105 protein-coding genes and 1 riboswitch (2 of these 106 cut by a window edge) are annotated in these 115,343 nt (G+C 29.9%); of the genes, 71 read left to right on the forward strand and 34 right to left on the reverse strand.

The features are described 5' to 3' along the window. From Ccar_RS02980 to Ccar_RS02995, 4 genes are all read left to right on the forward strand, one after another. Window positions 1-1,509, forward strand: partial view of a translation factor GTPase family protein gene (locus Ccar_RS02980; RefSeq protein WP_007058952.1) — the 3' portion only. 1,155 nt of this gene lie to the left of the window's left edge; 1,509 of the gene's 2,664 nt are visible here — the last part of the coding sequence; the start codon falls outside the window, past its left edge; its stop codon occupies window positions 1,507-1,509. A 115-nt stretch (window positions 1,510-1,624) separates the two neighbouring features. Then, window positions 1,625-2,242, forward strand: a complete 618-nt coding sequence (locus Ccar_RS02985) for a response regulator transcription factor (RefSeq protein WP_169823838.1) — start codon at window positions 1,625-1,627, stop codon at window positions 2,240-2,242. Between the two features lie 107 nt (window positions 2,243-2,349). Continuing rightward, a complete protein-coding gene (locus Ccar_RS02990; protein ID WP_007058950.1) occupies window positions 2,350-3,954 on the forward strand; it encodes a M28 family peptidase in 1,605 nt (534 codons plus the stop codon). 182 nt (window positions 3,955-4,136) lie between these two features. After that, on the forward strand, window positions 4,137-4,715 hold the full coding sequence (locus Ccar_RS02995; RefSeq protein WP_007058949.1) for a DJ-1/PfpI family protein: 579 nt from the start codon (window positions 4,137-4,139) through the stop codon (window positions 4,713-4,715). A gap of 64 nt (window positions 4,716-4,779) precedes the next feature. On the opposite strand, the gene Ccar_RS25975 is transcribed toward Ccar_RS02995, so the two are convergent. Then, on the reverse strand, window positions 4,780-5,568 hold the full coding sequence (locus Ccar_RS25975; RefSeq protein ID WP_053075329.1) for a hypothetical protein: 789 nt from the start codon (window positions 5,566-5,568) through the stop codon (window positions 4,780-4,782). 201 nt (window positions 5,569-5,769) lie between these two features. Here Ccar_RS25975 and Ccar_RS03005 point away from each other — a divergent pair, with 201 nt between their 5' ends. The 6 genes from Ccar_RS03005 to mmsB all read left to right on the forward strand — a co-directional run bounded on the left by Ccar_RS03005 (window position 5,770) and on the right by mmsB (window position 13,635). Beyond that, window positions 5,770-6,759: a substrate-binding domain-containing protein gene (locus Ccar_RS03005; protein ID WP_007058946.1), complete on the forward strand. Its 990-nt coding sequence runs from the start codon at window positions 5,770-5,772 to the stop codon at window positions 6,757-6,759. Beyond that, window positions 6,740-8,227: a sensor histidine kinase gene (locus tag Ccar_RS03010; protein ID WP_007058945.1), complete on the forward strand. Its 1,488-nt coding sequence runs from the start codon at window positions 6,740-6,742 to the stop codon at window positions 8,225-8,227. Before Ccar_RS03005 ends, Ccar_RS03010 begins: the two co-directional genes overlap by 20 nt. Further along, the gene (locus tag Ccar_RS03015) at window positions 8,221-9,522 is read left to right on the forward strand and encodes a response regulator (protein ID WP_007058944.1); all 1,302 of its coding nucleotides are present in this window, start codon (window positions 8,221-8,223) and stop codon (window positions 9,520-9,522) included. The genes Ccar_RS03010 and Ccar_RS03015 overlap by 7 nt, the downstream gene beginning before the upstream one ends. A 176-nt stretch (window positions 9,523-9,698) precedes the next feature. After that, window positions 9,699-10,796, forward strand: coding sequence for a multiple monosaccharide ABC transporter substrate-binding protein (gene chvE, locus Ccar_RS03020; protein WP_048029867.1), 1,098 nt, complete (start codon window positions 9,699-9,701; stop codon window positions 10,794-10,796). 89 nt (window positions 10,797-10,885) lie between these two features. Then, complete coding sequence (gene mmsA / locus Ccar_RS03025; RefSeq protein ID WP_048029869.1) at window positions 10,886-12,460, forward strand: multiple monosaccharide ABC transporter ATP-binding protein; 1,575 nt, start codon at window positions 10,886-10,888, stop codon at window positions 12,458-12,460. Beyond that, window positions 12,460-13,635: a multiple monosaccharide ABC transporter permease gene (gene mmsB / locus Ccar_RS03030; protein ID WP_007058940.1), complete on the forward strand. Its 1,176-nt coding sequence runs from the start codon at window positions 12,460-12,462 to the stop codon at window positions 13,633-13,635. The genes mmsA and mmsB overlap by 1 nt, the downstream gene beginning before the upstream one ends. A gap of 64 nt (window positions 13,636-13,699) precedes the next feature. On the opposite strand, the gene Ccar_RS03035 is transcribed toward mmsB, so the two are convergent. Then, window positions 13,700-14,899, reverse strand: coding sequence for a MerR family transcriptional regulator (locus tag Ccar_RS03035; RefSeq protein ID WP_007058939.1), 1,200 nt, complete (start codon window positions 14,897-14,899; stop codon window positions 13,700-13,702). Between the two features lie 154 nt (window positions 14,900-15,053). Then, window positions 15,054-16,649, reverse strand: a complete 1,596-nt coding sequence (locus tag Ccar_RS03040; RefSeq protein WP_048029872.1) for a helix-turn-helix domain-containing protein — start codon at window positions 16,647-16,649, stop codon at window positions 15,054-15,056. A 414-nt stretch (window positions 16,650-17,063) separates the two neighbouring features. Here Ccar_RS03040 and Ccar_RS03045 point away from each other — a divergent pair, with 414 nt between their 5' ends. The 5 genes from Ccar_RS03045 to Ccar_RS03065 are packed head-to-tail and all read left to right on the forward strand — an operon-like array spanning window position 17,064 to window position 22,252. Beyond that, window positions 17,064-18,518 carry an MFS transporter gene (locus Ccar_RS03045; RefSeq protein WP_007058935.1) on the forward strand — a complete coding sequence of 485 codons (1,455 nt, stop codon included), beginning with the start codon at window positions 17,064-17,066 and terminating at the stop codon, window positions 18,516-18,518. Between the two features lie 18 nt (window positions 18,519-18,536). Next, window positions 18,537-19,322, forward strand: a complete 786-nt coding sequence (locus Ccar_RS03050; protein ID WP_007058934.1) for an SDR family oxidoreductase — start codon at window positions 18,537-18,539, stop codon at window positions 19,320-19,322. 19 nt (window positions 19,323-19,341) lie between these two features. Then, window positions 19,342-20,385 carry a zinc-dependent alcohol dehydrogenase gene (locus Ccar_RS03055; protein ID WP_007058933.1) on the forward strand — a complete coding sequence of 348 codons (1,044 nt, stop codon included), beginning with the start codon at window positions 19,342-19,344 and terminating at the stop codon, window positions 20,383-20,385. A 34-nt stretch (window positions 20,386-20,419) separates the two neighbouring features. After that, window positions 20,420-21,286 (forward strand): transketolase, encoded by an 867-nt coding sequence (locus tag Ccar_RS03060; RefSeq protein ID WP_007058932.1) that lies wholly within the window; start codon window positions 20,420-20,422, stop codon window positions 21,284-21,286. A 3-nt stretch (window positions 21,287-21,289) separates the two neighbouring features. Further along, entirely contained in the window at window positions 21,290-22,252 is a 963-nt protein-coding gene (locus Ccar_RS03065) for a transketolase family protein (RefSeq protein WP_048029874.1), read from the forward strand. Between the two features lie 47 nt (window positions 22,253-22,299). Here the strand turns inward: Ccar_RS03065 and Ccar_RS03070 are convergent, their stop codons facing one another. Continuing rightward, window positions 22,300-22,866, reverse strand: coding sequence for a TetR/AcrR family transcriptional regulator (locus Ccar_RS03070; RefSeq protein WP_048029876.1), 567 nt, complete (start codon window positions 22,864-22,866; stop codon window positions 22,300-22,302). A 142-nt stretch (window positions 22,867-23,008) separates the two neighbouring features. Between Ccar_RS03070 and Ccar_RS03075 the strand changes: the two genes are divergently transcribed. The 5 genes from Ccar_RS03075 to Ccar_RS03095 all read left to right on the forward strand — a co-directional run bounded on the left by Ccar_RS03075 (window position 23,009) and on the right by Ccar_RS03095 (window position 27,084). Continuing rightward, the gene (locus tag Ccar_RS03075) at window positions 23,009-23,542 is read left to right on the forward strand and encodes an HXXEE domain-containing protein (protein ID WP_007058929.1); all 534 of its coding nucleotides are present in this window, start codon (window positions 23,009-23,011) and stop codon (window positions 23,540-23,542) included. A 79-nt stretch (window positions 23,543-23,621) separates the two neighbouring features. Beyond that, on the forward strand, window positions 23,622-24,095 hold the full coding sequence (locus tag Ccar_RS03080; protein ID WP_007058928.1) for a MarR family transcriptional regulator: 474 nt from the start codon (window positions 23,622-23,624) through the stop codon (window positions 24,093-24,095). A gap of 156 nt (window positions 24,096-24,251) precedes the next feature. After that, complete coding sequence (locus Ccar_RS03085) at window positions 24,252-25,499, forward strand: MFS transporter (protein ID WP_007058927.1); 1,248 nt, start codon at window positions 24,252-24,254, stop codon at window positions 25,497-25,499. Window positions 25,500-25,619: 120 nt separating this feature from the next. Continuing rightward, window positions 25,620-26,219 (forward strand): Crp/Fnr family transcriptional regulator, encoded by a 600-nt coding sequence (locus Ccar_RS03090; RefSeq protein ID WP_007058926.1) that lies wholly within the window; start codon window positions 25,620-25,622, stop codon window positions 26,217-26,219. 64 nt (window positions 26,220-26,283) lie between these two features. Next, window positions 26,284-27,084, forward strand: a complete 801-nt coding sequence (locus Ccar_RS03095) for an SDR family oxidoreductase (RefSeq protein WP_007058925.1) — start codon at window positions 26,284-26,286, stop codon at window positions 27,082-27,084. Window positions 27,085-27,219: 135 nt separating this feature from the next. Here Ccar_RS03095 and Ccar_RS03100 read toward each other — a convergent pair whose 3' ends face one another. Beyond that, a complete protein-coding gene (locus Ccar_RS03100; protein ID WP_007058924.1) occupies window positions 27,220-27,411 on the reverse strand; it encodes a hypothetical protein in 192 nt (63 codons plus the stop codon). 267 nt (window positions 27,412-27,678) lie between these two features. Between Ccar_RS03100 and Ccar_RS03105 the strand changes: the two genes are divergently transcribed. Further along, complete coding sequence (locus Ccar_RS03105; protein WP_007058923.1) at window positions 27,679-28,437, forward strand: LytR/AlgR family response regulator transcription factor; 759 nt, start codon at window positions 27,679-27,681, stop codon at window positions 28,435-28,437. Further along, a complete protein-coding gene (locus tag Ccar_RS03110; RefSeq protein WP_082141584.1) occupies window positions 28,430-29,698 on the forward strand; it encodes a sensor histidine kinase in 1,269 nt (422 codons plus the stop codon). Before Ccar_RS03105 ends, Ccar_RS03110 begins: the two co-directional genes overlap by 8 nt. Here the strand turns inward: Ccar_RS03110 and Ccar_RS26630 are convergent. Next, window positions 29,695-29,841 carry an AgrD family cyclic lactone autoinducer peptide gene (locus Ccar_RS26630; protein WP_007058920.1) on the reverse strand — a complete coding sequence of 49 codons (147 nt, stop codon included), beginning with the start codon at window positions 29,839-29,841 and terminating at the stop codon, window positions 29,695-29,697. The genes Ccar_RS03110 and Ccar_RS26630 overlap by 4 nt on opposite strands. Before the next feature lie 37 nt (window positions 29,842-29,878). Next, window positions 29,879-30,442 carry an accessory gene regulator B family protein gene (locus Ccar_RS03115; RefSeq protein ID WP_007058919.1) on the reverse strand — a complete coding sequence of 188 codons (564 nt, stop codon included), beginning with the start codon at window positions 30,440-30,442 and terminating at the stop codon, window positions 29,879-29,881. A gap of 251 nt (window positions 30,443-30,693) precedes the next feature. Here Ccar_RS03115 and Ccar_RS03120 point away from each other — a divergent pair, with 251 nt between their 5' ends. Both Ccar_RS03120 and Ccar_RS03125 read left to right on the forward strand, forming a co-directional pair. Beyond that, window positions 30,694-31,824 (forward strand): Ig-like domain-containing domain, encoded by a 1,131-nt coding sequence (locus Ccar_RS03120; protein WP_035774085.1) that lies wholly within the window; start codon window positions 30,694-30,696, stop codon window positions 31,822-31,824. Between the two features lie 130 nt (window positions 31,825-31,954). Beyond that, window positions 31,955-32,866: a nucleoside hydrolase gene (locus Ccar_RS03125; protein WP_007058917.1), complete on the forward strand. Its 912-nt coding sequence runs from the start codon at window positions 31,955-31,957 to the stop codon at window positions 32,864-32,866. 391 nt (window positions 32,867-33,257) lie between these two features. On the opposite strand, the gene Ccar_RS03130 is transcribed toward Ccar_RS03125, so the two are convergent. Continuing rightward, window positions 33,258-34,232 (reverse strand): alpha/beta hydrolase fold domain-containing protein, encoded by a 975-nt coding sequence (locus Ccar_RS03130; protein ID WP_007058916.1) that lies wholly within the window; start codon window positions 34,230-34,232, stop codon window positions 33,258-33,260. 46 nt (window positions 34,233-34,278) lie between these two features. After that, entirely contained in the window at window positions 34,279-35,268 is a 990-nt protein-coding gene (gene lplA / locus Ccar_RS03135) for a lipoate--protein ligase (RefSeq protein ID WP_007058915.1), read from the reverse strand. 218 nt (window positions 35,269-35,486) lie between these two features. Here lplA and Ccar_RS03140 point away from each other — a divergent pair, with 218 nt between their 5' ends. Next, entirely contained in the window at window positions 35,487-36,224 is a 738-nt protein-coding gene (locus Ccar_RS03140; protein WP_007058914.1) for a MerR family transcriptional regulator, read from the forward strand. A 277-nt stretch (window positions 36,225-36,501) separates the two neighbouring features. Here the strand turns inward: Ccar_RS03140 and Ccar_RS03145 are convergent, their stop codons facing one another. Next, window positions 36,502-37,830, reverse strand: coding sequence for an FAD-dependent oxidoreductase (locus Ccar_RS03145; protein WP_007058913.1), 1,329 nt, complete (start codon window positions 37,828-37,830; stop codon window positions 36,502-36,504). A 369-nt stretch (window positions 37,831-38,199) separates the two neighbouring features. On the opposite strand from Ccar_RS03145, the gene Ccar_RS03150 reads away from it, so the two are divergent. Together Ccar_RS03150 and Ccar_RS03155 are read left to right on the forward strand one after the other, a co-directional pair. Further along, a complete protein-coding gene (locus tag Ccar_RS03150; protein ID WP_007058912.1) occupies window positions 38,200-38,796 on the forward strand; it encodes a hypothetical protein in 597 nt (198 codons plus the stop codon). Window positions 38,797-38,820: 24 nt separating this feature from the next. Then, window positions 38,821-39,117 carry a hypothetical protein gene (locus Ccar_RS03155; RefSeq protein WP_007058911.1) on the forward strand — a complete coding sequence of 99 codons (297 nt, stop codon included), beginning with the start codon at window positions 38,821-38,823 and terminating at the stop codon, window positions 39,115-39,117. A gap of 285 nt (window positions 39,118-39,402) precedes the next feature. On the opposite strand, the gene Ccar_RS03160 is transcribed toward Ccar_RS03155, so the two are convergent. The 4 genes from Ccar_RS03160 to Ccar_RS03175 form a co-directional block, all read right to left on the reverse strand. Continuing rightward, window positions 39,403-40,995: a hypothetical protein gene (locus Ccar_RS03160; RefSeq protein ID WP_035774082.1), complete on the reverse strand. Its 1,593-nt coding sequence runs from the start codon at window positions 40,993-40,995 to the stop codon at window positions 39,403-39,405. Beyond that, window positions 40,988-41,869 carry an ABC transporter ATP-binding protein gene (locus Ccar_RS03165; protein WP_007058909.1) on the reverse strand — a complete coding sequence of 294 codons (882 nt, stop codon included), beginning with the start codon at window positions 41,867-41,869 and terminating at the stop codon, window positions 40,988-40,990. Before Ccar_RS03165 ends, Ccar_RS03160 begins: the two co-directional genes overlap by 8 nt. A 198-nt stretch (window positions 41,870-42,067) precedes the next feature. Further along, window positions 42,068-43,504, reverse strand: a complete 1,437-nt coding sequence (locus Ccar_RS03170) for a HAMP domain-containing sensor histidine kinase (RefSeq protein WP_007058908.1) — start codon at window positions 43,502-43,504, stop codon at window positions 42,068-42,070. 3 nt (window positions 43,505-43,507) lie between these two features. Continuing rightward, complete coding sequence (locus Ccar_RS03175; RefSeq protein WP_007058907.1) at window positions 43,508-44,200, reverse strand: response regulator transcription factor; 693 nt, start codon at window positions 44,198-44,200, stop codon at window positions 43,508-43,510. A 397-nt stretch (window positions 44,201-44,597) separates the two neighbouring features. Here Ccar_RS03175 and Ccar_RS03180 point away from each other — a divergent pair, with 397 nt between their 5' ends. Beyond that, window positions 44,598-45,269: a DUF4097 family beta strand repeat-containing protein gene (locus Ccar_RS03180; RefSeq protein WP_007058906.1), complete on the forward strand. Its 672-nt coding sequence runs from the start codon at window positions 44,598-44,600 to the stop codon at window positions 45,267-45,269. A 138-nt stretch (window positions 45,270-45,407) separates the two neighbouring features. Continuing rightward, the gene (locus tag Ccar_RS03185) at window positions 45,408-46,364 is read left to right on the forward strand and encodes an NAD(P)-dependent oxidoreductase (RefSeq protein WP_048029879.1); all 957 of its coding nucleotides are present in this window, start codon (window positions 45,408-45,410) and stop codon (window positions 46,362-46,364) included. 174 nt (window positions 46,365-46,538) lie between these two features. On the opposite strand, the gene Ccar_RS03190 is transcribed toward Ccar_RS03185, so the two are convergent. Beyond that, window positions 46,539-47,180, reverse strand: a complete 642-nt coding sequence (locus Ccar_RS03190; protein ID WP_007058904.1) for a hypothetical protein — start codon at window positions 47,178-47,180, stop codon at window positions 46,539-46,541. Window positions 47,181-47,444: 264 nt separating this feature from the next. Here Ccar_RS03190 and Ccar_RS03195 point away from each other — a divergent pair, with 264 nt between their 5' ends. From Ccar_RS03195 to Ccar_RS03210, 4 genes are all read left to right on the forward strand, one after another. Continuing rightward, on the forward strand, window positions 47,445-48,116 hold the full coding sequence (locus Ccar_RS03195; protein ID WP_007058903.1) for a response regulator transcription factor: 672 nt from the start codon (window positions 47,445-47,447) through the stop codon (window positions 48,114-48,116). A gap of 1 nt (window position 48,117) precedes the next feature. Beyond that, window positions 48,118-49,131 (forward strand): sensor histidine kinase, encoded by a 1,014-nt coding sequence (locus Ccar_RS03200; RefSeq protein ID WP_007058902.1) that lies wholly within the window; start codon window positions 48,118-48,120, stop codon window positions 49,129-49,131. 115 nt (window positions 49,132-49,246) lie between these two features. Continuing rightward, entirely contained in the window at window positions 49,247-50,014 is a 768-nt protein-coding gene (locus Ccar_RS03205) for an ABC transporter ATP-binding protein (RefSeq protein ID WP_007058901.1), read from the forward strand. Further along, complete coding sequence (locus tag Ccar_RS03210; RefSeq protein ID WP_048029880.1) at window positions 50,007-51,950, forward strand: ABC transporter permease; 1,944 nt, start codon at window positions 50,007-50,009, stop codon at window positions 51,948-51,950. Before Ccar_RS03205 ends, Ccar_RS03210 begins: the two co-directional genes overlap by 8 nt. A gap of 133 nt (window positions 51,951-52,083) precedes the next feature. Here Ccar_RS03210 and Ccar_RS03215 read toward each other — a convergent pair whose 3' ends face one another. The 3 genes from Ccar_RS03215 to Ccar_RS03225 form a co-directional block, all read right to left on the reverse strand. Continuing rightward, on the reverse strand, window positions 52,084-53,478 hold the full coding sequence (locus Ccar_RS03215) for an amino acid permease (RefSeq protein ID WP_007058899.1): 1,395 nt from the start codon (window positions 53,476-53,478) through the stop codon (window positions 52,084-52,086). 926 nt (window positions 53,479-54,404) lie between these two features. Beyond that, on the reverse strand, window positions 54,405-55,589 hold the full coding sequence (locus tag Ccar_RS03220) for an MFS transporter (protein ID WP_048029882.1): 1,185 nt from the start codon (window positions 55,587-55,589) through the stop codon (window positions 54,405-54,407). Window positions 55,590-55,655: 66 nt separating this feature from the next. Beyond that, window positions 55,656-56,858, reverse strand: a complete 1,203-nt coding sequence (locus Ccar_RS03225) for an MFS transporter (RefSeq protein ID WP_007058896.1) — start codon at window positions 56,856-56,858, stop codon at window positions 55,656-55,658. Between the two features lie 171 nt (window positions 56,859-57,029). Between Ccar_RS03225 and Ccar_RS25980 the strand changes: the two genes are divergently transcribed. From Ccar_RS25980 to Ccar_RS03265, 8 genes are all read left to right on the forward strand, one after another. Further along, on the forward strand, window positions 57,030-58,295 hold the full coding sequence (locus Ccar_RS25980; protein ID WP_007058895.1) for a leucine-rich repeat domain-containing protein: 1,266 nt from the start codon (window positions 57,030-57,032) through the stop codon (window positions 58,293-58,295). A 240-nt stretch (window positions 58,296-58,535) separates the two neighbouring features. Next, complete coding sequence (locus Ccar_RS03235) at window positions 58,536-59,750, forward strand: LL-diaminopimelate aminotransferase (RefSeq protein WP_007058894.1); 1,215 nt, start codon at window positions 58,536-58,538, stop codon at window positions 59,748-59,750. A 46-nt stretch (window positions 59,751-59,796) separates the two neighbouring features. Further along, window positions 59,797-60,966, forward strand: coding sequence for a class I SAM-dependent methyltransferase (locus Ccar_RS03240; RefSeq protein ID WP_007058893.1), 1,170 nt, complete (start codon window positions 59,797-59,799; stop codon window positions 60,964-60,966). Window positions 60,967-61,255: 289 nt separating this feature from the next. Beyond that, window positions 61,256-62,884, forward strand: a complete 1,629-nt coding sequence (gene hcp / locus Ccar_RS03245; RefSeq protein ID WP_007058892.1) for a hydroxylamine reductase — start codon at window positions 61,256-61,258, stop codon at window positions 62,882-62,884. A 129-nt stretch (window positions 62,885-63,013) separates the two neighbouring features. Then, window positions 63,014-63,439, forward strand: a complete 426-nt coding sequence (locus tag Ccar_RS03250; RefSeq protein ID WP_007058891.1) for an EamA family transporter — start codon at window positions 63,014-63,016, stop codon at window positions 63,437-63,439. 556 nt (window positions 63,440-63,995) lie between these two features. Further along, the gene (locus Ccar_RS03255; protein WP_007058890.1) at window positions 63,996-64,766 is read left to right on the forward strand and encodes a GNAT family N-acetyltransferase; all 771 of its coding nucleotides are present in this window, start codon (window positions 63,996-63,998) and stop codon (window positions 64,764-64,766) included. A gap of 234 nt (window positions 64,767-65,000) precedes the next feature. Then, window positions 65,001-67,031: a leucine-rich repeat domain-containing protein gene (locus Ccar_RS25985; RefSeq protein WP_007058889.1), complete on the forward strand. Its 2,031-nt coding sequence runs from the start codon at window positions 65,001-65,003 to the stop codon at window positions 67,029-67,031. A gap of 38 nt (window positions 67,032-67,069) precedes the next feature. Continuing rightward, window positions 67,070-68,095: a cell wall-binding repeat-containing protein gene (locus tag Ccar_RS03265; RefSeq protein ID WP_007058888.1), complete on the forward strand. Its 1,026-nt coding sequence runs from the start codon at window positions 67,070-67,072 to the stop codon at window positions 68,093-68,095. A gap of 147 nt (window positions 68,096-68,242) precedes the next feature. Here the strand turns inward: Ccar_RS03265 and Ccar_RS03270 are convergent, their stop codons facing one another. Continuing rightward, window positions 68,243-69,781 (reverse strand): transglutaminase domain-containing protein, encoded by a 1,539-nt coding sequence (locus Ccar_RS03270; RefSeq protein WP_007058887.1) that lies wholly within the window; start codon window positions 69,779-69,781, stop codon window positions 68,243-68,245. 302 nt (window positions 69,782-70,083) lie between these two features. Between Ccar_RS03270 and Ccar_RS03275 the strand changes: the two genes are divergently transcribed. Further along, window positions 70,084-72,672 (forward strand): 3'-5' exonuclease, encoded by a 2,589-nt coding sequence (locus Ccar_RS03275; protein WP_007058886.1) that lies wholly within the window; start codon window positions 70,084-70,086, stop codon window positions 72,670-72,672. Window positions 72,673-72,977: 305 nt separating this feature from the next. On the opposite strand, the gene Ccar_RS03280 is transcribed toward Ccar_RS03275, so the two are convergent. From Ccar_RS03280 to Ccar_RS03300, 5 genes are all read right to left on the reverse strand, one after another. Then, the gene (locus tag Ccar_RS03280) at window positions 72,978-74,315 is read right to left on the reverse strand and encodes an APC family permease (protein ID WP_007059524.1); all 1,338 of its coding nucleotides are present in this window, start codon (window positions 74,313-74,315) and stop codon (window positions 72,978-72,980) included. Window positions 74,316-74,653: 338 nt separating this feature from the next. Beyond that, a riboswitch (glycine riboswitch) is annotated at window positions 74,654-74,752 on the reverse strand. Window positions 74,753-74,809: 57 nt separating this feature from the next. Beyond that, window positions 74,810-74,971, reverse strand: a complete 162-nt coding sequence (gene rd, locus Ccar_RS03285) for a rubredoxin (protein WP_007059523.1) — start codon at window positions 74,969-74,971, stop codon at window positions 74,810-74,812. A 98-nt stretch (window positions 74,972-75,069) separates the two neighbouring features. Further along, entirely contained in the window at window positions 75,070-77,313 is a 2,244-nt protein-coding gene (locus tag Ccar_RS03290; protein ID WP_007059522.1) for an ABC transporter permease, read from the reverse strand. Further along, the gene (locus Ccar_RS03295; RefSeq protein ID WP_007059521.1) at window positions 77,313-78,011 is read right to left on the reverse strand and encodes an ABC transporter ATP-binding protein; all 699 of its coding nucleotides are present in this window, start codon (window positions 78,009-78,011) and stop codon (window positions 77,313-77,315) included. Before Ccar_RS03295 ends, Ccar_RS03290 begins: the two co-directional genes overlap by 1 nt. Before the next feature lie 408 nt (window positions 78,012-78,419). Continuing rightward, on the reverse strand, window positions 78,420-78,947 hold the full coding sequence (locus tag Ccar_RS03300) for a GNAT family N-acetyltransferase (RefSeq protein WP_007059519.1): 528 nt from the start codon (window positions 78,945-78,947) through the stop codon (window positions 78,420-78,422). A gap of 227 nt (window positions 78,948-79,174) precedes the next feature. Here Ccar_RS03300 and Ccar_RS03305 point away from each other — a divergent pair, with 227 nt between their 5' ends. Next, complete coding sequence (locus Ccar_RS03305; RefSeq protein WP_007059518.1) at window positions 79,175-79,648, forward strand: GNAT family N-acetyltransferase; 474 nt, start codon at window positions 79,175-79,177, stop codon at window positions 79,646-79,648. Between the two features lie 68 nt (window positions 79,649-79,716). Then, window positions 79,717-80,088, forward strand: a complete 372-nt coding sequence (locus Ccar_RS03310; RefSeq protein WP_007059517.1) for a DUF3783 domain-containing protein — start codon at window positions 79,717-79,719, stop codon at window positions 80,086-80,088. Between the two features lie 67 nt (window positions 80,089-80,155). Here Ccar_RS03310 and Ccar_RS25990 read toward each other — a convergent pair whose 3' ends face one another. Beyond that, a complete protein-coding gene (locus tag Ccar_RS25990; RefSeq protein WP_007059516.1) occupies window positions 80,156-83,077 on the reverse strand; it encodes a sensor domain-containing protein in 2,922 nt (973 codons plus the stop codon). A 325-nt stretch (window positions 83,078-83,402) separates the two neighbouring features. On the opposite strand from Ccar_RS25990, the gene Ccar_RS03320 reads away from it, so the two are divergent. The 7 genes from Ccar_RS03320 (at window position 83,403) to Ccar_RS03350 (ending at window position 90,985) form a co-directional block, all read left to right on the forward strand. Beyond that, window positions 83,403-84,068 (forward strand): TetR/AcrR family transcriptional regulator, encoded by a 666-nt coding sequence (locus Ccar_RS03320; RefSeq protein WP_007059515.1) that lies wholly within the window; start codon window positions 83,403-83,405, stop codon window positions 84,066-84,068. Next, window positions 84,065-86,734, forward strand: a complete 2,670-nt coding sequence (locus Ccar_RS03325) for a PEP/pyruvate-binding domain-containing protein (RefSeq protein ID WP_007059514.1) — start codon at window positions 84,065-84,067, stop codon at window positions 86,732-86,734. The genes Ccar_RS03320 and Ccar_RS03325 overlap by 4 nt, the downstream gene beginning before the upstream one ends. Before the next feature lie 226 nt (window positions 86,735-86,960). After that, window positions 86,961-87,620 (forward strand): hypothetical protein, encoded by a 660-nt coding sequence (locus Ccar_RS03330; protein WP_007059513.1) that lies wholly within the window; start codon window positions 86,961-86,963, stop codon window positions 87,618-87,620. Window positions 87,621-87,722: 102 nt separating this feature from the next. Then, entirely contained in the window at window positions 87,723-88,892 is a 1,170-nt protein-coding gene (locus tag Ccar_RS03335; RefSeq protein WP_007059512.1) for a sensor histidine kinase, read from the forward strand. 30 nt (window positions 88,893-88,922) lie between these two features. Then, window positions 88,923-89,609, forward strand: coding sequence for a response regulator transcription factor (locus Ccar_RS03340; protein WP_007059511.1), 687 nt, complete (start codon window positions 88,923-88,925; stop codon window positions 89,607-89,609). A 220-nt stretch (window positions 89,610-89,829) separates the two neighbouring features. Next, a complete protein-coding gene (locus Ccar_RS03345; RefSeq protein ID WP_007059510.1) occupies window positions 89,830-90,027 on the forward strand; it encodes a cold-shock protein in 198 nt (65 codons plus the stop codon). A 253-nt stretch (window positions 90,028-90,280) separates the two neighbouring features. Further along, window positions 90,281-90,985, forward strand: coding sequence for a hypothetical protein (locus Ccar_RS03350; protein ID WP_007059508.1), 705 nt, complete (start codon window positions 90,281-90,283; stop codon window positions 90,983-90,985). Between the two features lie 71 nt (window positions 90,986-91,056). On the opposite strand, the gene Ccar_RS03355 is transcribed toward Ccar_RS03350, so the two are convergent. Beyond that, a complete protein-coding gene (locus Ccar_RS03355) occupies window positions 91,057-91,431 on the reverse strand; it encodes an SMI1/KNR4 family protein (RefSeq protein WP_007059506.1) in 375 nt (124 codons plus the stop codon). A gap of 239 nt (window positions 91,432-91,670) precedes the next feature. Here Ccar_RS03355 and Ccar_RS03360 point away from each other — a divergent pair, with 239 nt between their 5' ends. From Ccar_RS03360 to Ccar_RS03380, 5 genes are all read left to right on the forward strand, one after another. Beyond that, a complete protein-coding gene (locus Ccar_RS03360) occupies window positions 91,671-92,348 on the forward strand; it encodes a response regulator transcription factor (RefSeq protein ID WP_007059505.1) in 678 nt (225 codons plus the stop codon). 114 nt (window positions 92,349-92,462) lie between these two features. Continuing rightward, entirely contained in the window at window positions 92,463-93,362 is a 900-nt protein-coding gene (locus Ccar_RS03365) for an ABC transporter ATP-binding protein (protein WP_007059504.1), read from the forward strand. 51 nt (window positions 93,363-93,413) lie between these two features. Further along, window positions 93,414-94,172: an ABC transporter permease gene (locus Ccar_RS03370; protein ID WP_007059503.1), complete on the forward strand. Its 759-nt coding sequence runs from the start codon at window positions 93,414-93,416 to the stop codon at window positions 94,170-94,172. Window positions 94,173-94,193: 21 nt separating this feature from the next. Next, a complete protein-coding gene (locus Ccar_RS03375) occupies window positions 94,194-95,096 on the forward strand; it encodes a sensor histidine kinase (RefSeq protein WP_007059502.1) in 903 nt (300 codons plus the stop codon). Between the two features lie 175 nt (window positions 95,097-95,271). After that, window positions 95,272-95,958, forward strand: a complete 687-nt coding sequence (locus Ccar_RS03380) for an SMI1/KNR4 family protein (RefSeq protein WP_007059500.1) — start codon at window positions 95,272-95,274, stop codon at window positions 95,956-95,958. A 199-nt stretch (window positions 95,959-96,157) separates the two neighbouring features. Here the strand turns inward: Ccar_RS03380 and Ccar_RS03385 are convergent, their stop codons facing one another. The 6 genes from Ccar_RS03385 to Ccar_RS03410 form a co-directional block, all read right to left on the reverse strand. After that, window positions 96,158-96,805: an ABC-2 transporter permease gene (locus Ccar_RS03385; protein ID WP_007059499.1), complete on the reverse strand. Its 648-nt coding sequence runs from the start codon at window positions 96,803-96,805 to the stop codon at window positions 96,158-96,160. Next, window positions 96,805-97,647, reverse strand: coding sequence for an ABC transporter ATP-binding protein (locus tag Ccar_RS03390; protein WP_007059498.1), 843 nt, complete (start codon window positions 97,645-97,647; stop codon window positions 96,805-96,807). Before Ccar_RS03390 ends, Ccar_RS03385 begins: the two co-directional genes overlap by 1 nt. Beyond that, a complete protein-coding gene (locus Ccar_RS03395) occupies window positions 97,644-97,874 on the reverse strand; it encodes an AbrB/MazE/SpoVT family DNA-binding domain-containing protein (protein ID WP_007059497.1) in 231 nt (76 codons plus the stop codon). Before Ccar_RS03395 ends, Ccar_RS03390 begins: the two co-directional genes overlap by 4 nt. 383 nt (window positions 97,875-98,257) lie before the next feature. Beyond that, window positions 98,258-99,397 carry an alpha/beta fold hydrolase gene (locus Ccar_RS03400; RefSeq protein WP_156184548.1) on the reverse strand — a complete coding sequence of 380 codons (1,140 nt, stop codon included), beginning with the start codon at window positions 99,395-99,397 and terminating at the stop codon, window positions 98,258-98,260. Window positions 99,398-99,548: 151 nt separating this feature from the next. Continuing rightward, window positions 99,549-99,989, reverse strand: a complete 441-nt coding sequence (locus Ccar_RS03405) for a DUF3021 family protein (protein ID WP_007059495.1) — start codon at window positions 99,987-99,989, stop codon at window positions 99,549-99,551. Next, entirely contained in the window at window positions 99,964-100,434 is a 471-nt protein-coding gene (locus Ccar_RS03410) for a LytTR family DNA-binding domain-containing protein (RefSeq protein WP_007059494.1), read from the reverse strand. The genes Ccar_RS03405 and Ccar_RS03410 overlap by 26 nt, the downstream gene beginning before the upstream one ends. 380 nt (window positions 100,435-100,814) lie before the next feature. On the opposite strand from Ccar_RS03410, the gene Ccar_RS03415 reads away from it, so the two are divergent. The 3 genes from Ccar_RS03415 (at window position 100,815) to Ccar_RS03425 (ending at window position 101,923) form a co-directional block, all read left to right on the forward strand. Then, window positions 100,815-101,060, forward strand: a complete 246-nt coding sequence (locus Ccar_RS03415) for a hypothetical protein (protein ID WP_007059493.1) — start codon at window positions 100,815-100,817, stop codon at window positions 101,058-101,060. A gap of 2 nt (window positions 101,061-101,062) precedes the next feature. Then, the gene (locus tag Ccar_RS03420) at window positions 101,063-101,452 is read left to right on the forward strand and encodes a retropepsin-like aspartic protease (RefSeq protein WP_007059492.1); all 390 of its coding nucleotides are present in this window, start codon (window positions 101,063-101,065) and stop codon (window positions 101,450-101,452) included. Window positions 101,453-101,545: 93 nt separating this feature from the next. Continuing rightward, on the forward strand, window positions 101,546-101,923 hold the full coding sequence (locus Ccar_RS03425; protein WP_007059491.1) for an HIT family protein: 378 nt from the start codon (window positions 101,546-101,548) through the stop codon (window positions 101,921-101,923). Between the two features lie 28 nt (window positions 101,924-101,951). Here Ccar_RS03425 and Ccar_RS03430 read toward each other — a convergent pair whose 3' ends face one another. Further along, window positions 101,952-102,350: a (deoxy)nucleoside triphosphate pyrophosphohydrolase gene (locus Ccar_RS03430; RefSeq protein ID WP_007059490.1), complete on the reverse strand. Its 399-nt coding sequence runs from the start codon at window positions 102,348-102,350 to the stop codon at window positions 101,952-101,954. Window positions 102,351-102,484: 134 nt separating this feature from the next. Between Ccar_RS03430 and Ccar_RS03435 the strand changes: the two genes are divergently transcribed. From Ccar_RS03435 to Ccar_RS03485, 11 genes are all read left to right on the forward strand, one after another. Continuing rightward, on the forward strand, window positions 102,485-103,159 hold the full coding sequence (locus Ccar_RS03435; protein WP_007059489.1) for a response regulator transcription factor: 675 nt from the start codon (window positions 102,485-102,487) through the stop codon (window positions 103,157-103,159). Continuing rightward, entirely contained in the window at window positions 103,156-104,184 is a 1,029-nt protein-coding gene (locus Ccar_RS03440) for a sensor histidine kinase (RefSeq protein ID WP_048029887.1), read from the forward strand. The genes Ccar_RS03435 and Ccar_RS03440 overlap by 4 nt, the downstream gene beginning before the upstream one ends. A 184-nt stretch (window positions 104,185-104,368) precedes the next feature. Further along, on the forward strand, window positions 104,369-105,646 hold the full coding sequence (locus tag Ccar_RS03445) for a S41 family peptidase (RefSeq protein WP_007059486.1): 1,278 nt from the start codon (window positions 104,369-104,371) through the stop codon (window positions 105,644-105,646). 28 nt (window positions 105,647-105,674) lie between these two features. Then, window positions 105,675-106,439, forward strand: coding sequence for an ABC transporter ATP-binding protein (locus tag Ccar_RS03450; protein WP_007059485.1), 765 nt, complete (start codon window positions 105,675-105,677; stop codon window positions 106,437-106,439). Further along, window positions 106,426-108,312: an FtsX-like permease family protein gene (locus Ccar_RS03455; RefSeq protein ID WP_007059484.1), complete on the forward strand. Its 1,887-nt coding sequence runs from the start codon at window positions 106,426-106,428 to the stop codon at window positions 108,310-108,312. Before Ccar_RS03450 ends, Ccar_RS03455 begins: the two co-directional genes overlap by 14 nt. A 316-nt stretch (window positions 108,313-108,628) precedes the next feature. Next, window positions 108,629-110,074: an alpha/beta hydrolase gene (locus Ccar_RS03460; RefSeq protein WP_048029889.1), complete on the forward strand. Its 1,446-nt coding sequence runs from the start codon at window positions 108,629-108,631 to the stop codon at window positions 110,072-110,074. A gap of 231 nt (window positions 110,075-110,305) precedes the next feature. Continuing rightward, window positions 110,306-110,731 carry a type VII toxin-antitoxin system MntA family adenylyltransferase antitoxin gene (gene mntA, locus Ccar_RS03465; RefSeq protein WP_007059482.1) on the forward strand — a complete coding sequence of 142 codons (426 nt, stop codon included), beginning with the start codon at window positions 110,306-110,308 and terminating at the stop codon, window positions 110,729-110,731. 4 nt (window positions 110,732-110,735) lie between these two features. Next, on the forward strand, window positions 110,736-111,149 hold the full coding sequence (hepT, locus tag Ccar_RS03470) for a type VII toxin-antitoxin system HepT family RNase toxin (RefSeq protein WP_007059481.1): 414 nt from the start codon (window positions 110,736-110,738) through the stop codon (window positions 111,147-111,149). Between the two features lie 145 nt (window positions 111,150-111,294). Then, a complete protein-coding gene (locus Ccar_RS03475) occupies window positions 111,295-111,513 on the forward strand; it encodes a DUF3791 domain-containing protein (RefSeq protein ID WP_007059480.1) in 219 nt (72 codons plus the stop codon). Beyond that, on the forward strand, window positions 111,510-111,989 hold the full coding sequence (locus tag Ccar_RS03480) for a DUF3990 domain-containing protein (RefSeq protein WP_007059479.1): 480 nt from the start codon (window positions 111,510-111,512) through the stop codon (window positions 111,987-111,989). The genes Ccar_RS03475 and Ccar_RS03480 overlap by 4 nt, the downstream gene beginning before the upstream one ends. 2 nt (window positions 111,990-111,991) lie before the next feature. Continuing rightward, entirely contained in the window at window positions 111,992-112,234 is a 243-nt protein-coding gene (locus Ccar_RS03485; protein WP_007059478.1) for a hypothetical protein, read from the forward strand. A 476-nt stretch (window positions 112,235-112,710) separates the two neighbouring features. Here Ccar_RS03485 and Ccar_RS03490 read toward each other — a convergent pair whose 3' ends face one another. Continuing rightward, entirely contained in the window at window positions 112,711-113,130 is a 420-nt protein-coding gene (locus tag Ccar_RS03490) for a hypothetical protein (RefSeq protein WP_007059477.1), read from the reverse strand. 204 nt (window positions 113,131-113,334) lie between these two features. Here Ccar_RS03490 and Ccar_RS03495 point away from each other — a divergent pair, with 204 nt between their 5' ends. Then, on the forward strand, window positions 113,335-115,343 hold the 5' portion of the coding sequence (locus Ccar_RS03495; protein ID WP_169823839.1) for a DEAD/DEAH box helicase. The gene runs 1,174 nt beyond the window's last position; only the first 2,009 of its 3,183 coding nucleotides appear in the window; it begins with the start codon at window positions 113,335-113,337; the stop codon falls past the right edge of the window.

The raw sequence follows: 115,343 nt of genomic DNA on the forward strand, positions 1-115,343 counted from the left end.
GAAATTTTACAAAGTATTATAAAAGATCGTTTTGATATTGATGTAACATTCGATTCTGGAACTATACTTTATAAAGAAACAATTTTGAATACTGTAGAAGGGGTTGGTCATTTTGAGCCTCTAAGACATTATGCTGAGGTACATCTATTGATGGAGCCTGGGGAACTTGGCAGAGGCTTACAGTTTTTTATGAACTGTAGTGAAGATTGTTTGGAAAAGAACTGGCAGAGATTGATACTGACTCATTTAGAAGAAAAGGCTCATAAAGGTGTTTTAACTGGATCAATGATAACAGATATGAAAATAACATTAGTTGCAGGAAGGGCCCATAAAAAGCATACTGAGGGTGGTGATTTTAGAGAAGCCACTTATCGTGCAGTGAGACAGGGGCTTATGCAGGCAAATTCTATATTGCTAGAACCATATTATGAATTTCAATTAGAGCTGCCGGAAAAAATGGTGGGAAGGGCCATGACGGATATTGAAAAAATGCATGGAACCTGCGAAATAACTGGGGTAAATGGAGATATAGCAGCAGTTGTAGGAAGCGCCCCTGTGGTTACCATGAGAAACTATCAAAGAGATGTGATTAGCTATACTAAAGGCAAGGGAAGATTATTTTACAGTTTAAAGGGATATGCACCTTGTCATAATTCAGATGAGATTATAAAAAGCATTGCATATAATCCAGAAAGAGATACATCAAACCCTACAGGTTCAGTTTTTTGTGCTAATGGTACTGGTTTCTTAGTGAATTGGGATGAGGTTAAAAATTATATGCATTTAGAAAGCTATTTGCAGAAAGAAAAAAGCACTAGTTCACAAATAACAAAAAAATCATCCCAAGCACAGGAGCAGTCTATAGGCTTAGATGAAATTGATGAGATTATAAGTAAAACCTTTTATGCAAATCAAGGTAAAAAATCTATTTGGAAAAAAAGAAGAACTGCCTTAGAGAGCCATTATAAAACTGATACTTATAGCAGTGTAAATAATATATCAAAGGAAAACTACCTATTGGTGGATGGTTATAATATTGTTTTTGCTTGGGAGGGTCTAAGGGAAATTGCAAAGGATAATATTGATGCAGCCAGGACAAAATTACTAGATATTTTATGTAATTATCAAGCTATTAAAGAAAATAAAATTATCGTAGTTTTTGATGCTTACCGTGTTCAAGGGCACCAGGTGGAAATATATGATTATAATAACATTCATGTTGTTTATACAAAAGAAGCGGAAACTGCAGATCAATATATTGAAAAATTTGTTCATCAGAACCACGGAAATTACAGTATAACAGTTGCCACTTCAGATAACTTAGAACAGATAATCATTAGAGGAAACGGAGCAGCCTTATTATCTGCTATGGAGTTAATGGGCGAAATAGAGTGGGCTAATAAAAAAATGATGGAAGAATATAGTGAAAAACATAGGATGGAACATAATGTTTTATCTGATACGTTATCTGAAGAAAACAAAGAACAATTTAATAAATTTTTAAAATAGTGGAATGGCAAATGGAGTATATATATTTGCACAACTTGTAATAGGAGGGCACATGGTTCATATAATAATTATTTTACATTTTCTATGTTTTTCATTAGGCGTAGGATGTATTACATTGAGTTGGTTAGTATATAAAAAGCATAAAAAAAGTATATTGAAAGACATAGTCATAGGAGAAACTATTTTTTCTATATGGTTTTTAATAGACACGCTATTCATTTATGTTAGAAAAATATTATCAGAATATAATATAGAGAATATTGTTAAGGTAGTAAGTTATTTTCTAGCAGCAGCAGTTATTTTTTATGCATATAGAATTATTAAGAAGGTTAAGGATAATGGATTATATAAAAAAATAAATGTGCAGATAAAAATCATTATAGGATTAATAATAGTAACATTTATATTATTTTTATTTAGTTATAAGATTATATTTCTCAAAAATGTACCTTACTTATGTTTAATATATATACTTCAATGTATATTAGGAATAATATGCTGTATTAAAGAAGAAAGAGAAATAGTGCAGGAAGAAAAAAAGGATTTAAAATGTCTTACTAATAGGGAAAAGGAAATTGCTGGTTATATTTGCATGGGGTTAAGCAATAAGGAAATTGGTGAGAAATTATTTATATCCGCTAATACTGTAAAAAATCACGTTTATAATATTTATAAAAAAGTAAATGTAAAAAACAAAGTAGAGCTTATAAACCTTATAAATAAAGGGGACTAGTACTAATGTACTAGCCCTTTTTTGTAAAATGGGAGCTTTAGACTATATATAAATAAAAAAAGAATTATTATACTCTTCTCGTACAGTAAGTATTAGGAGGAGAAGGTATGAAAAAAAGAAAAATTATAATTTTAATGGTATGCATTTTATCAATTTTAATAGGATGTATAACAATGTATTATCCAAATTCAAAGGAGAATAGTAGAGAGTTTTCCTATGTGAGGGCAAAGGAGGATTTAAAGGTAATAACCAAAGAGCCACATTCAACTCTATTTCATCAAGAATCATTAAAAGATGTAAGACAATATTTAGTTAATGAACTAAAAGAATTAAATATGAATCCAAAGGTTTTCAGTTATAAAAATATAAAAAATGATAAAGGGCAAGCAGCTGATTTAAATAATATATATGGGAAAATCGATGGTAAAAATGGAAGTTACATATTACTTGTAGCCCATTATGATTCTGCGGGAAGTAATCCTCAAAATAGCGGGGGATATTCTTTTGGAGCATCAGATGATGGATATGGTGTTGCAACAATATTAGAAACATTAAGAAGCATAAGAAACAGTGGAAAAACATTAGAAAATGGTATTAAGGTATTAATAACAGATGGAGAAGAGATGCATTTAATTGGATCAAGGGAGGAATTTAATAATAATTTCTCTTTATACAAAAATGTATCATACGTTATTAATTTAGAAGCTAGAGGGACTAGTGGACCTGCAATAATGTTTCAGACAAATGAAAAAAATAATAGAGTATTGGATTTGTACAAAAAAGCAAAATATCCTATAACAACATCATTAATTACAGATTTATATAAGGATTCAGGTAGATCAGATTTTTTAAATATTAAAAAGAAAGGATTAGCAGGCATTAATTTAACTACATTAGATAATGTAGAGTACTATCATACTCCAGAGGATTCTTATAAAAATATTTCTGATAAAAGCTTTATGCATTATGAAGAGCAGGTATTACCGATAGTTAAAGAATTTATTTATTCTGATAAATATAATGACTCAAGTTATTTTAAACAAGGAAATGAATCTATATTCTTTACCATATTACCTAATGTGATTTTAGATTATAGTGTTACTTTAGGAAGAATATTAGGCAGTATAGTTATAATTGCAGCTATAGGAGTAATGCTATGTAACAAGGACAAGCTCAAAGGTACATTAAAATCAGCAGCGAAAAATTTGATTCATAGTATAGGTGCAGCAATATTAGGTCTGATTATTAGTTTTGGTCTAGCAACTGTTTGGAGAGTTAATTTTACTTTAAACCATATGGGGAAGGTTCCAGGAGATGATATTTTAGTTATTGTTTTGCCAATAGTGTTATTAGGATTTGTGTTTAAAATAGAAATGAAAAAGAAAGATAAGCTATGTGAAAACTTTTTAGCTGGAGTATTAATTCAAACAATATTATTGTGTATATCAATGATATATTTACCTGGTGCTAGTTATTTGACTATGATACCATTGATGCTAACTTTTCTCTCATTAGGAATAATAAAATTAACTAATAATGAAAAAGCAAAATATGCTTTGCTGCTAACTACAGCAGTAATGATTATATTATATATTCCATTAATGAATATATTCCATATGGCATTCTCTATAGCAGCTTTACCATTTATATTTTTATTTTTGACCATAATGAAATCTTTATTGTTCCCAACAATAAATAAAATGATAAATTAGTTTACTAAGAATATCTTCTTTAAGGGTATTTATATTAAATATAGTTATTCTACGGAAGTACCCACAAAAAAGTAAGTAATTTACTTTCTATTTAATGCTTCTATAATGTAATTATAGATATGAAGTAAAATAAGATAATTAATTTTTACAAGGTTTATTGTAATTGAGAGGAGCATTATTCTATGGAGAAAGTTTTATGTTTTATTTATGAAGACATGGTTGATTTTGAAATGACATTAGCTTGTCACTTGGTTAATAAAGAAGTAATTCCAATTGCATATGAAATTAAAATAATAAAAAGTAATTCTGGTATGTGTTATTATCCTATGGCTACAGTTAAAGAAGCATTGAAATATACAGATGTGGCAGGTTTGATTATACCAGGTGGAGAAAATGATGAGCAAAGGCCAGAATTAACAGAACTCATAAATAAGTTAAATGATCAAAGTAAGTTATTAGCTGCAATATGTGCAGGTCCACAATATTTGGCAAGAGCAGGAATATTAAAAGGTAAAAAGTATACAACCGAGTTAACACCAGATAAGCTTAAAGAATATTTTCCGAGTGTACTAGAAGACCCCTTTCCAAGAGATACATATGTTAATGAAAATGTAGTAAGGGACAACAATATCATTACAGCAGTAGGAAATGCGTTTGTGGATTTTTCTGTGGAAGTAAGTGATTACTTTGGAAATTTTAAAGATGAAAAGGAAAAGAAAGCGTATTCCAGTCATTACAAAGGTACAAATTATACTGGGTAATAGAAGTTATTTTTTTAATTAAGGCCATAATAAAAACCACCAGTTTGGTGGTTTTTATAATTTCTTATTGATTAGTTGTTGTTGTGGATTGAGCTGCATCATGAGCTTTTGGAGCAGGCATTGCAGCTTTAATAGCATCAGCCTTATCTTGAGATATAATTCCAGCAGTTACAAGTTCACTAAACATATCAGTTTTTGCTGTAGTCTTTTTACTTTCAAAGTAAGCTTGACGTTCAGCTTCAGTCATATTTTTAACTTTATCCATTTCAGCTTGTCTTTCAGTTTGCTTTTCAGTAAAGTAGTTTAGTATTTTAGTTTCTTCATCCTGAGTAATAGTTCCAGCAGTAACTAGAGTGTCAAGTTGAGTTTTCATTTTGTCAGCAGACATACCGCCGTCTTTTTTGCCTTCTTTTCCATCATGACCTTGAGGAAGTGCACTCTTTATAGCATCAGCTTGAGTTTGAGTTAAAGTACCATCAGTTACAAGAGAGGCTAAAAAATCAGTTTTTTCTGAAGTTTTTTTGATTTCAAAGTAAGCTTGACGCTCAGCTTCAGTCATATTTTTAACCTTATCCATTTCAGCTTGTCTATTTGTTTCTTCCTGACTAATTTTATTTAATATAGTAGTTTCTTGAGCTTGAGTAATAGTTCCAGCAGCAACTAACTTATCAAGTTCTGATTTCATCATGTCTGATTTGCTTCCCTTATTCATTCTAGCTTCCTGTTTAGTAGTGTTGGTATTTGAAAAGTTTTTAGTACTATTTGCAGCAAAGACAGCAGTTCCAGTTGAAATTAGTACACCACCAGCTATTACTGCAGTTATTATTTTACTCATTAATTTTTTCCTATTCATTTTAATACACTCCTTTAATTTTTTTTATGTTTTCGATTTTTTTAATTTCACAATTTGTTTCTTGGTATGTCTATATAATAAATCTTTTGTATTACAAAAATGTTACAGCTTGTTAAAAGTTTTGTGTCAAATTTAGTTTGTAATTATATAACCACACATAAAGTAAAATATGTTATAATTTAACATATGAGGTGAAAATAAATGAAAAAATTCCCAATATTTATAAAATACACATTATTTATTTTATACTTTATAATAATGAACGGGATACTTCTAACCGCTCTCAGAGAGCCAACTATTATTGATGAGAAAATCAAACCTAAAATAACACTAATTAGCCATGTGTACTCGAATCCTTATTGGAAATATATAAAATTAGGTGCAGAAAAGGCAGCCAAACAGAGAAATGCTGTTATTGATTTTCAAGGACCAGATACTGCAAGCGCAGGGGAAGGTATAAAATTTATAAATATGGCTTATGCTGCTAAAGTCAGCGGGATTATTACATATGTTCAGGATGAAGCTATGTATAAACCTGTTATCGACAAAGTATTAGCAGGTGGAATTCCCATTGTAACAGTGGATTCCGATGCAGAAAATAGTAAACGTTTAGCTTATGTAGGTACTGATAATGTTACTGCAGGCAGAGTTGGCGCTAAGGAAATGATTCATCATGTTGGCATCTATGGCAATGTAGGAATTATTATGGGTGGAAAAAATGTTAAGAATCAAATTGAAAGAGTAAATGGTTTCACTGAGTATATAAAGAGTAATTCAAAACTTAATATATCAGAGATTGAGTCCTCAGATTCATATCTTTTGGAAGCAGAGCTTGCAACTAAAAAAATATTGATAAATAACAAGGATATTAAGGCTGTATTTTGTACTTCAGCACTAGATGGACAAGGTGCAGCTAAAGCATTAATCAGTATGGGAGCTGCAGAAAAAGTCAAGATTATTTGTTTTGATGATTTGCCTGAAACCCTTGATTATATAAAAAATGGAACCATTACTTCTACAATTGTACAAGACCCCTATGGTATGGGATATAAAGCAGTAAATATAATAATGGATATTATGGAAGGTAAAGATACTAAAGGTGTATTTCTTACAGATGTTATTGTAGTTAGTAAAGATAACATTGATGAATTTAAAAAAACACGAGGAGAGTATGATAGTGAAAAGCAGTAGTTTAAGAAGAAAGTTTATAATATTTGTCCTTATCACGATTATTCCAATAGCTACCAATAGTATTATATCCTTTATTATAAGCAAACAAATAACCTATTCATATGATAGTATGCTAAATAAAATGAGTGTAACAAAGGAAGTTAAAAACTCACTCAATGATTCCTTTACTAATTTTAATAAATATATGATTGAAAGTTCTAAAGAAAGTAAAGAAAAGTATGAGACAAGCTATGATAAGGCTATGAAAAATCTAATCTTACTTGAGGAAAAGTCTGACATTCACAGCAAATATATTTTAAGGGACCTGCAAAATTCTCTAAGAAGTTATAAAAACTCTGGAGATGCTGCTATTGAAATATCTTCGAAACAAGGTGGAATCGATGTATATTATGACCATTATATTTTCACCAAAGAAATTTTTTCTTATAGTAACACATTCCTAACACAGCTCAGTGAAAGTTATCTAAGTTATAATAATGAAATTTATAATAAGCTTAAAGAAAAAGAAAAGACCATATATAAAGTATTACTATTTTACATCATAACTGCTTTGATAATAAGTATACTCTATACGCTATTCTTTCTTAAAAATATATTGGAAAAACTTCGCGAATTGGTGGATGCTTCTAAAAGAGTATCCTATGGTGATTTTTCATTTTATGAAGGGAAAAAAACTTTTATTTATGAACTGGATATATTATCTGAGGCTTTCAGCAGAATGATTCATGATATAAAAAAACATATAAACTTTATAGAGGAAAAAGCGGAATTGGAAATGAAGCTTAGAAATGAAGAGATGAATTTATTAAAATATCAAAACGCTCTTAAACAATCCAAGCTAAAAGTTTTACAATCTCAAATTAATCCACACTTTCTATTTAACACTTTAAATTGTATTAACCAGACTGCAATAAGAGAAAATGCTCTGCAAACAGAAAGTCTTATTACATCGGTTTCAGGAATACTTAGGTACAGTCTCCGAATGATGGACAGAAATGCTTCAATGGAAGAGGAGGTTACTGTGGTTAAGCAGTATATGTTTATTCAACAATTAAGATTTGAGGATAGGATTAAATTTAATCTCCACGTAAGAGGAGATTTATCAAAAGTATTAGTTCCTGGAATGACGCTTCAGCCCTTTGTTGAAAATGCATTTATACATGGTATAGAGCCTAAAGAAGAAGGGGGCGTTATAAATATTGATATTTTGGAGCAGGGAGATGTATGTACGGTGCTCATAGAGGATACAGGTTGTGGTATTGATGAGAAAACCTTAAATAAAATCATTTCAGGAGATGTTGGACTTGAGCATACTGGACATACAACAGGAATGGGTATAAGAAGTGTAGTTCAAAGGCTTGAATTAATTTATGGACAAAAAAACATTTTTAGAATAGAGAGTAAAAAAGACTTTGGTACAAAGGTTTACTTAAAAATCCCTATAAAGGAGCTGAAAGATATATGTTAAAATTGCTTATAGCTGATGATGAAAAGTATGATAGAGACTCAATGATTAGTATACTTACTGCTGCATTTGAGGAGCATCTTGAAATAAGTGAAGCTAAAAATGGAAGAGAAGCAATAGAAATAGCAGAAAGGATACGACCGGATATCATTATTACAGATATAAAAATGCCTGGTATCAATGGACTTAAAGCGGTACAAGAAATTAATAAGTTTCTTCCAAATACCTATTTTATCATTCTCACAGCTTATGATTATTTTGATTTTGCAGTGGAAGCCGTTAAAAATAATGTGAAGCAGTACATTTTAAAGCCCTTTAGTAGGACAGAAATTATAGAAAAGATAAAGGAAGCAGTGAATTTTGTTAACAGTGAGAAAGAGAAACGAAGACTGGAAATTGAAAATCAGGAAAAGCTTTATACCCTGCTGCCTATTTTGGAAAATGAATTAAGCTATTCTATTATTAATGATACCCTTTATTTAACTGATTACCAAACTTACAAGGGCTATCTTGGTTTAGATTTTAAAAATGGGTATTCCATTGTTGCACAGTTAAAAGAAGCGCCTAAAGATGAAAACTTTAAATTTCAGATTGGAGAGTATGTAAAAGAATATATTAATCATAGATACAAAGCAATTGGAAGTTATCTCTTTACATATAAACTAGTTTATTTTATTCAATTAAAAAACTTGAAAGAAGAAATGAACATAGAGATAAAAGCGGAAATAAAACAGAATGCAGTTGTGCTTGCAGTTGACATCAGACGGGAAGTAAAGAAAATCTTTGGTGTATTTCTGCATATTGGCATTGGAATGTGTTATGAAGGTTTTGAACTCCTTCACAAATCCTATGAAGAAGCCTGCAGCGCTTTGGAATATAAATCAGGGGACAAGGGCATTTATTATTTTGGTGATATAAATATTGCTGGAAAGTCTCAAAATATTGACAGGGAAAAAGTTGCTCTTTTTAAAGCTGTAGAGCAATATATTACAGATAATATTCAAGAGGAAATAGATCTTGAAAAAACAGCAGCAAAGTTTAATTTAAGTCCTTATTATTTTAGTAGAACTTTCAAGGAAATACTTGGCTTTAATTTTTCTGATTATATAAACATAGTCAGAATCAACAAAGCAAAAGATTTTTTAATAACTACTTCTATGGCTATTAAGGATGTATGTTATTCGGTAGGATACAGCGAACCTAATTATTTTAGTAAAGTATTTAAGAAGTATTCAGGGGTAAGCCCAACAGAGTTTAAACACAATAAACAGAGTTCTTGGAATCAGATGGAATATTAGAGCTAGTAGTGATCGGATCAAACCTAGGGTAGTATTTTTTTGCGCTGCCCTAGTATTTTTTTGCATAAAAATTGCGCAATATTTGATTATCACTAGGCAAATAATTACATTCAGGTAAACGTACACATGTTGTACTATTAAAATATACCAAATATTTGAATTTAGGGGGGACTAAAATGAAAAAATTACTTTCTACAATGCTAGTAGGAGTGCTTGCTCTTAGCTTATCAGCATGCGGTAGTAAACCTGCGGCAACGACTTCATCAGCAGATGATGGCGGAAAAACAAGTCTCATCGGTGTTGCTATGCCAACTCAATCTCTTCAACGTTGGAATCAAGATGGTGAAAACATGAAGAAACAGCTTGAAGCTAAGAAGTACAAGGTTGATTTGCAATATGCAAACAATGATGTAAATGCCCAAGTGCAATCTATTGAAAACATGATTACAAAAAAATGTAAAGTTCTTGTTATTGCATCCATTGATGGTGCTGCTCTTACAGATGTTCTAAAAAAAGCATCAGATAATGGAATCAAAGTTATCGCTTATGATAGATTGATTATGAAAAGTCCAAATGTAGATTATTATGCAACCTTTGATAACTTTAAAGTAGGTGCAATTCAAGGTCAATATATTGAAAAAAAACTTGGACTTAAAGATGGAAAAGGTCCTTTCAATATTGAATTGTTTGGTGGTTCACCAGATGATAACAATGCAACCTTTTTCTATAAAGGCGCTATGAGCGTACTACAACCATACATTGACAATGGCAAACTTGTTGTAGGCAGCAAACAAAAAGATTTTACAACTATCGCTATTCAAGGTTGGGATTCAGCTAAAGCACAAGCAAGAATGGACAATCTAATTACATCAACTTATGCAAAAGGAACAAAGCTTGATGTTATTCTTTCTCCAAACGATAGTTTAGCAATTGGTATTGTTGCTGCTCTTAAAAATGCTGGTTACGGTACTGCTGCTAAGCCATATCCAGTTTTAACTGGTCAAGACTGTGACAAACCAAACGTACTTGCAATGATCCATGATCAACAGTCAATGTCTATTTTCAAAGACACAAGAACACTTGCAAATAAAGTTGTTGAAATGGTGGATGCAATAGTTCAAGGTAAACAAGCTGAGGTAAATGATACAAAAACATATAACAATGGTTCAAAAGTTGTACCATCCTTCCTTTGTGATCCTATTTATGCAGACAAAGACAACTACAAGAAAATCCTTGTAGAAAGTGGATATTATAAAGAATCTGATTTGAAGTAGAAATTAAACACAGTTGTATTTTTAAAGCCGAAGACCTTTTATTAGGTATTCGGCTTTCAGATATCAGAATGATGTTAGGAGATGTAGGTATGGATGAATTTATACTTGAAATGAGAAATATTACAAAGCTTTTTCCTGGTGTAAAAGCCCTTGATAATGTAAATCTTAAAGTTAAGCCTGGAGAAATTCATGCTCTAATTGGTGAAAACGGAGCTGGGAAATCAACTCTTATGAATGTACTCAGTGGAATATATCCATATGGTACATATACTGGCGAGATTATATATGAAGGTAAGGAATGTATGTTTAAGGAAATAAAAGATAGTGAAAAAACGGGAATAGGTATCATTCATCAGGAATTAGCTCTAATCCCCTACCTTTCAATAGCAGAAAACATATTCCTTGGAAATGAGCAAGCAAAGCATAATTTTATTAGCTGGGATGAAACCCACGCAAATGCAAAAAAATTAATGAAAAAAGTAGGTCTAAATGACGATTCTAATACTCTGATTAAAGATATCAGTGTTGGTAAGCAGCAGCTTGTTGAAATAGCAAAAGCGTTAGCAAAAAATGTAAAACTTTTGATTCTTGATGAGCCTACCGCTGCCTTGAATGAACAGGATTCAAACAATTTATTAGACTTATTATTAGAATTAAAAAAAGAGGGAATTACTTCTATTCTTATTTCTCATAAATTAAGTGAGATTTTAAAGATTGCAGACTCTATTACCATTATTCGTGACGGTGGAACAATAGAGACTTTAGATAAAATGGACAAGGATTTAAGTGAAGATAGAATCATTAAAGGTATGGTAGGCCGTGAACTAACAAATCGATTTCCTATTCGTGAATCCAAAATTGGGGAAATCGTATTCGAAGTTAAAAATTGGACTGTATATGATCCTTTTATTGAAGATAAAAAGATCATTGATGATGTAAGTTTTAAGGTTCACAAAGGCGAAATCGTAGGTTTTTCAGGTCTAATGGGAGCTGGAAGGACGGAGCTTGCCATGAGTATATTTGGCAAAGCCTATGGAAAGCGTATAAGCGGGAAAATTATAAAAGATGGCAAAGAACTTGTTCTTAAAAATGTTCGTGAGGCCATAGATAATGGTCTTGCATATGTTACAGAAGATCGTAAAACAGCAGGTCTTGTTCTTATGCAGGACATTCGGAGAAATATATCTCTCGCAAATCTTAATAAAATAAGTAATAAACAATTTGTGGATGACCATAAAGAAATTCAAGTAGCTGAAGAGTACCAAAAAAAATTAAATATTAAATCTCCAAGTGTTTTTCAAAATGCTGGGAATCTATCTGGTGGAAATCAGCAAAAGGTAGTGCTCAGTAAATGGATCTTTGCAGATCCTGAAGTATTAATATTAGATGAGCCTACTAGGGGAATTGATGTGGGTGCTAAGTTTGAGATTTATACAATTATTAATAAGCTGGCAGATAGGGGAAAGTCCATTGTCTTTATTTCCTCAGAACTTCCTGAAATACTGGGGATGTGTGATCGAATTTATGTAATGAATGAAGGCAAAATTGTGGGTGAGCTTTCCCGTGAGGATGCATCACAAGAAAGTATAATGAAATGTATAATGAATAGCACAAATAGTAAGGTACAAGCAGTATGCCAGCAAGATAACAGGGAGGTAAAATGATGGAAGTATTTAAAAGAATGTTCAAAAATAATATAAGACAATATGCAATGATTATTGCTTTAGTACTGATAATGGCCTTTTTCCAAGTTGCAACAGGTGGGGTCCTTTTGGTTCCTATGAATGTAACAAATTTAATACTTCAAAATGGATATGTATTTATTTTAGCAATTGGTATGACTATTGCTATTTTAACAGGAGGTAATATTGATCTTTCTGTAGGATCTTTATGTGCTTTAATTGGCGCTGTAGCTGGTACGCTTATCATAACTATGAAAATGAGTGTTGCACTTGCTATATTAATTGCCCTTCTACTTTCAGTGATTATTGGAATATGGCAAGGTTTTTGGATTGCCTATATACGAATACCATCCTTTATCGTAACTCTTGCAGGAATGCTTCTTTTTAGAGGACTTACCATTACAATGCTCAAGGGATTAACTCTTGCACCATTTCCTCAGAGTTTTCAAAATATTAGTTCTGGATTTATACCGGATATTTTCGGTGGATTTGGGACAAAGTTAAATTTTACGGCTATTCTTGCAGGTATCATTATATCTATTGTATATATAGTTCTACAGTTAAAAAAGAGAGCAAAACAACAAAGAAATGATTTTCCACTTAGCCCGTTACCACTTTTTATAACTCAAATCGTAGGTATAGTAGCTGTAATTAATTTGTTTTTCTTCTGGCTTGCGTCTTATAAAGGCATTCCAATTGCCTTGCTCTTTATAGGATTTCTTATTTTAGTCTATTCCATATTTACAACAAATACTGTTCCTGGACGTTACCTTTATGCAATGGGTGGCAACGAAAAGGCTGCAAAACTTTCTGGTATCAATACAAACAAGGTGCTTTTCTTGGCCTATGTGAACATGGCTGTTTTATCTGCAGTGGCAGGTATGATGTTTGCCTCCCGAATTAACTCCGCATCTCCTCAGGCAGGTTTAAACTTTGAACTAGATGCAATCGCAGCCTGTTTCATAGGTGGTGCATCAGCATATGGTGGTGTAGGTACAGTTATGGGTGCTATTATTGGTGCTTTGGTTATGGGTGTTCTCAATAATGGTATGTCCATACTTGGAGTAGGAAGTGATATGCAGATGACTATTAAAGGAATTGTACTTTTGGCAGCTGTTGCCTTTGACGTAATCTCCAAAAACAAATCAAAATCTTAGGAAAAATAGGAGCGTACATAGACTTGTGTAAATCAAGTTTATATACGCTCTTTTATGAGAGAGACTACTTATTGTTTTCAACATAACACTTTAAGGCTTCTCCAATAAATTTAGATGCACCTTCGCCGTAGTTCTTGTCCATTGCTTTTTTTGAAATAGACTCTGACAAATACTGATTTGCCTGATAGCCCCAATAATTTTCACCTACTTCTATTTCTAAGGCTTCATGCTGTTTTTCTGTTTCATCTACTATTTCAGAAATAATTTTTTGAATTTCATCTGATAAAGGATCTTTACTTAAGTCAGCTGTAAGTCTTTTATATAGTGTTTCTATTTTAGGCTCATAATCTCCTAAATAAGTTTTTAAAGCTTTTCCAATAAACTTTGCTGCACCTTCTCCATATCTTTCATCTATCCACGCCATACCAACTCCGCCATTTTCCTTATCAACTTTTTCTAACTCTTTAGGAAATGTTGAATAAAGTCGCACAATAGTAAGCCAATAATAATCTCCAAGCTCATTTTTAAAAGCATCATAATCTCTTTTAGCAACTTTAGTTATTTCACCAGCAATTTTTTGAATCTCACCTGATGCAGGATCTTTGTTTAAATCAGCTGTAAGTTTTTTATATAGCTCTTTTAGTTCAGAATTTCTTTCATAAAAACAATCTTTTTTAAATTTATCAATTTGTTCAGCTTTAGTTATTGCCACAGAATTATTCAAATTTTTCTTTACAGCTTCAGCATATTTTTTTATGCTTCCATATTCTTCTATAGCCATTTTAGCAAGCTTTGCTTCTGTATCAGTACCTATTTTAAGCAGTTTATCAAATTTATTTACACTTCCAAAGTGCTTAATTACCTTATCCATATTTTCTTTCTTAAATTCTTCCAGTACATTATAATATTCACTCATATCAAATTCTTTAAAACTCATTGTATTCGCTCCTTTTAAGGTTTTATTTATAAGCTCTATCAAATCATTTAATCTATCTCTTTTTAAAATGATTAGTTTCTTATGATTTTTTAGTGCTTCCATCTTATTAAAGTGAGGACTGGTTATGATTTCTTTAATTTCCTTTAGTGGTAAATCAAGTTCCTTAAAAAATAGAATTTGCTGCAGGGTTTCAAGAGCTTCATCATCATAAAGTCTATAACCTGCTTCTGTCAATTCAGTTGGTTTTAATAGTCCAATTTTATCGTAGTGGTGCAGCATACGCACACTTATTCCTGTTAAATCCGAAACCTGTTTTACTGTTCTCATAACTTCACCTCAAACTTTGATTTTAGAGCTTTAACACTGCCTGATACTCTGCCGGCATGAGTTTTGTTAGTATTTTTAACCCTTGATTATATATTACACTATGACATAATGTTAGGGTCAACACTTTTAATAAAATTAAAGCCAAATATATTTTTTAGATATATTTGGCTTTTCCATTTTTCTTTTTATACTGCATAGGAGTCAGACCTGTAATTTTTTTAAATGTTTTTGAAAAGTGTTTTTCATCAGAAAAGCCAACTTTTTCAGCAATGTTGTAAATTAGTTCATCACTTGAAGAAAAAAGTTCTTTGGCTTTTTCTATTCTATAGTTAATAATATATTTTATAATGCTTATACCAATTTCCTTCTTAAATATCTGGCTTAAATATGAATTGCTAATATTTAAGCTGGATGCAATAAGATTTACAGTGATATCTTCCATATAGTGAATATGTATAAAGTTTAATACTTGAATAACTATAGAATTTTTTATCATGTATTTATCGGAAAGTTCAGACCTAAGTTGATTTATAGAATCGATAAATTCACTGCATTTATCTTCTATAGAGGTAAAAAATACTTTTTTGTGCGGTGAACTCTCTGGCAATATTTTTTTATATAGATTGCTATACCTGTCAACTAATTCCGATGACAATGAAGTGTGGCAATAATAATAAAGATTGTAATCAAAACTTGGTTTTATAATATCTAAAAATAGTTCATGTATCAATTTATTTAATTTAAGATTGAAAATATCATAATTTATAAGTTCTTTTATTTCTTTTATAGTGTTATCTACTAAGGTATAGTCAATTTCTTTTTTTATTGAATTGATATATTTTTGAGTAAGTAACTTAGCATCAGAACAGAAAAAGTTATATGTTTTTAAATAATGGAAAGATTCATAAGCATCTCTTATATTTTCAATATTTTTAATATAGCTGCTCATATATCTGAATGCAGTTTTAGAATTTGTTACGCTATTCAATTTGCTAGTAATTTCAAAAAGTTTACACTGCTTGCTGGCAATACTTGTACAATTAAAATCATTGATAATTATGCACAGAATATTTGGATTAATATAAAAAACTTCACCTCCGCTGTATTCATCAAGAACAGCTTCACATTCTTTAATAAATTCTTCTCCAGTTAGGTAATAAATATTTTTATTCAAATAGTGGTCTGAATATTCGATCTCCATAAGATTGCAAATGTATACATAGTAACCATAATAATTTAGATTTAAGTTTACCTTTTTTTTATAATATAAAAATTCACTTTTAATTACTCCGCGTAAAATATCTTTTAGATATTCGGTTTTTTCTAGTTTGCTGATTCTGAAGTTCATTACTAGGTTTGAATCTTTTTCTTCACCAATATAGTCAAAATGACAAGTGTATTTTTCACTTAAAGACCGGGTAAAAAAGGATTTTATTTTATTAATATAAGTAATGTCCTTGTGACTTGTAATAGAGTATATAATTTGATTTTCTGAAATAACATTAAAAATTAGAACCACTGGATATATATTTGACATTGCTAAATCGTAGAAAAAATTATGAACTTTATATACAGGGTGTTTAAGTTGAATAATTATAACTTCAGCATTAAGTTCTATTGCTTTTTCAATACTGTTTTTATAAGAATTAGCAATATAAGAAATGGAAAAATTATTTTTAGTTGTCCTATAGAAGTTATATATCATATTAGCAATTTTATCTTCTGCATATAAGACAATCTTAGAAAACATTTACATTGTACCTCCAAAATACCTGAATCACTAGTATATATAGGTTTTTAACTATGATTTTATTGTATATGTATATTAAAATTTTGTAAATATCATTTTCCAGATATATGAAAAGGTTATCTGCTTAAAAAAATTATACATTACTAAATTAATATAGAAAAGTACACTTTTTCATAAAAAAAGCACACGTAAGTTGAGAATAAATGATATAAAATTAGTAATCAAGAGGTGGTAAGTAAAAAGGAGGAGTTAAGCTTTTGGACTATGTCATTTTATTTGGAAGGTGGATTTTGTAACCGCTTACTAAAATTAAGGTTATTGGGGGGAGGTTAAAAATTGTAAGACATTCTGTATTCTGATTTTATGCTGTTTAATTTGATAATACAAGTATAAATTTGAAAAGGAGTTGATGAAATGGAGGCAAAAACAATAAATTTGTATGAAAAAAGTGGTGATAATCCTGGCTTTTATAAACTTCCTACCAAAGAAGTAGTGGGATATTCCCTTGTAGATGGTGGAATGAATTTAGTTTTTCAGTCAATTTTAATGTTTTTGACATTTTATTATACTGATGTTTATGGATTAACTGCTGCAGAAGTTTCTGTTATGTTTCTTATATCTAGAGGATGGGATATGATATGGGACCCTACCATGGGTATTATTGCAGAGAGAATGAATCCAAAGCATGGTAAGTACAAAAGTTATCTTATTTATGGAGCTGTTCCTTTTGCACTTGCAGGTATTTTGACTTTTACAGTACCCAATTTGGGACATACGGGCAAATTGATATGGGCATATGCTACGTACAATTTACTACTTACATTATATACTTTCATCATTAATCCATATGTATCTTGTACAACTGTCATGACAGCAGATCCTATGGAGAGAACTAGGCTAAATTCCATAAGAATGATGTTTGCTCAGTCAGGTGGTGTAATAGTTGCTCTATTTATTCCTATTTTATCACAGGTTTTCGGCAGAGGTGATTCAGCAAAAGGTTATCAGATGACTATTATTTTACTTTCTGTTATTTGTGCATCCATATTGCTTTATAGTTATACTACTTTGCATGAACGTATCAGAGTAAAATCTCATTTAGATCCAGTTACTTTCAAAGGGTTTATTAATCAGATTACACATAATCAGCCAGGTGTCATATTATTTTTACTGTTTGTAGGTGTTTATGCATTTTCATCTATACAATCAGCTTCAGGAATTTATTATATGACTTATAACGTAAATAGAAAAGATTTAGTTGCTTTATTTTCTATGTTGAACGTTTTACCTTCAGTCGTGGCAGTTCCTTTTGTGCCTGCGCTTTTTAGACATATCAAAAAGAAAAAAACTGTTGTACTTGGTTTGAGTTTAGGTGCCCTTGGATCAGCAGCTTTATATATCATTCCAGTTTCACAAATTACAGTAATGATGATAGCTAAATCAGTAGCTGCATTTGGCTATGGCATACTTATGGGCAGTTTGTGGTCAATCATTCCGGATGCAGTTGAGTATGCTGAGTACAATACTGGCAAAAGACATGCCGCAGTTGTGTACTCACTTATTACTCTTGGATTAAAGGTTTCATTAGCAGTAGGGGGAGTTATACCTACATTGATATTAGCTAATGTTGGATATATTCCTAATGTAACTCAAACTGCAAAATCGTTGAATGGAATTTTAATTATGACATCTATTTTGCCAGCTGTTGTCTGTGTAGTTACATTGCTCATATTCATGATATTCTATAATTTAACAGAAGAAAGAGTAGCTGATATAATGGCTGAACTAGATATAAGACATAAAAATGATAAAGAAAATTGTTTGGTTGAGTTAGTAGAGGAAATCCCTGACCAATCAATAAAATTATAAATATAGGAAGGTGTTATTATGGGAAATAAGCTTAGTGATTTTTCAATGAATGCATTTTCACTTAAAGGTAAAGTAGCTGTAGTTACAGGTGCAAATCAAGGTCTTGGTATGGCTTATGCAGTTGCTTTTGCAAAAGCAGGTGCTGATCTTTTTATACCTCACTTTACAGATGATGTATCCGAAATTAAGAGTCTCATAGAAGAAACTGGTCAGAAGGTTAAGTTTTTGAAAGGAGATTTAACGAAAAAGGACTATATTGAAGAAGTTGTTGATACTTGCTTGAAAGAATATGGAAAAATTGACATCCTTGTGAATAATGCAGGTGGAAGTATGTTTGCCGAATTTTTAGAGTACCCAGATTCAGCATGGCAAAAGCTTATTGATATTGATTTAAATTCTGTATACTACCTCAGCCACAGGGTAGTTAAAGAAATGGTTAAGCAAAATTCTGGCAAGATTATAAATATTGGTTCAGCATTATCCTTTACTGCGGATAAAAAATGTCCACCATATACAGCAAGTAAACATGCTATTCTTGGTTTAACAAAGGTATTTGCTAATGAGGTTGGTCAGTATAATATTCAAACCAATGCTATTTGCCCTGGATTCTTGGCAACTGATGTTAACAAGGACTTGCGTGCTGATAAAGATTTTTACAACAAAATTACAAATAGAATCCCAAGTGGTCGTTGGGGTGAACTTAATGATTTAATGGGAACTGCCATATTTTTAGCAAGTAGTGCATCAGATTATATTAATGGATGGTATATAAGTGTTGATGGTGGATTCCAGACAACATTATAAAATAAGGAGGCGTTAATTTATGAAGACTATTGCTTGTGTTAAGGTAGGAAGTTTAAAAGATCCTGATGTTAATAAGAGGGGACGTGTTCAGGTTATAGATATGCCCGAGCAGGAAATGGGAGATGAGGATGTCAAAATAAAAGTCGCTTACTGTTCAATATGTGGTTCTGATCCACACCTAGTAGAAGGAATTTTTGGACTTGAACCTCCCTTTGGAATAGGACATGAGATTTCAGGTACTATTGTGGAAATTGGTAAAAAAGCTGTTAAAAAGGGATTAAAAGTAGGGGACAAGGTTGCAGGAAACTTTTTAAGATTTTGTGGTACATGTTATTATTGCCGAAATGGTCAGGAGCAGTTCTGTGAATATCCGGATAATAAGCCTGGTATGTCTGAATATGTAGTATGGCATGAATCTCAGGTATTTAAAGTTCCAGATGATGTAAGCTTAGAAGAAGCATGCCTGTTAGAGCCTGTGTCAATTGCAGTTAGAATTGTGGACAAAACAAATATGAAGATTGGTCAAAGGGTTGCCATTTCAGGAGGAGGACCTATAGGATTATTGGCACTTCAAGCAATGAAAATGTTTGGAGCTACGTCATTGACACTTATAGAACCTATTAAGGAAAGACAGGAACTTGCCAAAGAATTTGGTGCTGATTATATTATCAATCCTTTGGAGCAGGATGTATGTGTAGAATCCAATAAAATAACCAATGGATTGGGTTTTGACTTGGTAATAGAAGCTTCGGGATCACCTAATGCTGCACCAGCAGCTAGTGAAATAGCTGCAAAAGGAGGAACTGTTCTCTATATTGCAATGTTTCCAAAAAACTATGATATGCCACTGAATCTATATGACAAATTGTACAGCAAGGAATTGACTATTTCTAGTATAAATGTAGCTCCATATGCATTTCCACGTGCTGCTGAGATTATGCCTAGAATGAATTTGAAACCTTTTATACAGAAAGTTTTTACTATTGATCAGGCAGAAGAAGCTTTTGCTGCTCAAATTAGTGGGAAATATCCAAAAATACTTATTAAATGTAATGATTTTTAACAATTTTTATAAATGAGAAAAGGAGATGCCTATTATGTATTGTAATGTTGATATGGAACAAGTTAAACAATTAGAAGATAAGGCAGTAGAGATTCGAAAAAAGTTATGCTCATTTATCTATGAAATAGGTATGGGTCACCTTGGAGGAGAATTGTCTATCGTCGATATGGCTGTTGGTCTCTATTACAAGTACATGAACTACGATCCTAAAAATCCTAAATGGGAAAAAAGAGACAGATTGATTTTAAGTAAAGGTCATTGTGGTGAAACATTGTATACTATATTTTCAGATCTAGGCATGTATACAATGGAATATATGGTAGAACATTTTGAAACCTTAAATACTGCTAAATTTGGTATGCATCCTAATAGAAAGTATGTTCCTGCCATTGAAGCATCAACAGGTTCTTTGGGACATGGATTATCCATAGCTACTGGTTTAGCATTAGGTGCTAGAATGTCAAAGTCCTATTGGAGAACTTTCTGTATCATAGGAGATGGCGAAATTGAAGAGGGTTCAAATTGGGAAGCCTTTATGGCAGCAGGTCATTATAAGCTTGGCAATCTTGTAGCAATTGTTGATAAAAACCGCCTACAGATGACTGGTTTCACAAGGGATGTAATGAATGTTGATCCTTTAGGAGATAAAATAAAGGCTTTTGGATGGGATGTTATAGAGATTCAAGGTAATGACATGTATGAAGTTTGTAGTGCCCTGCAATCTCTTCCACCAGCAGATCCAGAAACTAGAAGAAAGCCAATATGTATTATTTCAAATACCACTAAGGGCTGTGGTGTTTCATTTATGGAAAATAATGCAGTATGGCACGGCGGCGGAATTGCTAAGGAACAGTTGGACGAAGCACTAAAATCAATAGAAAATAATAGAAAGGTGAGATAAATTATGGCAGTTGAAACAACTTTCGATTTTGATCAGATGTTATCATCCGCAAGAGAAGCTTATGGGGTCGAATTAATGAAAATGGCAGATGAAGGATTAGAATTTGCATTTACTTATTCTGATAATGTTGCACCATCTACATCCACGGGAAAGTTTATAAAAAAATATCCTGAACGTTGTTTTAATATTGGCATTGCGGAAGCCAACCAGGTTGGTATATCTGCGGGATTAGCTCTTTCTGGCAAAATTGTATTTTCACAAGTATTTGGACCATTTCTTCCTTTGAGGGCAGCAGATCAGATACACACAGATATTGCTTATAATGATGTGCCTGTAAGATTGATTGGAACTCATTCTGGGGTTACATCTGGAGGAGGTCCTACCCACAATGTTATTGCTGATTTGTCATTTTATAGAGCAATACCAAACTTAACAATTTGTGTTCCGGCAGATGCAGGGCAGTGTAGGAAATTGGTAAGAGAGTCAATGACTTATAAAGGACCTATGATTATTCGTATTGCAAGAGGTGCGGAGCCAGATGTATATAAAGATAATGATTATGAATTTAAAATTGGTAAAGCTATTACTGTAAAAGAAGGTAATGATTTGACTTTAATTGGCACAGGTAACAGCGTGTATTGGTCTCTTATGGCAGCAAAGGAACTTGCAGAAACAGGTGTAAATGCCAGAGTTATAGATATGCATACTATTAAACCCTTTGATGTTGATATAGTTTTAAAATCTGCAAAGGAAACAGGTTTTGTTGTAACCGTTGAAGATCAGAGCATTAATGGTGGTCTTGGTGGTGCAGTAGCTGAAGTTATAGCAGAAGCTGGTATACATTGCAAGTTTAAGAGAATTGGGTTACCTGATGAGTTCAGTGTTATTGGTGCTGATACTGCTATCTATAAATATTATGGTTTGGATTCACATAGTATTGCTGAAACAGTGAAAAATATGCTTTAATTTTGTAACATAATCTGTAATGATTGCAGAGGATTGATGCTTGGGTATTAAACAAGCATCAATTTAAATTTTACTAAGTCCATCACAATGTTTGTCATTTCTTCTGGTGTTTCCTTCATACCAGAGCTTATCCATTTTGATACCACATTCCAAACACCGCCTGTGTTAAAAGCTAGAGTATAAGCTAATGCAGTTTCATTATGCTGATTAGGGAAATTAGGAATTTTGTCTATCATCATTTGGTGAATGATGGGAAGTGAAACATTCCATTCATCCAAAAGAAACCCTAGCATTTTGCTGTTATGTAACCCTGTCAAAAATGATTTATTATTACTACATAATTTAAAGATTTGATATGAGCAAATATTAGGTGTTAAAATTTCATATGTAGATATATGTTCAATAAATTCCTGAATTAAATTTTTCAGATAGGATTCTAATACATCTTCTTTTGAAGTAAAGTTCCGATAAAAAGTTCTTCTTCCTAAATCTGCATGAGCAACTAGTTCACTAACAGTAATTTCGTGAAACGTTTTTTTATTCATCAGTTCTATTAATGATTCCATAATCCATTTTTTTGATTGTAAAGCAATGGGATTTTCTGTTTGATTCATAGCTCCTCCTATATGGCACAAAAATGTAATTTATGTAGCACTTACATTAGATTTATTGACTATTAACTAATTAAATTGTACCATGATAGTAAATAAGGCACAAGTGTGTCAGGATGCGCGCTCCAATGAAAGGAGAATAATTATGCAAATGTTAAATGAAATGAATTTTAAAACAATTATGTGGATAATTCCTATTATTTTCTTTATTCATGAAATGGAGGAGTGGAATATTCTTGATTGGTATCATAGTACTTATGTAACACCTCCACCATCAACAAAATTAAGCTGTAGATTATGGTTATGGGCAATTAGTATATGGGGATTTTTAATGACTACTATTGCTTATGTGATACCTAATGAATCTATATCAGCCATGGTTCTTTTAATTCTTATTGTTTTTACTACATTCAATGGGTTACAGCATATTTATTGGACGTTTGCATTTCATAAATATGCACCAGGAGTTATCGGTTCTTCAATTGGTATTGCAGCTGGAGGTATTATTACAGTGGCTATATTAGTTCAACATTTAGTTAGTCCAATTTATGTTATTATTTTGTATATTATTACGGTACCACAAATGATACAGACCATATGTGCAAAGAATACATTATTAAAAACATTCTATAAACTTCATCTTTTAACAGTTAAGATGGCAAATTGTTTTGAAAAATAGTTGAGCTTTAATATTGTTGAAATAGAAACAAAAGTTTAATATAATATTGTTAATGTGTCAACAGACGGGAGGACAAACCATGAACAAAGAAGAACAGGTCATAATTGGTTTTAGAAAATTATTTAACAAGATGGCTTGGCTTAATAAGTTTAAGATGGAAGACAGCCTTAAGGGTTATAAGTCTTCTGAAGTACATTATATCGAATACATTGGAAAAAATGTGGATTCCAACGTAACAAAACTTGCAGAGTCCTTTTATATGACTAGAGGGGCCATAAGCAAAATGACCAAGAAGCTCATAAAAAGAGGTGTCATTGAAAGTTATCAAAAGCCAGAAAATAAGAAAGAAATTTATTTCCGGCTTACTGAGAAAGGACAAAAAATTTATAAAATTCATGAGGAACTACACAAAGAATTTCAAGAGAGGGATAAAGTCGTATTTGAGCAGGTAACCGAAGAACAATTTGACAGTATGCTTAGCTTCATGGAAAAGTATAATAGGCATTTAGATGCAGAAATAAAGAAACTGGATATAAATATTAAGTCGAAATAAATTTGAATAATGAAAATAAAACCATAGGCAGCCATCCTCTATTGAGAATAGGCTGCATTTTTATTAATATTATTTTGTTGACAAGGAAACAAAAAGATGATACAGTAATTATGTTTCCAGGGAAACAAAATAATGATTTTTGAGAGGAGAATTTAAATGTTTAAATTTAGATCATACAATGGACAGAACACAGAACAAATCGTAGATAAAAAGGCTTTAATATTTGGTCTTATGTCTGTGTTTCTTTGTGGAATAGGCTTCAGTATTATAGCACCTGTTGTCCCATTTTTAGTGAAGCCTTATATAAGCAATCCAGGAGATCAAGCTATAGTTGTTACGCTTTTGACCTCTGTCTATGCAGTCTGCATGTTTTTCGCGGCTCCTGGACTTGGGGCTTTGAGTGATAAATATGGTCGTCGTCCAGTGCTCTTAATATGTCTTTTGGGTTCTGCAATTGGGTACTTGATTTTTGGTATAGGAGGAGCTCTATGGGTATTATTTTTGGGGCGTATAATAGATGGAATAACGGGTGGAACCATAAGCACTATCTTCGCATACTTTGCAGACATCATTCCTCCAAATCAGAGAACCAAATACTTTGGGTGGGTGAGTGCAGTTGTAGGTGTAGGCAGCATTATTGGCCCAACCCTAGGAGGATTGCTTGCCAGGTTTGGTTACTCTGTACCAATGTATTTTGGAGCAATAATAACCTTACTAAATGTTGTTTATGGATTATTTTTTATGCCTGAGAGCCTTGAGAAGAATAATAGACTAAAAGAAATTACTTTTGTAAGGCTGAATCCGTTTATACAGCTTATAAACGTGCTTTCCATGAAAAATTTAAAAGGGCTGCTTATCTCAGCATTCTTACTTTGGATACCTAACGGCTCTTTACAGGCAGTTTTTTCACAATTTACAATGGATAATTTCAATTGGAAACCTGTAGCAATAGGAGTTATGTTTTCAATTATGGGTTTCCAAGACATCATTTCACAAGGTTTCATAATGCCAAAGCTTTTGGTAAAACTTAGTGATAAACAGATAGCAATTGTGGGAATGGTTTCAGAGATTATAGGCTACGGTTTTATTGCAGCATCAGCTTTGTTTTTATTCTATCCTCTTTGTATCGTTGGAATGTTTATATTTGCCTTTGGTGATTCCATATTTGGACCTTCATTCAATGGAATGGTCTCTAATTCCGTTAATTCTAGTGAACAAGGAAGGATTCAAGGAAGTAGCCAATCTATTCAAGCTTTAGCAAGAATAATTGGTCCTATCATTGGAGGTCAAATCTATGCATCACTTGGACATGCTGCACCTGCTTTTATGGGTATGATCCTTATAGCAGCGGCAATACCAGTTTTGTATAAGGGTATGTATGTAAATGAGCAAATATTTAGCTAACGTGGAATTATAATTCTAGATATTCCAGAAATTTAACGCTTTATATTTTCTATGTAAATTTTAGAATTTATGCTATGCTATTTTAAGTAAATGAATATTTAAAAGAGGAGAGTTTTTTACATGAATGAAAATGTAAATAATGTTTTATGGGTGAATCTCTTAAAAAGTAATGATATTTTTCTTGATGAGGAAAATATTGCTTTATTGAGGAATGTTTCTAAGCCTAAGGTATTAAAAAAGGATATGTTCTTTTTACAGGAAGGTGAAAAATCTACTGAAATAGGTTTTATTATTAAGGGTGTATTTCGATCTTATTATATTGATAAATCAGGCAATGATGTAACAAAATATTTTTATGCAGAAGGTGGGATATTATTTTCTTATGCGGCATATCTATCTCAAAAAGAATCTATGTACTGTATACAAGCATTAGAAGATAGTGAAATTCTTGTAGTTAAGATTTTCGATTTTGAAAAAATAGTGGAAGGAAATTATCAATTACTTTTATTTTACAAGAAAATGATTGATAAAACACTTGTTATAAAAGAAGAGCATGCAATTAGTTTTAAATTATTAGACAGTACAAAGCGTTATGCGCAATTTCTTGATACATATCCTGATTTGGAAGCACGTGTTAAGCAATGTCATATTGCATCCTATTTAGGAATAACTCCTGTATCTCTTAGCAGAATAAGAAAAAAATTAAATATTAACAAATGATAATGCAATAAATCTCCAGGTGATTTATGATGTACCTAAGTTTTACTACTGGAGGTTGATTGTTATGAAAAATGAAATAGTTATTTTAATTACTGGATGCTCTACAGGAATTGGAAGAGAGCTTTGTAATATATTATCTCAGAAAGGATGCACGGTTGTTGCAACAGCAAGAAATGTGGAAGCTTTAAAAGATTTATCCGCATCTTTAAAATTATCCCTGGATGTTACCCAAAAAGAGTCTATTCATAGGGCAGTAAATGAAGTGATATCAAAATTTCATAAAATTGATATTCTTATAAATAATGCAGGGTATTCACTTAGAGGAGCTTTAGAAGAAATTGATGTAAATAGGTCTAAAAGTATGTTTGATGTAAATGTGTTTGGTATAATTAATATGGTTCAGGCAGTTGTTCCAGAAATGCGTAAAAAACGATGTGGTAAGATTATAAATATTGGTTCTATTTCAGGAAAATTTGCTCAACCTATTAATGGGACTTATTGTGCATCAAAATTTGCAGTTGAGGCATTAAGTGACACACTACGTTTAGAATTGCACAGTTATAATATTCAGACCACCGTCATTGAACCGGGACCTATGAAAACCAACTTTTTTAAGGCGTTAGTGGATAATTCAGGCGATGTTATAAAAAATGAAAAATCTTGCTATTCACATTTTTATAAATCAGATGCCCAATATAGAAATAAGCAAAAACGAGCTGATTCTAAAGTAGCAGCACAAGCTATTAGTGATACAATTTTGAAAAAACGACTTAATGCCCGTTATAAAGTTGCTGTTCCATTTACATATAAGATGGTTACATATTTCCCGGATTTTCTAAGGGAATATTTTATGAAAAAAAGATAAATAAATTTTAACTATGTATTGATTTATTTCCAAAATTTGTGATATACTTGTTAAGTGAGTGGATTGCAGTATTGAGCAATTTGCTTATTGTACTAAAAATAATTTTGTCTAGATGCAATAGGAAGCTTGGCAGAGCTACTTATTGCATTTTTCTTCTTTTTTGTCCAGATTTAATGTGATTTCAGAGGAAACCTCATCTTTTTTCAAAGTGGTTTTTGATTGGAACAAAGCTTTCATTAGCTCTTGTTTATAGCAAAAACCAAGAAGCATAGCAACAATTCCTAGCATTGTAATACATAGAATAGTGATAATAAAATTTAGATTCACAAGACCACACTCCTTTTATACATTTATAGGTGCAATCCGCTCACTTTATGAAGAGAGTTTAGAAAATAATATGTGCTTGTAAATTAATTGTAGCATACATTATTTTAGAATACGTTAAACGTTTCATTAAAACCCCTATTTTTGTTATTAATTTATGTAAATATTTAATTAAGTTTAATAAAATATTGAATTTGTGGAAAGGTATTTCTGAATTAATATAGAATATCTAATTAATGATAAATAAATATAAAGGGGTATGATAACTATATGTACAATATATTAATTTTAGAAGACGATCATATTCAGTTAAAAACCCTATCAGAGATTATAAAACAATTAGGTGATATGTATCAAGTATATGAAGCCACAAATACTACAGAAGCCTTTAAAATAGCACAGCAAAATGTGATTGATCTTTTTTTTGTGGATATTAATTTGAAAAATGAATCAGGTCTTAAATTTGCTCTTGAAATAAGGAAAATAAAAAGATATAGACTAAACTGGATAATATTTGTGACAATTTATAAGGAATATATGCTTTCAGCTTTTAAGAAAATTCACTGTTACGATTATATAGTAAAGCCTTATAATAAGAAAAAAATCCAAAGAATGACAGAGCTTTTGATGTCAGATGGCAGAGCACAAGTTGCTGTTACGGAAATTAATGAAAAATTTATAATTGTTCCTATAAAGAACATTGAAGTAAAAATATTTGTTAATGAAATAATTTTTGTGGAAGTTTTTATTAGAACTTCAATAATTCATACTATAAATGGTTCCTTTACCATAGATTATTTATCCCTTAAGAAATTGAATTCAATGATAAATGATAAGAATATACTTCAGAGCCATAGAGCTTATCTAGTTAATATAAAATATATCAATAAAATTGAAAAAACTAATAATAAAACTTCTTACAAGATTTATTTTTATAATACTGACAAAACTGCATTACTCGGAAACAACTATAAGAAATGTATTATGGAAAGGTTTAATAATGTTGTAGGTGAGAAAATAAATGGATAATTATAAGATGTTCATCTTAATATTTATAGAAGTAGGAAGTTTTATGCTGCTTTGGAATATGTTTAATAAAGAATGTGAAAAGAGATTATGTAAAAGCTTACTCGTTATACTTTTTACTTCATTGGTATTTCTAATTACAAATTACATTTATATGCCTATGCAGTTTTTAGTAAATTATTTTTTTTTACTTCTAGCAATTAAATTTATATTTAAAAAAAATATAAAGGATTTGTTATTAGAATTTGGGTTGGTTATAGTTATTTGTGGTATAATGCAGCTTGCTATAATAATTATGTTTAGATTGTTTATTCCAAGCTTTATGGTGAAGGATAATTTCATATATTCACTTATTGCAAATTTTATTTGCATATTTTTAAGCTATTGTATTTATAGATATATATCTTATGGAAAACTAATAATTTTTTTAAAGCAGAAAAGTTCTAAAATATACTTTTTTTCTATGAATCTTCTTATATATGTGATTATTTCAAAGTGGATATGGGGTTTTAAAAGACATGAATTTTTGAGTGATAGTATAATATATCTTATGATTCCATTAGTATTTATTATAGCAAATTTGTTTTTATTTGATTATGAAATGAAGAATAATGAAATAAAGAGGTCACTTGAAAATTATAAGAAATACTCTCCTGTAATATCCCAGCTATTGGAGGATGTAAGGAGGAGACAGCACGATTTTAAAAATCATTTAAATACTGTTTACAGCCTTGTTCTAGTATCCGATGAAAAGAATTTAAAGGAAACCATATTACAATATATAGATTCTCTTGATATTTCTCTGGAAAATATGGAAAAGGTACTTCAAATAGATAATACAGTGGTAGCAGCCATTATCTACAATAAAATGAATGAAGCTGCTAAAAATAATATTGAATTTAAATATGCTATTGAAGGGGATTGTAAGCTTCCTTTTAAAAACTATGAACTTTCAGAAGTTTTAAACAACCTTTTAGATAATGCTTTTGATGCTGTTTTAAATTCAAAAAATAATTTAAAAAAGATATTTTTAAATATAGGGTACCTAGAAGAAAATTGTATTATAGAAATTGGGAATACAGGTGAAAGAATAGAATTTAATGATATTGCAAAGATCTTTAATGCAGGGTATTCTACTAAAGAAGGAAAAGACCGTGGATATGGATTATATAATGTAAAAAAAATAGTTGAATCCTATGAAGCTAGAATTCAACTATCCTTTGAAAATAACTATACAGTTTTTAGTATTAAATTATACAATTAATGTTTTTTTAAGCATTCTGGAATTTCAGGCTCTCCAATATAAATAAAACAGTTAGGCCATTTTTCAGTTAAAAATGAACCTAAAAATAGGGGAAGTACACATAATATTGATTTTACCTTGAAACTGTTAAATAATTTTTTCATAATATCCTCCTTGTTTTATATAAGTTTACTAAAAAATTTATAATGTGGGCTTTTTAGCCAGCACAAGTTGTACACCTTGTACTAATATAGTGCTGAAGCCGCAGTTAACATAGGTTGTACTTTCCAAAAATAATAAAATAATAGTCCATATAGCTACAACTAGAGCTGCTGCAAATTTATATTGCAGCTTTGTTTTATTATCTTTTATAGGTATCCTTACACTACATATTGGAGCTCTTACTAAAACTATCACTAAACTAATTATGCTTACGAGCAAATAGCATGCTGCTGGCAATTTAGGTGCTGAAGGTGCCAAAACGCTAGTTAATATAAACAACAGAGTTGTTGCAATTAGGCAGTTCAAGGTACCTTTTAAATGTAATCCACCAGCAAACAGTCGAGTGGATAGAATTATGAGTAAGGAAAAATAGAAATATTTCTCCTTATGTATTATATTAAAAAATAGTAATAGAAAAACAGTTTTAAATCCTTCACTTAAAAGCACAGTTAAGCCATATTGTATTCTTGCTCTGTCTTTAGTATTGTTGTAGATTTCTGTACAAATGAGTGAAGTAAGCTGTAAAGCTAATTTATTTATCATTTTTAATACACCACCTGTAATTTTAAAATACATTTATCTTAAGAGGCTTGTTTATATAATACTATGACTTAAATTGTAAATTTATTACAATGTGAATCTAAGTTTCACTAGGTGATACAAAATTAGCTTATCCTAGATAAAATGATAATAAGAGTGCTATAATTTAATTACACAGTATTCATTAAAAGGGGTATGTTTCCACGAAAAATAATTATAAAATATTATCTTTGATATTAATATGTAATTTAATTTTGCCAACTTATGCATATGCTAAAGAGTTTGGAAAACAAGAAAATGTGGCAAGAAACAAGCTGTGGACTATAAAATTTAATAGTGTGCTTGATACAGAATCATTAGAGGAAAATATAAATGTAACAGATGCTAAAGGTAATATAGTTGAAGCAACTATAAGTATAAGTAGTGATAAAAAATCAGTTACATTAATACCTAAAAAAGAATATATTACAGGTGAAACATATACTTTGCATATAAATGAAGGCATAAAGTCAGTTGAAGGTAAAATTTTAAAAGAAAGTGCGACTAAAGAATTTAAAGTTAATGGGGATGAGAAAGTTAACGAAAATTTAAATTTTCCTATTAAAGCTGAAAATGTTGATTTTGTGACCTTGGCAGATAACAATTTTACACAAGTTATATCAAATGGGATGGAACCACTTGAAAGAGATGATGCTAGAATTAATGAAGTAGTATCAATGGTAAATACATCTACTAAAATAATGGAATCTACTGAAGATGAAGTAAAATCAATTGGATTTAAAAAATTTATTCCGCTTACTTTAGCAATGAAAAATCTTAAGAGGTACGTTCATATTTGGCCACTAATAAAGGAAACTAACACAACAAATACATTTCAAGGTAAAGAAACAATTAAAGTGCCTTTTACAGATCGGTATATTATGGCTTTTGATAACAGTGGTGATATAAAGGGTAATCTAAAATATTATACAGTTTACTCTAAAGTACTTTCCGAATATTTACTTCAACAAATAAATGAAGTACCTAGTTATATAGGAAATTATTTTACAATAACTAAAACTGCTAGCAATGGTGGAACTACACAAAGTGAAAATGTATTGAAGGATAATGTTGAAATCAAAAATGGGGATAATTTGATTTTTTCAGGTATCGGGTGTAGTAATGGTGATATCGATGTTTATATAACCGATCAAACAGGAAATGAGAGATATCACATCTTAAATGTAAGCCCATTTTTGGGAGAGTGGAGTGTAGAAAAAACTATTTCAAATAAAATGAAAACTTATGATGGTAAGGATTTGACATTGGATAAAAAAGTTTATTATTTAGAAATAGATTGTACTAAGGGTTATAAGTCTTGGGGACAAATTGTTGACCTACGATAAATAGTCTTCAATTAAAGAAGACAGTTTTTTTCAATGAGATATTGATGTCCTAATTCTATTTGAATGAATTAGATAAAAGCAATAATAATTTGTTATAATGTTATTAATACTTAAATATTGGAGGCGTAATATGAAAAAATATCCATTAATTATAGATTGTGATCCTGGTGTTGATGATGTTCTTGCTATTTTGGTAGCTCATTCAAAACCAGAATTTGATATTAAAGCTATTTGTTCAGTATCAGGAAATGTAGGAATTGATTTGACTACTCATAATGCTCAGCTTATGGCTGGACTATTAGGCTTAGACTGCATAGTAGCAAAAGGAGCTGAAAAGCCAATTATTAAAAATGCTCAGCCTGCTACGGCTGTACATGGTTTAGATGGATTTGGTGGCTGTGCAAGTGCATTTAGTGATGATAAATTATCAAAATTAAGTGATTTAAGTGCAATAGAGATTGAAAGAAAAATATTAATGGAGAGCAGTGAACCTGTATACATAGCTGCTACTGGACCATTAACAAATATAGCATTACTCTTGTCAGCTCATCCAGAAGTAAAAAACAAAATTGCTGCAATTAGTATAATGGGCGGTGGAATAAATATTGGAAATGCAACTCCATGCAGTGAATTCAACTACTTTACAGATCCAGAAGCTGCATATATTGTTTTTAACAGTGGTGTTAAATTGATGATGTGCGGCTTGAATGTTACATTAAAGGCAACTTTAACAGATATTGAGTTAAATGAAATGAGAAAATTCCATAACACAATATCTGATACTATAGTTGAAATCATTTCAACATATGCAGCTAATGATGCTGCAATTCATGATCCATGTGCCATACTTGCCATTACAAATCCAGATATGTTTGAATACAAGGATCAATATGTTCAAATTGATATAAGGGATGGTATTACGCAGGGAATGAGTTATGTAGATGAAGTACATAATTTAAATAAAGAACCTAATTGCCGTGTTTTTTATGATATTGAGAAGGAATTCTTTAGAAAAGCTATTGTAAATTCTGTAAATATATAATTCAGCATTTTTTATAAGCTTAATATGTACTACAATTCATAATGTAAAAATAATGTGGCACAACTTTTTTTGAGAGGACAATTGACAGAGGACAGAGGACAGAGGACAATGAAGGTGAGTTTTCCTCCTTACGTCAGAAAACTAATTTATTTTTAAGCTTATTTTGCTAGCGCAAAACAAGCTTTTAATTTATATAAATCAGCAATGTTTCACTTTAGTGAAACGAGCCATCAAAAATTTAATTAAAGATTTTTCGCAGCAAAGCGGAGAAAAATCATCCTTCACTGTCCTCTGTCAATTGTCCTTTGTCCTCTGAAAAGTTGTGTCGCATTATGCTTATATTACTAATTACAGTATGTTTAAGTTTCTTAATGCAACAACTTTATTTATGTTATAATGGAGAATTAAATATTACAAACTTCAATAATCCTTCAGACATAGAACTAATGTCAGTGCTTGAGATATTTGATAAATCATGTACATTGCTGTTCAAAGTAATCAATTCTACTTTGGCATGTTCTTTAACACATTTATCATAAAGTTCTTTTGAACTCTTGTAAGGAACCATAGGATCAAAGCTGCTGTGTATTATTAATGTATTTGGTATTCCCTTACTAACATAATTTATAGGGTTCAATTCTTTTATTACAGTATCCTTATCTTGTATTGAATTAAAAATTTTTGTTAAGTCATAATTTAAATCACTTGTATTTAAAAGACTTAAATCAGTTGGACCTGCAAAATCAATTAAATATTTAATTTTAGATGAATACGTACTTAAAGCTTTGTCATCAGTAAAATTATCATTGCTGCTGTAACTAGCTAGAAGCGAAAGATGAGCACCTGATGAAACACCAATAACTCCTATTTCATTTGGATCGAGATTATAAGTAGATTTATTTTTATATATCCATCTTATAGTATCCTTAATATCTGCAACTTGTTTATTGAAATTAGCTTTATTCCTATTGAGCTCGTAAGAAGTACTTATAATTGTATATCCTTCTTCTCTGAAAGTATTAAGTACGGGACTTAATGCATCGGGAATACTTTTATCACCATAAACCCAGCTGCCGCCGTGAACATATAAAATTACTGGAGATGGATTATTACTCTTTTTTAGTGAAGAATAAATATCCAGTGTAAGCGGAACTCCATTAGTATTTTTATATATAATATCCTTGTAATTCATTGATTGAGACATTTTTAATCCATTAATCTTTGGAGTTCTCATATTATCATTTTTCACAGAAATATATTTATTAACTAGTGTATAAGTTAATATAATTCTTTTATGAAATATAGCAATAAAAATAATCAGTGCAGCAACTAAAATAATCAAGAATCCTTTCAAAAATTTTTTCATTAAATTCCTCCGTACCTAGTAGTAAAAATTAGCTTAAAGTTTTATATTAGCTAAATAAACAGCATAAAAATTCTTCTTTTGTAACATTTCCTAAATAGTCATTTACGTCAGTATCTTGTAAAGCCTTTTTTACTTCTTCTTTATCATACTTTATGCTTTTTAATTTTTCTTCTAAAAGTTCTATATCACATTTACCAAAAAAGTCACCATATATTTTACAATTTTCTATTAGTCCATTTTTTACATCAAGTCTAACATCTACACATCCACCTTTAAACCTGTTATATCCTTTGTAGTTAAACTTAGGTGAATTGCCAAAATTCCATTCCCAGGTGCCATATTTCCCATCTACCATTTTTTGTATGGCTTTTTTATCATCTTCAGTTAATTCATATGTTTCTATAGGTTCATTTAAATATGCAAATATATTTTTTAACAATAGTTCTTTAAATTTTAATACATCAACATCATATTTAACATGAGGTTTAATATTAGTAACTCTGCTAGATACAGATTTTATACCCTTTGATTCGATTTTATCTCTTTTTACATTTAATCCTTTAGACAATGTATCTAATTTAGAATCAAAAAGTAATGTTCCGTGATTTAATATTCTTTCTCTTGAAACGCTTTGAGCAATTCCAGAAAATTTCTTGCCATCTATTACAAGATCGTTTCTGCCTGATAATTCGCATTTTATTCCTAAGTTTTCTAAAGCTTTAATTATAGGAACGTTATATGTCTTAAAGTCTATTTTGACATTATGTTCTTTAATTTTTGTAATAAATGAAAAATTTAAGTTACCAAGATCATGATATACAGCACCGCCTCCTGTAACCCTTCTAACAACATTAATATCATTTTGCTTTACAAATTCCATATTAATTTCTTCTACTGTATTTTGATGTTTTCCAATAATGATCGATGGGCAGTTTCTCCATAGCAAAATATATTCACCCTTTAAATTTCTAAATGCATATTCTTCAAGAGCTAAGTTATAATGTGGATCTGTTGAAAGATTTTCTATAAATTTCATTAAATGCATCCCCTTTATTAATTTATGTAAATTGGGTCTATAGGTAAAGTAAAGTGCCAGTTTTATTCTATCAATTTTATGAAGAAAAATAAACATTAAAAGTTAGGAAACTCATTTTATTTTTGGTATTGACTCTAACGTAACGTGATAGTATATAGTATAACTATACTAAAAGAAAAGAGGTAATAAAATGATATTTTAAAGGAGGTACAGGATTTTTGGAACTGAAAATTAACGAGGTTGCAAAATTAACAGGAGTTACTGTGAGAACTCTTCATTATTATGATGAAATAGGTTTGCTTAAGCCAAGCAAGGTTTCTGAGGCTAGCTATCGTTTATATGATGACGATGCTATTGAGCTGCTTCAGCAAATATTATTTTTCAAAGAGTTGGACTTTCCGCTTAATGAAATTAAAGAAATTGTTAAAAGTGCATCATTTGATAGAACAGAAGCACTAAAAAAACATAAAGAGCTTCTTATTAAAAAACGTAAAAGAATTGATAAGCTAATAAAGCTTGTAGAAAAAACAATAGAAGGAGAATGTAATATGAGTTTTAAAGAATTTGACAATATTGATTTTGAAAATGCAAAAAAGAAATATGCAAAGGAAGTTAAAGAACGCTGGGGAAAAACTGATGCTTATGCTGAAAGTGAAGCAAAGACTAAAAATTATGGTAAAGAACAGTGGAAGCAGGTAAACGAAGAAGGCGGCAAGATTTTAAAGGCTTTTGCTGAGAATAGGGAAAAAAGTGCTGACAGTAAAGAAGTTCAAACACTTGTTAAAGAATGGCAGAATTACATTACAAAAAGATTTTACAAATGTACTAATGAAATTTTAAAGGGCCTTGGACTTATGTACTTACAGGATGAACGTTTTAAAGAAAATATTGATAGTTATGGCAAGGGAACGGCAGAATTTATGTCACAAGCAATTGCAATTTACTGCACAAAGTAAATGAAAGTATACAAAGTTATTTTTCATATTTAAATGTGCACTAACTGAAAATAAAGACTATATTTTTAAGATTTTTGAATGAGGAAAATATTAAGAAAAAAGTCAACAAGTACCATAAAGCACTAAAAGTATTAAATTTCACAACAAGAAGTGACTATGAAGAGAACATAATTGTTTCTTACTGTGAAATTTAATGCTATTTTTTGGAGTTTCAAAGTGAGTTAATTTAGTTTAAAAAACATAATTAAATGAAGTACTCTTATACTAGTTTTTTATATTATTCGGCACTTAATCCTGCTAAATTCAATAAATTCCAAGGTTTATTGTAATGTGGCTGGAAGAAGAAATCAACAAAAGCCAGTTCATCTATAGTCATTTTATTTTGAATACACACTGACATTGTATTTATGGATTGAGTTAAATCTGCCTTTGAAACAATTTGAGCACCTAAAATTCTTCTAGAATCTTTTTCATAAACTACTTTTAGTTGTGCTAAATCATAAGTAGGCATAAATTCTGGACGGTAGTTATCTTCAACCATTACTGTTTTCACATCTATTCCATATGTTTTAGCGGAGTTTTCAGTTAAGCCCGTAGAAGCTATGTTATAATCATAGATTTTAATTCCAGAAGTTCCTTGAGTACCCATATATTTTGTAGTTGGCTTAACTAAGTTTCTAGCAACTAATGTACCCATACGAACTGCATTTGTAGCCAGTGGAATATATTCTTGCTTTTCTATTGGATTATATTTAACAGCGCAGCTATCCCCAGCTGCATATATATCTTCTTTGCTGGTATGCATATATTCGTCTACCACAATAGCACCATTGCCTAACATTTCAAGCTGTCCTTTAAATAGTTCTGTGCTTGGTTTGAAACCAATAGAAAGTATAACTAAATCTGCTTCATATTGGCCCTTATTTGTAATTACTTTTGAAACTTTTCCATCTACGCCCTCAAATCTTATAACTGTTTCACTTAAAGCCAATTTTATAGCATGGTCTGATAAAGCTTTTTCTGCTTTATCTGTAAATTCTTTATCTAAATATTTACTTAAAATACGATCCTGACTATCAATTAGCGTTACCTTTTTATTATTCATTTCAAAGGCTTCTACCAGTTCAACACCTATATATCCTGCTCCTATAACCACTATATTGTTAGCTTTTTGGGATTTTTCAATTATGGTGTTTGAATGGTAATAATTTTTGGATATCAATATATTTTCTAAAGTGCTTCCATCAACCTTGGGAAGTATTGGCCATGAACCAGTTGTTACTATTAATTTATCAAAAGTATCTTCAAACTCTTCTTTTGATTTTAAATTATGAACCTTAAGTTTTTTTTCAGATATGTCAACGGATACTACGTCATGAGACATTTTAGTGGATACGCCTAATTCCGCTAATTTTTCTGGTGAACTATAAAATAATCCCTTAGGGTCTTTTATTATTCCTGCTACATATAATGCTATTCCACAGGATAAAAATGAAATTGTATCATTTCTCTCATATACAGTTATTTTTGCATCTGGATATAATTTAGCACAATTTACTATAGCTGCAGTTCCAGCATGTGTACAGCCTATAACAACTATTTTCATTATGTTTCCTCCTTAAAATTTCATATGTTTTTATGATGCCCTACCATTTTATGTCCTACTCATGATACTTATGTATATGTTATATAATGATCAATATCTATTGTTTTTTAGAATTAATTGTGAATAAGGGCGAATTAAAATTATGATTAAATCAAAGTCAGGGGATTGAAACAAAAATGAAAGTGATAGTTGATTTATACTATCAAATGAAACTTAATTTGATTATAAATTTTCAGGAGTATAGTAGAAATGTTCTAAACTACGTCAAAATTAGTAGTATAATGTAAATACACTAAATTAAAATATTAATAAGTGAATTATGGACAAACATTAATATAATGAAAAAAGCAGGAAAGGTGATTTGGATATATGTTTGAATCTGCTAAATTTTATGTAATAATCAGTAATAAAAGCTTTATTATTAAAAAAGAGAAGGAGAACTTAGAAAATATAATTGATTTTGCATCCTTTGTACCTAATGTACCTTTTTATCATCATTTATTTGATGAAGATAAAAATTATATGGAGAATATGAAAGCAGTAGTTAAAAATCTAAAGATAAGAAATTTAACTATTATTGTTCCAGATGACTGTATAGACCTTACAGTGGATAAAAGAATACTTAGCGAATTTTTTACACTTTGTGGAGTAAGAAAGATTCAAATAGAGGCTCAATGCTTTTTTTTAAGTTTAGAGTATAAAAGGTATGTATCTCTTTCTAAAACCACAAGAAATATGGTTTTACAGTATATTGTTAATGGTAAATCTATTGCTAAAAAGTACTATGACAAAAATTATGAGGATATTAAACAAATTTCATTAGACATGAAGAGTATTCATACAGATTGTGAGTATGAATATGTACCTGTATATATAAATAATATGAATAATAACATGGATAGCTTTAGCCGCATTGGAAATTTAGTTTCATTAAATGATATTACTAAAAATATTATGAAGTACTAATGGTGATAGGAGAAAATTTAAAACATGAATATTAACCTTATTGTTAAAACAACTAAAAAAGTACTTGGTGTTATTTCTCTTATAATACCATTAATTATTTTACTATTTATATTTAATGCTATAAAGATTCCAGCGCTGGAACATTTTCATGGCTTAATATTTTTTATTTCACCGTTTGTAGGAATAGTAGGTTGGTTTTTATGCCGTTCAGCAGCGAAAGAATGGAAAAATAGCTTTTTTAAAGTTGGCTCTATTATTAATCTCGTTATGGTAGTTGTGAATGTTTTTATAATAATTTCTGCAGGAATAATTTTTTTGTAGAAATCATTATATAAATTCCAGAAGTTGCTGTATTAGTGATTTTTAAGGTTGTCATGAACAACTTATTTATGGTTCAAAGAATAATATTATAACTAAAATTATTTTTCCTGTACCTGGTTTATTTATCTATACCAGGTACATTTGGAATATAAATATATCCAATATAATTAATATATATGGATGCATATCTTGCTGCAAAACTGATTCTCACCGCTGCTATTTAACAGATATAAAAAATCTCATTTTAGAATGTCCTAGATCTTCTATCAATAAAAAATGAGATATCTAATAACTCCTAAGTCTGATATTTTTAATTACCACTGAAGCAACTGTCAGGAAAATTCCAATAGCTAAAAATATAACTGGAATATGGCATATTGCAGCCTTTGGGGTAAGTCCAAGAAAGTCTAAATTTGTTAAGCCATTTAATATACCTAGATACCATAAAATAATATAAGTTATTTCAAAGGCAGTAGAATTTCCAGCAATGTTTCCAATAAAAATTCCTAAGGTATTTACAAAGAAAGCTCCAATTAAAATATAAAAAATTCCTAAAAAGTTATGCAGCATCAAAAACTTTATTATAACAGCTATATTTATAAATACAGTGAATAAAATTCCAGCAGCAGCTGAATTTAAAGGCTCTGCATTTCTATAGTTTTTATAAGTCAAAAGATAATCTTCCATATTAAAAGTTCTTTGAACAGTAGATAATTTAGACCATATGAAAACAGGCAAAATCCATATCATGGGAATTAAAAATTTATTTAATTTATCACCATCTGCAAAAAATATTCCTATAGAGCAGAAAATGATGGCTGCATACCAGTATAAACTAGGTGAAACAACTATAATTTTAAGATTGCTTTTTAGTATGCTGAGGTTATTCATATAAGTTTTGTTTTCAAAAATCTCAGTCAAAACTGTTTTTTTACAAGGAATATATTTTGCTTCTTTTGTAAGCTTATTAGCTATTGTAGATGGTTTTGTTCTAATAAGAGAATTACTTTTGAAAAACATGGAGGCTAAAAAAAGTAAAAGAATTCCTATAAAAATCCAAAATAATCTTTGGAATAATATGTTTAAACCAATGTTTACATTGTTCATCATAAAAGTTTTAATATTTCCATGAAGAGGTCCACTTGTGCCAAGACTGAAAGAATCTATATTAGCAAATTCTTTAAAAGTATGCTTTAATTGTTCTGATATTATTTTGGCAGCAGTATTCATTCCAAAAACATCTGCTAAAGTAGAGGTTCTGTTTTGAATAGAATATATGATTATTCCAGACCAGGTAAAGAAGTATACTACATTTCCAAAAGAGTTCCTTAGAAAAGGAATGATTTCAAAAATTATTGCTATAACTGCTGTAATAAAGCAAGCTGGTACTGCTAATATTAAAAATGGTGTTAAAAGCTTAATTGGCTGCAAATAATAGCTTTCACCTCTAGCAAATTGCATTAAAACAGTGATTGCAACAACTACAAGCATTTGAGTGAGAAGAAATAGTAAATTGCCAAAGGCTTTTCCAAATATAAATACCCAGGATTTTGTTCCTATAGAAGCTGTTATTTCACCTATTAAAAGTTCTTTTTCTCTCTTTATAGAATTTCTAACAAAGTAAAATCCAATCAAAGTTACAACACTAATAAAGGCCATAGTAGAAACCCAGCCAAGCCATACAGAATTATAAATTCCTCTATAAAAATATCCTTCAAAAGAATAGGTTAAGGTATAATAAAAACTGCTGTTGTTTTCTGGAAAGAATAAATAGCATATATACATCATTAAAAGAGTTATAATAAGTGTGGTTTTGCTTCTTATTCTATCTAAAAAATCAGATATTCCTATGTAGTAAATTCCATATATACTATTCAATGTTTCCACCTCTTTTTCTTGAGGTATAATAAATATAAGCATCTTCAAGAGTAGGGGACACACTTGAGGCATTTAGTAAAGGTTTTGATTCTGAGATTACTCTTATAACCATTCCTTCACTTCTTCTTATTATATTTCCTGTTATATAATTGTCCTTTATTTCTTTAAGGTGACTTTCTTCAGTTAAACATTCCCATACCATTCCCTCTAATGAATTTAAAAGCTCTTCATTTTTACAAAAACACATAAGCTTACCTTTATCAATAAGAACTATTTTTTCAGCTGAAGCTTCTACATCAGACACTATATGGGTAGATAAGATTATTATTTTATCTTTTGATAAACTATTAATTAGATTTCTAAAGTTCATTCTTTCATTGGGATCTAATCCTACGGTAGGTTCATCTACTATAAGAATTTTAGGATCATTTAAAAGAGCTTGTGCAATACCTATTCTCTGCTTCATACCACCAGAATAATTTCCAATACTTTTATTTGCGGCATCTCTAAGATTTAGTAAATCAATAAGTTCATTTATTCTATTTACTGCTTTTTTCATGTTAAGTCCTTTTAAAGCTGCCATGTATTTCAAAAATTCAACAGCAGTTAAATTAGGAAATACCCCAAAGCTTTGAGGTAAATATCCTAAAGCATGCCTAAGTTCATCACCATTTTTATGAATGTCACATCCATTCCAGGTAATAACACCTTCTGTTGGCTTTGAAACTGTGGCTATCATCTTCATCAGTGTTGATTTGCCAGCACCATTTGCACCTAAAAGACCTACTATTCCTCTTTCTAATTCAAGATTAAAATTTGAAAGAGCTGTAAAATTATTTGAGTACTTTTTTGAAACATTTTTAATTGAAAGCATAATATTTCCTCCTAAAATTAAATTGTAAAATTATCTAAGGATTATCCACATTAATAATACAAGTTACTCTATAAAAGTAACTATGTAATATCTCCTTATTTTAAATAGAAGCAAAGATTGAAATTACACCTTAGATAAATTCACTTAAAATAATAATAGATTAGCCTTAATATAAAGCTAATCTAACATTAATAAATTCTAAAATTTAAGAGGAATAGAGATAATAAATAAATTATTTAGGGATTCACGAGAAGTAAGACTAATATCTCCACCATGTTTTTTTATAATTTTTTTCGTTATAGCTAGGCCCAGACCACTTCCACCAGCACTAATTTCTGATTTTACGAAGGGTTCAAATATTGTATGTCTAATTGATTTGTCAATATAATGTCCATTATTACCAATTTGTAAAATTACATTATTATCTTCTAAATAACAAGAAATCTTTAATCTTGTGTAATCTTCATTATGATTTAAAGCATTATTAAAAATGTTGGAGATTGCCCTTTTCATAAGCTTTTCATCAAATTTAAATATAATAGGATAATCACTTATGTTTAGTTCTAAGTTAAAGTGTTTATTTTGAAATTCTTCATAGTATTCTACAATAAGACGTCTAAGCCATTCAGTAAAGTTAAGCTTTACTAAAGAAGGGCTGTAATCTGAATCTTCCAGTTTTGAAAGTGCAAATAAATCTTCAATGAGTGCTGTGGAGTATATTGCTTTATTATGTATTATCTTTAAGAATTTTTCTTTCTCCTCAAAGGTTACATTCTCCTCTAGCAAAAGTTTGGAGAATCCCTGAATAGAGGTTATAGGCGTTTTTAAATCATGAGATATATCGACTAAAAGTCTTTTTTTACTCTCATCTATTCTTTTATTTTCTTCTTTGACTTTTTCAAGTTCTATTACCATTTCATTAAATTCAGTTTCAACATCTTGAAGCTCTTTTAAACCTTTTACATTAGCTCTAGTACCATAATCCAGCTTTTTTAAGTTTTTTATGCTGTGAATAAAGTTTTTAAGGGGATTTGTTATAAATTTTGAGCTTATAAGACTGCAAATATATAAACCTATTAACAAATAAATAAATTGAGTTAAATATAGTATCCCATAAACCTTAAAAGAAAGAAGGCTGTCAGCTTTAGTATATAAATTAGGTTTATAGGTAAAAGAAAGTGTGAGTTTCCTTCTATCAATTTTATAAAGAAAGAGGCAGGGTTCACCATGTTTTCCTTTTACTGAAAATATTTCTCCATAGTAAGGATTTTCAGATGAGCAATTTCCAACAGAAGATAATCTAAATAGTTGTTCATCATTGTATTGCATTATACTATCTTTTTTTTCACCTTTTACATAGATTACTTTCTTATCTTCATTGAGAACTTCTTCCCACCCACCTATTTCAGAAAGGAAACCTAGTTTGATTTTATCAAAGTCTTCATTATAATAAGAAGACATTGATATATTATTGATTTGCTCATTATTAAAAACAAGCTTTTTTACTATAAAGGCTGAGGATTTATATGATAACTGTATAATTACATACAATACTAAAAAGGTTATTAAACAATTTATTATAAGAAAGTTTTTTACACCTAATTTTTTCTTAATAATATTAAAATTAAACTTCATAATTTAATCACCTTGAAATATATAACCAAGGCCTCTTATAGTCTTGATAAAATTAGGTTCTTTAGGATTGTCCTCTATTTTTTCTCTTAACTTACTTATATAAACCATTATAATTTTTTCATCTCCAAGATAACATTGTCCCCATACCTCTTCATATAATTGACCTTTAGTGAAAACCTTATTTCTATTTTTCATAAAAAAGCATATAAGTTTATACTCAAAGGAGGTCAGCTGGATTTCTACATCATCCTTATATACTTTACAGCTTTCTTCATCCAGCTTTAGATGCTTATTAATAATTGTGAGGTTGCTTTCTTCCTTAGTGTTGTTAAATATGGTACTTCTTCTTAAAAGTGCTTTAACTCTTGCAATAAGTTCTAGAGTATTAAAAGGCTTGGCAAGATAATCATCTGCACCAAGGAATAGACCATCAATTTTATCGATATCTTCGCCTTTAGCAGATAAGAATATTATAGGAGTGCTGCTTTTTTCTCTAATTTTTCTTAAAACTTCTTTTCCATCAAGGTCCGGCATCATTATATCTAGTATTACAATATCTATTTGCTCCTTTTGAAAAATTTCTAAGGCTTCTTTACCATTAAATGCTTTATAGGTATTGTATCCATTATTCTTCATATAAAAATCTATTAACTCTACAATTTCCTTGTCGTCATCTACAATTAAAATTGAATTCATATTTTTAACTCCCCCTATAATCTTTAGTATTGATTTATCCAATTACTAAGATGTTAAATACATGATTTTAAGTTTCCACTGAAAAAAATTTCACCTAAACCTAATAATCATTTGATGACCTTCTATATTAAGTAGTTTAATATCCCTATTAATTTACGTCAAGTTTTGGAAGTAAGGTATTAAAGTGCTGCCAAAGCTTGTAAGAATGTGCTTATGAGTAGAATAACCCTTCAATGCATATTTCTGTAAGGACAAAAATTATCATAAAATTAAACTCCTATTAATTTTACATTAATAATACATTAATCCTAGCAGTATATACTCATATTAAGCTTGAAAAATTATCATGTGGAATAAAACTAGAAGCTTGAAAACATATTATATGGAGGTACTAATCATGATAAAAAAAGTATTATTAATTTTTGTATTAATTTTAGTTGTGGCAGGAGGTATATTACTTTTCTCGCCAACTAAAGCTGAGAATTCACAAAGAATCTTTACTTCAAAAGAAATAGAAAATTTAAAGGAAATATCATTAGAGGGAGATTTTGATGTTAATATTACAGCTTCTGATTCAAAGGATATAAAATGTAGCTTTTCTAAGGTTCAAAAAGGATTTATATTTGGAGCTTATAACTTTGAATCTGGTATAGAAAATGATGTTTTAAATGTTACTTCAAGCAGTAAAATAGGTACAGTTTGTCTTGGTGGCTATGAAGGATTAAGTTTGAATGTTGATATACCTAAAAGTTATAAAAATAAGCTATCTATAAAGTCTAAATTGAGCAAAATAAAAATAGTGAATTCAAGTTCAAAGAATATACAATGTGATGTACATGATAGTGATATCAAAATTTCATTAAATAATATATGTGGTAATATTACTGTAAATTCAAACTTAGGAAACATAAATTTAAAGCTTCCTAAAGATGAAAAATTTAATTTATCTGCTAAGACACATATGGGAAAGGTAACTAATAATCTTGACTCAAATGTAGATCATTCTTTAAAAGAAAAGAATATTAAGCTTTTATCTTTAGATGGTGATATAAATATAAGTGGGAATTAGTGAAAAATTTTTTGGGGGAACAATATAGAAGCAAAATGAAAACATAAATACAAATTTAATATGCATATTTATTTGTTTTAGATGTTTATAAAGTAGTATACTAATAATTAAATACAACTGAAATAAAAGGAGGAACAAATGAATAATATTGTATTTCTTAATTCAAAGAGAATAGATTTTGATAACAAGCTTGATTTTTCATACTTAAATAGCTTAGGTAAAGTTAGTAAATATGAGCATAGCAGTAATGAAGAAATTTTGGAAAGAGTAAAGGATCAAAATATCGTAGTTACAAAAGAAATGACAATTGATAGGAAGTTAATTGAACAATTTCCACCTTGTGTAAAGTTGATTTGTGAAGCTGGTACTGGATACAACAATATTGATATAAAAGCAGCAAAGGAAAAAAATATACTTGTATGTAATTTACCAGGCTATAGTACAGAGGCAGTTGCACAGTTAGTTATTACCTTTATGTTGAGTTTAAGTTCTTCATTATCAAATCAGCAGAGAATGATTGAAGGCAAAAATTATGATAATTTTACTAAATGTCTTCAAGTTCCTCATTTTGAAGTACAAAATAAAATACTTGGAGTTATTGGAGCAGGGGCTATTGGTCAGCAGGTTATGAAAATAGCAAGGGCTTTAGGAATGAAAGTACTTGTATATAGCAGAACCAATAAAGACTTAGGAGATTCAAATATAAGATTTGTAAAGCTTGAAGAACTTCTTAAAGAAAGTGATTTTATTACGCTGCATTGTCCACTTATGCCTGAAACAAGACATCTTATTGACAAATCCAAACTAGAACTTATGAAGCCATCAGCCTTTATTATAAATACTTCCAGAGGGGCTATTATAAAAGAAATAGACCTGATTGAAGCCTTGAAAAGTAAAAAAATTGCAGGAGCAGCACTTGATGTTCAAGATCCAGAGCCTCCAGAATTAAATAATCCACTTTTTAATATGAAAAATGTTATAATTACTCCCCATATAGGGTGGAAATGTATTGAATCAAGACAAAGACTTATGGATCTTTTGGGTAGAAACATTGAAGCGTTTATTAATAAAAAACCTATTAACATTGTTTCATAATATGATATAAAAACAAATTATTTTGCTTTTATAGTTAAAAGATCAAATTTAGTGTTATTAATTATTGAAGCATTGATTTATAGGTTCAAGGAATAGATTGCAAAATGCCAACTTTCTAAAGTTGTTATGAAGAATATAATTAGAAAGTTGGCTAGTACAATTATTTTTTACTTTTTAATCTCCCCAAATAGATAACTGTTTTAAGTTTAGAAGATTTTCAAAACCATTATTATCTTTAAGCTGTACTTCACTTAATTCTAAAATCCTAAGGTTAGGCATATTGTTTAAAAAGCCTAGAGAATAGATATCTGAGCATACTGATAAACGCAGTTCCTCTAAATTTCTAAAGTATTTTAGATCTTCACTAAATATTATATTATCTTCTGATTCATCATCATCATTTTCTGAAATATAGTCTTCATCCTCTACTTCAACTAATTCTCCTATATTAGTTATAGACTTTTCAAATTCAGAAGTCTCTATTTCTACTTTTTCAGCAGTTTCATCTTCAACATCTGCTTCTTCGTTGATTAAGGCAATGTTATAGATATAATCATACTTGTCTATTTTTATTAGATTATCTAATTTTTTTGAATTTTCTACATTCCAGTCACAGCAATCACACCATTGATCACCACTATTAGGATGTATAACTCTTTTAGGTGGAGTTTCTAAACTAATCATGCATTCTTCATATGTAGAACTAAGGTGTAAATATTTGATTTTATCTAAATCCTCTTGTGAAATCACTTCTTTGTTAAAAAATTTCATTAAACACTTATTAAGCCAACTTGACTTTAATTTTATAGGTTCCATGCTGCATTCCTCCAATTTTGAATTTTTGTTGCTGGTAACTCTTACCTTTATTAGATTATTATCTTTATTGATTTGTGTCAAGTTAAAAAAGACAAGTGTTTAAATTATATGTAATTATGGTACAATGTGGATATAATATATAATTGATTATAGATCTTCAGATATATAGTATTGAAATATTTAAATCGGATGAAACAATGTGAAAATAATAGAAATTTATTGTATAATGAAAAAAGAAATTTATAAAAAAATGGGAGTAGGGATATGTATAAAATTTTGATTGTTGAAGATGATATGGCTATTGCAAAATCAATAAAAAATTGTCTCAGTGGCTGGAATTATGAAACTGAATTTATAACTGATTTCAAAGATGTTATTGCAGAATTTATTAGGTTTCAGCCACACCTTGTGCTTTTGGATATATCACTACCATTTTTCAATGGCTATCATTGGTGCAGCGAAATTCGCAAATTATCAAAAGTTCCTATTATTTTTATTTCTTCCATGTCTGATAGTATGAATATCATTATGGCTGTAAATATGGGGGGGGATGACTTTATTTCTAAACCCTTTGATTTAAATATTCTTGTGGCAAAGGTACAGGCATTAATAAGAAGAACATATTCTTTTGGTGGGACCATGGATATAATTGAGCATAATGGTGTTGTGTTGAATTTGAACAACGCTACTATTGAATATGAAAATAATAAGATTGAGCTTACAAAGAATGAATTTAAGATACTTCAAATTTTACTTGAGAATGTTGGCAAGGCAATTCCAAGGGATGTTATTATGACAAGGCTTTGGGAAAGTGACAGCTATATAGATGATAATACTTTAACTGTTAATGTAACCCGTCTTAGAAAAAAACTTTCAGATGCTGGTATTTGCGACTTTGTTAAGACCAAAAAAGGCATTGGGTATGTGGTGGAATAATATGAAAAAAAAATCTTTTTTACAGATTGTTTTATGGTATATTAGAGGTCATAAAAAAACAATAATAATGGGAAGTATTTTTATTGGAATTTTTGCTGGGGTATTTTCATTATACTCTTTAGAGCTTGAACCAGTTTTATATGCTTCTTTTTTATCAAGCATTACAGCTTTTATATTTATTACTTATGATTTTATTAAATACTATAAAAAGCATAATGAGCTGTGCATCCTTGAAAAAAAGATAAATATAGGGTTAGATAAATTGCCAGCAGCTAATAATTTAGTTGAAGCTGACTACCAAAACATTCTGCAGACACTTTATAATCAAAGTACAGAGCTGATTTCTAAAATGGATATTAAGCAGACAGAAATGATAGATTATTATACTCTTTGGGCACATCAAATTAAAACACCAATTGCTGCAATGAGATTGATACTGCAAAGTGAGTATACTGAACAAAACAAGGAACTATTAGAGCAAGTCTTTAAAATTGAACAGTATGTTGAAATGGTGCTGGGTTACTTAAAAATTGATAATAACTCATCGGATTTGGTGCTTAAAAGCTATAACTTGCTTCAAATTATAAAACAAGTTATTAGAAAGTATGCACATGTATTCATTAGAAAAAATATAGTACTTAATTTAAAAGAAATGGACTGTATTGTGCTTACAGATGAAAAGTGGCTGGTATTTGTAATTGAACAAATATTATGGAATGCATTAAAATATACAAGCAGTGGGAAAATATCAATATATATGGAGGATACTTCTAAGAAGGTGCTTGTGATTGAGGATACGGGCGCAGGTATTGCAGAGGAAGATTTACCAAGAGTATTTGAAAGAGGTTTTACTGGATACAATGGACGTATGGATAAAAAGGCAACAGGGATTGGTCTTTACCTTTGTAAAAAGATATTAGATAAGCTTTCACATACAATAAACATTACTTCTAAGGTTAATGTAGGAACTAAAGTAAAAATCAATCTTTCTTCTGTAAAAACTATAATTGAATAATCCAATGTTACAAAGATGTAAGGTTAAAATGAGAAATGTAAGCTAAAGTTATGGCTTAGCATTTCTCTTTTTTTTATAATTATAGTATAGTCAAAGTGAACAAGGGAGGAAGAAAATGAAGTTATTAGAAGTAAATAATTTAAAGAAAATATATTCATCAAGATTTGGAGGAAATCAAGTTCAAGCTTTAAGCAATGTAACCTTTTCAGTGGAAGAGGGTGAATATGTAGCAATTATGGGAGAGTCAGGTTCAGGAAAAACTACATTACTCAACATACTAGCATCCTTAGATAAGCCAACTAGTGGTGAGGTTTTACTTGAGGGTAAGAATATTGTTGCAATTAAAGAAAGTGAAATCACTGCATTTCGTAGAGAAAATTTAGGTTTTGTATTTCAAGATTTTAATTTGCTTGATACCTTTTCTTTAAAGGACAATATCTTTTTACCACTTGTTTTATCCAGAAAATCTTACAAGGAAATGAAAAAAAGATTGAAGCCTATTGCAGAGAAATTGGGCATAGAACAAATATTAGAAAAGTTTCCTTATGAAGTATCAGGGGGACAAAAACAAAGAGCAGCTGTTGCCAGAGCTTTAATTACAGATCCTCAGCTTATTTTAGCAGATGAGCCAACAGGAGCTCTTGATTCAAAATCAACAGATCAGCTTTTAAAATTATTTTCAGATATTAATAATGAGGGACAGACAATTGTTATGGTTACCCACAGTACTAAGGCAGCAAGTCATGCAGGAAGGGTGCTTTTTATAAAAGATGGGGAAGTGTTTCATCAGCTTTATAGAGGTTCAATGTCAAAGGAGGAGATGTTTGAAAAAATTTCAAATACACTTACAGTGATTACTACTGGAGGTGCAGCAAATGAGTAAGTTATTTTATCAGAGGTTAGCAGTAATAAATATCAAAAAAAATAGTAAGACTTATTTTCCGTTCATACTTACTTGTATATGTACAATTATGATGTTTTATATAATGTATGCAATTTCAACAAATAAAGGACTGGATGGAGTCAGTGGTGCTGCTAGCCTAAAGTCAATTCTCTTTTTAGGAACAATAGTAATAGGAATATTTTCAGCTATATTTCTTTTTTATACAAATAGTTTCTTGATTAAAAGACGTAAAAAAGAAATTGGACTTTATAATGTACTGGGACTTGAAAAAAAGCATATTGCAAAAATACTATGTTATGAGTGTATTTTTACTTCTGCTGTCAGTTTAACAGTTGGACTTATTTTCGGTATTATTCTAAATAAGCTTATGTTTCTTTTGCTAATAAAAATGCTTAATTTTAAAGTACCTTTTGGATTTTCGGTTTCAATACCATCCCTTATAAAAACCTTAATTGTTTTTTGTAGTATCTTTTTTGCAACCTTGTTATCAAATTTATTTCAAATAAAAATATTAAAGCCTATTGAACTTTTAAAAGGGTCTGCACAGGGAGAAAAGGAGCCAAAAACAAAATGGATTATGACTATTATAGGAGTGGCAGCTCTTTGCAGCGGATATGGAATAGCATTAAATGTTAAATCACCTCTTTCGGCTTTGAATTTATTCTTTGCTGCAGTTATTCTGGTTATGATAGGAACTTATGCAATCTTTACAGCAGGAAGTATTGCAATATTAAAGTTTCTTAGGAGACAGAAGAACTTTTACTATAAGACAGGGAATTTTATATCTATTTCTGGTATGATGTACAGAATGAAGCAAAATGCAGTAGGACTTGCAAATATTTGCATCTTAAGCACTGCTGTACTTGTTATGCTTTCAACTACAATTTCTTTATATGTGGGCATGGAAGATATGCTAAAGCTTCGCTATCCAAGAGATATAATTATAACATCCAAAGAAACTAATAAAAATCAAATACAAAGGCTGGATGAGATTTTAAATGCTGAATTAAAAAATAATAAAATAGATATGAAAGATAAGCTCTATTATACTGATAATAGTCTAGAAGCTGTGAAAAAAGGTGGTAAATTTTTATCTGTAAGTAAAAACACTGATAAGTTAAAGGTTTCTGTTATAGAGGTTATTCCTATTTCAGATTATAATAGATTAGAAGGAAAGAATATTACTCTTCATGATGATGAAGTAATTTTGTTCTCAAAAGTAAAGGATTATATTGGTAATACAATTAATATTGATAACAAAACCTTTAAAGTTAAACAAAGATTGGATAAACCTATATCTGATTTAAATAATGCTATGACAGATATAGTAGATACCTATGTAATATTTGTAAATAATATAGATACTGTAGGAAAGAATGGATTTAAGGAATATACAATTGGCGTTAATATTAATGGCACTAATAAGGATATACTATCAATTTCTGATAAATTAAATAAAAATTTTGTGCAAAATAAAATGAAAGCTAATGCTGAAAGCGCTGTATCTGGCAGGGAAGGATTTCTTTCCTTATATGGTGGGTTGTTCTTCTTAGGCATATTTTTAGGTACATTATTTTTAATGGCAACAGTGCTTATTATTTACTACAAGCAGATATCAGAAGGATATGAAGATAAGGAACGTTTTGAAATTATGCAGAAAGTTGGAATGGATAAAAAGGAAATAAGGAAGACAATAAGAAGTCAAGTGTTAATGGTATTTTTCCTGCCTCTCGTTTTCACAGTAATCCATATTGCCTTTGCATTTCCAATGATTACAAAGATGCTTGCTCTTTTAGGTTTGAAAAATATAAATTTGTTTATACTTTCAACCATAATGACAATACTTGTTTTTGCAGCAATTTATACAATTGTATTTTCTTTAACTGCCAGAGCATATTACAAAATTGTTGAATAAACTATTTTTAAATAAAATCTGTAGAACTTGTAAATTAAAAATGACTATTTCAAATCTAATTAATTAGTTTTGAAATAGTCATTTTATAATTACTAATTATTAATCAATATAGTTGAATGGATAATTAAATAGATTAGCTAAGAAGTTTAGTAGGCTCCTTTTTACTTAATCCAGTTGCATACCAAGCCACAATTAAAAGTAGTATCCATAGAACTCCAACTATAGCTGGAATTCTTGTATCTGCTCCCATACACATGGAAACAAATACGCCAACTAAGAATATCATAGTGATAATGCCTGAAGCTGGATAAAGTATTGTTTTAAATTTTAACTTATCAACTTGTTCAGGTGTAAGGCTTTGTCTGAATTTAATCTGAGTATAAACAATCATGAACCAAGCAAATATACCTGCAAATGTTCCTACACTTGTAACATAAGTAAATGCTTTACCAGGAGCAACATAGTTTAGGATAACTCCAACTAACATAAAGGCTACTGAAACAAGTATTCCATTTTTAGGAACATTAGTTGAGCTAAGTTTTCCAAGGGACTTAGGTGCCTGACCTTGCAGTGCTAAATTATACACCATACGTCCAGTTGTGAATATACCTGAGTTACATGATGATGCTGCTGCTGTAAGTACAACGAAGTTTATTATACCAGCTGCTGCAGCTATACCAAGTTTGGAGAAGGTAAGAACAAATGGACTTCCTGTTGTTCCTATACTATTCCAAGGATAAAGTGACATTATAACAAACAATGCACCAATATAGAATACCATTACTCGCCAGAAAACACTGTTTATAGCTGATGGTATTACTTTTTCAGGATTTTTTGCTTCTCCAGCAGTAACACCAATAAGTTCAACTCCTACGAAAGCAAAGGAAACCATAGTTAAAGTTGATATAGGTCCCATAATTCCTTTAGGGAAGAAACCGCCGTGAGCAGTTAAATTTGAAATACCGATTGGTACTCCTTTATTTCCTAATCCAAAGGCTATCATAGCTATACCTACAGCAATCATAATAATTATTGTAACAACTTTTATAAGTGCAAACCAGAATTCGATTTCTCCGAATGCTTTTGCTGCAGTTAAGTTTACAGCAGTAAGTACGCAAACAGCAACAAGTGCTGATACCCACTGAGGTACGCTTGGAAACCAGAAATTGATATAAATACCAACTGCAGTAACTTCTGCCATACAAGTTACAACCCACATTATCCAGTATGTCCAACCTGTCAAATATCCTGCAAGTGGACTTACATAATCGTTTGCATATGCACTGAATGAACCTGCAACTGGATGCTCAACAGCCATTTCTCCAAGAGCACGCATAATAAAAAATATAATTATTCCTGCAACGGCATAAGTAGCCAATATAGCTGGACCTGCAGCCTTAATAGCTGTTGCTGACCCTAGGAACAAACCAACTCCGATAGCTCCACCAATTGCCATCATTTTAATATGTCTTTCTTCAAGACCACGCTCTAGGTTTTCGCCTGTTTGAGTGTCAACTTTGTTACTCATTTTACTTACCCCTTTCTTATAAGAAAAATTAGATACTTGTGAAACCTTAAATCCAATTAGGATTATAGAGTTTCTAAGGTATATCAAAAAGGATTTCTTTCACCTACCATTGAATATGAATTATCATACTTAAAAATATATATTGTGAAGTATCCTTAATGAATTTAATTTGTGATAAAATAAGTGGCTTCGACTTTTCAGAATATTCAAATTGAATTTAATTATTTGCATTCTTGTTTTTAAAGTTTACAATTATTCAATTTATATAATATTCTTTCTTTATTTTATATAATCATTTCAATGTTGTCAATAATTATATAAATAATAAATAAAATATCGTTTTATATATAACTACATCGAAATACATGTGCCTTTAGTAATATAAACATAATTTTCTCTATAATACAGGCTTTTTTACTTGATTTAATAAAATTTAATTTGAAATTTTATTGCAATTAATCGAGAACTAATTTTGGTATATCATGGCCAATTGTGAAAAAAATGATTTTTATATTATAACTAATATCATAATATAAAAACTGAAATTAAATAGGCAAATATATTTCTACTCTTTATCTTACACATAGGTTTTTACATTATACATTTATCTGATTATTTTTATATATAGATATTAAGATTTAGTTTTGAGAAATAACTAAAAAATACCTAAAAATATTGTTAAATAAAGATGAATAGAATAAAAGAAAGTAAGGTTTTATTTCAAGAATAGGATGGAATATAGTTAAATACATAAGGAAAAGACAGATCACAAAAAGGTAAATCTAAAAAAGAAAGAACTTAAGCTTGGAATAACTTACCGATACTATTATTGCAGAAATATATAAACCACCAATTGGTAATAATTTTTTAAATCAATTGGTGGTTAGCTGTAATATATACAATTTTAATATACTTGATACTTTTCTTTAGAAATATGAAGAGCAAGTCCTTTTATTATATATTGCATAAGCAAAAATTCCACAAAGTAATGCTAAAGCACTAAAATTAAATAACCATTCATAGCCCAATGAGGAAGCAATAGTTCCTCCTATCAAAGGACCTAAGCCTTGACCTAAGTTGGCACCAATGAAAAATGTACTTGAAGCTAGTCCTTTTTTTTGACTTCCCAATGTATGAAAACATTCTGCCTGCAGTGCAGGTTGAGCAGTTCCCTGTCCAAATGCTTTGAAAATAGCTGCCAAAATTATCATCCAAAGAGCACTTGCATGAGCTATCAACAGTGCTTCTATGATGCTGAATAATAATGCTGGATACATAACAGTTGAGAGTCCATTTTTGTCATACAGTTTTCCAGACATTGGCCTTGTGAAAATAAGGAATAATGCATTTACTGTAAAATACATTCCAATTCCATTTATGTTACGCTTTTCACCTAGTAAAACTAAAAATGAAGTGGCAAGACCATTTCCCATAAAAAATAAACCGCCAATTAAAGATAGTGGCAATATTTCAAATGCAATAATATCTTTTAAATGAAGGGCATGTTTTTGCTTTAATGTATTTTTTACAGGTATCTGATTTTTGTTTGGTAAAAAGTTCATACACAATGATGCTGTTATGATTAATGCGGCTGATACTATAAAGGTTTTGGACATTCCAAATCGATTAGCAGCTTCTATTCCTATTTCGGGACCAAAGGCAGTTGCAATAATTTGACTGATTCCAAGATAACCTATACCTTCTCCCATTTTGTTTTTCGGTATGAAATCTGTTGCCCAAGCAACACTAGCTGCACTGGTGATGCTGAAACTGGCACCATGTATTATTCGAAAAAAAATTATAAATGCAATATTAGGTGATAAGCCATAACCTAAGGTTGTGATTCCATTTATAAAAGTACCAATTATCATTACATATTTTTTGCTGGTTCTATCTGTCAATATTCCACCAAATGGACCAATAAACAATGCTGTAATTGAAAATAAACCTACAATTATGCCTGCCATGCTTAGAGAAGCACCTAAATTTGAAGTGTACTTTGCTAAAAGTGGAAAAACAAGATAAAATGCCATAAAGGTAAGGGTGTTAATCCCTAATAAAATAATAAAATTGAAATTCCATAGTTTCATATTTTTTTCTGTTTCTTTCATTTTATAATTTAATTCACCTCTATTATTACGTAAAATGATTGTTGTTTTTTATGTGAGAAAGCTCAGTTAATTATTATTTAGTTTCTCGTTAACAATTTTATACTTTGTTTTTAATGTATACAAATAATATATAACTATTCCAGCAAACAATAGGGCACCACAAATGTAGAAAACAGAAGTTAAACCAAATTTACCTGCTATGGTTCCCCCTATGATTGGTCCTAGCCCTTGACCAGCATCATAACCAATAAAATAAGTACTTGTGGCAACACCTACTCTACTGGGTCCTAGTCTTTTAACACAAGTAGCTTGTAGTGCTGGTGAAAGTGAACTTTGTCCAATTCCATAGAGAATTGCTACCGCGAGTATCATCCAAAGAGATGTGGAAATTGCTAATAATAGTGCTGCTGCCATAGCCATAATAAAAGCAGGAAATGCTATAATTGATAAACCTTTATTATCAAGAAGTTTACCTGAAAGTGGTCTGATAATAAGAATTACAATTGCATTTATTGTAAAATAATAACCAATATTTGAGATATGTCTCTCATCACCCAGCAAAGCTAAAAAGCTTCCTATAACTCCATTCATAAAAGTGAATAGGCAAGCAATAATGGCAAAGATAACTAGTTCCTTGGCAAAAAAATCATTAATTTTGATTTGAAACTTATTTGCAGTTAAATTTTTTTTGTTTGGTGGATTATATGGAATCATGGTCATAAGAGCTACTGCAATCATAACAATAACACAAGATAAATAAAATACATATTTAAATCCAAATCGTGTTGAAATTTCCAGTCCAAGATTGGGACTTATTGCAGTTGCTAAAATATATCCCAAACCCATGAAGCCTATTCCTTCACCAATTCTTTTTTTTGGCATATATGACGTAGATAGAGCATTAATTACTGTAACACTTATTGAAAATGATATACCTTGAATAATTCTAAAGAAAAAAAGAGTAGATATACTATATGAAATTTTTAAACCTAATGCGGAAATTGCCAAAAAGATGGTTGAGACAATTAATAAATGTTTTTTGTTGAATCTGTCAGTTGCAAATCCAGCAAAAGGACGAATAGTAATAGAAGTAATTGCAAAAACACCAGCAACTAAACCTGCGATGGACATTGCTGCACCTAAACTAATTGCGTACTTAGGTAATATTGGTGTCATCATAGTGAAACCAATAAAGATAAGTGAATTTATCATTAACATTAGAATAAATGAAAAGTTCCACAATTTTTCTTCTTCTTCTGATTGTTCCATAAAAATCACCCTCCGATATGACTTGATTTATATATATATTATACCATAAACTCTAAAATGAAGTATTGTTGGATAGAACTAGTACCACATATTGACAGTATGTATGATATACCATAATATTGAATTAGATACTAATTATACATAAAAATCATGATAAAGGGGGATTCCATTTTGTCAAGAAATAAGTATAACTATATAATTTGCGTTTTTTGTACATGTTTATTTTTACTTTTTACTTCTAACGCATATGCATCAAGTGATAATGAACCCACAGTAGATGCGTATAAAGTTTGGGCAATTAGATTTAATCAACCGATAAATTTTAATAAATTGACTAAAGAAAGTATTCAGGTTAAAGATAAAAATAATAATTTAGTAAATGTTAGATTACAAGAGGGGTCTTGGGGGGATTTAGTTTTAGTTATTCCACCTGAAAAAGGCTATAATTTGGGAGAAGAATATACTTTAGTTATAACTAAACAAGTATATTCAGAGAAAAACAAACAAATCAAAGAAGGGAAAACTTTTAATTTTAAAATTAAAGAGACTTCGGAAAAACCTATAGTTTTTAAAGATAGTGTTTTTGAGAGACTTATAAGAAATAAGATTCAAGTGAACAAACCAGACTGGGAAACTCTTAACAAAAGTGATGTGGAGAATATAACAGAACTAATGGAGCAGAATTGCGGAATAAAGAGTGATAATACCATAAAGTATATTAATGGAATAGAAGGTTTAGTTAATTTACAATCTCTTACTCTAACCTATTGTCAAATTGAAGATATATCTCCGTTGAAAGGATTAACTAATCTTAAAGAACTTATGTTATATGATGATAATATAACTGATATAAGCCCATTAAAAGGACTAACAAATTTAGAATTTCTTGAGTTATATGGTAATCAAATAACTGATATACCATCCTTAGAAGGATTGACTAAATTGAAAGATATTGATTTAGGAAACAATAAGATACATGATATAACTCTATTAAGAGAGTTGTCCAATTTACAAGAACTTAATTTAGTTTACAATAAAATAACTGATATAAGTTCATTAAAGGAGCTAACTAATCTAAATTCTCTTGATTTAGATAATAATAATATAAGTGATATTAGTCCATTAGAAAAATTATCTAATTTAAAAAGTCTTAGTTTGGGTAGCAATAAAATAACTGATATCAGTTCGCTAAAGGGATTAACTAATCTAAATTCTCTTGTTTTAGATGATAATAATATAACTGATATCAGTCCATTAAAGGGATTAACTAATTTAAATTTTCTTAATTTAGGCAGTAATAAAATATCTGATATTAGTCCCTTAGAAGGATTAACTAATTTATCAACTTTATGGTTAAAGGATACTCCTACAAATGAAGTATATAAAGAAAAGTTAAAGAAGTATTTACCTAAATGTGATATAAGGTTAGTTAATTAATTAAGTTTTATTTAAATAAAGAATTATAGTAGTGTTAAGTTCCGACTTGCCATTTTTCATGGCTTTAGGTAAACTTTATATAGAAAATAGAATAAGCATAATTTAAACATATATAAAAAATAGCAGCTTCAGATACGGAAATGAAGTGCCAAAGTATGAGGTGGCTGAGTATAATAATCCTATAGAACCTTTAAGTCATTTCTTTGCAATAAGAAGAAAAAGACAATAAGGAGGAATATTATGTGTAAAGTGAATGATAACTATTTGAAGCTGCAAGGAAGATATTTATTTTCAACTATAGGAAAAAAAGTAGCCAAATTTAAGGAGGATAATCCTGATAAAAAGGTTATTTCTTTGGGGATTGGTGATGTAACTCAACCACTAGCACCAGCTATTATAGATACATTACATTGTTCAGTTGATGAAATGGGACATTTGGATACTTTTAAAGGATATGCACCAGATTTAGGTTATGAATTCTTAAGAAGTGCAATTATAAAAGGTGACTATAAATCTCGCGGGGTTGATATTTCAATAGATGAGGTATTCATAAATGATGGAATAAATAGTGATGCAGGTAATATTCAGGAATTATTTAGTGTAGATAATAAAGTTGCTGTTTGTGACCCTGTATACCCTGTATATGTTGATTCAAATGTAATGGCTGGAAGGGCAGGAACGTATGATGAGGATACGCAAAGGTGGAGTAATGTCATATATATGCCATGCACTCCAGGTAATAATTTTGTACCAGATATTCCAAAGGAAACACCAGATATCATATACCTCTGTTTTCCTAATAACCCAACGGGAACAACAATTACAAAGGATAAGCTCCAAATTTGGGTTGACTATGCAAACAGAATAAACGCAGTTATTATATATGATGCTGCTTATGAAGCATACATTTCAGAAGATAATACAGCTCATACAATTTACGAATGTGAGGGTGCAAAATCATGTGCTATTGAGCTTAAGAGTTTTTCAAAGAGTGCTGGATTTACAGGATTAAGGCTTGGATATACAGTTGTTCCAAAGGAACTTAAATACTCGGAGGTTTCTTTAAATGCACTTTGGGCTCGGCATTATGGAACTAAATACAATGGTACACCTTATATAGTTCAAAGAGCAGGAGAAGCTGTTTATTCTGAAACTGGAAAAGAACAGATAAAAAAGCAGATTGATTATTATAAGAACAATGCAAAAGTAATGCTAGAAGGATTAAAAAAAGAAGGTTATTCTGTGTATGGAGGCGTAAATGCACCATATATATGGTTAAAGACACCAAATAGCATGACTTCATGGGAGTTTTTTTATTACTTATTAGAAAAAGCAAATATTGTAGGTACACCAGGAAGTGGCTTTGGACCAGTAGGGGAAGGATATTTTCGGCTTACAGCCTTTGGAACTTATGAAAATACATTAGAAGCTATTGAGAGAATTAAGAAACTTTAGAAATAAAGTTAAAGCACAAAAATAGATAAAAAAGTGAGTGAAAGATATGAATGATTTAAAAAAAGCGATTAACGAAATAATAGAAGAAGAGATTATAAAGATAGTTATTAGCAATAAAATTAATAAAGATGTTAAATACAATAAAATAACTTTTGCCTTAAAAGAAAACAAGGGAAAAAAATATTATCAAATAGAAAAGTTTACTGATAAGCAGGTTTTTCATGAAAACATTGATATGAATATGTTAGAAGAAAAATTGGCAGAGTGTGTACAAGATAATTATAGACAGCTTTCTGCCTGGTCCAGCATGCATACCTTTGATTTGAAAATATCTAAGAAGGGTAAAGTATTTTTAGGTAAAAAGAAAGGGGAAAATACAAAAGCATTAAACAAAAGTCATAACAAAGAGAAAAATTATATTCTAAAAGAGGGTATGCTTATAGAACCTTTTATTGATTTAGGAATTTTCACAAAGGAAGGTAAAATTGTTAATTCAAAATATGATAAGTATAAACAAATAAATAGATTTATAGAAATTATTGATGATGAAATTAAGAAAAGTGATTTTAAAGAACTTACAATATTGGACTTTGGATGTGGAAAATCCTATTTAACCTTTACACTATATTACTATTTTGTTGAAATTAAAAAAATAAATGTAAATATTATAGGATTGGATCTTAAAGAGGATGTTATTAAAAAGTGTAATGAAATAGCTAAAAAATATAACTATGAAAATTTACACTTTGAAATTGGGGACATAAATGGATTCAAGTATAATAACAAGGTTGATATGGTAATTACATTACATGCTTGTGATACAGCAACGGATTATGCTCTGTACAATGCTATAAAGTGGAATACTAAGATGATTTTTTCTGTTCCTTGCTGTCAACATGAGCTCAATAGCCAAATGAAAGCAGAAACATTATCTATACTTACAAGGTATGGCATAGTACAGGAGAGGGTGGCAGCACTTATGACTGATGCTGTTAGAGCCAATTTATTGGAATGCTTGGGTTATAAAACTCAGCTTTTAGAGTTTATAGACATAGCTCATTCCCCTAAAAATATATTGATTAGAGCAGTGAAAGGGAATGTGTCTGAGGAGAAGAGAGATAAAGCTTTAGATGAGGTTAAAGATTTAATTAAACAGTTTAATTTTGATCCAACATTGTTTAAATTATTAAGGGAAGATAACTTACTTAAAATATAATATAAACATTTCTGGTGGTTATATTTATTATAAAATTGATCTTGATTTTGGTGCAACACATAAAATTAGAATTTCAGAAAACAGCCTATAATAAGGCTGCTTTTTTATTGTACATCTATTAAAAAGTGTCAATTTTTCACATTATGCAGTTGCTTTATTTTTATTAACCTATAATTCTTTGAAAAATTTATGGAAATATATGTACATATGTAAATAAATATAATATAATGTAATTATTCCTGATAGTATTCCAAAAATTTAAAATATTCAGCTTAGAGGAGGGGTTATATTGAGTATGTTTTGTTATCAATGTCAAGAAACTGCAAAAGGAACAGGTTGTACAATTAAAGGTGTATGTGGTAAAAGTGATGAACTTGCCAAGCTTCAAGATTTATTAATTTATTCTCTAAAAGGCATTTCAGAGATTGTAGTAAAGGGAAATCTTGATGTGAAATCTTTAATTGAAGTTAACCATGAAGTATTGAAAAGTCTTTTCATGACAATAACAAATGCTAATTTTGATGCTTCTGCGTTTGAAAAACAAATTAGCAAAATATTATCTATAAGAAATTCCTTAAAAAATCAGGTTTGTAATGTTGAACTAAGTGATGCTGCTTTATTTTGTGTGGAAAATAAAGCTTCTATGATTGATAAAGCAGAAAAAATTGGTGTTTTATCAACTGAAAACGAAGATATAAGGTCATTAAGAGAGCTAATTATATACGGAGTTAAAGGTATGGCTGCATATACACATCATGCTCTTAATCTAGGAGAAGAAGATACGAACATATATGCATTTATTTATGAAGCTTTAGCAGCAACATTAAATGATAAATTATCAGCTGATGAGCTTGTTGCATTAACTTTGAAAACAGGACAATTTGGTGTTACTGCAATGGCTCTTCTTGATAAAGGCAATACATCAAAATATGGAAACCCTGAAATTACAAAGGTTAATATTGGCGTTAGGGACAACCCTGCTATATTAATTTCAGGACATGATTTGACTGACCTTGAACAACTGCTTGAACAAACAAAAGGAACAGGGGTTGACGTATATACACATAGTGAAATGCTTCCAGCTCATTATTATCCTGCATTTAAAAAATACGATAACTTCGTTGGGAACTATGGAAGCTCATGGTGGAAACAGATTGAAGAATTTGAAAGTTTTAATGGTCCAATTTTATTTACAACAAACTGTATTGTACCTCCTAGAAATGAAGGGGTCAGAGGAAGAATATTTACTTCTGGAGCAGCAGGGTATCCAGGATGTACTCATATAGAAGCAGATGAAAATGGAAAAAAAGATTTTTCAGCAGTTATTGAAATGGCCAAGAAGTGTAAGACGCCTACAGAAATTGAATCAGGCAGTATTATTGGTGGATTTGCTCATGAGCAGGTTTTTGCTCTGGCAGATAAAGTTGTTGATGCGGTTAAATCTGGAGCTATAAAGAAATTTTTTGTTATGGCAGGCTGTGATGGAAGAATGAAATCAAGAGAATACTACACTGAGTTTGCTAAAAAACTTCCAAAGGATACAGTAATACTTACTGCTGGCTGCGCAAAATATAGATACAACAAGCTTTCACTTGGAGATATTGGAGGTATTCCAAGAGTGCTTGATGCAGGGCAATGTAATGATTCATATTCTTTAGCATTAATAGCGCTTAAACTTAAAGAAGTATTTGGACTTGATGATGTAAATAAGCTGCCTATAGCCTATAATATAGCATGGTATGAGCAAAAAGCTGTTATTGTTTTATTAGCTCTACTTTATTTAGGTGTTAAAAATATACACCTTGGACCAACACTTCCAGGATTTTTATCACCAAATGTAGCAAAGATTCTGGTAGAAAACTTTGGAATAGCTGGAATAGGAGAAGTAGACAAGGATATAGAATTATTCATGGCATAATATAGTATGATAAATTTTACAGGTTTAAGAAAATATGCTAAGTTAAATTAAAATATAAGTAGTTCGGGTGAACACCTACCGCAAACAAAGGTTTTTTGTTTGCGGTATTTTTTTTACAAGGAGGTATATATGATTAATTTATTTTGGCCTATTATCATTGTTGTAATAGCAAATACTCTATATAATATCAGTGCCAAATTAATACCTGCTGAAGTACATCCTTTAGCATCGCTTTCTATAACCTATTTTACTGCAGCTGTATTATCTATAATATTATTTTTTATTACAAGTGAGAACAAAAATGTAATCACTGAAATTCAAAAAGCAAATTGGACTGCTGCAGCTTTGGGTTTTTCAATCGTGGGACTTGAATTTGGGTATATTTACATTTACAGAGTTGGTTGGAATATTAGCACAGGTTCGCTTGTAGCGAATATAAGTTTAGCCTGTGTTTTATTAATTGTTGGTGTTTTTGTATATAAAGAGAATATTTCATTACATCAAATTTTTGGAATGGCTTTATGTATAATTGGTCTCCTGTTAGTAACTAAATAGTTCAAAAATAATAAATAGTAAATTTGTTGAAAATGGGATAATACATTGTTAATAATTTTTGTGCTTAAATATACGTAATGGATTAATGTTTACAAAAAAGGTATAATAAGTATAATCATTAATAATGGAGGATATATAAATTGAAAAATAAGTTTATTAGGGCAACTTTTTTTAGTATTTTTCTATTATTTTCACCTAGTGTACGAGCATCTGATTTCACTGATTATCAAACAGTAGATTTTAATCCGACATTATGCAAATAATGTCGGATTTTTTAATTTAGATAAATTAACCTTCAAGAGCAGCTGCCACCATTGTCTTTACATTTTCAACTTTAGCATTTGATGGTACAAACTGCAGCCTGAGGACATAATAAGTCCCTGTGGTGAGAATTCGCCAATTAATCATCAAAAGCAATTGAACTTGGAAAAATTTTGTCATCCTGAACTATGTTCGTTAATTCAATATGATCATAAAAATAATACATAGAGAAATAATAATTTATCGATATAAGAATTACAAATCATTTATATAAGATGAAATGGAGAAAATTAATATGAGTGTTTATGAGATTAGTGATACAAAATGTTTAGAAAAATTATTTCAAGGTTGGCAGGAGACATTAATTTGGTCATGTATGCAAGGCTGTATGGGAAGAGCATATGCAGATGATATTACTAATCCTAAATCAGCTCAGATAGTGATAGGCGACTTTTGTTTTTTTGCAGGTAAGGCAAATAAAGAGCTTGTGTGGAATAAGCCAGATGATTGTAAATCAAATTTTATAATTATGATTCCACAAAATAATGAGTGGAATGAGCTAATTGAGCAAACATATAAAGAAAGTGCCACAAAAGTATATCGCTATGCCATTAAGAAAGAACGGAATATATTCGATATTGTGAAATTAAAAAAAGTGGTACAAGATATAAAGAAAACATTTAACATTAAGATGATAGATAAAGATATTTTTAATCAGGTTATTAAGAATACATGGTCGCAGGATTTATGCTCACAGTTTAATGATTACGAGGATTATAAAAAACGAGGCATTGGAGCTGTAGTATTAGAAGATGGAATCGTTGTTTCGGGAGCATCTTCGTATATTGTGTACAACGAAGGAATAGAGATAGAAATTGATACTAGGAAAGATTATCGAAGAAAAGGTTTGGCATTAGCTTGCGGAGCCAAATTGATTTTGGAGTGTTTGAACAAAGGGTTATATCCAAGTTGGGATGCACAAAACAAGGGATCTGTGGCTTTAGCTGAAAAACTAGGATATCATTTTGATAAAGAGTATATAGCATATGAAATCGTAGACTATTAAGTTATATGAGAATTTTATGTAGTTTGTTTGTGGTGTTAAATTCTGATTTTAAGTTGATTATTATAAACAGTAAATTTGAAAATTAATATATGCAATAAAGAAACTCAGAAAAAACATTAAGCAAAGAATAACAATAAAGTTGTTTAGTTTAGATTTGTAGATTGGTTATGGTTATGGATTAGCATAGTAAAAAGGGTTATAATTATATTTAAAGGAAATAAATGGGGGATGGAAATGAAAAATAAATTTATAATTGGAACACTTTTTAGTATTTTCTTACTATGTTCGTCTAATGTTAAAGCAGTAAACTTTACAGATAATCAAACGGTAGATGCTAATAAGACATGGACAATAAAGTTTAATAATGAAATTCAATTGGATGATTTAACTAGGCAAGACATATTCGTAATTGATGAAAGAGGTAATGCAGTAGATGTTAGTCTAAAATTAGGACAAGATGGCAAATCTGTTATAGTAACAGCTCCAGAGTATGGATATGGAGGAGGAAAAAGTTACACATTACATGTTGCAAACAAAGTACATTCTATTAATGGAAAGACATTAAATGATGGCTGCTGTTTAAATTTTAATGTTAAAAGAAAGCCTAATAGTGGAGGTATAGTAACTTTCAAGGATAAAAGCTTAGAGCAGGAAATAAGAGATGAAATAGAAAAGCCAAGTGGGGATATTTATCAAAGTGATGTTGATTATATAACTGAACTATATATGGCAAATAACAAAATAAAAGATTTTAGTGGAATAGAAAATTTAACTAATTTGAAACAACTTAATTTACGTGAAAGTGAAATTAATGATATAAGTGAATTAAAAAATTTGGTTAAGTTGCAATCTATTGATTTAAGTTACAATAAAATAAGTGATATAAGCGCATTAAAAAACTTGACTAATTTGAAAAAGCTTAATTTAGGTAATAACAAAGTGAGAGATATAAGTGTACTAAGTAAATTAACTAATTTACAGGAACTTAATTTAGGGTATATCCCATATCATGACTTTGAAACACCTGATCCAGAAGCAAATTATAATGAAATAAGTGATATAAGTGCATTGAAAAATTTAACAAACTTGCAAACACTTAATTTAGGATATACAAAAATAAAGGATTTAAATGCTTTAAAAGGGTTGAATAATTTAAAAACACTTGATTTAAGCGGCAACCAAATAAGTGATATAAGCAGTATAGTAAATGTATTAAAGGAATTAACTAGTTTAAATGACCTTAATTTATCTACTAATGAAATTAGTAATATAGATGAATTGAATAAATTAACTAGTTTAAAAATGCTTAAGCTAAATAGCAATAAAATTAGTAATATAAATAGATTAAAGGGATTAAGTAATTTACAAACACTTGATTTAAGCAGCAATCAAATAAGTGATACAGCAAATACATTAAAAGAATTAAATAATTTAAATGATCTTAATTTATCTAATAATCAAATTAGCAATATAGGTGAACTTAATAAGTTGACGAATTTAAAAGCACTTAATTTATATTATAATAAAATAAGCGATATAAGTGCATTAAAGGGATTGAGTAATTTACAAATGATTGATTTAAGTTACAATGAAATAAGTGATATAAGCGTATTTGAAAATTTAGCTAACTTACGAGAGCTTATTTTGCTTAGTAATCCAATAAGTGATGTGGATATACAAGCTTTAAAAAATGCGCTACCTCAGTGTCATATTAATGAGATTCCAGTCAAAAAACCTAATATATATTTGTATCCACAAAAAACAGAAGAATTGTCAGTACAAGTTACTCCTAAGGGGAGGATAACTAAATCAATTCCAGAATACAATGGAGGATGGAAGGTAACAGTTGACCCAAGTGGAAAGATTGATAATACTTATAATTTCTTATTCTATGAAGCTTTAATTAATTATAAATTTACTTTGGATAAGGGCTGGATTGTAAATAAAAGCAGCTTTAATGAAGAAATGAATAGTATACTTACTTCCATAGGTTTAAATTCAAAGGAGAAATCAGATTTTATTGAATACTGGTCAAAAGAATTGAACTGGAAAAGCAGTAGGTATGCGGTTTATTACCTTGATCCTAAAGAAATAAGTGAAGCAATAAAGTTAAATTTATCTAAAGAACCAGATTCAATTTTAAGAGCTTATTTTTACTTTGTACCTCTTAAGGATAATGAGAATTTAGAAATTAAAAAGCCTGAAATAAAACAATTTAAACGTAATGGATTTACTGTTGTAGAATGGGGCGGAATTGGTAAATAAAATTATATGCAAAATATAGATTGGAGTGATATATATAAATGTTTAGAAAAGTTTTTAAATATTTTATATGTATGGAGATTATATCATTATTTTTAACTACAATTTTATTAGATAATCCAGCTAAGGCAGAAGCAGGAAGAGTAACAAGAATAAGTGGTGCTGATAGATATATTACAGCAGCACAAATTGCTACAACAAATTGGAGAAATTCAGATAATGTTGTATTAGTGTCTGGGGAAGGATATGCGGATGCGGTAAGTGCTTCTGTATTAGCTAAAAAATTAGATGCTCCTATATTATTAACACCAAGTAATGCATTAGATGCAAATACTAAAGAAGCCCTAGCCGAATTGGAAGCAAAAAAAATATATATAATAGGTGGAAATGCTTCCATTTCACAGAATGTAAGAGATTGTTTAAAATCTAAATATACACTAATAGAATTAGGTGGATCAAATAGGTATGAAACAAATATATCTGTTGATAAGGAATTAATTAGATTAGGAGTAGACCCGACCAATATTATAATGGCTAGTGGCGAAGGATTTTCAGATGCTTTGTCTACAGCACCAATAGCTTCAAGTGAAGAACAAATTCTTTTGTTAGCTAACAATGATATAAATTATATGAAGTCAACAATTAATTTTGTAAAATCAAATAACTCAAAAGTTACAGTTGTTGGAACAGAAGAGGTAATAAATGATGAAATATTCAATGCAGTTAATGGCACCTTAAGAGTTAATGGAGGAGCTGATAGATTTGATACTAATTTAAAGGTATTATCAAAATTTAGTTCATCATTGAATTTTAATAATATGTATATTGTAAATGCAAGTAGTGACGATGGATATGCAGATGCATTAGTGGCATCTGTATTAGCGGGAAAGAATAAGTCACCATTGATATTATTAGATAGTGATGGTGCTTCATCAACAACTAATGCAATAAAGTTTACACGTGATAATATAAATAGAATGTCAGATATAACTGTTATAGGCGGAACAGGAGTTATTTCAAATAATATATTTGATCAAATAAATAAATGCTTTCCCTGCATTTATTAAGTACTAATTTTTAAAGATAGAAATTAGAGAAGTCAAAAAAATGTTGTACTAACGAATTGCCATTTTAAAGAATGTAAAATATATGAGAACGTAAGTAGATTTGTATGAAATTCAAATCCATTTACGTTCTTTAAATTACTTATCTTTTTATTTAATTGAAAATTTCATTATACCAGTTTTACTCATTTTTTTCCCTGAATCAGAAGAAATTTTTTTGTTTATAACTAGATAATAAGTTTTGCCTGAATCATAATTTTTTAAAGGTTCAACTATTAAAGTATCTTTATTTACATCAAACTTTAAATTAATATCTACTTTATTATTAAATTCATCTAATACATATACATTATCTTTGTTTAATGAAGAAGTAGATATATTTTTATTAAACTTTATTTTCCAGGACTTATCTTTATCTACATTAGTTCTTTCTTGTAATTGTGTTGAATCATTAATATCTGCTGGGTCTGCAATTTCATTAGTTACTGTCACAACACAAGTATCTTTAAAATTTCCATCATCAGATACTGCATTTATATAAACTGTACCAGGTTTTACGCCTTTTATAGTTTTTCCATCAAAATAAATTACTCCTTCTGCATTGAAGTTCCACTTTATAGAATTGTTAGAAGCATTACTTGGTAAGACAGTAGCAGCGAGTGGAGTAGTTTCTCCTATTTTCAAGGTTATGTTATGCTTGTCTAATTCTACAGCTTTAATAGGAATATTAGTAATACTTAAATTGTATTTTGTATTAGCGAAGGGGTACTTTAACATTTCCCAATCATGATCCTTTGCTAATTGATCATCTGTTAAATTATAGTAATCATAACATACTTGATTGGGGATATCTGGTACTGGGTCATCCCATGTACAATCTAAATGATACCAGTTTCCATTTATATTTACTAAGTTCCATATATGGTTGTTGATGGTGCTATTGTCTACCTTACCCAAAATAAGTAAATTTTCTATGCCTGCTTTATTTAACATTTTACATGCTAAAAGCGCATAACCTTCGCACATTGTGCTTCCATCATGTAAGGCATCATAAGGATTGTTTTTTTTAGCAGTTTCATCATAAGTAACATTTGAAATTATGTAATCATGTATAGCCTTCTCTTTTTGATCCTGCGTCATAGAATCTCTTATTATATTTTGAAGTATAGAATCAACTTTATTATCTACCCAATTTTCTTCATCACGTGTTAATAGATAAGTTACAGTGAAACTTATATCTATATTCTTGTCATATCCGTAAGAATGTGTATCACATGTGTTAACAGAATACCCTGCATAATTATCATATGCAATAACATAAGTCATTACTTTATTTGGTAAACCTGATAAATCTGAAAGGTTTCCTGTATAATGTATTAAAAAATTTGTGTTTTTATTAAGTATATTGTCTTTAGTCAATTCTTCTAATTGTTCTATAGTATTACAATTGTTATTATTATATGAAAATAGTGTTTTATTTATCTGTTGTTTATTATGAAGTTTAAAAGGTTTTTTATTTTTGGCAATAATACTTTCATTGTAATATTTTTTATTTATATCATTCACTTCAGTACTATAACTATAATGTTCAATTATGTTTTTGGTTTCAGATGCTTGTACAAAAGTAGGTGAAAGAATAATAAAAAATATAATTAATATGCTATATGGTAATTTAGTATTTATTTTCAATTATGCCACTCCTTTTGATATCAATTAAAGTAAATACGATACAATTAATTATATCATATAACTTACTTTAATTGATAAATTATATATAGATGTAAAATTATGTAATATAAGAGTTCAGTGGAAGTTTTGATTTTAACTTTAAATGTACCCATATATTCAATGAGGACTTCACCTAAAAGCTGTGTTGAAATGTGCTTAAACTGTGAAAGTTAAGTGAATTATAATATTAGACAGGATATCTAGAAAAAACAGCAAATAAATAGTAACATAGTACTTGTAAAGAAATTGGGGGGGATAAAGCTATGAGTATGAATGAGCAGCAGGAGCTGTTGATAAATGAACTTGAAAAAAATGTTATATTACTTGCATCAGCAGGTACTGGCAAAACAGAAACTTTGTCCAAAAGAGTTGCAAATATAATTGACAAGGGGAAGGCTGAGCCTTCACAAATATTGTGTATTACTTTTACAAATAAAGCCTGTAAGGAAATTAGAGAGAGAATTGAAGGCATAGTAGGTGCTTCAGCAAAAGACATTACAGTAAAAACATTCCACAGCTTTTGCTTTGATGTAATTAAGCAGGAAGCTAAAAAAGGAACAGATGTGTTTACTGACTTTACAATTTTTGATGAGGAAGATTGTAGAGAGCTTGTAAAATACTGTAATTATTTTGATTTTTCAGTTTCAACATTGCAAAAGTTTATTGACACTGTAAAATTGACCATTGCAAAAAATAATATTTATAGTGATGATATTATGGAAGATTGCAGTAGGGCTGTTAGTGCTGTTTTTAAAACAAATGAGGATAAGATAAATCAAATATGTACTGAAAAAGGTAATTTGAATTATAGATTAAAAGAAATCTTAAGAGATAAAGGAAGTATTTTTGTTAATTCTTATAATTCCTTACTTTACCATAATCATGGTCTTGATTTTGCAGATTTAATAATTAAAGCTAAGGAATTATTTAATAACCCGGAAGTAGTTAATTCCTATATAAATAGATACAAATACATAAATATAGATGAAGTTCAAGATACAAGCACGTTGGAGTATTCCATAATAGAAAAATTGTTCAAAGGAAATAACGTTCTAATATGTGGAGATAAATTTCAGACAATTTATGGTTGGAGAGGTTCCGAGCCTAATAGGATATTTAAAAGCTTTAAGGAAAATTATGATCCAAAAGAAATCATATTCACTATAAATTACAGAGCTACAAAAAATTTAACAGAAGCTTCACTAAAATATCTTGAAAATGCCTTTCCAATAGATATGAAGGATACATATAAAGAAGGTATTCAGTGCGAATCAAAGGATGCTGGAGATAAGATTTCATTAAAGATAGCAGATAATTTAAGAGAAGAGGCCAGATTTATATATAATGAGGTAATAAATTTAGAAAGAAAAAATGGAAGTGCAGATAATATATGTGTACTCACAAGAGATAATAGATATAATATAAATTTAAGTGAACAATTAAAAAGTATTATGAAACCTGAAGCTGTAAATTTTGAATTTATTTTAGTGGATCAATTTAAATTTTTTAGAAGACAGGAAATAAAGGATGTAATAGCTTTTTTAAAGCTCATTGCAAATAGATATGATTCTATCAGTTTAAAGAGAATAGTGAAGAGACTTCCAACAGGTGTAGGAGATAAAACTTTTGAAGCTATTGAATCGGAAAAATATAAAAAGTTAGGTATATCCTTATCAGATTTTATAGATGACAATGTGTTCAAATACGGAGATAAATATTCACTGCTTATAGATGAATTTCAAAAAGACAATATTATAGTATTTGATGTGGAGAGTACAGGAGTTGATGTGACTGAAGATGAGATTATTCAAATTGCAGCTATTAAGGTAAATAAAAATGGACAAGTAACAGAGAAATTTGAAAGATTTCTTAAGAATAATAAATCAGTCAAGAATTCAGAGCATGTTCATGGTTTTAGTGATGAATTCTTAAAGAAAAATGGAGAAGATAAAAATACAGTTTTAAAAGAGTTTGTCAAGTTTTCAGAGGATTCAGTGATAGTTGGGCATAATGTTCAGTATGATATCAATATATTGACTAGTGAACTTCAAAGAGCTGGATTGGGTGAACCTAAATTTAAAGCTTTTTATGATACGCTGGATATTTACAGAAGATTTCATCCTAATTTGCGAAACCATAAGCTTGAAACTTTAAGCCATATATTTGAAACTGAAAATAAACCAAGTCATGATGCAATGGATGATATACAGGCTACGAAGGATATTCTTGTAAGAGCCATTAAGGATGATATTGTTCCTACTTCAATGGAGAGAATAGCTTGTATGTCAAAATATTTAAAGGCATTTAACAATATAGCTGACAAGTTAAATAACCTTTTTAAAGAAGCAGAAGGAAGCAGACCTCATGATATTGTAAATAAAATTGTAAATGGCTTTAGTTTAAAAACTTTATATACTGGTGATGAAGGCAAGGAAAAGATTGAAAGGCTTAGAGATTTTTATGTACTTTTAAGGGAGCTTGACAATAAAAATAAAAACAGCAGAGATTCATTATTGGATATTATCAGAATAACCTCTCTTTCCAACGGCGAGCTGGAGTCACTTGTTATTAATAGGACTAAAAAGCCTAGAATACCAATAATAACAGTTCACCAGGCAAAAGGGTTAGAGTATGAAACTGTATTTATATCAGGTGCGCAGCAAAATACATTTCCATCATATATGTCAATAAAATCAAATAACCTGGAAGAAGAAAAGAGAACCTTTTATGTGGCCATGACAAGAGCTAAAAAACAGCTTTATATTACCTGCAATACTGATGGAAGGTATAAAAGAACAACAAAAAGTGAGTTTATAGATTTAATACCATGGAGTTATATAAGTATAGTATGATAAGTACATTGTGACACAACTTTTTTCAGAGGACATTTGACAGAGGACAGAGGACAATGAAGGTGAGTTTTCCTCCTTATGTCAGAAAACTAATTTATTTTTAAAGCTTGTTTTGTTAACACAAAACAAGCTTTAAATTTATATAGGTCAGCAATGTTTCGCTTTAGCGAAACGAGTCATCAGAAATTTAATTAAAGATTTTTAGCAGCGCAGCGGAGAAAAATCATCCTTCACTGTCCTCTGTCAATTGTCATCTGTCCTCTGAAAAAGTTGTGCCGCATCATGCTTATATTGCCAAAATTGAGTTAATCAATATTATCATCTGATTTTTTAAATTTATTCTTTCTAGACAAATATACAGGATAACCTATTATAGTAAGCACAATACCTATTCCAGCATTCATTGGTTGAGTAAATAAAGTATTTAATATTATATAAGCTCCTCCCAAGATAGCTATAGCTGGTACTATAGGATATAATGGTACCTTGTATGGTCTTGGAAGATCTGGTTTGTTTTTTCTAAGTACAAACACTGCAAGGAATGTCATAACATAGAAAATCCATATTACAAAAATTAAAAGGTCTGTTAATTGGTCAAACTTACCTGAAAATACTAATAGTATTGATATAATAGTTAATAATATGCCTGAATTTATTGGTGTTTTAAATGTAGGATGTAATTTTGCGAGCCAAGCACTTCCTGGTAATTTATTTTCTACAGCCATTGCATATGGAATTCTCATTCCTGTTAATATATATCCATTTAATGCTCCAAATATAGAAATTAATATACCTACAGTTATAAGCTTACCGCCTGCTGGTCCAAAGATTATAGTTGCAACATCAGCTGCTGGTGTTTTTGTTCCTGCAAGAGCAGTTGCTGGTAATACAAATAAATAAGCTACATTTATTAATAAATAAACTGCCATAACTAATGATAATCCACCAACAATTGCTTTAGGTAAATCTTTACCTGGATTCTTCATTTCTCCTGATATGGCTCCAACATTTATCCAACCATCATAAGCAAACATTGTAGCTACCAAAGCTGAACCAAGACTTGTGCCTATAGGGTGATTAACAGCTGTCATTGGGAATAATCTTGCTGCACCACCACCACCTTTCATGAGTCCAACTACTATAATTGCAAACAGTGGTATCAATTTACAAACTGTAGCTACAGTTTGAATAGCTCCACCTGTTTTTGATCCCAATGAATTCATACATGTTAAAAATATTATAACTATAATTGCTATTATGTTTAACATTGAGTCATTTAAACCTAATAATGATATAACCTGTGTGGAAAATATTATGGCAAGTGCAGCTATATTAGCTGGAAAATATATAACCGTTTGAGCCCAACCTAAAAGATATCCCCAAACATCTCCATAAGTTTCCTCTAAGTATGCTACCATACCACCTGTTCTAGGTATTGCTGCAGATATTTCAGCAGCTGTAAGTCCGCCTGCTATAGATATAATTCCACCTAAAATCCAAGCCATCATGCCTAAGCCTGGTGCTCCAGTTGATGAAAATACTGCCCTAGGTTTAAAGAATACACCTGAACCGATAACCATACCGATAACGATTGCAAGAGCAGGAACGAGACCAATCTCCTTTTTTAATTCGCTTTTGTTCATTTTTACATTACCTCCTTAGAAATTTTAGATTGCGATAATTTCTTACCGCAGTAAAATATTAATATTATTTTTACCTTGAATTAAGATGTTATAACATTAGTATTTGTTTAATCATCTTAAAATAACAAAGCAAAATAATTTGGATAACTTGTTTCGCTTCATTGGTTAGTCTACTCTAGTTTTATATTGTGTATTCATGCAGCATTAATAATTTTAAACAATAAAAAAGGACATGAGAGCAAAACTGCCACACATGTCCTCTGTATCTTTACCTGAGAGCTTCGATAATTAATTATCTTACACCATGGGTTCTGTTTAAAACAGTATCTTCAGAGTTTCGTCTTATATCGCTCCTGGTACCTGAAAGTTTCTGATATAGCTGTGGAACTATAGCATTGCTTCTTCGGTTAACAAATGTTATCTCACGATATAATCATTCGATCCATATTAATTTATCGTAATTATATCATCAATTCAAACAATTTGCAATATTTTTATTCAGTAGTTTCAAATTGATCTTTACCTACACCACATAATGGGCATACCCAATCTTCAGGAATACCTTCAAAAGATGTTCCTGGAGCTACGCCATTATCAGGATCACCTTGTTCGGGATCATAAATATATCCACATACAACACATACATATTTTTGCATAAAAATACCTCCTTGTTTAATTCGTAATATTAACAGTGTTTCACAATTGGGCAAAATAATACAATAAATTTGCAATAATCAATGTCATTTTATGCATTTTATTCCATTGGGGATTTTAGAGCTTCAGCCATGGAAATTTTATTTATTTTTTTCCTGCTTAATAACTTTGAGAGCTTATAAGTTAAATATATAATAATAAAGCCAACTATAACATAAATGTAATTTATAGTTACTGGAAAGGATACATTCATATCTTTGGTCATTGACTTAAAGAGAGCATGCATAGAGGCAAGAAGCAGCGGTACTCCAATAATATAGCCTAGTACAACTATAAAAGAAGAACTGTTTAAAATTAGAGAATAAACCTCTTTATTTCTATAGCCTAGAACCTTCATAAGAGATATATTTTCTTTATTTTCCTCTATTGTAAGAGCAGTAACAACATATATTACTATAAGTCCAATTATAAAGGACATAAAAGCTATACCACCTACAACAGCCTGAAGTGGCTTTGTCATTGTGTTAAAGGCATTTCTCATATCATCAACTGTTACAAAGGCCAGCAGTTTGTTTTCTGGAATAGACAATCTTTCTGTACTCCAAAGTCCAGTATAACTGCCAGGAGGAAACTTAAGCATGGCATTAAGCTTATCAAGAGGTATATAAATATAGCTGCCTACATAGGTTTCAGCAATATCATCAATAGTTATGCTGTATTCTTTTGAATCAAGCCTGTTAATAGTCTTAATAGTCTCCTTTGGATTTATGTTAAGCTTATCAGCTAGGGGTCTTGTTATAATAACTTTATCCGATTTCAGTAGATTTCCTGCTTTGTTTTTAAAGTAAATATACTTAGAATCAGAACTTACTCCATAGACTGTAAAAGTTAGATTATTATCTGATTTAAGTGTAAAAGGTACTTCAGAGAAGGCTTCTCCTTTCTCTGGTTTGCCATTTTGGACAGAATTGAACACATACTGATAGTTATATTTAAAGGCTTCACTAAAGGAATTTTTCATAAGATAATCTAAAGAACTTTTTGCTGTAAAACCCATTAAAAGCAGCATAGTTGCCATAATAATGCCAAGCATAAGAAATATACTTCTTGGTATGCTTCTAAGTAATTCTCTTATTTGAAACTTAGTATTAAAACCTAATTTATCAAGTTTTATATTTTTTTCTATAAAGCCAACCTTATTCTTTTCTCTTCCACCTCTCATAAGCTCAACTGGTGAAGCTTTAAGTGATTTGTTTACTATAAAATAGCTGCAGATAATCAAAAAGACTACAGGAAGCAGAATACTCATTATCAAATAACTTATATCAAAGCTTAAAGAGCCTACAGGTATATTAAAGTAGGATACATAATAGGAAATCATAGGTTTTAAGGTTATTATACCAAGTATAGTTCCAAGTATACCGCCTAATAATGAGACAGCTAAAGGATACATAAGATAATGTTTCATAATTTCTCTTTTTCTATAACCTAGTGCATAAAGAGTTCCTATAATAGCAGCTTCTCTTTTTAACATTCTTAGCATTATTATACCAGTTAGAATACAGGTAAGGATTAGTATACTCATAGGCATAGAAGAGCTCATCTTATCAATTCCAGAAAGCTTTGCAGTCATATAAGTCACTCTTGGATTATCAGTTACGTTCATCCAGCTTAAAATAATAATATTTTTGCTTCTTAGGTAATCCTTAAGCTCAGATGTTTTTTTGCTTAAATTACTTCTATCGCCGTTAAATCTTACAGCATAAAAGCTATTTCCTCTGTTTATATTATTAAAATCATATTTATCAATTACTGCAATACCAAAGCTATTTGGATTATTCATAATATCTGACTCTGATTTTAGAGGATATATATAATTTGGCATAGACATAAAACCAGAAATAGTAAAATTCTGATTATATAGTTTTATAGTGCTGCCAATATTCAACTTATTAGCTTTTGCATAAGAGGGATCAATAAGGATACCCCCATTACTTAAATTTTTGCCTTCAATTATTGCAGGTATGTTAACTTTGGTATTTTCCCTAAAGATTCTTAAGGTTTTATGTTCTGATATGGAATAATCAAAGGACTTTGTCTCTTCAAGACTCATATTAAACCTTGCTTCTAAGGATTCTGGATTGTCTAATTTTTTGCTTGTCATAAAGGTTGCATCTTCTTGCTTATAGTCTCTTTCAAAAGAAGATAATAATACTGATAAATTTACAGAAACCAAATTAAACATTGTAAAAAGTAGACAGCTAAAGATAATAAGCAGCAAGGAACCAAGGTATTGAGATTTACTTTCCAGCATGGTTCTCTTAATTTTTTTATTTATAATCATTACCACTCAATCCTTTCTGCAGGAATAATCTCTTTGCTCACTACACTATCTACGATTTCTCCACTTCTTACCCTATAGACTCTATTTGCCATAGAACTGATTGCATTATTGTGTGTTATCATAAGTATAGTTGAACCAAAATCCTTATTAATTCTCTGAAGAAGTTTTAATATGTCCCTGGAGGTTGAAAAATCAAGGGCACCAGTTGGTTCATCGCATAGTAAAAGCTTTGGATTTTTAACTATTGCCCTTGCAATAGAGATTCTTTGCTGTTCACCACCGCTTAATTCTCTTGGAAATCTATATTTTTTATCAAGCATACCTACGGCTTTTAAAACTTCATCAGTATTAAGTGGGGAACTGCTTATATTTGAAACAACCTCTATGTTTTCTCCTGCAGTTAGATTAGGTATTAAGTTGTAAAATTGAAATATAAAACCTACATTTTTTCTTCTGTAGTCCGTAAGTTCATTATCATTTAGTTTAGTAATTTCAAGATTATCTACTAAAACAGTACCAAAGTCACATTTATCAATTCCACCTATAATATTGAGAAGAGTTGATTTGCCAGAACCAGAAGGACCAAGTATAACTCCAATTTCACCTTTATCTAAATTCATTCCCACACCATTCAAAACAGTGGTAGTTATATCAGTTGTTTTATAGCTTTTCTTTAAATTTTCCACTATTAAAAACATCTATTTTATTCCTTTCATCATTTTCATTGTTATTAGTTTAAACATAGGAGGGAGTTTTATTCTACACTAATTGATCATATTGACAGTAACTTATAAGTAACATAAGATTCAAGTCTGAAGATTTTGACATGTGAACAAATTTAACTTTTCTTCATAACACCTACATAACTTTAGATTATAATTAGAACATAATTTGTAGGAGGTGTTGAAATGATAGGACAAGCTTTAGCTCAATGCATTCATATGTGTGGTATGTACGGACAAGATTTAGCCAATTGCATCTCAATGATGTTAGGTTTAAAATAAGGCTTTTTATGAAGGCTCGTGTTTTAAATTAATAACATGAGCCTTTTTATTATTTAGCTTATTCCACTTGGAATTTTATGGCTTCAATCATGGAAATTCTATTTATTTTAGTTCAGTATGCTTGTCTGATGTTAGAATATATAGCACATCAACCAATTGTTTTTGCATAATTTGGCAAGTACATTCATCATCATTACATATAAATCCATTAGACTCATAAAAATTTCTTGCATTAATATTTTCTTTTAGTACCCACAAATAAAAATTTTTATAACCCTCTATTTTCATGTCAATTATAGCGGTCTGTAATAATTTTTGTCCATAACCTTTTCTAAAATAATCTGGGAGTAAATAAATAGAAATTATTTCTCCCCAATCAGTAAATTTATCATCTCTTGCTTTACCGTAAGCAACACATCCTACTGGTAGTGCATTTTCATAGATAATTTGTGCTGTTATTAGATTATTTTTTATACGATTTTCAAAGGATGATACCCAAAAATCAAGTTTTAATTCATCTAAATATTTTTGTGGTACTATACCTTTGTAGGCGGACTTCCAACTTAGAGCATATATATTACTAATCACATTTGCATCATTTAAAGTTGCTTTTTTTAATGTAACATCCATTTTATCACCTTCTAAGTTTTCTTGACACTTAATATGTCATACTTGTCTACAATTGTCAATTTGTTTGATTAAATATAATATAAAAAGTTAAAGAATATTTGAAAAGAAGGCTATATTTGTACAGCTAATCTAATATTTGTAAGCTATATTATTATCCAGTATAATTATATTAGTGTAAAATAGTAATTTACTATGAAGAAAATTCATACTAGGTGAAAGGAATTTGTATGATGAAAATTGAATTTGTAAAAGCAACAATTGATGATGTTAACAAATTAATTGATGTGCAAAACCAGAGCTTTTATGATGATTTTCTCAAATATGGACAATGTCCAGGATATAATCATTCTAAAGAAAGTATGACTGATATTATTCTAAATAAAATAACATATAAGATAATTTGTGATAATCAAATAGTAGGTGACATTATTATTAGAGATAATAATGATGGCAATTATTTTCTTAAGGGCCTTTGTGTAATACCGGATTATGAAAATAATGGAATTGGACAAGAAGCCATTAAGTTTGTAGAAGGTCAATTTCCAAGTGCCACTGCTTGGACTTTAGAGACACCTGCAGATAAGGAAAGAAACCATTATTTTTATAAAAAAATGGGTTATACTATCTCAAAAGAATATATGGATGGTTTTGTCAAAATAGTACTATTTAAAAAAGCAATGGAAAGATTTTATAGAAAGTAAATATTCCAATTAAAATAATTAGTGTATAATGAAATATATACCATAAGACTTTTGAAAGGGATGAGCAAATGAAACCAACAATTTTATTGTTTAATATTAAAGATAAAACTCGATATGATGGTGTCATAAAAGCTGCATTACCACTTAGAGTTAAAATTAAGAAAGTAGACAAAGAGGAATATCTGCAGCCAATTGGTTATTTAGTTGGCAAGAAGGATATTGATCCTATTGTGGAAAAGTATGAGGGGCCTGAACTTGGTGATGAAATGCTTTTGTTTTCAGACCTTGCAGGTACGAAATTAAATCAATTATTGCTTTCTTTGAAAAAGTCAGCTGTCAGAATCAATCTTAAAGCTGTTTTGACTCAGAATAATGAAAAATGGAACACCATACAGTTATATGAGGAGTTAAGCAAGGAACATGAAGCATTGAATAAATAACTGTACATAAGAAAGATGTGTATACAGAGCAGTAATATGCTACTGTATACACATTTTTTACAGACTTTTATGACTTTATCTTATCTAAGAAATTATCATAATATATTTTTTCTGCATCCTCTACCTCTAATGGTTTACTAAACAGGTATCCCTGAATATAGTGGCAGCCCGCTGATTTTAGGCGTTTATATTGAGCAACATCTTCTATACCTTCTGCTATCACTTCTAGATTTAAGCTTTTAGCAAGGAAAATCAAACTGTCTATTACTTTTACATTTTCAAATTCTAAAAATTTGTCATTTAAGGATTTATCTAATTTTATTTTATCTACTGGTAAAAAGGTTAAATAATTAAGAGAGGAATAACCTGTACCAAAATCATCTAAAGAAATTTTTATTCCTAATGACTTTAGTCGATTAATAAATGCTATATTTTTTTCCTTTTCCTCTAAGAATATACTTTCTGTTATTTCTATTTCTATATATTTAGCTTCCACACTCACTTCTTTTAATGTATTTTCTAGAAATTCAATGTAATTTAAGTCATTTAACTGTTTTGGAGAAAAATTAATAGAAATAGGCTTTATATCTAATCCTTTCTTTTTCCACCTGTTTATTTGATTTACGGCTTCTTTTGTAACCCATCTTCCAATTTCTATAATAAGCCCTGTTTCCTCAGCTACGGGTATAAACTGTGCTGGAGAAATATGTTTATCCTTTAGTCTTAAAAGAGCTTCAAAACCTACAACTTTTCCTGTAAAAGTACATACCTGAGGCTGATATAATAGCTTTAACTTTTCTTTTTTTATAGCATCTCTTAAAATACCTTCTACCTTAATTTTTTCCTGTAGTTTTTCTGTCATTTCTTCATTGAAGAACATATAATTGTTTTTTCCTTTATTCTTTACTTTATACATGGCCATGTCAGCATTCATAAGTAACTGACTAACTTTATTACTATCAAAAGGGTATAGGGTAACTCCCATACTGCAGCTTAGATAAATTTCCTGTCCTTCAATTACTAATTTATTTTTAAATACATTTATTATCTGATTTGCATAGTTCTCAATTATAGCAATATCCTTTTCATCTTGAATTAAAATAAGAAATTCATCTCCGCCAAATCTTGATATAAACATTTTTTCATCTTTAATATATTGGAGTTTTTCTGAAACCTTTTTTAATACTTTATCACCATATAAATGACCTAAAGTATCATTAATACCTTTGAAGTTATCAAGGTCCAAGAGCATCAATGCACCATATTTATTTTTACTTATATCGTCTTCTAATATTTCCATAAGTTTTCTTCGATTAGGCAAATTTGTTAAGGAATCATGATAAGCAATATATCTTATATATTCTTCCTGTTCTTTAATTGAAGTTATATCCAACACAATACCATTTATAAGCTTTACATCATTGTTGTTATCAAAAATACCTTTACCTCTAATTAATACCCATTTTAAATTGCCAAGATTATCCTTAATCTGTACCTGGATATGTATTTCCTTTTTTTCAGTGTGTATATATTCAGATACCTCTTTTATTAACTTCTTTTCATCTTCTGCACTTAAAAGTTTTCTTAAAGTTTTATAAATATTTTCTTTTTTCTCAATAGACTTACCTATAATGTTTTTAAATCCTTCTAAAAAATATATAGTTTCATCTTCCATATCAAATTCCCATACAGCACTATTAGTTCCTTGAATAGCAATTTGATATTTTTGTCTTAAGCTTTCTAATTTTTCTGTGTAGCTTTGTATTTCATCATATTGAGCTCTAAGTTCTACCTCTGATGCTGCCAATTGCTGATAGGTTGCTGATATTTCTTCATTTGATGACTGCAATTCTTCTTGATTTTCTTTTAGCTCATAAAAGTAACTAGAGGTTTTGTCTAATATATTGTTTATGGAAGAAGCTACACCAAAAAAAGTATCATTTTCTGTTAAAGGAAGTCTATATTCTAAGTGCTTCTCTATATCAATTCCGTTAATGGATTTATTTAATCTATTTACAGGCTTAGTAATATTTCTATTTTTTATCCATGAAAGCAACAAAATCATTATAAGAGCTATGATAGATGACTTTATGGCAAGCATATAAATAGAGTGATAAACTTTTTCTGTGGAAAGGCTTAATACAAGAACATTATTGACCTTTCCGTTGGTAACCACAGGAGCATATATTGTCAAAGCCTTTATATCTGCTTTATTATAATAAGAATCTTTTTTAGCTATATTTCCTTTAAGCGCTTCCTGCATTTCTGGTTCTTTATCCTTATCATATACAGTTCCAATATCTTTTTTATCTGAATCTGCAATGGTTTTTAAGTTTTTGTCAACAAAAATTACATGAAGAACATTTTCTCCTGAGGTCAATTTTTCAACTAAAGCTTCATAGTCAAATTTTCGTGTAAGATTTTCCACCTCATTGGCAGTTATACCTATTTGAATAAATGTGCCATCAGAGTTTCTGAAGTATCCATACTTTTTATAGTCAAATGATTCTGTATCCATTCTTATGCCTTCTATATATTCGCTTTTACCGCTTAATCTAAAGTTTTCTACAGGATGATTTTTGGCTGGTTTCCATCCTAAATAACGGTCAATATTTGTATAAATAATTGTACCTTCTGGTGAAAACCAATTTATTTCGGATATATTAAGATCATTTCCAACTTTTTTTAATAAGTCGTTACTCAAATTATTTTGATCCATAAGTACAACTTTTCCAGCTTTTCTAATTTTATCATCTATCAATTTGTTTATTATTTCCAGTGAATTGGCATTTCCTTCTATCTGTAATACGGTTTGCTTAGCTAGGTTTACTCCATTTTGTTTCGTTTGTGCTAACAGTAGATTTCTACTTGTGAAGTAACTTATCAGACTTATTGAAAATATGGCAATTAATCCAATGAACAATGGTATATAAATTAATTTATATTTGTTTACTATAGTGTTTTTTGCTTGATGTTTTGAATTACCCATAACCTTCTCCTTAATGTGATATAAGATAGTAGTTGAATTACTGTAATTTATTCGACATAATCATTTAAAATCCTTTGATTTATGAGACTTTTTTTTAGCAATTTTATATTTGAATATTGCTTGGGTAATTAACTTGGAATATTGTGGGAACAACATGAATAACGGAAGTGTTTTCAAGTAACTAGAGGTTATTTTGAATCTTGACAAGGAAAGTAATAGGAGATAGAATTAAAACAAGTTTTATACATTGTGTAAAATTACTCAATGTATATAATTGCGCAATGCATAAAATAAGTGTTGTACAAAATATACTGGAGGTGTAAAAATGGATGCTAAGGAAATATTGGCTGAAAGCCGAATGGATAGAAAGAAAAGAGAGACCAGACAGAAAATTGTCAAGGTTTCTATGGATTTATTTCACAGCCAAGGGTTTGAAAATACAACAATGGAACAGATAGCAGAAAAAACAGATATTGCAAGAAAAACTCTATATAACTACTTTTCAGTGAAGGAGGCTATTGTTGATGAATATGTAAGAGGAATTTCACAGGAATTAGCTAAAGAAAATTTTAAAATTATACAGAATCTTACAGATACTAAGTCTCGCCTTATGGCTGCCCTTAATCATTCTTATGACTGGGTTGAAAAGAATCCTGAAATTACAGGAATATGTATTAATTACCGCTTAGGAAATATGGTTAAGGAACCAGGATATAAAAGCACTGAAACTGGTACTCAGAGTATTTTGGAAAAAATTATAAGCCTGGGGCAAAAGGCAGGTGAAATAAAGCCTGATATTTCAGTTGAATTGTTGGTAAGACATATGGATCTTCTTAGAAGTACAATGACCTTTGAATGGCTTAATGATCCCTCAAAGTTTGAACTCCATGAAGAAATATCCAAATTGGTAGATTTATTTCTATATGGTGCGGCCAGCAAGGTAGATAGTTCTAAAAAATCTGATATAAGTAAGGGAGGCTGCTTAAGATGAAGTATCTTTTGAATTGGAAAGAAGCTTTTGAATCGGGTGTATTAATGGTTGGAGGTAAAGGCTGGAATTTAGGAAGGTTAGAACAATATGGTTTCAATGTTCCCCAAGGATTAGTGCTGACTGCCCAGGCTTATGATGAATATATCAAGTACAATGAATTACAAAAAATAATTGATAATGTTGCTTCGGTGACTACTATGGACAATTTGGATGAAACTGATGTGAAATATAGATTGGAGCAGTTAAGAGAAAAAATCATGAGAGGATCAATACCACCAGATATTATTCAGCAATTATCTACATATATCAATAGCTGTGGGAAATTAAAAAAATCCTGGGCTGTGAGGTCCTCTGCAGTTGCGGAAGATTCTGAAAAGGCATCCTTTGCTGGCATACATGATTCATTTTTGAATGTTTGCAATTTAGAGGACATACTGTCAGCAGTGAAAGGATGTTATGCTTCCTTGTGGTCTCCTAGAGCGGTGGCATATCGCAAAAAGATGAATATAAGTGATGATGATGTAAAAGCAGCGGTAGTTATCATGGAGATGGTGGAAGCTAAAGCTGCTGGAGTAGGTTTTACTTGTGATCTTTTATCAGGACGTCAGGATGTTATAGTGATTAACGCTAATTTTGGGTTGGGTGAGTCAGTGGTGTCTGGCACGGTGGAGCCAGATACATATTATCTAGAAGCTGAAGCTGTAAATGCCAGTCCTCATTTAATATCAAGAAAAATTGGACACAAGCAAGGGATGGTCATCAAAAGTGAAAATGGTGGAACTCAATTTATTAAGTTAGAGGAAATGTCTTTACAGCAGGTACTACAGGATAAGGAAATTGAAAAGCTTGGCAGGCTTTTACTGAGAGTATTTGATGCCTTAGGTAATGGTGATCAACATCAGGATGTGGAATGGGTTTATGATGGAGGAAAGTTTGTCTTGGTTCAGGCTAGACCAATAACCACTATTCCACGAAAGACATTTCCTGATTTGCAGAACAAACCGGACATATGGTCCAATGGCAATTATAGAGATGCTGTTCCCATGGTTCAGTCACCTTTAAATCGGCGCTTAATGAAAAATATTATTGATACTATGCATCAAGGCTTTTTTACTGGAGTGGGTTATGACTTTCCTCATGGGTTGCAATTTTCCAAGTTTTTCAATGGAAGGCTTTATTGCAATATGTCAGTTCAGCAGTGGGGAAATTATGATGCAATGGGAGCACTGCCTCAAGGTTTTGGCGTCTTTTGGGGTGGTCACCAGAAGGATATGGAAATAGAAGACCCTGATCCCTATGGTGGAGTAATTGGATTAAAGAGAAAAGAACGTGTAGTTAAGAACATGGACTTGGTTAAACAAGGCAAGGAAAACTCTGCTGAAACCTGGAGTCAGATTACAGCTTCAGTAAAGTCAATAACCAGTGAAGAGTTTAGTAAGTGGACAGATCAAGATTTTATTAGTAAGTATAATGAATTAGGCAGCATCGTCAAAGGAATGGCTAAAGAATTTATGTTTTTAAGTGCAGCAGGCAGCATGCCAATTATGTACTTATTAAACATTCTTACTGGGTATTTTTCAGATAAATCACTAATGGTGATAAATGCATTAATGGTTGGAGGAACAGCAGATATAACCAGTGCTGATCAAGGCTATAGGTTGGTTGAAATGGCTGAGCTGGCTCGTAATGACTCTGATGCTGTTAAATATTTTAATGATGCTAACTTTGATCCTATGAACTGGGAAGTAAAGCTGCCTGAAAGCTCTCACTTTAAGAAGGCCTTTCATGAGTTTATACAAGAATATGGTCATCGGGCAGTTTATGAGCTGGATATTATAAACCCTAGATGGAGAGAAGATCCATCTTATTTACTGGGGATTATACGTAGTACTATAAATACTGCTGACATTGGGAGGCTTAAGAAGGAGCAAAAAGAGAAATTAGAACAGGTATGGGTTGAAATTAAAGAAAAAGTACCTACTTCTAAGCATTCTGAAATAAGAAAACTTGTTAAAGAATGTCAGAATGGGGCAGCAGTGCGAGAAAAGAATAAATCCGTATTAGCATTGATTATGGATGCATACAGAACAATTGCCATAGAATTAGGTCATCGCTTTTATGAAAGAGCTGTAATTAAAGAACCAGATGATGTATTTTTTTGTACATGGACAGAGCTTTTTTCAATATTGAGTGGTGAATGGGATGGTAGAGGACTTCAATTTATAATTGCTGGAAGAAAAGAATGGAAGAAAAAAATGGAATTGCTTGCTCCACCAGATGTAATTTATGGAGAAACTCCAAAGTTTACAGAATCAGTTACAGAGGGTTCCAGCAATTATCTCACTGGAATACCAGTTGCTGCTGGAAAAGCTTCTGGATTAGTTAGGCTGATAAGCAATCCCAATGAGGGAGGACTACTTCAGCCAGGAGAGATCATGGTAGCACCATCCACTGACCCAGGATGGACACCATTGTTTTTAAAAGCAGGAGCTGTTGTTATGGAAACAGGAGGATTTTTATCACATGGAGCTATTGTAGCCAGAGAATATGGAATTCCAGCAGTGGTAAATATATCAGGAGTAATGGGTATGCTGAAGGATGGACAGAAAATACTAGTGGATGGAGATAAGGGTAAGGTATTTTTTGTAGATGAAAATATTAAATAGCATAGAGAGAAAGTTTACAATAAATTGGTGCATGATAAAATACCACGGCTAATAGAAACTTCATGTAGAAAATTTGATTGATAATTATTTTAAACTTATTTTATAATTCTTTATAAAATTTTTAAAATTGCTTTAAAGGATTTTTAATCTCTGTCTTTATAATGAACTCATAACAAGCAAGAAATTAAAAATAACAGCCTTGCAAAAATATTAGGAGGTCATATTAATGAACAGGATTAAAATTTTATATGATGTATTTAAAACTATGCAGGAAAAGGAAGAATTTAATGTAAAGATTAAATTAGATGCTGCAAAAGGAGAGACAAAAGTATTGTCCCTTTCTAAGGAACTTAGCACTAATACAACTACTGGGGAGTGTAAAGCTAAAATAAACAGTGAGTTTGATTGTGATGGAAAAAAAGCAAAGCATGAAAGCAATACAGAGTTTAATATGAAGGATTGTGGACATCATGGATTCCACCATCACATAGGCAAAATGGCTCATATGGATCATCATGGTATAGGATGTTGTGAGCATAAAGGCATAAAGGGAAAACTTTCAAAAATCACTTTTATACTTAATACGCTAAATAATCTTAAAGTGGAAGAAAAGGATGAAATATCAATATTGTCTCTCAACTTGAAGGATATAATTAGTGAAATCAAAAATCATCATAAAGATTTAGGAGAGACTCATAAAAACTTCCATTTTGAAGGTATGGGTGAACAGCATAAGTGTCATGATTTTATGAAAGAATTACTTTGCTCTGAAAATAGCAATGCTGATTTAAATGTATATGTCAATAAAAATAATGAAGTTGAAAAGATAGAAGTTACTGCTAAAGGTGAAAATAGTTTAAATGCTTTAGTAAACTTCAGTTGGTAAAGGTCTGTGGGTGTAAGCTTAAATTTTACACCCATTTTTTTATTTTAAGTGAGAATATACTGTGGTAATATTAATTGTAACTAAATTTTAAAGGTGGTATATATGGGTATTTTAAAAAAGAGTAAAAGTGAGCTTCACAAAGAGTGGCATGAAAAACACCATAGATGGCATGATGAACCTCATGAACATTTACATGGAATTCATGAGATTCACCATAGGCATAAAGATGAATTTCGCTTATGTCATAAATATTTAATTTGGCTTCGCCCTATGGCCTTTTTGATTAATATACTTATAATATACTTCATCTTTAAGGTTGTGGGGATTAAGGCTATAACCATTTTTTTTGCAGCAATATTTACTGCTAAGGAAATTGCTCACTTATACATATATTGGCGATTAGAGAAAAGAATTATGAAGCCTATTGAAAGTCTAAAAACTGGAGTAGAGCAAATTGCTAAGGGAAACTATGAGGTTAGAATTGAAAAAAAAGTTTATAATGAAATTGGTATTTTAATAGATGAATTTAATAAAATGGCAGAAAAATTAGAGCAGGGTGAAAAGTTAAAAAAAGAATATGAGGAAAATAGAAAGACTCTTATAGCAAACATATCCCATGATTTAAAAACTCCAATTACCTCAATAAATGGATATGTTGAAGCTATATTGGATGGTGTTGCACATTCACCTGATACAATAAATAGCTATCTTAAAACAATTCATAGTAATATAGATTATATAAACAGACTTATTGATGATTTATTTTTGTTTTCAAAGCTTGATATGCAAAAGGTAGATTTTAAATTTGAAAAAGTAAAGATAAAACCTTTTATGCAGGATCTGATGGAGGAATTTGCCTTTGTCTTAGGTGAAAAAAATATTAAATTTAGTTTTACCGATAAAATAGAAAGAGAAATAGAAGTTAACATAGATGGAAAAAGAATATATCAAACTACGAGAAATATTATAGGAAATGCTGTTAAATATGGTGATAAAGAAAATTTAGCTATTTCCATTGAATTAATAAATGAAAAAGACCATATAAAAATTATCATAAGTGACAATGGTCCTGGAATAGCCCCAGATAAGATCCCTTATGTATTTGATAGATTTTACCGTATAGATACAGAAAGAACAAAGGACTTAATGAGTACAGGGCTTGGACTGGCAATTGCTAAGGAAATGGTGGAAGCCCACGGAGGGGAAATTTCCGTTCAGAGCATTTTGTCAGAAGGCAGCACTTTTATAGTAGAGCTTCCTATAGTAATTTAATGATAATGGTACAAAGAAGGAGAGATTTTTGTGAAACAGGTTTTAATAATTGAAGATGATAATAATATTGCAGCTTTAGAGAGAGATTATCTTCAATTGAATGGATATAAGGTGGATATAGAACAGGATGGAATATCAGGATTAAAAAGGGCTTTACTTGGTGTTTATGATGTAGTTGTAGTAGATTTAATGCTTCCTGGTAAAGATGGATATGAAATAGTAAAAGCAATTAGAGATAAATTTGAAATTCCCATTATAATTGTATCAGCTAAAAATGAAGATATAGATAAAATAAGAGGTTTAGGCTTTGGTGCAGATGATTATTTAACCAAGCCTTTTAGTCCAGCAGAATTAGTTGCAAGAATAAGATCTCACATTATGAGATATGAACGTCTATCAGGTAAAAAGGTTACTTTAGAGATTATCAGTCATAAGGCTATGGAAATTCAAACAGATTCTCATAAAGTATTTGTAAATGGCAAGGAAATTTTTCTAACAACTAAAGAATATGAATTATTGGTATTCTTAGCGTCAAACCCTAATATAGTTTTCACAAAGGATCAAATATTTAGCAGCATTTGGGGAGAAGATTATTGTGGGGATACAGCTACTGTAGCAGTACATATACAAAAACTTAGAAAGAAGATAGAAAAAGACTCTGGAAATCCTGAGTATATTGAAACTATATGGGGTACAGGATACAGATTTAATTCTTAATATTAAATAAATATAAGCTTTATTTAACTTTTAATTATAAAAAGCTTGCATTATATAGTATAATGTGTTATTCTTATCAAGAACTTAAATTGGTAGTAAATAATTTAACACAAATATATTTCAATGAGTACTTATAATAATATAGTATAATGATATCGAAATTTTATTAGTGGATTATTACAATGAATTTAGGAATAATAAAATTTCGGAGGTACGCATTATGAATGGTACAGTAAAATGGTTTAATGGAGAAAAAGGATTTGGATTTATAACAGGAGAAGATGGTAAAGATGTTTTTGTACATTTTTCTCAAATAAAATCAGAAGGTTATAAGTCACTTGAAGAAGGTCAGGAAGTTTCTTTTGATGCAGTTAAAGGACCAAAAGGACTACAAGCAGAAAATGTTACAATTCTTTAATTAGTGAATGTTTTACCCCTCGAATAGTTATTCTATTTGAGGGGTTTTTAGTTGTTTATAATTTGTATTACATAATATGTTAATATTTTCGAGGTGAGGTGATAGTAATGTACGAGTTAGTAAAATATGGTTCTGTCATAGTATGTATGATAATAATAGCAGCTGCTGTATATCAAGTTGCAACAGGAAAAGCTAAATTTCAGCAAAAGAAAAAATAATTGAAAAGGTAATTATTATATTGAGGAGATAAATTATGAAAATACCAAAAGAGTGGGAGAATGTACTAGAAGAAAATCAAGAAATAAAAGAAATGTTTTTAGAACAGGAGAATATGGACATATATGATGATGAACCAGTACCCCCATTTTTCTTTCATTACTTTAGACCTAATAAATATGATAAGTTGAAGGAATTTTTTGTACCATTTTCACATGGCGAAGAAATGTTTAAAAGATTAAAATTGATTTATGATATAACTGCAGATGAATATGAAAAAGAAGATGGAACAATAGCTGGTTATTTTATTCCTAAAAAGAATATTATGATATCTAGATCAGAACTTGAAAACATTGCATTAAAATATGCAGAAGGTATTAATGAAATATTAACAGATTTGGAAGAGACAAGCCTTATTGATTGTGATAATCTTGAAATTAGAATAATGGATAAAAGAGAATTTGAAGATAAATACGATTATTATGAGATACTAAATTGTGATTTGTATGATATGCAAGGTGATTGGTTTAGAGACTTAGAGGAAGAAGCTTCAGAAAATCCACTTATCTTATTTAGTGAATCCTTGTATAATATTGCTTGTGATTATGATTTAGCAAGATATGTTATGTGGCCACTAATGGAGAAAAATGATATAAAGGATCCCTATGAAGCTTATTTTAGCTTGTGGAAATATGGATACCGACCAATGTTTGTAAATGATAAATTACTAATACTTTGTTGAGATTTCAGTAAGCCATTTTTCATACCATTCCATAAATGTAAGACCAGTAAAAAAAGGTCTTAATTCAGGTTCTACATTCCAGTCCATGTAAACAATCTGTCCTCGTCACCCATTGCATAATCCCACATAGCGTCAGTCAATCCTACATCAATAAAAGCTTTCTTGGACATACAATACTTCTCATTTTCCATTATATCTTCTAATGGAAAAATTCCGTAATCTGGACCTGCTCCACCATTACCAATCTTTGTTAGGAAGAAACGATATTCTTCTGGTAGTATAATTTGATGTTCTTTTTCGAAGTTTTTTACTTGTTCTTCGGAAATAATAGGATTTAATTTATATTGATGGTTACGTGAACCAAATATCTTTCTTTCAGCATCATAGTCTGATGCCTTATTTAGTAAATCTTTAATATAATCTGCATATTTATCATCTAAAATCATGTATATAACTCCCTCTTTTCTAACAAGAATTACCTCTATCATAGCATATGATTGTACTTCAAGACAGACCAACTTATAAATTGCTTCTTATAATCAGAGAATTTATCACTGCCTTCAAAATATAAATCACCAGATTATGCTATAATACTTTTATTGATTAAGTTGTAACTGTAAATTAATGTGACATATAAATTATTTATATAATAAAAAGATAAATAAGAATTTGAGGAGAGATAAGGATGAATAAAATATTAGTTGTAGAGGATGATCCTAAAATTAATAAAATGGTACAAACCTTATTGAGAAAAAATGAATATGAAGTAGTAGCTGCGTTTTCTGGTACAGAGGCGCTTTTATTATTAGAAAAAGAGTCTTTTGATTTAATTTTATTGGACTTAATGCTGCCAGGATTAAGTGGGGAAGAAATTTTAGCGAAGATTAACGAAGAGTTCCAAATTCCTATTATATGTGTATCAGCAAAAGATGATTTAGGCACTAAACTTGAATTGATTCGAGACGGGGCAGATGATTACATAACAAAGCCATTTAACAATGAAGAATTAATTGTTCGGATAGGTGCGGTATTAAGAAGAATGAATAAGGGTAGAACCATAGATAAAAGCAACATATTCGGATTTAAAGATTTAATTTTAGATAGTGAAAATCATATTGTAACTATTAATGATGAGCCTATTGAACTTACTGTAAAAGAATATAGTATATTAGAATTATTAATTAGTAGTCCCAGGAAAGTATTTACCAAACAGAATATATTTGAGAGTGTTTGGTCTGAAGAATATATTATGGATGAAAGAGTGGTAACAGTACATGTTAGTAATTTACGTAATAAATTGAAACATGGAGAAGAATACATAAAAACAGTTTGGGGAATAGGATATAAAATGCAAGACAATTAATTCATAAAACTTGATACTTTCTTGATAAATTCTAAATTCTATTTTAATACCTTTCATTTATTATTTAAATGTAGCATTAAACAATGCTTTTATAGGAAGTAGGAGGTAAAATATATGAGTTTAGTATTACAAACTAATGATTTAATTAAAAGATACGGAAAACAAATAGCTGTAAATAAAGTTAATCTTAATATTAAGAAGGGCGATATTTACGGTTTAATAGGAAAAAATGGTGCAGGTAAAACAACAATCATGAAAATTGCTTGTGGATTGATTTATAAGGATCAGGGTGATATTCAACTGTTTGAAAGTAGCAATTTAGAAAAAGCCAGGAAAAGAATAGGATGTGTTATTGAACAGCCAGCACTTTATCCTAACATGACAGCAAGAGAAAACCTGATTTATTATGATAAGCTACTTGGTATTACAGACTATGGTAATGTGGATGAGGTTCTAGGTTTGGTTGGTTTACAAAATACGGGTAAAAAGAAAACTAAAGCTTTTTCTCTTGGCATGAAACAGCGTTTATCCATTGCAATTTCCTTATTAGGTAATCCTGATTTTCTTATTCTAGACGAGCCCATTAATGGATTAGATCCCTCTGGTATCAAAGAGGTTAGAGAATTACTATTAAAACTAAATAGTGAAAATGAAATTACTATTTTAATTTCCTCTCATATTTTAGGAGAACTTACTAAGATTGCAACAAAATATGGAGTAATAAATAAAGGGGTACTTATTGATGAATTTCAAGCAGTAGAATTGGAAGAACGCTGCAAAAAGTGTCTTACCATTGTGGTGAATAATTCTGAAAAAGCAGCCTACGTTTTAAAAAATAACATCAACAGCTCAGATTTTAAAGTATTTAATGAAGGAAAAATTTGCATTTATGATTACTTGGATATACCAGAACAAATTAATAAAGAATTGGTTGAGAATGGTGTTTTAGTATCAAGGATTTGCTTGGAAGGCAATGATATAGAAGGATATTTTGTAAAGTTGATGGGAGGCTAAGCAATTGATAATTGTTTAGGTCAGGATAAGGAATACAGGAGGGAATCAATAATGATGAATGTAATTTTTAGTGAATTTTATAAAATATTTAGAAGCAGGATTTTTCATGCTGTCTCAGTTATATTGTTAGCAATGAATGTTATTGCCTTTGTTTCTATATTTATAGAAAGATCAACTTCTCTTTCTACTGGGATAAAACATCAGATTTTGGAAACAGCAATTTCTAGCTATCAAAAATCCTATAGTGCAGATTTTATTTTCTATATGATCCTCATATTTGTGGCTTGTATAATTACTGCTGAATATTCTGGTGGGAATATACGACAAATGACTTGCCATGGAATAGCCAGATGGAAATTAGTTCTTGGACAATATATAGCTATATCTTCTGTCATTACAATAATTCTATTAGGTTTTGGCATTTTAAATTTATTATCAACTATAATGCTATTTCAACTAGGACAAGTTAATTTGGCTGCATTTATTCGAATGAATATTGGAATGGTTTGCATGTTTTGGGGTACTGCAGGAATTGGTACTTTTTTATCTTATCTATTAAAAAACGAAGGTATTACAATTATAATTTCTATTTTGTTAGTGGCAAGCAGCAGTTTCATAGTAGGTCTGTTTACTTTGATAACAAAAAATGATACTTTTAAAAGGTATTCTCTTACAAATATGCGTAGTACCATAGTTAATTTAAATTCAAAACCAGAGGATGTTGTGAATTATTCAATTGCATTTTTGCTAATTGGAATAGTTACAATTTTTGGATCTGGTTTATTATTCTCAAAGAGAGATGTAGATTGATTGACAAGTAAAGGAGGTAATATGGAAAGCATTTGGGTAGTTACAACTTTTTTGTTTATGTTTATCATACTTGTTTTTTATCATCTGTATTATCGCAGCAATATTAAGCATATTACGAAACAATTAAAGGAAATCATGAACCTAACAGATACAAATCAGTTACTGACAGTAGTAGCAAAACAAAAGGATATTACAAGTCTTGTTAATCAGCTTAATAATTTACTACGAGATATAAGGCTGTCCCGTATACTAATTAAAAGGCTAAACAAGAATTTTAGGCAGAGTATAACTAATATTTCACATGATTTACGCACTCCGCTCACAACTGCTAGTGGGTACGTTCAAATGCTCCAGACAAGTGTTACAGAGAAAGAACACCAAGAGTACTTAGCAATAATATTAGAACGTCAAAATATGGTTAAGATGCTGCTGGAACAATTATTTGAGTATGTACGTATTGAATCAGGTGAGATTACTTATGAACATGTGCTTATAGATGCAAAAAAAATTTTGGTAGATACACTTGCCATGTACTATGATGATTTTTATAAAAAGGGGCAAGAACCAACTGTTCATTTGCCAGAGAAACCGTGCATGATATTAGGGGATGAACAAGGAGTGAAAAGAATATTTTTAAATATTTTATTTAATGCAATTGTACATGGTAGGGGAGAATATTGCTTTGAAATTCAGGAATCAGATGACTATACATTTACTTTTTCTAATCTCAGTGAACCTATGAGCAAGGATGATCTAGATTATATATTTCAACGTTTTTATACAAAGGATAAGTCTAGAAATAAAAACACTACAGGATTAGGCTTGGCAATAGCTAAAGAAATTACTAAACGGTTAAATGGAACAATAGAGGCTTTTTATAATAATGGCAAATTCTCAGTGTCTATTTCATTTAAATCTGCTTGAGCTTAATGCAGCTATAGTATGTATTCAAATAGCTGCTAAAGTATTGTTAATAAAGAATGGAAGTTTATCGCATAATGTATTTTAAGTCTCCTAGACTTGATTATAAAAATCTATAAGTGCTACAATTTATATATTGTAAATACATGTATTAAGTAAGTAGAAAAGGAGACAAGTAATGGAAAGCAAACAGTATAATTTAAACCCTTACGAATTGTTAAGTAAGTTATATAATAACAATGTTGAAGGATTTTCAGAAGAAGAAATATCTGAAGCTGAAAAACGCTTGAATATAAAATTACCTAAGCCATTAAAAGAATATTATTTACATTATGGCAAATTAAGCATTAACACCTGTTTACATAGAATTTTTTCCCCAGAGGAGCTTGATTTTTCTTATAATTATTTAATGGAAGAAGTAGAAGACGAAGATGAAGAAACTACATTGGAGAACTTGAAAAAAACAAAAAATTATTTATTGTTTTGGATAGAAAATCAGGGATGTTGGTATCAAGGAATAGATGTTGAAGATATAAAAAACGATAATCCAAAGGTTCATATAACAACTAACGATGATTTATTTGAATGGGATATTTGTTCCAATTCTTTTTATTCTCATATATTAAGCATGATATATGAACAACTAAGTGCCAGTGATTTAGAATATGAAGATATACCTAAAGAGGATATTGCAGCAATTTTAAAACAAAACGAAATTGATATAAAAAAATTGATACCTGCTGTAAAACCTTATGATTGTGTACATGTTGTTACTTGCTGGGATGAAGATAAGAAAAAGTTATTTTACTTTACAAGAGAAAAAGAAGAACTGCAAAGTTTAAATATTATATCAGCTGAAGATTAATGAATAATAAAGATACTTATATAAGTACAGTTTTTCCAGATATGTCTATAAACCTAGAAGATATATTTAAGTTCTAGGAATGCATCTTCGCTAAAAAATTGTTAGCGTTTTATAGTTATCTTTTGCCAAGAAAACCTGGATAAGAGATTTCTACCCAGGTTTTCTTGTTAGTAAGCCTCATTATTTAGCCTATATAACATTATAAATCAAAAGATTCAAAAGCTTTAACTGATTTTTTATAAACCACATGTGTAAGAAAAGCATAAATTATTATTCCTGCTGCTAATACAATTAACTTATAAGTAAGGTATTGTGGGTCTTTTGTATTCAGATAATCTCTTACAAATGGTACAACATGTGCACAAGTTTCCGCAATTACTATATAAACAGATATTGCAATAGTTGATTTTACAAAAGCAGTTCCTACCTTGTTAACGTCTTTGTAGTAAATTTTAAAGAAAATGTAGTTAAATAAGCCAAGCATTATAAGTGAAATGCCAAACAAAGTAATATTTGCATTCATACCAACCTTATTACCAGGTACCGGCAGATTTTGGCGTATGATTGCAAAAGGTATTGCTATAATTATCTGTGCTAGTTGCAGAAGAATTACAAAAGCAAAACGTGACTTTACAATATCTTTTTTAGCAATAGGAAGTGTTAGCGTATAAAAAACATCATTGTTTTCTCTGCCGTTCAAGCATGTGAAAAACACAGCTAATCCTGTATAAAAGAACACAACATAGTACGTATAGTTGGGTATGATAAGCATCATGGAAAGAATAAGAAAAATAGGTGCTGTAGGATGCATAGAAAGCAATAATTCTTTTCTTAAAAGATTTCTCATTATTCACTCTCCTTTTCAAGATGAACCATGATTGACTCTAAATCGGCATTTATATAATCTATACCTAAAGATGAAATATCCTTTGTTCTGATGAGTGCTGAAAAACCATTTTTGCTTCTTTTACAACCAATTAGGTTTGGTTGTAAATTTTCGGTTAATTGATTTTTTGTAAGTTCTAAAACCTTATAGCTATCTACAAATGATTTGATATCGGATTCAGCAAAAATCATACCGTTTTTAATATAAATGATGTTATCAGCACACTTATCAAGGTCAGAAGTGATGTGAGTTGAAAACAATATGGTAATTCCGTTGTCACAAAGTTCCATAAACACATCAAGCAAATCATCCCTTGAAATAGGGTCAAGTCCACTTGTAGGTTCATCAAGGATAAGTAGTTCTGCATTATGTGACAATGCAAGAGTTAGGGCATATTTGACCTTCATGCCTGCTGATAACTGTTCAGGTGTTTTGTTTTCATCCAATTTGAACATAGTCATATATTTGGAATAGGCAGTATCATCCCATTTATCATAAAAGGATTTAGTAATAGATGTAATTGTTTTGATTTTCTTCTTTGAATAGTAATCAACTCCACCAGAAACAAAACCTACACGCTGTTTGATACCAAATTCATTGTCACAAAAGTTATTATCAAAAAATATAACCTCACCATTATCAGGATGCACAAAATTAAACAGTGATTTTAATGTTGTGGATTTGCCTGCTCCATTTCTGCCTATAAATCCTGTGATTTTTCCCTTTGCAAGAGAAAATGATACGTTTTTCAGCTCAAAAGCAGGGTATTTTTTACACAGATTTTTTACTTCAAGTACACTCATTTTTCACTATCATCTCTTTTCGGAAGATCTTCGTTAAAAATTGTTTCGGCCAGTTTTGTAAACATTGATTTTGGAGGGATAGCAATCCCTTTCTCCTCATCACCAAGAACTATAATAGTATCTCCGGGCTTGATGTCAAAAATATCTCTGGCTTCTTTAGGAATAACAAATTGTCCTTTTTCACCGATTTTTACTGTCCATGCATATTTGCCATTTGGATGTTTCATAATTTTTACTCCTTTCATTGTTAGTAATGTATGAAAAGTATGATTTGTATAACTACATTATACTCGGTTGTTTATAAAAATCAAGATAATTAATAAAAATTTACCAAATAATCAGGTAGTTTTTTTATGAAACAAAAATTATAAATCGAGCTGTGCTTGCAATAAGTGCTAAAAAATTATGAAATAAAAATATTTGCAACAAAAAGATTGAAAATTTTTAAAATATAGAATATAATGAAAATATAGAAGATGTTCAGGAAAAAGTTATACCCTTAATGATGACTAATAAATTTTAAATGTCCTAAGGAATCAGAACCTTAGAGAAAAATAAAATCTATAGTAGTACATATAAGGTATATTTTAAAATAAACACTTAGGTAAGACTAGGTGTTTATTTTGTTTTTTACATCCTCCTGCATAATTTGCATAACTTTTTCAGGTTCTTCAAACATTGGGCTGTGGGCAGATTGTTTAAAGAGATAAAAACCTTTTACAGGTGCTTGAATTTTCTTTAGATAGGCTTCTGACATGGAATGATTTACAGTATAATCGTATATTCCTGAGAAGAAATATACTGGAATATCAAGCTTTGTTACCTTGGTAGTTAAATCTGTACTATAAAGATCCTTACTTAAAACAGTAGAGCTTGAGAATGCTTTTCCACGCCATATATTTATCTTTTCTCCAAGGGTATATTCACTATTTTGCATAACCGGCATAAATATACCTGTGACTACAGAGTTCATATTATGAGTGGTGCCAATTCCTGCTCTATGCATAACACCATCCCTTACACGATTATATTCTTTTGGCATATGATCCATTGTTTTAAAGGATAATTTCTGAAGCTTATCTACAGTTTTTTCATCTCCTGCTGCTTTATAATACTTAAGCATATAGTCATAGGCAATTTTTTCAGACTCCATTTGATTTGATATTTGTCCAACTCCAATATAGGCATGATATAATTGAGGTGCTTTTGCTGCGGCCTGTATACCTATATAAGAACCCCAGGAGTGAGCCATAAGGTATATCTTATCTTGCCCAAAACGGCTGCAAAGATATTTAGATATTTCTATAGTATCAGATACAAACTGTTCCGTTGTCATTTTTTCTTTTGGCATACCACTTTTATAAGATAATCCTGAGCCCCTTTGATCCCACCATACTACTGTAAAATGATCTTCAAGGCATGTAGGATATTTTTCAGTAAAAGGATACTCAGGCATACCAGGGCCTCCATGAACAAATAGAAGTACTGGATTTGAGGCATCTTTACTTTTAATAATCATACCCATGTTAACTCCATTAATTTTTACATAGGCCTTTTCTGAAATACTGCCCTTAATAACACTTCTGTTTTTATCCACCAATGGTTTTACTTTTCCGGGGCTTTGTATTAATAAAATAACTACTAATGTAATTATGCAGAAAATAAGTACCGAAAGTAAAATTAGCATTATTTTTCCCACCTTTCTCATTAAAGCTCCTTGAAAAAAAGTAATTGTTTTATGTTTTTTCATTTTTATAGTCCCTTTCACTAGCATTGATTACATAGCTACATCCTAACATTTACATATACTACCTGCAATAATGTTAGTCATGTGTTACAAATACGCTGTTATGAGTTACAAAAAAAGCCGCCATCTGGCAGCCTTTACTATTTTCTAATATTTAATTATCATTTCCTATATTATGTTTTACTCTTTTTTTTCTGTCTTCTAATCTTTTATTGATGTGATCAGCATCCCTTCGCGCACCTAACAATCGCAGCAAATATCCAACTGCATATACAGGTATTGTGTAAATAAATGCAAACCACTCTGAACCCTTTGGATACCAGTTAAACTTTGTTCCAAATACAAAAAATAGCAGAACCACCACTGAGTATTCAGCAAGCATGGAAATCACAGGCTTATTATCTAATAGTGATCTAATTATAATCTCCACTAAGCATATTATAAAAGCATAGGATACTATAGAGATGATGATTTTAAAGTTTGACCATAAATGATAATAAACAGCATCGATGCAGAATACCCAAAATACAATAAGCATACTTACTGCAAGGCTTGCAATAACATAATCTCTAATAATTTTTCTTTTGCTCTTCATAGCACTCTGCCTCCCCATCAAGCCATTTTTTAACTTCTGGAATATAAGTTCTTGTAATAATAACATTTTCGCCGTTAATCAAGGTGGCTTTTAATCGGCTATTAAGGATAGTTTTTACGCTGTCTAATACATCCATATTCATAATACAGGATTTATTTATTTGAACAAAGCCAAATTCTTTCAATTCATCAAGCAGTTCATATAGTTTTTTATTACTTCTAAAAACCTCAGCCTTTGTATATATAAAGGTTTTTCGATCAACACTTTCAATATAAAAAATATCATAAATATTGAGTAAAACATTTTTTTCATTGGCACTTCCGGCTATTTTTATATCAAGGCTCTTAATTTTTTGTATAAGCTGTTGTACTTGTGAATTCATACCTGGATACTTGATTTGTACCTCCAAGCTACTGTCCTTATCTTCTACAAGTATAATATCCAATTTGAGCTCCTTTCTAAGTAAAAAAACAAGGCAGTATAAGCCCTGTATAACATTTTAAACATAGTTATAGTTGCCAATTAATGTGTAATCATCCATTCAATATTATACCAAGTATAGAAAAATAATTAAACTCTTAAACTCATCATAATTTTTGGCTCAAATTAAGTTGAACTATGATAAAATAATGATATAGAGTGACCAGAGTGTTATGGAATAAGAGTGACATATGGTTTAATTAAATATTAGATACAATAGCTTGAATTAGAAAACCATGAATGGAAAATTATCAGCACATTTTAGTGTGAATATGACTTTTCTAAAGAAGAAATGTTATAATGAGCATATATTTATTATAATTTTAAGTCAAGAGGTGATTCAAAATGAAATGGGAAGAAGTCAGGAAACTTTATCCAGAACAATTTGTAAAATTTGAAATAGTAGAATCACATATACAAGATGACAAAGAATTTATTGATGAAGTTGCAATTATTAAGGCAATTGCCGACGGTAAAGAAGCTATGAAGGAATTTATTAATTGTAAGCCAGGTCAACTGGTATATAGCACAAAGCATGAAAAATTAGTAGTACAATTAGTTAAACATGTTGGAATTAGAAGGAGTGTATAGAATTGCATAAATTAGTAATTAAGAATGGGCTGCTATATACTTCCGTGATTCTTAAGCATGAAGGAAAATCAGTTATAGTAAATGATGTAATAATAGATACAGGGGCATTTCATACAATCATAGCAGCTGATTATTTGGAAAGCATGGATGTTGGTTTTTCAGATGAGGATGAATTAGTTAAAGCATCAGGTTATGGTGGAACAGTTTGCTATTCAGTAAGAAAGAAAATAGATTCAATCGAATGTGGAAATATAGTTGTTAACAATATTAAGTTAGATTTTGGTGAGATAGACCCCAATGAAAGAGTTAATGGGTTAATAGGATTAGATTATTTAAGATCAGCAGGTGTCATATTAGATTTAGTTGATCTGATAATGTATATTAAAAAATAGAAAGTTCAAAACCTAAAGTAGCTATTGTTTTAAGTGCAATAGCTGCTTTAAGTATTGAAATAAATGTTTGTAAATTAAAAGGAGAGGATTAAAATGACAGATTGTATATTTTGTAACTACAACAAATCAGAAATAATAGCAGAAAATAAGCTTGCTTTTGCTATAATGGATAAATTTCCTGTAAATGAAGGTCATACCTTGATAATACCAAAAAGGCATTTCCCATTTTTATTTGAAGCTTCAGAGGAAGAAATAAAAGCTATATACAGCCTTATGCATGAGGTTAAGGAAATGTTAGATATTCAGTATGAACCAGCAGGATACAATGTAGGAGTTAACATTGGTTATTATGCTGGACAGACAATAAAGCATTTGCATGTTCATCTAATTCCTAGATATAAGGGCGATGTAGACAATCCTAGAGGGGGAGTTAGAAACTTAAAGAAGGCCTTAGTTGAGTATGATGGGTAAAAAGTTCAGAAAAGGTATAACAGTTTTGCTATGCCTTTTCTTCTGCTAATTGCATAGCAGCAGGAACATCTGCAGGAGCCCACTTTAAAGAAAGTAAATTTTCTCTTTTTAACCATATAAGTTTAGAATGTTCATTAGCAGTGGGTTTGCCAGATGCCAATTTGCATTTTACAGTAATCAAGTTTACTATAAAATTATCATATTCATGGGTATTTTCATTAAAAACATCAAAAGCTTTGATATTACAATCCAATTCTTCTCTTATTTCTCTTTCTACAGCCTGCTTTAAGTTCTCACCTTTTTCAACTTTTCCACCAGGGAATTCCCACATATTTGGAAGGGACATGTTTGGAGAACGAAGAGCACACAGTATTTCATTATTTTCATTTTCTATAACAGCGCCAACAACTTTTAGTAGTTTTTTCATTTTAGTTACACCTCTTTTCTAGACAAGTTTAGCATAAATAAGTTTGATAAATCAATTTTATAATTTTAAATGATTAATTTATAGGCTATAATACAATTAGGAAAATACAATATTTGTAACGTTGAGGTGAAAGCATGTATAAAATAATGACAGTAGAGGATGATTTAAGGCTTTGTGAAGAAATACAAGAAGCTCTTTTAAAGTGGGGCTTTAATCCTGTTAAAGTTAAAAATTTTGAAGATATACTTAATGAATTTGTACAAAATAAACCTGAGCTAGTTATTATGGATATAAATTTGCCTTGTTTTGATGGATTTTACTGGTGTCAAAAGATAAGAGAAATATCAAAGGTACCAATCATATTTTTATCTTCAAGAAATACAAATATGGATATAATAATGGCAGTACAAATGGGTGGAGATGATTTTGTCACAAAACCATTTTCTATAGATATATTGGTGACCAAGCTTCACGCCATGCTTAGACGAACATATTCTTATGGAGAAAATTTAGGAGATGTACTTGAGAGCAGGGGAGTTATTTTAAATATAAATGACAGCACCTTATCCTATAATGAAAACAAAATAGAATTAACAAAAAATGAATTAAAAATACTGCTTCTTTTGATGAAAAATATAGGAAAGATAATATCACGAGATAGGATTATGAGAATTTTATGGGATGATGATACTTTTATTAATGATAATACACTTACTGTAAATGTAAATAGGCTTAGAAAAAGGCTTGAAGATATAGGCATTAAGGACTTTATAGAAACTAAAAAAGGACAAGGATATGTAATATTATGAGTTTAAAAGTATATTTGAAAAAGTCTATATGGGCAATTATACATTTCATTATTATAATCACAATAGTTAATTTAGTATTAATAGGAACCACAGAATTTTCAAAGATTATGTATGACGTTATATACATGAATATTTTAGTTTTTTCTGTTTCTATATTCTTTTTGATATTTAGATATAGAAAGTGGAAAGAATGCTATAAAGATTTTTATGAAGGATTGATTCAGGAGAAGAGTGTAGATTTACTAATTCCTAAAGAGGATGGTTTTGAAGCAAAGCTTATTAAAGCTACAATAAAATTAAAAAACAAGGAATTTTATGAAAATGTAAATGAGTTAAAAGAAGAACTTGATGAGTTAAATGAATATATAACAAAATGGGTTCATGAAATAAAGATTCCTATTTCAGTATGTGAATTGATATCGGACAAGTTAGAAGATACTATTGATACAAATAGTGATATTCCTGAAAGTTTAAGAGGTGAACTTGCAAGAATAAAGTTTTTAGTTGAACAGGTACTTTATGCAGGCAGAGCATCTAGTTACTCACAGGATCTTTTAATAAATGAAGTGAATATAAAGCAAGTAGTAAATGAAGCTGTTAAAAAGAATGCATTTTTTTTCATTTCCAAAAGGATAGATTTAAGATTAAAGGAATTACAATTTAATGTGTTAACAGATAAAAAGTGGCTTTCTTATATATTGGAGCAGGTTTTAAACAATGCTTGCAAATATGTAGGTGAAAATGGAATAGTGGAAATTTATTGTGAAGAAGATGAAAAAGCTATAAGATTATGTGTAAGAGATAATGGAATAGGAATACTGCCTAAAGACATATCCAGGGTATTTGATAAAGGTTTTACAGGAAGTAATGGAAGAAAAAATGGAAAATCAACAGGAATGGGATTATACTTTTCTAAAAAGATGGCTGAAAAGCTGAATCATGATATAAAAGCTGTTTCACAGGCTGGAAACTATACAGAATTTATTATAACCTTTTATAAATTATCTGATTATTTTAAGGTATGAGTTTAATGCTCATGCTTTTTTTTGCTTAAGGCATCTTCAAAAAAATACTTAAGGTTACGAAAATGTCACATAACACTTTAAAATGTCATGTAATGTGATGGAGAAGAAAGAATAAAAAGATTAAAATTAATACATAGGATTAAGGAGGCCCCTTAAAGTATATTGCAAGGAGGAAAATAAGCTTATGCTTAAAATAAAAAGAAAAATAGCAGCTGTATTAATGATAGGTATAATGTTTGCTTTTTCAGGGTGTGATAACAGCAGCAAGTATGTTTGTAAAAGTGGAAATAGGGTAGAAGCCTGGCAGAAGGATTTGGATTATCTTAAGGAAGAACTTCCTAAAAAACATAAGAACTTATTCTTTAAATTGAGTAAGGAGCAGTTTAACAGTGAAATTGAAGGGTTAAAGCAGTCTTTAAATAAAATGAATGATGATCAAATTCAAATGGGTATAAACAAAATAATGACTTCTATTGGTGATGGTCATACAGGCACTAACATAAGTTCAGAAAAAATGTTCCCATTAGATTTGTATTGGTTTAATGATGGCATTTATGTTATCAATACAACAGAGGAGTACAGCCAAATCAAGTACAAGAAGCTGGTAAAAATTAATGATAAACCAATAGAAGAGGTAATTAAAAGTGTTTCACAAATAATTTCTCATGATAACGAACAGGGTATAAAAAGTCAGATAGGTTATTATATTGCAATGCCATCAGTACTTCACGGACTTAATATCATAGAAAATATGGATAGTTGTAAATTTACCTTTGAAGACAGCAGTGGGAAAGCATCAGATATCAATTTAAAACCATTAAGTTTTAGTACAGTATTTAGTGCTGTAATTGATAAAGGAAAAGAAGGAGAGAAGACTCCTTTGTATATGAAAAATCAAGATAAAGCTTATTGGTATGAATATTTAAAAGACAGTAAAACAGTTTATTTTAGTTATAATAAATGTTCCGAAATGCAGGAAAAAAGTTTTAAACAATTTTCTAAAGAACTTATGGATGTAATTAATAAAGAAGATGTGCAAAAGCTTGTTATAGACTTGAGGAATAATGGAGGAGGAATTTCAACAATACTCAATGATTTCATTAAAGAAATATCAAAGAGCAAGTTAAATCAAAACGGAAAGCTTTATGTTATTACAGGTAGAAAGACTTTTTCATCTGCAGTATTAAATGTTATAGATTTAAAGAAAAACACTAAAGCAATTTTTGTTGGTGAGCCTACATCAGGAAAACCTAATCATTATGGTGAAGTTAAAAAATTTAAGCTTCCAAATTCGGGATTAACTATCAAGTATTCAACAAAGCATTTTAATAATTATGATAAAGACGATTCTGAATTTGTTCCAGATAAAGAAATAACACCATCAATAAAGGATTATGTAAATAATGTTGATCCTGTAATGGATTATATAATTAGAAATTCAAATTTTGCAGTTAAAAAATAACTAACTTTGATTAAAAGGAGTAGATAGAATGAGTACAGTAATAGAAACTAAGGATTTAGGGAAAATATATGGTTCAAAAGCAGTGGCTTTTACAGCACTTCATGGTATTAATCTTAAGGTAGAGGAGGGTGAATTCTTAGGGATTATGGGTCCTTCTGGAGCAGGTAAAACTACTTTGTTAAATTTACTTTCAACTATAGATATGCCAACCACAGGAAATATTATATTTAATGGTAAGGATATAACCCAATTAAAAAATAAAGAGTTATCGTTATTTAGAAGGGATAAGATAGGTTTTATTTTTCAAGATTTTAATTTGCTGGATACTATGACTGTAGAAGACAATATAGCACTGCCTTTAGCATTATCCAAGGTGAATCATAAAGAAATACAAAATAAGGTTAAACAATTAAGTGAGTTTTTTGGAATTGATAAACATTTAAAAAATTATCCATATGAGCTTTCAGGAGGACAAAAGCAGAGAACAGCAGCAGCAAGAGCTTTGATAACAGAGCCTTCTGTAATATTTGCAGACGAGCCTACAGGAGCTTTGGACTCCAAATCCTCTGCAGAACTACTTCAGTGCTTGAGTAGTATGAATGAAAAGTTCAATAAAACAGTAATAATGGTAACTCATGATGCTTTTGCAGCAAGTTACTGCAAGAGAATATTATTTATAAAAGACGGAAAAATTCATGCCAGAATTGATAAAAATGAATCCAGAAAGGAATTTTTCCAAAGGATAATTGAAATGCTAGCCGCTTTGGGGGGTGCAGTTAATGAACTCCTTTAGTATAGCTTACAATAATTTTAAACATAATATAAAAACTTATGCTTTAAACCTTATGGCAATGATTTTTTCTGTGGCAGTTTATTATAATTTTATAGCTTTAAATGATAATCCACAAATTGTTCAGCTTAATCAAATTATGAATATTGTTAGCTCAGCATCAACTTCAACAGCAGTGTTACTTCTTGTATTTTTAATATTTTTCATTTGGTATTCAAATTCCTTTTTCCTAAAGCAAAAGAAAAAGGAAATAGGAATTTATGCTTTTATGGGCATTGACAATTATAAAATAGGATTAATTTATGCCTTAGAAGGATTTCTACAAGGAGTTCTAGCTATAGTTATTGGCAGTTTCGTTGGAGTATTATTTTCAAAACTATTTATAATGCTTTTATGTAAAGTTGCCTTTTTAGATGTAAAAATAAACTTTTTTATATCAGTGCATGCATTGATTGAAACAATTATTACATTTTTAATCATATTTTTTATAATTTCAGTTTTAGGTTATTTTAATATAGTAAGAAGTAAATTAATAGATTTATTTAATGCTTCAAAACAGCAGGAAGGACTTCCTAAGTTAAGTAAATTTAAAGCAGCAGCTTCAATTATAATAATTTTAATAGCATATGGTATGTGCATAGGGTTGCCCAAATTAGCGGTAATTGGCAGCGTTCCTATTATAACTATAATGGTTATTTTTGCAACTTACTGGCTCTTTGGTTCTTTCTTTTCAATGATAATGAGATATCTTTTAGATAAAAAACAAATTTTATATAATGGTACAAACATTGTAAGCATATCCAATATTGTTTTTAGAATTAAAGGAAATTACAAAACCCTTGCAACTATTGCTATTTTGATTGCATCAGCAATTACAGCTTTAGGAACAGCAACTTCAATTAAATATAACACAAAAATAGAATTAGACCTTCCTTATTCTTTTACTTATGTATTAGATGGCAACACAGGAGATGAAATTGAACCTAAAGTTAATAAGACCATTACATCATCAAATCACAATATTTTATTAAAAGAAAAAGTGAATTTTATTTTTGTAAATAAATTCAAAACTGATGAGAATTTCTCAGGAGATGAATTTATGGTAGTTAAGGCTTCTGACTTTAAAAAGATAACAAAAGACTTAAAGGTTAAAGATGCAGAAGAACTTTTAAAAAAATCAGAACTTGGAAGTGGTGAGGTAATTTATGTACAAAGACCTAAAACTCTTGTACAAGCAAATAAACTACAAAACATTGAAATTAGCAATTTAAAATATAATGTAAAAATGGATTTAAAAACACCTTTATTTGGTGGAATAAAAAATGATCCTTGTTTAGTGGTAAATGATAAAGATTATGAAAGTATAAAGAGTAATTTTAAGGAAAGCAAATTTTACGGCATTATAGTAAATGATCAGAAAAACACATTAGATTTGTCTGCAAAGTTAGGAACTATAAGAGTTTTAGACAATAACTTATATTCCTATGCTCAAAAATATAGATCTGGTTATGAACCTTATGGAGTTATTTTCTTTATGGGATGTTTTTTAGCACTAGTTTTTGTAGTAGCTACAGGAAGCATTATTCATTTTAAAATTTTAAGTGAAGCTTATATGGACAAAGAAAAATATAAAATTTTATTAAAAATTGGAATGACCGAAAAAGAACTGAAAAGAACCATTTCAAAACAAACTGCAGTATATTTCATTTTGCCTTTGCTTGTAGGTGTAATTCACAGTTCATTTGGTATAGCGATATTAAGCAAATTAATGGAATGTAACTTAGTATTGCCTACAGCTATAAGTATTGCAACTTTCATTGTAATTTATGGAATGTTTTATATCTTTACTTTAGGTAAGTTTAGAAAAGTTATTTAAGAGGATGCTTTTAATAAATGAAGCATTGAACAATTAGGGTGTTGGGATTAAGTCAGTTGACTATTGGAAATTCAGAATAAAATAACAAATCAGGTGGTGGCGATTTAGCGCATCACCTGATTTGTTATCTATATTCATATCCTAGGTATGGTGAATAAATATATTTAAATTGCAAATGGTAAAAATTGCATAGTGATTTATGTAAAATTGCTATACAATTTTTATATGTAGAGTATCATTTCAGGTATTAATTTAGGAATTTTGAAGAAGCAAATTTGGTAGTGATTAAGAATGACAGCTAAGGAGAGGGATAATTATGATAACTTCTATAATAACTTTTGTATTAACGCTAATAGTAATTTGTATCATAGGTTTAGATATTACTAAAAAATTAAATGTATTAAATAAAAGCTTTATGTATATATTTTTTATTTTTGCTCCTCATATTGTTTTATTAGGGCATTTTTTTAGTGAGCATACTAAATTTGGACAAGATAATTTTATATGTAAATGGATTATTTTAACGGCGATGATTGTTTTCATCTCTTATCTTTGGATGAAAGTAAACATAGCTCCACATACAAAAAAGCAAATTGTAAATTTAAGGTTAAGGGTGATGTTAGGTGGAAGACGTATTGTTCTATATGGCTTATATACAGCTCTTATTCAAACGGTAATATATTTAACATCACATGCTGCAATACAAAACTTTGGAATTCCTAAAAAAATTGTAATCATAGATAGTATTATTGTTGTATTAATTATTATTACTTTACTTGTAAATGGAATGCTCCGAATTTTGTGTACTTCAAGGAGATTAAATATTGTGAAAAGACTTATAGTAGGATTTTGGAGTTTCATTCCTATTATAAATATTTTTATAATGTTATATGCTTGTCATATTGCAGAAATGGAATATGATCATGAGTGCTATAAAGTAATTAATCATGAAGCACGGGTTGATTCAGCAGTTTGTAAAACAAAATATCCTCTAGTATTAGTTCATGGTGTTGGGTTCAGAGATTTAAAATACATTAATTACTGGGGAAGGATACCTAAAGAATTAATTCGAAATGGAGCAAAAGTTTATTATGGGAATCAAGAAGCTTGGGGAACAGTTGAGTACAATGCAAAGGACATTAAAAATAAAATACTTGATATATTGAAAGAAACAGGCTGTGAAAAGGTGAATATTATTGCACATTCAAAAGGCGGATTGGATGCACGTTATATGATTAGTAAATTAGAGATGGGGGACTATGTAGCATCTCTAACTATGATATCATCACCACATAGAGGCTGTAAGTTTGTTGATATTGCCTGTAAAATTCCTGATAAAATCTACAAAGCTGTTGCTAGGTTTTTTGATAAACACTACAAGCTTTTAGGTGATAAGAATCCTGATTTTTACACTGCAAGCAGACAGTTCTCAACCTATCATAGCAAAAAATTTAATGAAGAAGTAAAGGATGTAGAGCAAGTATATTATCAAAGTTATACATCAGTAGTGAAGAATATCTTCAGCGATTATGTAGTAGCAATACCTTATATTTTTGTAAAGCTTACAGAAGGTGAAAATGATGGTCTAGTAGCAATTGATTCTGCAAAATGGGGAGAATTTAAAGGAATATTTAGAAATAAAGGAAGGCGTGGAATCTCTCATGGAGACATTATAGATTTAAGAAGAGATGATTATAAGGGATTCGATGTAATAGAAAAATATGTGAAAATCGTATCAGAGCTTAAAAATAAGGGATATTAGGATTATTTACGAGAATGGGAAAGTAGTAAATAATAGAAAAGTTGATATGATGGCAATTTAACACATTATCATGTCCATATGCTAGACGCAGTGAATAAATATATTTAAATTGTAAATAGTAAAAATTGTATAGTAATTTATGTAAAATTGCTATACAATTTTTATATGTAGGGGAGTATTTTAAGTATTAACTTTAGAATTTTAAAGAAGTAAATTTGGTGGTGATTGAATATGAATGATATTATAAATAAGGCTAAGATTTTTATATCAAATATGAAAGATAAATATAGTATAAAATTTGCATATATTTTTGGTTCACAAGCAACAGGGGAAGCTTCAGAAAATAGTGATGTAGATATAGCCATATATTTTGAAAAAAGCTATGAGGCTGTGGAAGAGGCTTTTATAAGAGGAGATATAATAGAAGAAGGAAAGGCATTTTTTAAGAAAGATATAGATGTAGTTTCATTAAATAATGCTTCATTATTGATGAAATATGAAATAATTCATGATGGGATAGTAATTAAAGATGATGATGAAAGGACAAATTTTGAATCCTTATCATTAAGAGAATATTTTGGTTTTAAATATTATTCTGATATATATGATAATGCGGTAATTGAAAAAATTAAGCAAGGAGAGGTCTTTGGAGGGTAAGCTTATGGTAAAAAGAGAAATTGTAATTTCAAGAATAGATAAATTAAATGAATATATAAATATATTGAAATCCGTAAAAAAATATGATAAGAAAAAATATATTGATGATCCACTTATATATGGCTCATCAGAAAGATTTCTTCATTTAAGTATAGAATGTGTTTTGGATATAGGAAATCATGTTATATCAGATATGAGATATAGAAAACCAGAAAATGATAAGGATATATTTTTAGTTTTGTATGAAAATAAAATAATAAATGAGAAATTAAAAAACAATTTATGCAATATGGCTGGATTCAGAAATATTTTAGTTTATGACTACATGAAACTTGATAGAGGATTGGTTTACGATACAATAAATAATAACTTAAAGGATATAGAAGCTTTTGTGAAAATAATAGTAGAATATATATAAAATAAAACATCCTTATAAAGAAGGAAGGTGCATTAATGAAGAATTTTATGAAAATTTAATAGTAAAATGGTTTCAGGAAGCTATGACTAATCAAAAATATGAAGAAATGCTAAATAATTTAGTTACTGGTGATGAGGTGATTTTTATGGATGAAAAGACATTGGAATTTACTATCTTTTGTATTGAAAGTTTAGCGGAGAGATTAAAAATGAGTTCAAAAGAAATATATAAATTAATTAATTCAGATACAGATATTCTTAACAGCTATATAATTCCTTGCTATGAAGCGCTGCATTCACAAAGTAAAAACTATATAGTAGAGGATTTAATAGAAGTATTAAAGGAGAGAGGGGCATTAAAATGATAGTATATCATGGTTCCTATTGTTTAGTTGATAATCCTCATATATCTTTCTCAAGGGATGCTTTAGATTTTGGAAAAGGTTTTTATGTAACGGGAATTGAAGAGCAAGCAGTTAATTGGACAAGTAAGTTTAAAAGAAGAGGAAAAAAAGGCTATTTAAATATCTATATGTTGCTACTAGAAGATATTAAGGAAAATTATAAAGTAAAAGAATTTTTAAGTTATGATATAGAGTGGTTAGATTTTATATTAGAATGCAGAGAAGGAAGCAATATTTATTTAAACTATGACATGATTATAGGTGGAATAGCAGATGATAGAGTATATAATACTATAGAGCTTTACAAGGACGACTTGATTGGAAAAGATGAAGCTCTTAAAAGATTACAGTACTATAAACCTAATCATCAAATTTGTATTATTAATCAAGAAATTATTGATAAGTATTTAAAATATAAAGAATATAGGGAAGTGTAACTATGAAAGCAAATAAAATATTAATGCAGTCTTTATATAAAGATATAATACTTGAATTTTCAAAAGAAACTGGTAAGAGGTTGGATGAAAGTGTTAATTTATTCTATAATTCTGAAACATATGAATTAATTAGTGAAGGCATAGCAGATTTACACTGTAGAGGAGCTAAATATTTAGCGCAAGAATTAATGCTTGAGTATGGAATTATGAAGCATAAAAGCTATCCAAAGGATTTGGTTCATTAAAGCAAAAAATGAAAAAGTATTTATAAGATTAGATTATTTGATATAGTATAACAAATTAATGTTTATTAATCTTGAAAAACACAAAAATACAAGGCAACTTGGGAAGAATGTTATACTTGAATTAAAAAGTTTAAAGAATAGCAATTCTTATAGTTGATAATGTAATTTATATTTATAGTGAGGAGCTTATAAATTGTGGGGTTAAAGATGTAATAAAGATTGCTATTGTGTTTAAGGGTAAGGAAGTAATGATTTCCGAGACAAAGTAGCAGTTGCAACCCAGTTTGCTAAGTTTATCCGATGGCTACCAGCTGTAATACCCCATCGCACACAGCGAAAGCGACTATCACCAAATCAAAGATTTGGGATATCTGCTTTTCTTATAAAGTGGGGGGATTACGGCTGCTACGCCCCTGGATAACGATTTCTAAGTTTCAGATGGAGAAAAAAACTCCACCTGAAACCAAGAACTCTGTTTATTTCTGCTTATATAATCCAAATCCAGTTATAATCAATTTATCCCAACCAGTTTCTTCATTATTAATCCAACTATATTCAATATTAAGTTCTTTCAACCAAGCATTAAGTCCATTACTTACTTTACTTACATTTGGCGATTTTCTTCCAAATTTGTCTTTTATGGTTTCAAGCAATTCAACTTGGTCTTCTTTTTCTAATTCTTTATCTAACATTCCTTCTATGACTTCTCGGCATTCTGAATAAGAACTATGATCCTCGGCATATATTTCATTGGCTAATAATTGTCTTTTGTTATTTAAAGTCTCTTTTACTTCATTTATTTCTTCTACATTTGATAAGTACTTTTTAGCTATGTTCATAGCAGCAATTTCATTATCTATTTTGATTATTGTTCTTTCTAATCTTTCATTTCTCATTTTAATAATCTCACTTTACATTTTTTATTTAGTCATTGTTTAACGACAATAGGTAATTATATCATAAAACTACTTATCATACAAAATTTTAAACCTATTTAGAGGTAGGTATTAGTATATACCTTATTTTTGATAAAAAGGTAAGAATAAGTTATAATATGCACATATGAATGTAAATTGGAAAGTAGCAGGGGAGTGTCAACCATGATAAAGGATGGGGTCTATGAGCAGGTAATATATGAAGATCTTAAAAATAAGATAAAAGAATTAGATTTAGATAAATATGTTCTTGAAAAAGAAACTATAGATGTAGAAGAAGCTAAAACTATACTCACAAGTTACATATCTTCTGTAGTTAAAAAGTGTTTAAGATTTATAAGGGAAAGTAATAAAAAGAATGATAAGGAAGCTTTGATTTCACAAATAAAGGCTTGCAATGAGCTTATAAAAAGTTTAAGCAAATTAGCCCATGAGAAAAACATTACTGGGTTAAAAATTGATGAAGAAGGGGAAATGCTTACGGCCTTGTATTCAAAAATAAATAGCATTAAAGCTGTTAAGGAAAATAAGGCAGTAAGACCAGTAACTCCACTTTCTCAAAGTTCACTTTTCACTGGTTCAAAGCAGGAGCCAGACATGATGAGTGAAATAAAAAAAGAAATATTGTGCTGTGATTCTATTGATATGTTGGTGTCCTTTATTAAATGGAGCGGTTTAAGATGCATAATTGAAGAGCTTAAAGAGTTTACAGAAGGGGAAGATCATAAGCTTAGGATTATTACTACTTCTTATATGGGAGCTACTGATTATAAAGCTATTGAAGAACTCAGCAAGCTTAAAAACACTGAAATAAAAATATCCTATGATACTGATAGAACAAGGCTTCATGCAAAGGCTTATCTTTTTAAAAGGGAAACAGGCTTTACTACAGCTTATATAGGATCTTCAAATTTATCTAATGCGGCACTAACATCCGGACTTGAGTGGAATATAAAAGTTACGGAAAAAGATTCCTTTGATATTATTAAAAAGTTTCAGGCAACATTTGAAAGCTACTGGAATGATGATGAGTTTAATAGTTTTAATGGAGAAGTTGAAGGGGATAAGAAAAAGCTTATAACTTCTTTAAAAAAGGAAAGTAAAATTGATAGTAATGATAATACTATATTTAGTTTAGATATACATCCCTACTATTATCAAAAGGAAATATTAGAAAAACTTAAGGCTGAAAGAACACTATATGGAAGATGTAAAAACCTTATAGTAGCAGCTACAGGAGTTGGAAAAACAGTTATAGCAGCCTTCGATTATAAGGACTTTGTAAAAGAAAATAGAAAAGAGAAAAATAGGCTTTTATTTATAGCTCACAGAGAAGAAATATTAAAGCAGAGTAGAGACACCTTCAGAGCCATATTAAAGGATAATAATTTTGGCGATTTATATGTAGGTGGAAATATACCAGAGTCTTTAGATCACCTGTTTATGAGTATACAAAGCTTTAATTCTTCAAGGCTTTATGAAAAGACTACTTCTGATTTTTATGATTTTATAATTGTAGATGAGTTTCATCATGCAGAAGCACCTTCCTATAAAAAGCTTTTAGATTATTATGATCCAAAGATACTTTTAGGATTAACAGCTACTCCAGAGAGAATGGATGGTAAAAATGTACTGGAACGTTTTGATGATAGAATAGCAGCGGAAATGAGGTTATCAGAAGCCATAGACAAAAAACTTTTGAGCCCATTTCAATACTTTGCAGTATCAGATAGTGTGGATTTATCTAAGCTTAAATGGACTAGAGGCGGATATGATAAAAATGAGCTTGAAAATGTATATACCAGTAATGACATTAGAGTAAGTGGAATAATAAGCAGCTTGTATAAATATGTTACGGATATTGATGAGGTTGTGGGACTAGGCTTTTGTGTAAGTGTAGAACATGCTAAATATATGGCGGATAGATTTAACAGCAGATGTATTCCTTCTATAGCAGTACTTGGAGAAAGCAGCAGTGAAGAAAGAAATAATGCTAAAAGAAGACTTATATCAGGTGAAGTGAAGTTTATATTTACAGTAGATTTATATAATGAAGGTGTAGACATACCAGAAGTAAATACAGTGCTGTTTTTAAGGCCAACAGAAAGCTTAACAGTATTTTTGCAGCAGCTTGGAAGAGGTCTTAGATTATGTGAAGGAAAAGAATGTTTAAC

Source organism: Clostridium carboxidivorans P7 (genome assembly GCF_001038625.1).
Lineage (GTDB): Bacteria > Bacillota > Clostridia > Clostridiales > Clostridiaceae > Clostridium_AM > Clostridium_AM carboxidivorans.

What these genes read in the sequence shown, in the direction of transcription:
- Ccar_RS02990 (WP_007058950.1), top strand. Translation starts at nt 2,350, where the DNA reads ATGAAAAAAAGAAAAATTATAATTTTAATGGTATGCATTTTATCAATT.
- Ccar_RS02995 (WP_007058949.1), top strand. Translation starts at nt 4,137, where the DNA reads ATGGAGAAAGTTTTATGTTTTATTTATGAAGACATGGTTGATTTTGAA.
- Ccar_RS25975 (WP_053075329.1), bottom strand. Translation starts at nt 5,568, where the DNA reads ATGAATAGGAAAAAATTAATGAGTAAAATAATAACTGCAGTAATAGCT.
- Ccar_RS03005 (WP_007058946.1), top strand. Translation starts at nt 5,770, where the DNA reads ATGAAAAAATTCCCAATATTTATAAAATACACATTATTTATTTTATAC.
- Ccar_RS03010 (WP_007058945.1), top strand. Translation starts at nt 6,740, where the DNA reads ATGATAGTGAAAAGCAGTAGTTTAAGAAGAAAGTTTATAATATTTGTC.
- Ccar_RS03015 (WP_007058944.1), top strand. Translation starts at nt 8,221, where the DNA reads ATGTTAAAATTGCTTATAGCTGATGATGAAAAGTATGATAGAGACTCA.
- chvE (WP_048029867.1), top strand. Translation starts at nt 9,699, where the DNA reads ATGAAAAAATTACTTTCTACAATGCTAGTAGGAGTGCTTGCTCTTAGC.
- mmsA (WP_048029869.1), top strand. Translation starts at nt 10,886, where the DNA reads ATGGATGAATTTATACTTGAAATGAGAAATATTACAAAGCTTTTTCCT.
- mmsB (WP_007058940.1), top strand. Translation starts at nt 12,460, where the DNA reads ATGGAAGTATTTAAAAGAATGTTCAAAAATAATATAAGACAATATGCA.
- Ccar_RS03035 (WP_007058939.1), bottom strand. Translation starts at nt 14,899, where the DNA reads ATGAGAACAGTAAAACAGGTTTCGGATTTAACAGGAATAAGTGTGCGT.
- Ccar_RS03040 (WP_048029872.1), bottom strand. Translation starts at nt 16,649, where the DNA reads ATGTTTTCTAAGATTGTCTTATATGCAGAAGATAAAATTGCTAATATG.
- Ccar_RS03045 (WP_007058935.1), top strand. Translation starts at nt 17,064, where the DNA reads ATGGAGGCAAAAACAATAAATTTGTATGAAAAAAGTGGTGATAATCCT.
- Ccar_RS03050 (WP_007058934.1), top strand. Translation starts at nt 18,537, where the DNA reads ATGGGAAATAAGCTTAGTGATTTTTCAATGAATGCATTTTCACTTAAA.
- Ccar_RS03055 (WP_007058933.1), top strand. Translation starts at nt 19,342, where the DNA reads ATGAAGACTATTGCTTGTGTTAAGGTAGGAAGTTTAAAAGATCCTGAT.
- Ccar_RS03060 (WP_007058932.1), top strand. Translation starts at nt 20,420, where the DNA reads ATGTATTGTAATGTTGATATGGAACAAGTTAAACAATTAGAAGATAAG.
- Ccar_RS03065 (WP_048029874.1), top strand. Translation starts at nt 21,290, where the DNA reads ATGGCAGTTGAAACAACTTTCGATTTTGATCAGATGTTATCATCCGCA.
- Ccar_RS03070 (WP_048029876.1), bottom strand. Translation starts at nt 22,866, where the DNA reads ATGAATCAAACAGAAAATCCCATTGCTTTACAATCAAAAAAATGGATT.
- Ccar_RS03075 (WP_007058929.1), top strand. Translation starts at nt 23,009, where the DNA reads ATGCAAATGTTAAATGAAATGAATTTTAAAACAATTATGTGGATAATT.
- Ccar_RS03080 (WP_007058928.1), top strand. Translation starts at nt 23,622, where the DNA reads ATGAACAAAGAAGAACAGGTCATAATTGGTTTTAGAAAATTATTTAAC.
- Ccar_RS03085 (WP_007058927.1), top strand. Translation starts at nt 24,252, where the DNA reads ATGTTTAAATTTAGATCATACAATGGACAGAACACAGAACAAATCGTA.
- Ccar_RS03090 (WP_007058926.1), top strand. Translation starts at nt 25,620, where the DNA reads ATGAATGAAAATGTAAATAATGTTTTATGGGTGAATCTCTTAAAAAGT.
- Ccar_RS03095 (WP_007058925.1), top strand. Translation starts at nt 26,284, where the DNA reads ATGAAAAATGAAATAGTTATTTTAATTACTGGATGCTCTACAGGAATT.
- Ccar_RS03105 (WP_007058923.1), top strand. Translation starts at nt 27,679, where the DNA reads ATGTACAATATATTAATTTTAGAAGACGATCATATTCAGTTAAAAACC.
- Ccar_RS03110 (WP_082141584.1), top strand. Translation starts at nt 28,430, where the DNA reads ATGGATAATTATAAGATGTTCATCTTAATATTTATAGAAGTAGGAAGT.
- Ccar_RS26630 (WP_007058920.1), bottom strand. Translation starts at nt 29,841, where the DNA reads ATGAAAAAATTATTTAACAGTTTCAAGGTAAAATCAATATTATGTGTA.
- Ccar_RS03115 (WP_007058919.1), bottom strand. Translation starts at nt 30,442, where the DNA reads ATGATAAATAAATTAGCTTTACAGCTTACTTCACTCATTTGTACAGAA.
- Ccar_RS03125 (WP_007058917.1), top strand. Translation starts at nt 31,955, where the DNA reads ATGAAAAAATATCCATTAATTATAGATTGTGATCCTGGTGTTGATGAT.
- Ccar_RS03130 (WP_007058916.1), bottom strand. Translation starts at nt 34,232, where the DNA reads ATGAAAAAATTTTTGAAAGGATTCTTGATTATTTTAGTTGCTGCACTG.
- lplA (WP_007058915.1), bottom strand. Translation starts at nt 35,268, where the DNA reads ATGAAATTTATAGAAAATCTTTCAACAGATCCACATTATAACTTAGCT.
- Ccar_RS03145 (WP_007058913.1), bottom strand. Translation starts at nt 37,830, where the DNA reads ATGAAAATAGTTGTTATAGGCTGTACACATGCTGGAACTGCAGCTATA.
- Ccar_RS03150 (WP_007058912.1), top strand. Translation starts at nt 38,200, where the DNA reads ATGTTTGAATCTGCTAAATTTTATGTAATAATCAGTAATAAAAGCTTT.
- Ccar_RS03155 (WP_007058911.1), top strand. Translation starts at nt 38,821, where the DNA reads ATGAATATTAACCTTATTGTTAAAACAACTAAAAAAGTACTTGGTGTT.
- Ccar_RS03165 (WP_007058909.1), bottom strand. Translation starts at nt 41,869, where the DNA reads ATGCTTTCAATTAAAAATGTTTCAAAAAAGTACTCAAATAATTTTACA.
- Ccar_RS03170 (WP_007058908.1), bottom strand. Translation starts at nt 43,504, where the DNA reads ATGAAGTTTAATTTTAATATTATTAAGAAAAAATTAGGTGTAAAAAAC.
- Ccar_RS03175 (WP_007058907.1), bottom strand. Translation starts at nt 44,200, where the DNA reads ATGAATTCAATTTTAATTGTAGATGACGACAAGGAAATTGTAGAGTTA.
- Ccar_RS03180 (WP_007058906.1), top strand. Translation starts at nt 44,598, where the DNA reads ATGATAAAAAAAGTATTATTAATTTTTGTATTAATTTTAGTTGTGGCA.
- Ccar_RS03185 (WP_048029879.1), top strand. Translation starts at nt 45,408, where the DNA reads ATGAATAATATTGTATTTCTTAATTCAAAGAGAATAGATTTTGATAAC.
- Ccar_RS03190 (WP_007058904.1), bottom strand. Translation starts at nt 47,180, where the DNA reads ATGGAACCTATAAAATTAAAGTCAAGTTGGCTTAATAAGTGTTTAATG.
- Ccar_RS03195 (WP_007058903.1), top strand. Translation starts at nt 47,445, where the DNA reads ATGTATAAAATTTTGATTGTTGAAGATGATATGGCTATTGCAAAATCA.
- Ccar_RS03200 (WP_007058902.1), top strand. Translation starts at nt 48,118, where the DNA reads ATGAAAAAAAAATCTTTTTTACAGATTGTTTTATGGTATATTAGAGGT.
- Ccar_RS03205 (WP_007058901.1), top strand. Translation starts at nt 49,247, where the DNA reads ATGAAGTTATTAGAAGTAAATAATTTAAAGAAAATATATTCATCAAGA.
- Ccar_RS03210 (WP_048029880.1), top strand. Translation starts at nt 50,007, where the DNA reads ATGAGTAAGTTATTTTATCAGAGGTTAGCAGTAATAAATATCAAAAAA.
- Ccar_RS03215 (WP_007058899.1), bottom strand. Translation starts at nt 53,478, where the DNA reads ATGAGTAACAAAGTTGACACTCAAACAGGCGAAAACCTAGAGCGTGGT.
- Ccar_RS03220 (WP_048029882.1), bottom strand. Translation starts at nt 55,589, where the DNA reads ATGAAAGAAACAGAAAAAAATATGAAACTATGGAATTTCAATTTTATT.
- Ccar_RS03225 (WP_007058896.1), bottom strand. Translation starts at nt 56,858, where the DNA reads ATGGAACAATCAGAAGAAGAAGAAAAATTGTGGAACTTTTCATTTATT.
- Ccar_RS03235 (WP_007058894.1), top strand. Translation starts at nt 58,536, where the DNA reads ATGTGTAAAGTGAATGATAACTATTTGAAGCTGCAAGGAAGATATTTA.
- Ccar_RS03240 (WP_007058893.1), top strand. Translation starts at nt 59,797, where the DNA reads ATGAATGATTTAAAAAAAGCGATTAACGAAATAATAGAAGAAGAGATT.
- Ccar_RS03250 (WP_007058891.1), top strand. Translation starts at nt 63,014, where the DNA reads ATGATTAATTTATTTTGGCCTATTATCATTGTTGTAATAGCAAATACT.
- Ccar_RS03255 (WP_007058890.1), top strand. Translation starts at nt 63,996, where the DNA reads ATGAGTGTTTATGAGATTAGTGATACAAAATGTTTAGAAAAATTATTT.
- Ccar_RS25985 (WP_007058889.1), top strand. Translation starts at nt 65,001, where the DNA reads ATGAAAAATAAATTTATAATTGGAACACTTTTTAGTATTTTCTTACTA.
- Ccar_RS03265 (WP_007058888.1), top strand. Translation starts at nt 67,070, where the DNA reads ATGTTTAGAAAAGTTTTTAAATATTTTATATGTATGGAGATTATATCA.
- Ccar_RS03275 (WP_007058886.1), top strand. Translation starts at nt 70,084, where the DNA reads ATGAGTATGAATGAGCAGCAGGAGCTGTTGATAAATGAACTTGAAAAA.
- Ccar_RS03280 (WP_007059524.1), bottom strand. Translation starts at nt 74,315, where the DNA reads ATGAACAAAAGCGAATTAAAAAAGGAGATTGGTCTCGTTCCTGCTCTT.
- rd (WP_007059523.1), bottom strand. Translation starts at nt 74,971, where the DNA reads ATGCAAAAATATGTATGTGTTGTATGTGGATATATTTATGATCCCGAA.
- Ccar_RS03290 (WP_007059522.1), bottom strand. Translation starts at nt 77,313, where the DNA reads ATGATTATAAATAAAAAAATTAAGAGAACCATGCTGGAAAGTAAATCT.
- Ccar_RS03295 (WP_007059521.1), bottom strand. Translation starts at nt 78,011, where the DNA reads ATGTTTTTAATAGTGGAAAATTTAAAGAAAAGCTATAAAACAACTGAT.
- Ccar_RS03300 (WP_007059519.1), bottom strand. Translation starts at nt 78,947, where the DNA reads ATGGATGTTACATTAAAAAAAGCAACTTTAAATGATGCAAATGTGATT.
- Ccar_RS03305 (WP_007059518.1), top strand. Translation starts at nt 79,175, where the DNA reads ATGATGAAAATTGAATTTGTAAAAGCAACAATTGATGATGTTAACAAA.
- Ccar_RS03310 (WP_007059517.1), top strand. Translation starts at nt 79,717, where the DNA reads ATGAAACCAACAATTTTATTGTTTAATATTAAAGATAAAACTCGATAT.
- Ccar_RS25990 (WP_007059516.1), bottom strand. Translation starts at nt 83,077, where the DNA reads ATGGGTAATTCAAAACATCAAGCAAAAAACACTATAGTAAACAAATAT.
- Ccar_RS03320 (WP_007059515.1), top strand. Translation starts at nt 83,403, where the DNA reads ATGGATGCTAAGGAAATATTGGCTGAAAGCCGAATGGATAGAAAGAAA.
- Ccar_RS03325 (WP_007059514.1), top strand. Translation starts at nt 84,065, where the DNA reads ATGAAGTATCTTTTGAATTGGAAAGAAGCTTTTGAATCGGGTGTATTA.
- Ccar_RS03330 (WP_007059513.1), top strand. Translation starts at nt 86,961, where the DNA reads ATGAACAGGATTAAAATTTTATATGATGTATTTAAAACTATGCAGGAA.
- Ccar_RS03335 (WP_007059512.1), top strand. Translation starts at nt 87,723, where the DNA reads ATGGGTATTTTAAAAAAGAGTAAAAGTGAGCTTCACAAAGAGTGGCAT.
- Ccar_RS03345 (WP_007059510.1), top strand. Translation starts at nt 89,830, where the DNA reads ATGAATGGTACAGTAAAATGGTTTAATGGAGAAAAAGGATTTGGATTT.
- Ccar_RS03350 (WP_007059508.1), top strand. Translation starts at nt 90,281, where the DNA reads ATGAAAATACCAAAAGAGTGGGAGAATGTACTAGAAGAAAATCAAGAA.
- Ccar_RS03355 (WP_007059506.1), bottom strand. Translation starts at nt 91,431, where the DNA reads ATGATTTTAGATGATAAATATGCAGATTATATTAAAGATTTACTAAAT.
- Ccar_RS03360 (WP_007059505.1), top strand. Translation starts at nt 91,671, where the DNA reads ATGAATAAAATATTAGTTGTAGAGGATGATCCTAAAATTAATAAAATG.
- Ccar_RS03365 (WP_007059504.1), top strand. Translation starts at nt 92,463, where the DNA reads ATGAGTTTAGTATTACAAACTAATGATTTAATTAAAAGATACGGAAAA.
- Ccar_RS03370 (WP_007059503.1), top strand. Translation starts at nt 93,414, where the DNA reads ATGATGAATGTAATTTTTAGTGAATTTTATAAAATATTTAGAAGCAGG.
- Ccar_RS03375 (WP_007059502.1), top strand. Translation starts at nt 94,194, where the DNA reads ATGGAAAGCATTTGGGTAGTTACAACTTTTTTGTTTATGTTTATCATA.
- Ccar_RS03380 (WP_007059500.1), top strand. Translation starts at nt 95,272, where the DNA reads ATGGAAAGCAAACAGTATAATTTAAACCCTTACGAATTGTTAAGTAAG.
- Ccar_RS03385 (WP_007059499.1), bottom strand. Translation starts at nt 96,805, where the DNA reads ATGAGAAATCTTTTAAGAAAAGAATTATTGCTTTCTATGCATCCTACA.
- Ccar_RS03390 (WP_007059498.1), bottom strand. Translation starts at nt 97,647, where the DNA reads ATGAGTGTACTTGAAGTAAAAAATCTGTGTAAAAAATACCCTGCTTTT.
- Ccar_RS03395 (WP_007059497.1), bottom strand. Translation starts at nt 97,874, where the DNA reads ATGAAACATCCAAATGGCAAATATGCATGGACAGTAAAAATCGGTGAA.
- Ccar_RS03400 (WP_156184548.1), bottom strand. Translation starts at nt 99,397, where the DNA reads ATGAAAAAACATAAAACAATTACTTTTTTTCAAGGAGCTTTAATGAGA.
- Ccar_RS03405 (WP_007059495.1), bottom strand. Translation starts at nt 99,989, where the DNA reads ATGAAGAGCAAAAGAAAAATTATTAGAGATTATGTTATTGCAAGCCTT.
- Ccar_RS03415 (WP_007059493.1), top strand. Translation starts at nt 100,815, where the DNA reads ATGAAATGGGAAGAAGTCAGGAAACTTTATCCAGAACAATTTGTAAAA.
- Ccar_RS03425 (WP_007059491.1), top strand. Translation starts at nt 101,546, where the DNA reads ATGACAGATTGTATATTTTGTAACTACAACAAATCAGAAATAATAGCA.
- Ccar_RS03430 (WP_007059490.1), bottom strand. Translation starts at nt 102,350, where the DNA reads ATGAAAAAACTACTAAAAGTTGTTGGCGCTGTTATAGAAAATGAAAAT.
- Ccar_RS03435 (WP_007059489.1), top strand. Translation starts at nt 102,485, where the DNA reads ATGTATAAAATAATGACAGTAGAGGATGATTTAAGGCTTTGTGAAGAA.
- Ccar_RS03440 (WP_048029887.1), top strand. Translation starts at nt 103,156, where the DNA reads ATGAGTTTAAAAGTATATTTGAAAAAGTCTATATGGGCAATTATACAT.
- Ccar_RS03445 (WP_007059486.1), top strand. Translation starts at nt 104,369, where the DNA reads ATGCTTAAAATAAAAAGAAAAATAGCAGCTGTATTAATGATAGGTATA.
- Ccar_RS03450 (WP_007059485.1), top strand. Translation starts at nt 105,675, where the DNA reads ATGAGTACAGTAATAGAAACTAAGGATTTAGGGAAAATATATGGTTCA.
- Ccar_RS03455 (WP_007059484.1), top strand. Translation starts at nt 106,426, where the DNA reads ATGAACTCCTTTAGTATAGCTTACAATAATTTTAAACATAATATAAAA.
- Ccar_RS03460 (WP_048029889.1), top strand. Translation starts at nt 108,629, where the DNA reads ATGATAACTTCTATAATAACTTTTGTATTAACGCTAATAGTAATTTGT.
- mntA (WP_007059482.1), top strand. Translation starts at nt 110,306, where the DNA reads ATGAATGATATTATAAATAAGGCTAAGATTTTTATATCAAATATGAAA.
- hepT (WP_007059481.1), top strand. Translation starts at nt 110,736, where the DNA reads ATGGTAAAAAGAGAAATTGTAATTTCAAGAATAGATAAATTAAATGAA.
- Ccar_RS03475 (WP_007059480.1), top strand. Translation starts at nt 111,295, where the DNA reads ATGGATGAAAAGACATTGGAATTTACTATCTTTTGTATTGAAAGTTTA.
- Ccar_RS03480 (WP_007059479.1), top strand. Translation starts at nt 111,510, where the DNA reads ATGATAGTATATCATGGTTCCTATTGTTTAGTTGATAATCCTCATATA.
- Ccar_RS03485 (WP_007059478.1), top strand. Translation starts at nt 111,992, where the DNA reads ATGAAAGCAAATAAAATATTAATGCAGTCTTTATATAAAGATATAATA.
- Ccar_RS03490 (WP_007059477.1), bottom strand. Translation starts at nt 113,130, where the DNA reads ATGAGAAATGAAAGATTAGAAAGAACAATAATCAAAATAGATAATGAA.